Raw genomic sequence first — 115343 nt, 5'->3', positions numbered from 1 at the left:
ATGGCGAACCACCCCCTGAGACTCCCGTTCGGTGAGTGCCCGCTCGCGGGCGGCCGCCCCCGCACGAGCGTCGGCGAGATCGTGCCACCTCGGTCCGGGCGCGGTGGTCGGCGCGGTGGTTGGCGCGGTGGTTGGTGCGGTGGGGTGCGAGGTCGGCAGAGTCGTCGGTGGACTGGTCGACGCCGCGACTGGCCCGGAACTCAACGGGGACAGTGGCGGCGACGGCCCAGACGCCAGCACTCCGACACCTTGCTCGAGACGACTCGACTCCTGAGCCGATTCCCGGCGCCGACGGGCGTCCGAGTGGTCTCCGACCGCGGCGCGCAACAGCGGCAAGTTGGCGAGGTCGTCCGAGTGGTAGCGGCCGGTAGCCAGGTCGAGGTAGCCCAGGTCGGTCCCGCCAGGAGTAGCGGCATACAGCCGGTCGTGTCCGAAACGGGCCCACCTACGGACGATCCACTCGGTCACCGGGGCCTCCTTGCGGCAGTCACGATGGCAGTCATCATCGCGGTTGCCGAATACTCACATCCTGAGGCCGCTGCGCGCGGGAGAACGCGGGATCCGAGAGGTCCACGGGTGACGTGGAATACTCACCGGGCCCCTTTTGTTTGACATGTCAGCAAGTTAGGATGGAACGCACCAACAGACTGAAAGGCTCGCCATCATGCAGTTCGGGATCTTCTCCATCGCCGACATCACACCTGACCCCCTCACCGGGCAGGTGTCCACCGAGCACGAGCGCCTCGAGGCCGTCGTCGAGTACGCGGTCCAGGCCGAGCAGGTGGGCCTGGACGTCTTCGCCCTGGGCGAGCACCACAACCCGCCCTTCGTCACGTCCTCCCCCACCACCACCCTCGGCTACATCGCCGGCAGGACCTCGGACATCATCCTGTCCACCGCCACGACGCTCATCACCACCAACGACCCGGTGAAGATCGCCGAGGATTACGCCATGCTGCAGCACCTGGCCGGGGGCCGGGTCGATCTGACCATGGGGCGCGGCAACACCGGCCCGGTGTACCCCTGGTTTGGCCAGGACATCCGACAGGGCCTGCCGTTGGCGATCGAGAACTACGAACTGCTCCATCGCCTGTGGCATGAGGACGTTGTGGAGTGGGAGGGCAAGTTCCGGACAGCTCTCCAGCAGTTCACCTCCACCCCGCGCCCGCTGGACGGCGTCGCGCCCTTCGTCTGGCACGGGTCGATCCGCTCGCCGCAGATCGCCGAGCAGGCCGCCTACTACGGTGACGGGTTCTTCCACAACAACATCTTCTGGCCGATCAGCCACACCAAGCAGATGGTCGAGTTGTACCGCCGGCGCTACGAGCACTACGGTCACGGCTCCGCGGATCAGGCGATCGTCGGGCTGGGCGGTCAGTTCTTCGCGCGTCCCAACAGCCAGGACGCGGTGGACGAGTTCCGCCCCTATTTCGACAACGCCCCGGTCTACGGCCACGGCCCGTCGCTCGAGGACTTCACCGCCCAGACGCCGCTGACGGTGGGTTCCCCGCAGCAGGTCATCGACCGCTACATGACCATGCGCGAGCACGTGGGCGACTACCAACGCCAGATGTTCCTCATCGATCACGCCGGCCTGCCCCGCAAGACGGTGCTCGAGCAGATCGAGGTCCTCGGCACCGAGATCGTCCCGGTGCTGCGCCGCGAACTCGACGCGCTGCGACCGGCGCACGTGCCTGACGGGCCCACCCACGCCGCTCGTGTCGCGGCACGTGACGCCGCGCTGGCCGCTGAGGGTGCGCCCGCGTACTCGGACGCCTACCGTTTCGGGACCGGCGACAACTGGACGGGGCTGACCGTTGAAGGCGGGCAGCGCGCGCAGGAGCAGTCGTTGGCCCGCGCCCGCCGCACCGAGTCCCGGCTCGCCCAGGCACCGGCGGGACGGGGCGACAAGTGACCGCCACCCACGCACCCGACGGCCGGCCACTGCGGCTGGTGGTCGTCTCGGCGGGCACCTCGGTGCCGTCGAGCACCAGGATGTTGGCGGACCGTCTCGCCTCGGCGACCCGTGAGGCCCTCGCGCGCCACGGTCGGGACGTCGACGTGACGGTCCTCGAGGTCCGGGGGCTCGCCCACGAGGTCGTGGACGCCAGCTTCACCCGGTTCCCCGGCGACAAGCTGCGCGCCGCGCTCGAGGAGATCGCCCGCGCGGACGGGGTGATCGCGGTGACACCCACGTACAACCAGTCGTTCTCGGGCCTGTTCAAGTCGTTCTTCGACGTGATCGACCCCGCCACCCTGACCGGCGTCCCGGTGGCACTGGGGGCGACGGGCGGGACCGTCCGTCACTCGCTGTCGATCGACTTCGCGCTACGCCCGATGTTCGCCTATCTCAAGGCGGACGTGGTGCCGACCTCGGTGTTCGCGGCCTCGGAGGATTTCGGGGCCGTCGCCACCGGCGGCGACGGCGACTCGCTGGCCTCACGGGCGGACCGCGTGGGCACGGAACTGGCCGACTACATGCTGCGGTTCGCCGGGGTGGCCCCCGGTGCGGTGGCCCCGACCCGGGCGGACGCCGGCCGGGGCCGGACGAGCGACGACGACGAGTTCGGCGACTTCGTCCCGATGGGCGACCTGCTCGGTGGTGCGAGCTAGCCCTGAATCAATACGCCTGGGTCAGTACGCCTGGGTCCGCGCCATCTGGGGCAGCGCCCTGATGGGGTCCTCCGGGCCGATGTCGAAGGTGCACTCGGTCGGCCTGGGGTCCGGGACGAACGCCCAGAGCATGGCTCCGGCGGCTCCCATCGCCTCGTAGTCGTCGATGCGCTCGCCGATCAGGACGGCACGATCCTCGAGGGAGAGGCACGAGCCGGCGGCTATCCCGAGCTCGGTCACCACGAGCGGCTTGTCGGTCTGCGCGAGGCGCAGCGGCAGGAATCCGGCGTTGTCGTAGTCGTGGTACTGGAGCACGTCCACGTACGGGGACTCGGCGATGAGCCTGTACCCGTCGGCGACCAGCCCGCACTGGTCACCTCCCAGGAGGCCGGCGGTGATGAGCCGGCCGGGGTCGCGTTGCCGGATCAGCTGTCCGACCTCGTCGGTCCACTCGCGGAGCACCTCCGCCGAGTCGGCCGGGCAGGTCCGGTACAGCCAGTGGCAGTCGGCGGTTCCGCACACCGCGGTCTCGGGTTCCCCGATCGGCTCCCACGCCGCGATGACCGGCGACCCCGACCACCGCTCGACTGCCGTGGTGACCCAGTCGCGGTAGCTCAGCGGCATCGCGGTGGGCTGCTCCCAACCGCTCAGGTACCAGTCGCGGTCCTTGTACTGGTCGTCCTCGCAGGCTCCGTCCTGGCCCACGAGAACGGGGATCACCATCTGCTCGTGGTGTTCCGCCGCGGCGAAGACGGCGTCGATCGGGGCGAAGTCGAGTGCTCCGGTGAACTTGTTCACGGCGAGTTGCTGGAAGACGTTGAACCTCGTGACGGCCCCGTCGGGAAGCGACCCGAAGTACTCGTCGAGGTCGACCATCGCCCCGCACCCCCGGTTGATGCTCCAGTCGGTCCCCAACTGGTAGGCGTTGAGCCCGGTCGGCCACCAGGGCTGGCCGTCGAGGTGGAGTTCACCGCCGGAGACCGTCGCCCGGTGCGGCTGCACCTGGGACCTCGAATCCGGCGGTGCGGCGCAGGCCAACGTCATGACGAGCACCAGTAGTCCGACGAGCGGAGCGATCTTCATGAGGTGACGATAGACGACTGTTCCCAGGCCAACGTCATGACGAGCACCAGTAGTCCGACGAGCGGAGCGATCTTCATGAGGTGACGATAGACGACTGTTCCCAGGCCACCACCTGAATCGCTCCCCGTCACCGCCGACGCATCGGACCGATCTCACATCAATTCTGCAAGTTGATCTGCTGACTCTTGACCAGAGGGTACGCAACGAGCCCGCTACCATCGAGATCTTCTTTATGCATGTCGATTCCGGTGATCTGGCTGTTCTCATAGGTCGTGTAGTAGTAGATGCCTTTGTCTGTGTTGCAGCAAGACGAGTAGATGGTTATCTCGTATTTGTCGCCGATGCGCACGCACCCGCGCTGTTGAGCGACTGAACCCAGGATCTGGAAAAACTGACTGAGGGATTCCGACTCCGACCCTCCCGCCACGGAGTTCATTTTGGTGAACACCGCCTTGGCGAAACGAGATGCCGAGGACAGGTCACCGGGAAGTCCTATCGCCCCCATTCCGCGACTATAGGTATCGAAGTGCAACTGCGGTGATAAATTGTTCTCCGGTGGCTCCGTCGACAAATGCATATAATTGTTCATGTTGAAGCTCTGGATATCGAACGTCGGGTTGTTCGTGAGCACCCCGAACGGGTTGTCGTAGACATTGAGGCCCGATTCCACGCTCTCCACCGTGATCGACTGAGAGCCATCGGAGATGATCCAGTGCAACGGCGAGAGGGGAAATGCGTCGCTGAAGGGAACGTCCACCAGATTCAAGTCCGCCAACGCCACCTTCACGTCAGCGATCGTGTCGAACTGCCCCAGGATCCATGGGATGAATTCGAACGGGGCGATATTGACCTTGCCGACCGCCTCGGGCTTGTAGTCCGCATTGCCAGGAAAATTGAGACCGGCCATGCTGAGGCCTTTCTCGTTGGTCCCGTCATAGTACAACGGGTATCCGTCCGCGATGGTTGCCATTCCGATGATGGCGTAATGAGTCGACAGGGTGGGGACCAGACGGAAGTCGAACTGAAAATCTCTGGGAGTGATAGTGACCGTTTCGTTGTATGAGAATTCCAGGTCGAGATTTCGGCCGAAATAGTGATCGTTCGTGGAGTAGCTCAATCCAGTACACATTAGGCAGCTTCCGGGTGCGTCGGGGGCGTTGTCGAGGTAGCTCGTGCTTACCACCCAGAACACGGGGGCACCATAGCCGCAGACATGCAATCGAAAACCGTGTTTATACTGTTATCCACGGTCCGCACGTCGCCACGGGCCGACTTCGTTCTGCGACGATCACGCCTCACCCGAACACCCGCCAGAGCCGCCAGGTCGGACGGTCACTTCCGGAGTTGACCACCTCGAATTCCAGGCTGCCGAGCTGGGCGCCGTTCTCGTGGATCGTCGGATAGCGGAGGTTGAGCGCGTCGGAGGTGCCACGCCCCTCGGCGGGCACGGTCAGGAGGAAACGCACGCCGCTGGCCGCCGGATCGTTGAGGATCTCGACGAAGTCGCGATCGGACGGGATGACGAACTGCTCGGGCCTGGCGGTGGAGGCGATGATGGGGAAACCGTGGACCGTGTCCATGATGACCGCCCCCTCGGGCAGGCCGAGAGAGTCCAGGTAGTCGGCCAGCCGGCGTTCGGTGTCGAACGACGCGACGATCGCCTCTTGCTGCAACCTCACCTCCGAGGGCCTGTCACCGACCTCGGGGAGGATCACGTCGTGAAGCGCGTGCTGCTCCTGGGACAGTGTCGGGGACACCATGGCCGCGGCGCTCAACGGGACTCCCGCAACGAGCAGCAGTAGTGCCGCCACGGGCACCACTCGTCCCCCGGTCAGCGAGTCCTGCGTCCGCACCGTCGCCCGGGGTCCGGGCCGTCGCGTGCGCATGGTGCCCCCGCGCGGCACGCAGAACACCGCCAGCACCACGATCAGGGGGACGGCGCTGATGTAGAACCGCAGGAACGGGAACGTCATACCGCGGAGATAGGTGAAGACGGCAAAGGCGAGCACGGCCACGAGGACCACTGCGGCCAGCGGTTCGGGATCCCGTCGGCGCACGGCCAGTGCCACGCACACCAGCAGGACCACTCCGAGCGCCGGCGCGAGCACCACGATCTCCGCCGCCGAGAAGGCCAGGGCCGACAGGCCCCCCGTGGAGCCACCGCCGGACTGCTCGAGGATCGCGGCGTTGCCGTAGCGGGAGGAGAACTGCGCGAGCGCACTGCCGGTCACCAGCCAGCTGGTCGCCGCCCACGCGAGGAACGCCAGTGCGGTGGGTGCGGCGAGGATGACGGCGTCGAGGATCGCCGTCTCGGTGCGGCGACTGCGCCGGTAGGACACCGCCGCGACGAACAGCGTCGCGGTGCCCGAGGCGGCCAGCGCATCGTAGCGGGCGAGGTAGGCCATCCCGAGCGCGAAACCGGCCACCATCAGGTCGTGGACGTCGTCGGTGGTCATCCACCGGACCAGGCGGCGCACCGCCCAGACCACGAAGAAGACGAACAGGGCCTCGCTCATGCCGTTCGCGCCGTAGTAGACGATCATCGGGTGCAGCCCGAAGACCAGGGTGACCCCCCAGGTGAACCAGGCCGGGCACCGGCGTTCCTTCGCGATCGCGTGGATCTGCGTGACCGCCCCCGCCATCGCCGGCGCGCTCACCGCCACCGCCGTCAGGCTCCATCTGGTGAGGGCCGGGAACCACTCCGACAGCCCGACCAGGGGCAGCTGCGCCAGAGCGGTGAGCGGGGTGAAGATGAAGCCGATGGCCGCCAGGTGCGGGTCTCGCGAGAGCAACGCGGCCCGGGTGTCCGCGACGCGACTGAGCGCGTCGCCCTGCAGGTAGTTGGCGCCGAGCGACAGGTACAGCCCGGCGGCCAGGTACAGGACGGTGAACGCCGCGAAGAGGATGAGGGGACGGGATCTCACGACACCGGCCCCCTCATGACGCCAACCCGTGCACGGTCTTCTCCCAGTAGGACGGGTTGGCGAAGAGCTGGTAGGTCCCCTTGATCGCCGCGATCGACATGAGCACCCAGTAGAGCGGAACGGTCAGGCACGCCCACCACAGCGATGCGTTGCCCGTCTCCCGGCACGCGATGAAGTTCGAATAGAGGATCGTCGAGTTGCCGAGCACCAGGCAGATCAACGCGGGGAAGTACACGTAGGCGGGGAAGACCTGCTCGATCACGGCCGGTTGTCCGAGGATCCAGGACAGGGTGATGAGCCAGAACACCATGTTGAGGCAGGCGATCACGGGGGTGCCGGCCAGGAGGGTCGTGAAGCGGAACATGCTCACCGTGCCGAGGGTGCGCCACAGCGTGATCGGCTGACGCATGTGCACCAACCAGGTCTGCAGATACCCCTTGTACCAGCGGGAGCGCTGCCTGATCCAGTTGATGGGATCGGGATTGGCTTCCTCGAGGGTGGTGGAGTCGAGCACCGCCGTGCGGTGGCCCCGGGCGGCGATCCGCACGCCCAGGTCGGCATCTTCGGTGACGTTGTACGGGTCCCACGCGCCGATCTCGGTCAGCACGTCCGCCTTGATGTGGTTCGACGTCCCCCCCAGCGGGATGGGCGAGCTGGACTTCATCAGCCCGGGCAGGAGGAAGTTGAACCACAGCGCGTAGTCGGCGGTGAACCACGCGGTGAGCATGTTCTGCGACCCGTTGTGGAACGCCAGCTTGGCCTGGACGCACACCACGTCGTCGTCGAGCTCCGCGAAGGCCACGGCCACGCGCCGGAGCTGGAGGGGATCGGGGCGGTCCTCGGCGTCGAAGATCGTGATGATCTCCCCGGTGGCGTAGTGCAGTGCGTAGTTGCAGGCCTTGGGCTTGGTGCGGGGATCGGCCGGCGGGATCCGCAGGATCTGGCACACCTCGCCCAGTCCGGCCGCCTCCGCGGCGTCGATGGTGACGTCGTCGTCGGCCTCGAGAAGCAACAACACCTCCAGCTTGTCCGCCGGGTAATCGATGGAGCTCACGGCGTCGATGAGGTCGCCGATCACCTCCGGCTCGTTGTACGCGGGCACCAGGACCGTGTAGGTGGGTAGCTCGGAGTCCGCCACGGCGAGGGCACGATCGTCCTCCACGTGGAGGATCGAGTCCCGGGCCAGACCACGCCCGAGCAGGAGGAGTCGGTCGGCGAGCGTGATCAGGTAGACGGCGGTGCTCACCGCCGTCAGGGCGATGAGGGTCGGCGTGGTGGCCAGGACCAGGGCGAGGATCACCACGGCGATCCCGGCGAGGCCGACCCACTTCTGCCAGGGCACGAACGGCACCGCCGCCGAGGCCAACGGGTCGCGTTCGAACAACCCGTGCACCGCGTCGTGGAGAGCGGCCTCGCTGCGGGCCGTCGCGGGGTCGGCCGGCTCGGGAGCCGTGAGTTCCGGACCTACTCGCCCGTCCACTGCGCCTCCACCAGATCGGTCGCGAGCTCGGTCAGCATGTCGAGGTCCTTGTCCTGTGGGTTGGTGTCGGTGACCGCGCCCGCCCCGCGCAGCAGCAGGTTGAGCAGACGGGAGAAGGTCGATCGAGTGCTGGGGACCGTCTGGGGGAACTCGGCGTCGAACTCGTGATTGTCCACGGTGATGATCGTGACGCGCTGCACCTCGTCCCCCGCCCGGTTCCAGATGAACGACATCAGACTCCACGTGAGGAGGTTCTCGTCGTCGATCACCGTCAGGTATCGCGCGGACACCCCGCGGTTCAGGGGAACCGTCCGGGGCGGGCTGACGCGGGCCGAACTCAGGTCGAAGGTCATCTCCAACGGGAACACCTCGAGCACCCCGGCATCGCCGACGGTCAGCGTCTGCACCGCCGCGACCCTGGGGCGCAGGAGCTCGTCCCAGTCCGCCCTGACGCGGGTGGCCCTGATCATCTGCCGCTGAAGCGTGGCGGACGGCCCGAACATCCGTTCCGCCCACGGGTAGTCGATCGTCTCGATCTCCTGCCATCCCGGGGGGACGATCTGGCCCGGTCCGCTCAGGGCACCGGGCCCCGGCGCCACTCGTTCCTCGATCTCCGGCGGCAACGGTGCCAGGGCGAGGAGCACGGCCACGACGGTCAGTAGTGGAGCGCTCCGCCAGGCCTCGCGCCGGGTGACCACCAGAGACTTACGGGGGGGACCGTCCGGGCGTCGACGACCACCCGCACCGGTCCGACGGAGTCGGCCGATCGCCTGCGGCCCCAGGATCGTCAGCGGTCCCACCGCCGCAACCACCACCATGACCGTCACCTCCGCCCCTCGGCCGCCGCCCAGGGCGAAGACCAGCAGGCGAAGCGCACCCGGAGTGGCGACGGTGAGCAGGAGCCAGGCGGGCCAGTACCGGAAGGTGCGGCGAGTGCCGAACAGGAACACGGATCCGCCCAGGAGGAACAGCCAGGCGGCGACGAAGTCCAGGTGCAACAGGACGTAGCTGCCCGAGTACCTGGGCAGCACGAGCCACTCGATCATCAACGCGATCGCCAGGATGATGGTCCCGGAGATCTTGTCGCTCTGCCGGTCGTGGATCGGCAACTCCGGCCGTCGCAGCAGGTGGAACGCCACCGCGGTGAGGACGGCGCCGACCGGGGCGGCGAGGAAGACCTCGCTACCGGAGCCTGCCGTCACCTCCCCCGCGATCCGCGCCCACGATCGCCAGAACCCGGCGCCGACGAGCACCACGAGCAGCGCCCACCTCGCGACGTGATCGACTCCCTCGCCGGTGACCCTGGGGAGAGCCCGGGCGACCATCACCGACCCGGGCTGACCCGACGACGCCGGGCGACCGCCCAGACGAGCCCGGCGATCGCCGCCCCCGCCAGGGTGACCGCCAGACCGATGACCAGCGCGATACGAACGCCATCGGTCTCCTGCTCCTGGGCGGCGTCCACATCGATGGCCTCTGCCGTGGACAGCTCGATCGGCTCCCTGTCGGGGGCCGTGAACAGGACGTTGCCGGCCAGCATCGACCACCGGCCCGGCTCGGAGTCCAACCACTCCAACGTGCGGTCGAGCTCACCCGAGCCCGAGCTGGACGAGGCCACCAGGAGCGCGCGGTCGCCGTCCTGGACGACCTGCATCGACGCGAAGTCGACGTCCTCGTAGAACCTCAGCGTGGCCGGCTGTCCGTCCCGCGCCCCGATCACCTCCAGCGTGCGTCCGCCGGTCAGGGTCAGCGGGAGGTCGAGATCGTCCGGGGCGTAACCGGACGTCACCAGTAGTCCGGGGACGTCCCCGTCCACTAGGGTCTCCACGTCCACCCACTCCGGGAGCAGCGGAGTCACGGACAGCGCCTGCAGTCTGGAGAGGATCGACACCGCCCGCGCGGTGTCCTCCAGCGAGCCACTGCCCGTGGCCACCTGGAGGCGGGGCAGGAGCGCCTGCGGGAGGGAGCCGAACCCGGCCGGTGCGGGAGAGGCGGGTTCGGAGAGGCGGACCCGGGACGATCCGTCGATGATCAGGCTCAACGGCTGGAGGACCCCGCACGCCGCGCCCGCGCCCGCGGTCTGCAGCGAGACGGTGATGTCGGTGTACCGGTTCAGTGCACCGGCGGGAACGGTGAGTGTGCGGTCGAAGGCCCCGGACTGATCGGCGGTCCACGAGTCCAATACCGTCTGCCCGGCCGTCACCACGATCAGTCCGCTGCGATCGGACGGAGGTGGCGAATAGGTCCCGACCAGGTCGAGGGCCACGTCACCGGTGACCGTACCGAGGCTGGTCTGGTCCAGCCCGAAGCTCGCCGAGACGGACCCGACCGATCGCGCGGACCGTGAACCCTGTCCGAGTTCGTTCAGGGTCGCCTCGGTCATCAGGGCGCGGGGCGCCGGGAGGGGCGAATCGAGGGTGGCCGATCCCGTGACGGCCAGCGACCACAGGTCGCTCGTCACCGATCGCATCTGACGCCCCAGGCTCGCGGAGTCGCCGGTGACCACCACGGTGGGGACGGCGTCGTCGGTCAGGTCGATCCGGGACTCGTCGGCTTCGCGGATCTCTGCTCTACGGGTGAAGGGCGAGGCGGTCGGGGCCCGTGGGCCCGACGCCGGGAGTACCTCGACCTCCAGTCCGGTGCGGCCGAACCTCGTCGACCCGAGGATGGCCAGCTGGGCCGCGGCCTCCGACTCGGCGTGAGTCGGCTCGTCCGGCAGGTAGATCTCGATGCGCTCCAGTACCGGGGGGACGAAGTCGGCGAGGACCCGGGGGGCCTCGGGCTGGCCGGCATAGTCCACCTCGGAGTCGCGCAGCTCGAGTGACCGGTCGGTCCAGTCCGGGCACGCCTCTCCCTGGGAGTGCAGGACGGTCCGCAGGGTGAGGTCCAGCACGTCGTTACGCACCCGCCCGCGATCGAGGGGGATGGTGACGCGTTCCGACTCGACGTCCGGCCGTAGGTCAATGCGGGCCAGCAGCAGGTCGCCCGACCACGCCTCGAGATGTCCCCTGTCCAGGTCCACGGGGAGCTGGACCGTCGTGCTCAGCGTCCGAGGGGTCAGCCCTGCGGGAACGGGGATCAGGATCGGCACCTCGGCGCTGCGGTCCGGGAACTCGAGCACCTCCGCGATCCCGAGTGTCGATCCGTCGACGACGGTCTGGGCACCGACCGGCGCGGGGAACGCGAGGGTGGCGGCTAACAGGAGGGAGGCGGGAATACGCAGCGCGCGGGGCGGGAACACGGGAGGTGACACTACCGGCCGCAGGACCTCATCACCGACGATCGGGCCGAGCTCCCCACCGCACCGCCCCTATCGGGTCCGGCGCGTCGTACCGGGTCGGATGCGTTGGGGCGCAGCGGGGGTCGGTGAGGGTCAGCGCGGATCTACGGGAGCACCCGGCGCCCCACCCTCGACACCGGCCCGGTCCGTGCCCTCGTCGGCCAGTTGGTCCGGCTCGGGGTGGTCGGTGTCGAAGGTCTCGGGCAGGTTCTTGATGTGCTTGTTCATGTTGCGGATCAGCAGGACCGTCGCGACCAGCAGGAGCAGGACAACGGGGATCCCGATCGGCGAGGCCTTACCGAACTCCGGGCCCATCGGGTGGTCGTTGTACCCGGGTGTGCCCGGTGACTGGTTCTGCGCGAAGACCATCGAGGTCTGGTACGCCAGGATCTGGACGTCCGGTCCCAGGGTGATCATCTCGGGTCCTCACTCGTGCTCGGTCCGACCGGGAGCGCGACGTACGGGTCGACGCCCTCGAACAGGTCTGACTCGTATTCTCCCTCAGCCCGGTCGGGTACGGCCACCCGGCTTGCCGCGAGTTCGAACTCCTCGGTGGGCCAGACCCGCTGCTGCATCTCCACCGGGGCGGCGAAGAACCAGCCGTTGGGGTCGATCTGCGTGGCGTGGGCCAGGAGCGCGGAGTTGCGTTGCTCGAAGTAGTCGGCGCACTCCACCCGTGTGGTCACCCGCTCCATGATGTCCGGGCGGTCTCCCCAGCGGGACAGGAACTCGGCGAAGTGGCGGACGCCGTCGCGGGCGAACAGCTCCTCGTCGAGCAGCTCGAGACGGCTCTTGGGGAAGCCGTGCGTGTAGTAGACCTTGGCCACGGCCCACGGCTCGCCGGTCCCGGGGTAGCGGGAGGGATCCGCGGCGGCCTCGTAGGCGGCCATCGACGCCGAGTGCACCTTCAGGTGATCCGGGTGCGGGTACCCACCGTTCTCGTCGTAGGTGATGATCACGTGCGGACGGAACTCCCGGATCCTGGCGACCAGGGAGCGCGTGACCTCGTCGTCGTCGGCGAGGGCGAAACATCCGGGAGGCAACGGCGGCAACGGGTCCCCCTCGGGCAGACCCGAGTCCTCGTAGCCCAGCCAGTGGTGGTCGACGCCGAGGATGTCCGCCGCGCGCGCCATCTCGCGGCGCCGTACGCCCACGAGGTCGGCCACGACGTCGGGGCGGTCCATCGCAGGGTTGAGGATGCTGCCGCGCTCGCCGCCGGTACACGTCTCCACCAGCACGTTCACGCCCCGGGCCACGTACTTGGCCATGGTCGCGGAGCCCTTGGACGCCTCGTCGTCGGGGTGGGCGTGCACCGCCATCAGCCGGAGACCGGCCATCGTCGCACCTGCCGTTCATCAGAGCTCGGGGATCGGGATGACCCATTCTATGGACTCACCGGGCACCGGTGCCCCCGGGGCGGTCCGCCCGGGGGCCCCGGATACCCTGGAAACCATGAGTGAGCCGAGGCCGGACGCCGCGTCGCAGGTCGCAGGGACCCCGCCGGCCGGGCGGTACGACGACTCCGGGTCGGGCGTGACCGGCAAGGTGGTCGCCGGCTTCCTGGTCCTGCTCGTCGGCGCCCTCGTGGTGGCGGGCGCCGTCGCCGGCTACCGGCTCAGCGCCACCCCCACCATCTCGGGCGAGGTGATCGGGGTGACCGTCGTCGACGACGAGCGGACCGACGTGGTGATGACCGTCACGCGGGACGATCCCGGGACCGCCGCCTACTGCATCGTCCGCGCACAGGACCAGACCAAGGGGGAGGTCGGCCGCCGCGAGGTGTACGTGCCCCCGTCCGAGAACACCGCGATCCAGGTCGACATGTCCATCGCCACCTCGGCCCGCGCGTTCGTGGCCGACGTCTACGGCTGCGGCGACGACGTCCCCGACTACCTGCGCAGGTAGGGGTTCTCGGGCCCCGAAGCAGGTCACCGCTGTGTTAGCATCGTCCCATCAGCACGGCTCCTTTCGCGGGGCCGTGTTTTTCGTACAGCAGCACACACACGAACAGATTGGAGTGCGCTCTCATGGCGAACGACACCCAGGGCTACTGGTTGACCCAGGATTCGTACGACCGCCTCATGGCCGAGAAGGAGGCGCTGATCGCCAACCGTCCGGTCATCGCCGCGGAGATCAACGAGCGGCGCGAGGAGGGCGACCTCAAGGAGAACGCCGGGTACCACGCCGCGCGTGAGCAGCAGGGCCAGGAGGAGGCGCGCATCCGCCAGCTCGACGACCTGCTGGCCACCGCCCAGGTCGGCGAGACGCCCACCGAGACCGGTGTCGCCCTGGTGGGATCCGTGGTCCGCGCCTACTACAACGGCGACGAGGACACCAAGGAGACCTTCCTGGTGGGCACCCGTGGCGAGGGCTCCGGCAAGGACGACCTCGAGATCTACTCCCCCGACTCCCCGCTGGGCCGCGCGATCCTGGGCGCCAAGGTCGGCGAGAGCCGCGAGTACACCACCCCGAACGGCAAGTCCGTCTCGGTGACGATCGTGACCGCGGAGCCGTACCAGAGCTGACCGGCCACGACGGGCCCGGTGGTAGGTTCTTCACGACTATCGGGCCCGGTTCGACCAGCCCGATCCCGCGCCGGCGTTTCCAGGAGTCCCACGTGACAGACGGTTCCCATGACAGGCCATTCGGCCCGGCACCGAAGATCGAATCGGCGGCCGAGCAGGTCCTGGGACCGGCGCTGCGTACCGGGCAGTCACCGTTCGACTCCGAGCTCTACACCTGGACCCCCGAGGTCGCGGAGGAGCTCATCCGGCGTCTGGACGGTGACGCCGAGGAGCACACCGGCGAGCACTCCGCGGACTCCACCCGCTCCCCCGTGATGCAGGCGCTCCACGACCAGTTGGAGGGCGCCCCGCGGCCGGTGGTGCTCCTGGCCGCCGAGTTGCTCTACATCCAGCAGCTGCCCCTGTCCACGGTCACCGCCCGCCTCAAGCGGGGACGGATCAGGGACGTCCTGTCCTGGATGGACGACGCCCCGGAGATCCCCGAGGTCCTCGACGACGCGCTCGGCGAGAAGGGTCCGCTCACCGGCGGCCTCGGCTTCAATGTCCAGATGCGCGAGCACCTGCGGTGGCTGTGCACGTTCGTCATCCACTGGGCCGAGCTGGAGTCCGCCGAACGGGACGCGGCGCTCACGGACCCCTGGGAGTTCCAGCGGGCCGCCCGCTCCACGCCCGGCGACTGGCGGGCCATCCGCTACAGCCTGCAGTACCTGGCCTGGCCCGGATACTTCCAGCCGATCGTCAAGCACGAGCACAAGACCCGGATCCGCGACGCCTTCGCCGACCTCATCGGCGGGCCGTCCGGGATCGACGAGCTGGACATCGACCAGGACCTGCACCGCATCGCCGAGACGCTCTCCGCCCAGCTCGGCCAGCCCGTCGACTGGTATCGGGGCGCGATCGCCAACCAGTGGCAGCGCCACCGCGACGACCACTCCCGCAGGGCGTGGCTGGTCCGACCCGGGCGCGGTGGCGTCGGTCAGGCCGGTCAGTGGGTCGCGCAGAACCGGATCGCGCTGCCCGCCTCGCACCTGCCGCGCATCCCGGCACACGCCAGCCGGCTCGAGGTGTCCCAGGCCGTCGAGCAGGGGTACCCGCACCTGGACTACCAGGCGCGGTTCCAGCTCACCGCGGAGTTGCACACCTTCCTGTCCCGGATGAGCCCCCAGGACGTCGTGGCCACGGTCGCCGACGCCAAGCTGCACCTGGGCACCCTCACCGACGACCTGGGCTACGTCGAGGACGGCGGCCAGCAACTCGAGCGCTCGGTGCGATGGCACTCGGTCACGCTCGACCTGGACACGCTCCCCAGCCCGCTCTCCGAGTTGATCGGGGAGCCCGGCACCGTCGTGGACCTCACCGACGGCCTCGACGCCCTGCTCGCCGCCATGCACCCCGGCCGCCACTCCGCCGAGTCGCAGGTGGCCGAGGCCCCGGGCGCCGGGACGGTGCCCACCCTGCCCGACATCAACGACGAGCTCGCCGACAGCCTTCACATGCCGCGCAAGGAACTGCAGGAGATCGTGGACACCCTGCAGGAGCGGCAGCAGATCGTGTTCTACGGCCCGCCCGGCACCGGCAAGACCTACCTCGCGCAGGAGCTCGCGCGCTTCCTCGCCGGCGCCGACGACCCCAGCCGGGTCCAGTTGGTGCAGTTCCACCCCAGCTACGCCTACGAGGACTTCTTCGAGGGCTACCGGCCCACGCTCACCGAGTCCGGTCAGCCCGGCTTCGCCCTGCAGGCCGGGCCGCTGCGCCGGCAGGCCGCACGCGCCACGTCGGACTCCGGGCGCGAGCACCCGAGCTTCCTCATCATCGACGAGATGAACCGCGCCGACCTGGCCCGCGTCTTCGGCGAGATGTACTTCCTGCTGGAGTACCGCGACCGCACGGTCCTGCCCCAGTACAGCCCCGACACCTCGTTCCGGTTGCCGCGCAACCTGTTCATCATCGGCACCATGAACACCGCCGACCGGTCGATCGCCATGGTCGACGCGGCCATCCGGCGTCGGTTCGCGTTCATGGAACTCCACCCGGACACCCCGCCGGTGGCGGGCGTGCTGCGGCGTCACCTCGAGGCCCGCGGCGTGACCACCGAGCCCGCGGACCTGCTGGAGGCGCTCAACTCGGAGATCGACGACTCGGACCGCGACCTGCGGATCGGGCCGTCGTACTTCATGAAGGACCGGGCCACCGAACCCGGCGGGCTCGAGGCGATCTGGCGGTACGACCTCCTCCCGCTGCTCGAGGAGCACTACTACGGACGCCTGTCCCGCGCCGAGGTCCACGAACGTTTCGGGCTCGCGACACTGCGTCGGAAGATCGGCCGGGCGTGATCTCCGCCTCGGCGGGCTCCGCGGCGTCGGAGACCATCGAGTTCGACGAGTTCGACCGCCGCGGCCGGCTCGTCACCCTGAGCTGGGAGGGCGCGCAGCACCTCTCCCAGACCGGGCTGGTCGAGGTGTTGCCCGCCGGCCGCGACACCTGGCGGCTGATCCCGTGCGGCAGCGTCGGCTCGGTCCGCGTCGAGGGACTGTCCGTGCGGGTCCTGCCCGCGGCCAACCTGGGTCTGACGCAGTTGTTCTTCCTCCTCGACCACGCGGCCGACAACGCGTTCCTCCCCTCGGCCGTCGCGGCGAGGGACGACGACGAGCTGTGGGTCTCCGTGGCCGAGTCCATGGCCGCGTTGGCGCACCAGGCCCTGTCCTCCGGGCTGCTGCGCGGGTACCGCAGGGTCGACGAGGCGCTGACCACCGTGCGTGGCCGGATCCGGCTGGGCGACCAGATCCGCCGTCACCCGGGCATGACCATCCCCCTCGAGGTCACCTACTCCGAGTTCACCCCGGACATCGCCGAGAACCGCATCCTGCGCACCGCCGCGCACCGCCTGCAGTTCCTCCCCGACCTGCCGGACGCCACCCGGCGCCGGCTGGCGATGGTGGACGCCCGGTTGGCGGACGCCACGTTGATCGGCCAGGGCGCCCCGGTCCCCGCCTGGACACGCACCCGGCTCAACGCCCGGTTCCAGAACGCGCTCGCCCTGGCCGACCGGATCGTGCGCCGCATCTCGGTGGAGGTGGAGGACGGCCACGCGGCGTCGGCGGCGTTCGTCACCGAGATGCCGGCGCTGTTCGAGCGCTTCGTGGAGGCCGAGCTCACCGCCGCCCTCGACGGTTGTGGCGGACGGGTGCTGCAGAACCCCGTCGTCCACCTGGACACGGGCATCGAGCAGGGAGAGGCCGGGGACGCCGGTTCGAGCAAGACCGCCGGTGGCAGGCCTGGTCGCCACAGCGCGCCCGCCACCGACGGCGACCACATCTCCGTACCCACCGGCCTCGTCTACGAGGTCGACGGCGAGCCGGTCACCACCTTCGTCCCGACCTATCCCACGGACCGCCGGGCCCGCGCCGCCGAGCACTACCGCCTGCTGGCGGCCTGCACGGCACTCGGCGTGGACCGCGCGTACCTGGTGTATCCGGCCCAGCGACGCGACGACACCCCGCAGCCGCGGCGGATCGTGCACACCGACATCTCGATCGTCGAGTACCCGGTGGATCTCTCGATGGGGCCCCTGGAGAGCCGCAGGACTATCGTCGAGTTGTCACAGCAGGCCCGCGAGCTCGCGGTGCCGAGCCCCGCACGCCACCGCACCGGAGGGAGACGCCACGCCAGATGAGTCAGTCAGATGATCCGGCCCGCAAGATCGTCGTCAACCTCGCACTCGTCGCGGTGGGCACCGTCGGCGCCTACCGGGGCGCTTACGAGTTGCTCGCGCAGCAGGCCAGGATCGCCCGCCGCGTGATCCCCAAGCCCACCTCGTGGCCCTTCGACGGCGACGGCCTCTACCGGCCCGGCGCCGAGACCGCCGAGCCGTGGCGGCCCGGGATGACGTGCGACGCCCACCTGATGATCTTCGGCGATTCTCTGGCAGCCGGTCTCGGCGCGGCCGACGCCGGCCAGGTGCCCGGGGTGCTGCTCGCCCGCGGACTGGCCGAGGAGTCCGGGTGGGACGTGCGGCTGAGCAGCAAGGCGATCGTCGGCGCGACCTCCAAGGGACTGGCCGGGCAGATCGACGCCGTCCGCGTGACCGGCGGGGAGCCGGACATCTCCGTCATCCTCATCGGCGGCAACGACATCACCGCACGCAACTCGATCGGCCCCTCCGCCCGACGCGTGGGCGAGGCGGTCAGTGCCCTGCGCGAGATCGGATCGAGCGTCGTGGTGGGGACCTGCCCCGATCTCGGCACGATCAAGCCCGTACCCCAGCCGCTCCGGACCGTCATGGCCACGCTCAGTCGCAGACTGGCGGCCGCGCAGACCGTGCAGGTGCACAAGGCCGGTGGAACACCGGTGTTCCTCGCCGAAGCACTGGCACCGGAGTTCCACGCCCGCGCCGACAGCCTGTTCTCCCCCGACCGCTTCCACCCCAACTCGGACGGCTACGAACTCATGGCCGGGCTGCTCCTGCCGGCCGTGTGCGTGGCGCTCGGTGTGTGGGACGAGATCCCGGAGACCCGGCCTCCCGCCGACGCCGAAGAGGCCGAGGCATCACTCGAAGCGGCCGAGGACGCGATCGAGGACGCCTCCGACGAGGCCCGCGACTCGGTCGTCGCCCGGCTGACCAAACGCCTCACCGACTTCGTCCGCACCCACGAGGACGCGGACGACGCCGACGAGAACACGTACCTGCATAATGAGGACGTGGACGGCGATCCCGAGAGCACGGGCGATGCCCGCGAGGCAGCGGACACCCTCCGCCGCCGGAGCCGGATCCTGCGCGTGACCCGCTCCACGCGGGACCCGTCGGACTCGGATCTCCCGATCGACCACACATAGCATTCACCTGCAACGAAGGAGCCTTCCATGCCGGAAGCCGTGATCGTCTCGTACGCCCGATCCCCCATCGGGCGCGCCAACAAGGGATCCCTCGTGGGCATCCGCTCGGATGACCTCGCCGCACAGATGGTCAAAGCCGCGCTGGACAAGGTCCCGTCGCTCGACCCCACCCACATCGACGACCTCATGCTGGGCTGCGGCCTGCCGGGCGGCGAGCAGGGCTTCAACATGGGCCGTGTCGTCTCCGTACTCGCCGGCCTGGACACCGTCCCCGGTACCACGGTCAACCGCTACTGCTCCTCCTCCCTGCAGACCACGCGTATGGCGCTGCACGCGATCAAGGCCGGCGAGGGAGACGTGTTCATCTCCGCCGGTGTCGAGACCGTGACCAACTTCGCCAAGGGCACCTCCGACCACTGGCCGGACACCCACAACCCGATCTTCGCCGACGCCGAGGCCCGCACCGGAACGCGCGCCGAGGGTGGCGCCGAGACGTGGACCGACCCCCGCGAGAACGGCCTGCTGCCGGACGTCTACATCCCGATGGGCCAGACCGCCGAGAACGTCGCGCAGATGACCGGCATCACGCGCGAGGAGCAGGACCACTGGGGCGTGCGCTCGCAGAACCGCGCGGTCGCCGCCGTCGAGAACGGCCACTTCGCCAACGAGATCACCCCGGTCACCATGCCCGACGGCACCGTCGTCTCCACCGACGACGGCCCGCGGCCCGGCACCACCTACGAGAAGATCTCGCAGCTCAAGCCGGTCTTCCGTCCCGACGGCACCATCGCCGCCGGCAACTGCTGCCCGCTCAACGACGGCGCCGCCGCGCTCGTCATCATGAGCGATGTCAAGGCCAAGGAGCTCGGCCTCACCCCGCTCGCGCGCGTGGTGTCCACCGGCGTCTCGGGCCTGTCCCCCGAGATCATGGGCCTCGGCCCGATCCAGGCCGTCAAGAACGCCCTGAAGATCGCCGGCAAGTCGGTCTCCGACATCGACCTGTTCGAGATCAACGAGGCGTTCGCCGTCCAGGTCCTCGGCTCCGCCCGCGAGCTCGGGATCGAGGAGGACAAGCTGAACATCAACGGTGGCGCCATCGCGCTGGGCCACCCGTTCGGCATGACCGGCGCCCGCATCACCGCGTCGCTCATCAACAACCTGCAGGCCGCGGACAAGCAGTTCGGCGTCGAGACCATGTGTGTCGGTGGCGGCCAGGGCATGGCGATGGTGCTCGAGCGCCTGAGCTGATCGCCTGAGGCGTCCCCGGTCGTCGCACCCTGCGTCCGACCCGGCGTCAACCCGGCGTCGACAAGAGCGTTCCGCACACATCTGCCGAGAGGCGGGTGTGCGGAACGCTCTCCGCGTTTGCGGGCAAGGGCGTCGACCCGCAGCGCAGGCCCGGCCCTTCCGTCCCCCCGCGCGCCCTTCGGTCTTGGGCATTCTCTGCGACGTGTGCGTTCTCTGCGACTCGGGCGTTCTCTCTGTTCGCCTCTGCCGCACGGGATTGTCTAGGGACCGCACCCCGAAATGCCGGCGGCCCCGGCTCCCTTCACAGGGGGCCGGGGCCGAAGGTTCGCCGGAGCCGGAGTTGCCGGCAGCGCTACCGCTCGCGCTGATCAGTCGCGGAAGTAGCTCATCAGGCGCAGGATCTCGATGTACAGCCAGACCAGGGTGACGGTCAGGCCGAGCGCGACGCCCCAGGCCATCTTGTTGGGGGCGCCGGCGCGCACGAGGCGGTCGGCGTTGTCGAAGTCGAGCAGGAAGCTGAACGCGGCCAGGCCGATGCACAGGAGGCAGAAGCCGATCGCGATGGGGCCGCCGTTGTACAGCGGGTTGGAGCCACCGGTGAAGAAGCTCAGCAGGATGCTGCCGAGCGCCGCGAACAGCACGCCCACGATGGCGGCGGTGAGGAATCGCGTGAACTTGGGGGTCACGCGCACGGCGCCGGTCTTGTAGACGAACAGCATGCCCACGAACACACCGATGGTGCCGAGGATCGCCGCGCCGACGGCACCCAGCACGCCACCGCCCTGGATGTCGGCGGTGAACAAGTAGGTGGCCGCACCGACGAAGAGCCCTTCGAGGGCGCCGTAGGTCAGGGTCACGGGGGCCGAATCCATCTTGCGGCCGAACGTGGCGACGAGCACCACGACGAGACCGCCGATACCGCCGATGAGCAACAGCGGGAACAGCAGTCCGGGGTTGATGCTGATCATGTAGAACGCGATCACGCCCACGATGCTGAGCAGACCCAGAGTCGTGGCGGTCTTGGTGACGACGTCGTCGATCGTCATGGGCCGCGTGTCCGCGTCGAACTGCGGATGGGCCTGGGGGGCGTCGTACCCGGGCTGGGCACCGAAACCCTGCTGGCCGTACTGACCCTGCTGGAAGCCCGCGCGTCCGGCACCACCGAGGTGGGTGGCGCCACGCGCGCTGTCCTGGGACAGGGAACTGAAGACCGGATTGCTGCTCGTGCGCATCGAGGTCCCTTCGGATTGTCGGGGAAGGTCGTTGATCGAGAGTCCCCGCCGGGTCACCGACGAATCACTCGTACTGGTCAACGCGCGGGCCCACCTGTGTGTTCCCCGCGTCGACCCACATCCTGCCCGACTGGTCGGACGTCCCTGACACCAGGCCATTAAAGATATGTCGTTGACATTCTTGAAGATGTCGCGGATACTCTTCGACAGACGGGCGCCGACCGGGCGTCCAGGACGGAAAGGAGTCGGCGATGCACATCGACGACACACACGAACCGGGCGACTTCGGTCCCCCGGGAGCACGGAGCCGGGGCGGGCACCCCCGGCGTGGCGGCCGCCCCGGCCCTCAGCGAGGACACCACAGGGGCCGACGCCACGAGCACGCCGGCGGCGCAGGACCCTTCGGTCCCGGCGGACCGTTCGGTCCGGGCGGGCCCTTCGGCCCCGGCGGGCCATTCGGCCCGTTCGACGAGGGACGTGGGATGCGGCGTGGACACCCGAGGCGACGACGACGAGGAGACGTCCGACACGGCGCGCTCCTGCTGCTGGCGGAGGGGCCGCTGAACGGTTACGGGATCATCCGCGAGCTCGCCGAGCGCAGTGGCGGCACCTGGCGCCCCAGCTCCGGCGCGGTCTATCCGGCACTGTCGCTGCTGGAGGACGAGGGCCTCATCGGGCCCGCCGAGGACGCCGGACCCAAGCACTATCAGCTCACCGACGCCGGTCGCGCCGAGGTCGAGCTGCTCGCGGATCGCCCCGCACCATGGGACGACGCCACCGAGGAGGCCGCCTCGCGACTCGGCGGCGACGCCGACCTGTGGAAGGCGTTCGGCGAGGCCGCCATGGCGGTGCGGGCCATCGTCCAGACGGGCGACCCCGCCACCGGCGCCGCGGCGACCGCCGAGCTCGTCGCCCTGCGCAAGCGCCTCTACGGTCTACTGGCGGACGCCGGCGACTGACCGGCAGCCGGTCACCCGACCCGGTTGTCGGCCAGGAACCGCCTCAGGTCGGAGGTCCCCGTGATGACGTTGTACGCCTGGTAGCCCCCGCGGATGGCGTAGGAGTTCACCCCGACCACCCGGCCCCGCTCGTCGACCGTGGGCCCGCCGGCCATGCCGGGGCTGAGGTCGGCGTCGATCTCGTACCCCTCCACCCCTCTCGGTGACGCCCGTCGGGTGGAGACGGTGCCGGACTTGAATGACGGTGGCTGGATGGCCTTCTCCTCCACGACGTCTCCCCCGGCGCCGGGGAACCCGATCGCGGTGATCCTGTCGCCGGGTCGCGGGTCGTCACCGGCGATCGGCAACACGGGCGGCCGCGGACCGGTGGCGGGCCCGTCGATCCGCAACAACGCCAGATCGCCCCGCTCGGCGGGCATCACGTCGGCGATCCGGACCGTCACCCACTCGGTGATGGTGGCGCCGTCGACGTCCGGTTGGCCGGCCATCACCCGGATGTCGACCTCGGCGTCCAGATCGGCCTCGTCGGCGACGTCGTGATCGTCGAGATAGGCCTCGATCACGGCCCCACGGCCCTCGTCCCGGCCGACGCAGTGCCCGGCGGTGATGATCTCGCCGTCCTCGCCCGCCATCCATCCGGTGCAGGTCCGGACCGCCGTCACCTCGGTGGACCGGACGTCGTCGCCCTCACCGCCTCCCGGGTCCAGGACATAGCCGGACGCCGTGGTCATGAGGAACACGACGGAGTCGTCCAGTCGCTGCGGGTTCATCGACGACGGCTCGGCGTCGGGAGAGGTGGATTCGATGACCCCTGGGACGTTCTGCTGAGCCGGGGGGTTCTCGCCACCGCCCTGGACACATGCCGCCGAGGTGGCGAGAACCACCGCGACGAGTGGCAATGCCGACGTCGATCGAGGGCCCATGGCGGCGTCCTTAGCCAGATGAACAGATCCTCATATGGAGATGCCCTGGACTTTACTCCGCCCGCGGATGACTCACCAGTACCAGTCGCTACTCACAGGCGACACCGTCGTTGTCCCGGTCCAGTTTCGGTGCGTACCCCGGCTCACCCCGCATCAGCGGGGCCGCGCCCGCCGCGCGCACGGCGTCGCAATTGGCGTAGTAGGCCGCCTGCGGGGCCGGTTCCGGAGGGGGTGCGTAGACCGGCGCGGGCGGCGGCGGGGCGACGGGCTCGGGCGGCGGCGGCGGAGGCGGCGGCGGCGGCGGAGGCGGCGGAGGCGCGACCGGCTCGGGCGACGAGGTCGGGACGGGTGACGAGGTCGGGACGGGCGCACTGCTCGGAGCTCGGGTGGAGGTCGCGGCGGCCCGGACCGGCGCCGTGGTGGTCACTGAGCTGGTGGCCGGGACCGGAGTCGCCGCAGGGGCGGGTGAGACCTCCGCGGCGGGCATCACGATCATGGATCCGGCGATCATCGCGAACGCCGCCGACCCCACCACCGGCCACCGGCGCGAGACGGGCGTCAGCGGAGTGTGCCAGGTAAGTGGAGCCAGCGCGTCTGCAGCGACGTACCCGGCCATCGCCTGCTGGGCCAGCGCCGCCTGCGAATCCAGCCGGTGGTCCTCATCCGCGTGCGCCCTGTCGCGGTGCTCGCAGTACAACCACCATCCACCGGGCAGGATGAGTGCCAGCCCGAACACGGCCATCGCCGCGACCGCTGCGACACCGTCCGCCAGGGAGGCCGCCCCACCCAGCACGACCAGCGCACCCACCCCCACACCCGCCCAGGCCAGCACCGGTTTCCATACCGGGGGCGTGAGGTAGGTCGGTTCGGTCAGGGTCGGATGCGACGTGGACGGCAGGACGATCGGCATGGGCGGCGGTCTTTCCGGGAGGCGAGGGGTCCCTAGCGGGACGGTGACGGCCGGGTCCGGTGCCACACCCGGCCGTCGAGTGATGTGAACAGTACTGCGGCCCAGCCCCTCGCCAAAGGTTTTCTCATAATCCGCCGGCGTATGCCTCAGACCAGGGCCACCCTGTGGTTCCACGAGCGCGCCGTGCGCCACAGACACAGCACCACCAACACCGCCGACGCGGCAAGGAAACCCACGGGCATGACGTCATCGCCGGCGGCCGCGCCGGCGCCCAACTCGCCGATGATGTCGAAGCGCACGAACTCCAGCGAGCCCCCGGTTCCCATCGAGATGCCGAACGGGAGAGCGATCATCGCCAGCAGCGAGAGCAGCTGAGTGGCCACGTAGACCAGGACGAACACCACGACCGGCCCCCCGGCGCCCAGCGCGGCCAGCCGTCGCTCGTGCCCGACCGAGACCGAGAAGTAGTAGTAGACGGGCCAGATCAGGAACGACGCGAGTGCGACGAGCACTCCGGCCGCGATCATCCAGGCCGGTGCGGCAGTGGTCACCGTGGTCCACGCGTCGGACAGGACGGAGGACGACGGCGAGGTGAGCCCCGACTGGCGGGCCGCCGCCCACCACGCGAGCAGTGCGAGCGCGGCGGTGAGGACGAGCGCGGCCAGGGACGCGACCATCGCCCACACCAGCTTGGCCCAGAAGATGACCGATCCGCGGACCGGGATGGCGTGGGTGAAGTACCCGGTCCGTCCGTAACCAGTGCGCCAGTAGTCGGCGGCCAGGGTCAACTGGACGGCCGGGACGGCCACGACCGCGGCCAGCATGCCCAGCGCCAGGCCGAGCTGGGACAGCAGTGGCCACCCGGTGGCCCCGAGCAGTCCGCCCAGGACGCCGACGAGAGCGGTCACTCCGAGAGTCGTTCCGAGCGCCCCGCGCGTGCGCAGCCACTCGTGCGTGAGCAGTGTCGTCGTCATCGGTAGGTCTCCTTGAAGATCTGGTCGAGGCTGGCGGCGTGCTGGCCGCGCAGGTCGTCGGCGTCGCCCTGCAGCAGGACCCGGCCGTGGCGCATCATCACCGCGGCGTCGAGGATGGGCTCGAGGTCGTGCACCAGGTGCGTGGAGATGAGCAGCAGGGACTCCGCGGACAGGTTGCGGACGATGCCGTCGAGGATGAGCTGACGCGCGGCCGGGTCGACCCCGGAGATGGGTTCGTCCAGCAGGAACACCCGCGCGTCGCGGGACATGGCCAGGGCGATCTGCACCTTCTCGCGCATGCCCTTAGACATCTCCTTGAGGCGCGCGGACTCGCTCAGGCCGAAGAACCCGATGAGGTCGCGGGCTTTCTCGGTCTGGAAGTCGGCGAAGAAGTCGGCGTACAGCCGCAGGCAGTAACTCACGCGGGCGGAGTCAGGCAGGAAGCTGGTGTCGGGCAGGAAGGAGACGATCGCCTTGGACTCGGGGCCCGGGGCGTGGCCGTCGATCCGCACGGTGCCGGAGTATCCCGAGAGCACGCCGGCGAGGATCTTGAGGAGCGTGGTCTTGCCGCAACCGTTCTCGCCGAGCAGGCCCACGATCTGCCCAGGGGCGAGCTGGAGGTCGAGGGCGTCCAGTGCAGTGGTGGATGCGTAACTCATGCTCAGACCCGTGGCCTCGACGAGTGTAGTGGCCGGGCTGGCGGTCGCACTCACGTCAGGTGCCTCCGTCGTGTGCATGGGCAGTGGTGTGGTCATGGTCGTCCCATCTCTTGTCGAGTAGTGCTCGCGCCTTGTCGTGGGTCATTCGCAGGCCGCGGACCCGCCGGATGAACTCGTCGGCCGCCCCCGCGGCGAGGTCGGCGCGGACCTCGTCGATCCGGGAGTCGTCGGAGGTGACGAACCTCCCGCTGGCCCGCTCGGACCGGCACAGCTCGAGCCGTTCCAGCTCGGCCAGGGCGCGCTGCGCGGTGTTGGGGTTGACGCCCAGATCGGCCGCCAACTCCCGGACCCCGGGCATCCTCGCGCCCGTCGGCCACTCCCCCGTCACGATGCGCCGCGAGAACTCCTCGACGAGCTGCACCCAGATCGGGGATGAGTTGTCGAACTGCATCGCCGCCCCCGTTTGTGTTGCTGTATTAGGTGCTTAATACAGTGACACCACGGCGCGGAGATGTCAATGCGGGGCGCGGCGGAGCGGTGATCGGTGACGGCGTTGTATATACCCCGTGGGGTATGTATTCTCGGATACGAGGCGTGGACGGCCCCACACACCGCCCGCGGACCCCTCGCCCATCGGAGAAACCAGAGGAGTACGACCATGTGCCGACCCGCCACCTGCAAGACCTGTGGAAAAACGACGTGGGCCGGGTGCGGCATGCACGTGGACCAGGTGATGTCCGGCGTGCCCAAGGCCCAGCGTTGCCCCGGACACCCCACCGCGCCCAAGGAGGGGTTCCTCGCGAAGATGTTCGGCAGGTAGCCGGACGAGGAGTCGAGGAGCGAGCCGGGAACCGTCGGTCGAGGCGCCCGGAGCCGTGGCCCTGAGCCGTGCGCCCGGACCCGCGCGCCCAGATCAGTGCGTCAGAACGACCTTGACCCCGACGATGGTCGCCGCGACAGCCGTGAGTGCCGCAGCACTGATGAGCCAACTCCGGCTGGGCCGCTCGCCGTTGAGCCGGCCGATCACAAAGACGATGCCGCCGATCCGCACCAGAACGGTGAGCTCCGCCAGCAGCAGTGCGGTGCGGAGCTCGAGCACACCGACCCAGCCGACCGCGAGGATGAGGGACGGCAGCACCGCCGAGCTCAGGATCGGCACCGAGTTCCGCAACTCGGCGATCTTCTCGGCCCGGGTCATGGCCTCGCCCTCGCGTACCGTGTGGCCGACCGCCTCGGCGAAGGCGTGCGCGATGAAGGTCGACACCGCGGTGCCCACCACGATCGCGATGCCGACGTACTTCTCGGTCTGCACGAGCGGGACGAGCGCCGCCAACACCAGGATGTTGCCGTAGATGTAGGCGCTGATCCGGCTCGCCGCGTCGTCCCTGTCCAGCGGCGCGCCCCGGGAGAGCCATGAGGTGCGCGGCAGGGAACGACCGTCGGTGTCCATGGCGACAAGCGTGACAGACCCCGGGAGCCCGGGGCACCGAGTTCACCGTCCTGCCCCGAGCCGCCGGGGGCGCGGAATACTGTGAACACGCCTGCGATACGGGCGGCTGTGGGGAGGCGACGGGTGGACTCATCGGTGGACGTGGTGATCGTCGGCGCCGGCATCGCCGGATTGGTCGCCGCACGCGAGTTGACCCGCACGGGCCACGAGGTGCAGGTGCTCGAGGCCCGCGACCGCGTCGGGGGCCGGCTCCTCAACGCGACTCTGCCCGGCGGGGCTCCGATCGAGGTCGGGGGGCAGTGGGTCGGCCCCACCCAACTCCGGATTCTCGCGCTGATCAACGAGCTGGGACTGCAGACCTTCCCCACCCACGTCGCGGGTCGCCACATCGCCGAGCTGGGCGGGGCCAGGTCGGACTACTCCGGCCGGATCCCCCGGTTCGATCCCGTCACCCTGGCCGACATCGCGCAGACACAGTGGCGTCTCGACCGTATGGCCGCCCGCATCCCGCTCGCGGACCCGTGGCGCGCGCCCGGCGCCGATCGCCTGGACTCGCAGACGTTCGACACCTGGCTCAGGCGCACCGCACGCACCTCGCGGGGCCGCGGGTTCTTCCGTCTCCTCACCGAGGCCGTGTTCTCGACCGGACCCGAGGACCTGTCCGCGCTGTGGGCGGGGTTCTACATCGGTGCCGCCGGCGGACTGGACGCGCTGATCGACACCGCCGGAGGCGCGCAGCAGGACCGCGTGGTGGGAGGGGCGCAGACGATCGCGATCGAGATGGCGCGGGAGCTCGGCGATCGCGTGCGGCTGGACAGCCCGGTCACCGCGGTCGAGTGGGACGCCGCGGGAGTCCGTGTCCGCGCCGGCGACCGGGCGGTGAGCGCGCGGCATGTGGTGATCGCGGTACCACCGCCGCTGGCGTCGAGGATCCGCTACTCACCCGGCCTGCCCGGCGACCGCGACCAGGTGGTCCAGCGGATGCCCATGGGCCGGGTGATCAAGATCAACGTCGTCTACCCCGAGCCGTTCTGGCGTGCCGACGGCTGGAGCGGTCAGGCGAACAGCGACACCCGACCGCTGGGCACCGTCTTCGACAACACTCCCCACGCCGGCACGTCGGACGGCGCCGGGCCCGGTGTACTCGTCGGATTCCTCGAGGGCCGCCACGCGGACCGGGGTTCGCGGATGACCGCCGCCGAGCGTCGCGCGCAGGTGCTGGAGGACCTCGCCGGCTACTTCGGCCACCGGGCCCGCGGTGCCGTCGACTACATCGAGCGCGACTGGGCCGAGGAGGAGTACAGCCGCGGCTGCTACGGTGCGTTCGCCGCGCCCGGGACCCTGACCCGCTTCGGCCCCCACCTCCGCCGCGCCGTCGGCCCGATCCACTGGGCCGGCACCGAGACCGCCACCCGCTGGGCCGGGTACATGGACGGGGCGGTCGAGTCGGGTCGGAGGGTGGCCGGGGAGATCGTGTGCAGCCGCTGATCCGCGCCGCCAGCCTCCGCGGGTTCGGCCCGCTGGTCAGCGAGCTCGGCGGAGACCCCGATCGGCTGCTCGAGCGGTACGACATCGCGCGCGAGGTGCTCGCGGACGATGACGGGTTGGTGTCGATCACCGCGCACGACCAGATGCTCGACGCGGCCGCCGCGGAAGTGGGATGCCCCGATTTCGGGCTGCGGCTGGCCGACCGACAGGACGTCTCCATCCTCGGTCCGGTGGCCCGGGCGGTCCGCTCCAGCTCCACCGCCACCGAGGCGCTCGAGTGCGCGGCGCGGTTCCTGTTCGTCCACAGCCCCGCGCTGACGATCGGCGTCGACGACGACCCGTGGGGCCGTCGCGGTGTGATCGCGCTGACCTACCGCAAGCAGCTCTCCGAATCGCCGTACTCCCCGCAGGCCATCGAGCTGGGTCTGGGCTTGTTCCACCGGATGGCCGTGCAGCTACTCGGGCGCAGTCCGGGCCTCCGGTCCGTCGAGCTGCCCCACGGTCCACTGTCGCCCGTGGCCCGCTACCTCGACTTCTTCGGCGCCGACATCAAGTTCGACCGGCCCGTGGCCGCGCTGTGCGTCGAACGCCGGATCCTGGACGCCTCGTTCGACACCGCGGACGAGGAGATCCGCCTGGCCGCCCTCGAGCACCTGGCGGGGTCGTACTCCGACCCCACCCGGTCGATGTCCGGACGGGTCCGCCGGGCGGTGGCCGAGAGCCTGCCCGGGCCGGTCCCGTCCCTCGCCGAGGTGGCGGCCTCGCTGTCGATCCACCCCCGGACCCTGCAACGCCACCTCGTCGTCGAGGACACCACCTACGGTCAGGTCGTCGACGACCTGCGACGAGACCGGTCGCACCGGTTCATCACGACCACCGACCTGTCCTTCACCCAGATCGCCGACCTGGTCGGCTTCTCCGAACAGTCCACGCTCAGCCACGCCGTGCGTCGGTGGTTCGGCCTCTCCCCCGGAGGCCTCCGGCGCCGGGCAAGACTGTCGCGCTGAGACAAGTTTTCCTCCCGCGGGCACCGGATCCTGAACGTAGCCACCAGAACCACGGCACCCGGAGAACCACGGCGCCCGTAGTAGTACAGGAGCGATGATGCTGCGCGAACACCAGCTGAATGACCAGAAGCTGCAGGAACAGTCGTCCGAGCAGATGCTCGAGCAGATCGGCGCGCGGTCGATCCCCGAATTCGACGGCGTCCACGACCTGTGGCCTCGCGGCGAGCGCCTCCGGGCCGTGCGCGCGGCGGCCGCCGAGTACAAGACGCGCTTCGTGCAGCAGGGGCAGGTGCGGGCCGTGCAGTCGGTGGACGTGGCCGCGGCGCCGTACCCGGTCAAGTACGCCTTCAACAACGCGGTCTCGGTCCCCAGCCTGCCCCTGATCACCATGATCAACCGGATGATCGTGGTGCAGTACGACGACTGGAACGGCCGCCCCCGCACCCTGGTGTTCGAGCCGACCGTCCCCGCCGGGTCCGCCGAGGCGCCCTTCTACGACAACCTGCAGAAGCTCATCGACAAGGTCCCCGGCGGCGGCGTGGCCGTCAAGCTGCTCCTCAAGTACTTCAACGAGCCGGACCAGGCGCTCGCCAAGGTCGGGCTCACGCCGCAGGACGTGGATTTCTGCACGTTCGACCACCTCCATGTGCAGGACCCCCGCATGATCCTCGGTTCGACCGAGGTGATCCCCGGCGACACCGCACCCCGCGCGCCGCTGTTCGCCGACGCCAGGCTGCTGGTCCACCGGCGCGAGCTGGCCACCCTCGAGGACCTGCACCCCATGCAGTGGGCCTGGTACGTGGAGGACGGGCTCGGCGGGGTCGACCGGTCCAAGTTCGCGGTATTCGACGGGGACATCGAGCTCGGCCCGGGTATCGCCCTGATGTGGACCCCCGGCCACACCGACGGCAACCACTCGCTGGTCATCAACACACCGGACGGCGTCTGGGTGTCCTCGGAGAACGGCATCTCCCTGGACAACTGGCAGCCGGAGCTCTCCCGGATCCCGGGCGTGCGGCGGTACCACGAGCAGTTCGGTCGGGAGATCTGTCCCAACGCCAACACCCTCGAGGACTCGCTGGACCAGTACGACTCCATGATCAAGGAGAAGACCATGGCGGACCCGTGTCCCGGCGATCCGCGCTGGTTGCAGATCCTCCCCTCCACCGAGCTGGTCCCGTGGAAGCGTTTCTGGCCCGTCGTGCCCACCTACTGCCACGGCGGCATCTCCTACGGTCAGATCCGGTCCGGACTGAGAAGCGAGAAGTGACGACGACGAGGTCGCGCTGTGCCCTCGTGACCGGGGCCGGACGCGGCCTGGGCAGGGACATCGCCCAGCTGCTCGCCGACCGCGGATACCACGTGATGGTCACGGACATCGACGCCGACACCGCCGCCGCGGCCGCCGCCGAGATCGGCGGGCACGCCACCTGGGCGGCCGTCGACGTCCGGGACCACTCGCAGGTCGAGGCGGCCCGGGATGCGCTGCTCGCCCAGGGCGGGCGCCTCGAGGTGTGGGTCAACAACGCCGGAGTCCTGCTCACCGGCCCGGCGTGGGAGCAGACCGAGGACCAGCGGCGACTGCTCATGGAGGTCAACGCCCTCGGCGCTATCAACGGGACCGTCGCCGCGATCGACGCGATGCGCGGCCGGGGTGCCGGGAGCGGTGGCGGCGGGAACAGTGGCGGCGGCGGGCACATCATCACCATCGCCTCGCTGGCCGGGATCTCCGCCGTGCCGGGTGAGGCCGTGTACGCCGCCTCCAAGCACGCGGTGATGGGGTTCAGCACCAGCACCGCCATCGACCTCAGGCTCGCGGGAGTGAACGACATCTCGATCTCCTGCATCTGTCCGGATGGGATCTGGACGCCGATGATCCACGACAAACTGACCGACCCCCAGGCCGCCCTGTCGTTCTCCGGCTCCCTCCTCCAGCCCGGTGACGTGGTGCGCGCGGTGGGCAGGGTGCTGGACTCCCCTCGCCTGGTCACGGCCGTTCCGTCCTGGCGCGGGGCGCTCGCCCGGCTGGGTGCGACCTTCCCGCGGCTGGCCGTGGCGGGCCTGCCCCTCATGGCCGCTCAGGGGCGCCGGACGCAACGCCGGCTCCTCGCGACCCGGGAGTCCGCACGAGGATGACCGCACGCGTGAACGGGGACGTCACCACCAGCACTGCCTGTACTACCAGCACTGCCGTCATCACCCACCGCGATCCCAGCCCGCAGTCGCGCGCCCTGTACTGGGCCGCCCGCGCCACGCTGCGGCAGGTCTACCGGGTCTGGCCGCTGACAGACGCCGGGATCCGAGGACTCGCCGCCGTGGAGCGCGGGTTCACCCGGCTCCCGCACCCGCCCGGAGTGCACGTGGACCACACGACACTGGGCGGCGTTCCGGCGGTGACCATCGCCCCGCAGACCATCAACCCCGAGGCCGCCGGACCGGGCGCGATGACGGACGTGGCGGTGCTCTACCTCCACGGAGGCGCCTTTGTCTTCTGCGGTCCCAGCACCCACAGCCGGTTGTGCGGCAGTCTGGCGACGGGCCTCGGCGCTCCCGTGCACTCGGTCAGGTACCGGAAACTGCCGGAGGTCGACATCGCCGCCGTGGTGGACGACGTCTACCGCGCTTATCGCGCGCTGTCCGCCAGGTTGCCGGCGGGGCACCGGATCGTGGTGGCCGGAGACTCCGCCGGGGGCTTCCTGGCGGCCAAGCTCTGCGAGTTGGCGGCCCGCGACGGAGTCCGGCCACCCGCCGCCCTGGTCGGGTACTCGCCGCTGTTCGACCTCGACGGCGAGCTGCGCGACGGCTCGTGGTTCACCCGGGACGCCTACCAGCCGGCCAGCACCCTCCGGCGCGCGCAGCAGTTCTGGTCGAGTCGTCCCTATGAGCTGCCGGGCAGTAGGTCGATGGTCGACTGCGACCCCGCCGTGTTCCCCCCGACACTGATCACCCTGGCCGCGGGCGAGCTGGTGGAGACCGCCGCACTCGCACTGACGGAGCGACTCCACGCCGCCGGCCGGACCGTCGAGACACACCGCTGGTACACGGCCGTGCACGCCTTCCCTGTGCTCGACGCCCTGACCCCGGAGAGCCGGCGGGCCGGGGAGATCACGGTGGCGTTCCTGCGGCGGGTGCTCGGCGGGTAGCCGCGGCTCGCCGTCTCACCCGACCGTCGCGACGCCCCACGCCGAGTGGATGGCGCCGTGGATGTATCCCACCTCGGCGGCGTCACCGATCACCTCGACCTCCACGCCCGCCTGACGCAGCTGGTCGGCCAGGGGCGCGGAGGCGGTGGTGCCGTCGGCGTAGATCACCATGTCGGCCGGGGCCGAGGCGGCGACGCCCTTGCGGTCGGTCCACTGCACGTCGGAGGAGGTGATGCGGGTGACCGTGACGCGGCGGTGGATCGCCACGCCGTGCTCGCGCGCGTGACGGACGGCGGTCCACCGGCGCGGCATGGCCAGAGGCAGCCCGAGCTGCTGCCCGTCGTGCAGCAGGGTCACGCGCCGGCCGCGCTCGGCCAGGAACTGCGCCAGCTCCAGGCCGACCAGCGAACCGCCGATCACCACGACGTCCTTGCCCATCGGGAGCGCGATCCTGGTCAGGCGCCGGATCCACGCGGGGCGTGTGGTGATGGTCGAGAGCCTGCCCAGCCGCCCGACCGCCCGGAGGAGGAACCCGGCCTCGTCTGCGGTGGCCGTGCCCAACATGGTCGCGCGTAGCGAGTCGCCGGTGTGCACGTGCGGCAGGTCGCCACCCGGGATCTGCGGCGCGGGCCGCACGGCGCCGGTGGCCACCACCACCCAGTCGGGCTCCAAGGCGCGGATGGAGTCCGGCGTGGCCTCGGTGTTCAGGCGGACCTCGATGCCCAGGCGGTCGATCTCGGCGGCGAACCAGCGGATGAGGGGCTCGTTGTCCGGGGTGGTCAGGCTGGAGAACCACATGGTGCCGCCGAGTCGGTCGGCCTTGTCCACCACGGTCACGCGGTGGCCCCGCTCGGTCAACGCCCGGGCGGCCTCCAGTCCGGCCGGGCCCGCGCCCACCACCACGACGTGGGTGCGGGCCGGCGCTGGAGTTAACGGCAGGAGCGTCTCGTTGCCCAACGCCGGGTTGACAGCACAGAAGGGGGTGTCATCGAAGAAATTCTCGGCCACGCAGAGGTAGCAGTTGATGCAGGGGCGCACCAGCTCGGGCGTGCCGGCGGCCAGTTTGTTGGGCAACTCCGGATCGGCGAGCAACTGCCGGCCCATGGCGGCGAAGTCCACTTTGCCGTCGTCGATCGCCTTCTCCGCGACCTCCGGCAGCATGCGACCCACGGCGATCACGGGCACCGACACGGCCTGCTTGATGGCCGCCGCGTTGTCCAGGTACGCGCCGACGGAGTCCGGCAGGGGGCCGTCGGTGAAGTTGTCGAAGGGGTTGCGGCCCCAGCCGGTCACGTGGATGGCGTCGGCGCCCGCGCGCTCGAACATGCGTGACGCCTCGATCGCCTCCTCGAGCGTCAGCCCGCCGTCCTGGCCGTACTCCTCGCCGGACACCCGCACCAGCACCGCGAGCGTGTCCCCCACCCGCTCCTTGACCGCAGCGATGACCTCGCACGCCAGCCGCGCCCGGTTGGTGAGCGACCCGCCGTAGGCGTCGGTGCGCTGGTTGTCGCGGCGGTTGAGGAACACCCCGAGGATGTAACCGTGCGCCACGTGGATCTCGATCGCGTCCGCACCGGCCCTCGCGACGCGGTCGGCGGCATCGGCCCAGGTGGAGACGAGCCAGTCGATGTCGTCCGCGTCCATCTCCCGGTAGACCGTCTTCCTGCCACCGGTGGCCGCGCCCATCCTGCCGAGCTCGTCGGGGGTGCTGTCGGCCAGCGCGGAGTAGTCGTAGTCGTAGTCGGGCTCGCTGGGCGCGATCACCGGCCGGTCGTTCGCGATGTCCACCCGCGCGACCTTGCCGTGATGCGTGGACTGCACACACAACTTCGACCCCGCGGCGTGGACGGCGTCCGCCAGGGCCGTGAGTCCGGGGAGGAACCTGTCGTCCGAGAGCCCCGGTTCCTTCATCGACGCGGCGCCGTGCGGGAAGGCGATCGCGCACGCACCGGTGATGATCAGCCCGGCCCCGCCGGCGGCGCGGGCGACGTAGTGGTCGATCTCCCGCTGCTCGATCTCACCGTCCTCCGAGACGTTCATGTCCATGGCCGGCAGCACGATGCGGTTGGCCGTGGACATGGGGCCGATACGCCCGGACGACATTAGACGAGGGAAGGAGGTGAGGGTTGCCACCCTGAGGAGAATACGCCGGGGTTGACGGGTGTCAAGAACAGGTTCTAGTCTTTGCCGGGCAAAGCGACGCGCTCGTGACGCAGCGTGTCAGGAGCCCATTCCGAACCGGGCCGCGAGATACGGCAGCAGGCCCATGCACTCGGGCGTCAGGGCCAGACAGGACGCCTCACCCGGCCCGGGGCCGAAGAGATAGCGCAGCGGGTTCTCGATCGAGCCAGAAGGAAACACAGTGTCGCTCCTTGTGAATTCTGGTGCGGTGCCCAACTTGTGAATTCAAATCTACCGGTGACGCGCAAGAGCACACCACCGACTGACGCGCGACACCCGGACAACGTGAGGCCCCGATCCCGACATCGGGGCACTACCGTCGACTTGCCGATCCACTGCGGCACAAGGAACCGGCAGGTTCTCACTCCCACCCGTACCCAGGGAGCAGGTGACACGGTCGGCCAGAGTCTCCCCACACACAGCGACCCGGCCTACGACCCGGCCGATCGGAGCGGGTTCGACCTCCACTCACCGGCACCAGTGGTCTCGACGATCTCCCTGACACCCATTCCCTCGACGCATCCTAGTCAGCCCCCGACGGCTGCGCCTCGAATCACGACGACTCGATTCGATTGCGGGGCACAGGATCTGCGGCCGGACTAGGTGTACTGACCGGGGTGGCCGCCGCCCGACGACGACGAGTCCGTCGTAGCCAGATCCCGGCGGATGAGCATCGCGGCCACCAGCGTTGCGGCCGCCCCGACGAGCACCGTCGTCACGCCCGCGTAGACCTGGAACCCGAGGCTGATCGCGTCGTGAACCGGCTCAAGGAGCGTCGGGTGGTCGCCCGCGGTGCGCAACCCGCCGTGAATGCTCCCGGCCGCCTCGTCGAGCGCCGCGGCGGGGCCCGGCGCGGGAGGCACGCCGGACAGGGCGGCGCGGTAGACGGCGAGTCCGATAGCGCCGCCTGCGGCGATGCCCAGCGCTGTGCCGAGCTCGCCGCCGACTTCCTGCGCTGCGGCCGCCGATCCCGTCTGCTCCTCGGGCGCGCTCGAGAGGATGAGGTCGCTGATCAGCGCCATGGCGACGCCTTGACCGAGGGAGGAGAGGGAGACAGCGGCCACCAGCCATCCCAGCGACCCTCCGACACCGATCACCACGACGAGTGCTGCCGCCCCGGTAGCCGCGACGACCAGTCCGCTGGTGATGACGCTCGCACGTTGCCATCGGGCAGCAAGTGCGGGGGCCGCCATCGCACCGGCGATGTTCAATGCGATGTAGGGCAACGTCCACACGCCTGCGTGGAGCGGGGAGAGTCCTTCCACCAACTGGAGATGTTGGGTGAACAGGAAGAAGGTGCCGACCACACCGATTGCGACGAGCAGCAGGGCTGTGAGAGACACGGCGATCCGCCGGTCCGCCAGGAGCGCGAGGTCGAACAGTGGGTTGGGATGTCGGCGTTGGCGGAGGATGAACGCCCACAGGACGGCCGCCCCCGCGGCCACGACTCCGAGATGAGACCACGTCGACCCTCCGGTCTCCGACCCGGCGGCGAGCTCTTGGAGCCCGAAAACCACTGCGAGCATGCCGGCAACCGACAGTGCCACGCTCAGTATGTCGAGCCGTGTGGAGATCAGCTCACGGCGTTCGGGCAGCAGCCAGCACCCGAGAGCAACCAGCATCAGCATCGGTGGGACGTTGATGAGGAACACAGACCCCCACCAGAAGTGCTCGAGCAGGGCCCCGCCGAGCAGAGGACCGACCGCGCCGCCGACCGAGAAGGCGCTGAACATGATGGCGATGGCCAGACGGCGCTGATGATCATCGGCGAACATCACGCGCAACAGCGAGAAGAGGGACGGCATCAGCGTGGCTCCGGCGACGCCGAGCGCGATCCGCACCACGATGAGGCTCTCGGCGCTGCCGGAGAAGGCTGCGGCGGCCGACAGAACGGCGAACGCGATGGCACCACTGAGAAGCAGCCGTCGTGGGCCCACCCTGTCGCCGAGCCTGCCCATGAAGATGAGAAAGCCCGCGATGAGGAATCCGTAGGCGTGCACGATCCACAGTGCCTGCGTCGACGTCGGCTGGAGATCGGCGCTGAGGGTCGGAAGGGCGAAGAACAGGACCGTCAGATCGGTGGCCAGCGCGAGCATCGGCAGGAGGAGCAGAACGAGCCCGAACCAGGCCCGCACGGAGGCTCGCGTGGCCCCGTCGGAGTGGGCGGATCTGGTGACGGTCGGCGGGGTCGTGTCGTGGCCGCTCATGCGGGAACCTCGGCCCGCGCGACGCGCATCGCCAGCGACCACCACACCAACTCATCGAAGAATCGGTCAGCCGCGAGAGCGGTGCTGTCCGGAGGCGCGAGGTCGCCGTCGGGGTCGATGCTGTCCCAGTAGTCGGGGAAGCTCAGGACAGGCTGGATCGTCATGGTCCGCAACTCGGTGAACACGGGCCGCAACTGTTCGACCGCCTCGATCCCGCCGGTGCGACCGCCGTAGGAGACGAAGCCGACCGGCGTTCGGGCCCACTCGTCGTAGAACGAGTCGATCGCGTTCTTCAGCGAGGCAGGATAGCCACGGTTGTAGACCGGGGTCACGATCACCACGGCCTCCGCCCTGTCCAGGCGCCGACCGAACTCCGTGACGGCCGATGGTGGCCTCCCGCGAGCATCCACCTCACCGAGAACAGCCGGAAGTGACGCCTGCGCGAGGTCGACGGTCTCGACGTCGAGATCCGCCCTTCGGTGCGCCTGCTCTGCCGCCCAGGCCGCGGGGACCGGACCGAAACGACCGGTGCGGGTGCTCGCCGTGATGATCAGGGTCCGCACGGGCGATGGCCGCTCCGGACCGCTCTCCAGGGTGGTCGAGTTCCCCGTTGCAGAGGAGGGGGTCGGAAGTGTGTGGTTCGTCATTGCCGCTCCTTACGTTACGAACAGGCGTGTAACGTAATGGTGGCGCTAGGATCGTCTCATGTCAAGGACTCATGACGCCGGATCTCGCAGCCCGGGTGGTCGCCCCCGGAATCCTGAGATCGATCGGGCAGTTCTCGACGCCACCCTCCAGATCCTGGACGAGCGGGGCTACGCGGATCTGTCGATCGAAGAGATCACCCGCCGAGCGGGCACCACCCGGCCGGCCCTCTATCGCCGGTGGGCCGGGCGGCCCGAGTTGGTTCTGGCCGCCATCGGCTCACGCCTGGCAGTTCCCCCGCCGCCTGACACCGGGTGCACGCTGTGCGACATCGGTGAGAGCTTCGACGTGTTCCTCGCCGCCTATCGGACTCTGCGGCCGGAGGTCCTGAGCGCACTGTACGTCGACTGCCTCACGGACCCCTCGCTGCGTGAGCTCTACCTCGACACGATCATCGAACCCGCCCGCCGCTCCGTCGGCCGGACACTGGCCCGCGCTTCGGAGAGGGGCGACCTGCGGCCCGACGCCGATCTCGAACAGCTGTTGGACCTGGTCGGCTCATTCGTGCACTACCGAGCACTTTTCGCGCGTGAGCATCTCACCGACGAGGAGGCGTGGAACGCCATCGAGCTGCTCATGCGCGGTGCGGCGGCCGACTACGCCGAGTTGCTCGCTCACAGCGAGGCGCTCGAAGCCCAGCACGACGACGGGCACCACGTACGACTCGATCAGCCCAGATGACGACGGCGTCGCCCGGCGCTCCGCGACGAGCTCGTCGGTACGCGCGCACGTGTGTCGCCCCAGCGGCCTCTACGCCCGTCTCGCCCCGGCCCACCCCGGCCCGCGCACCAGGTATCCGACCCGGTCCTCCCAGGACTCGGACCGGAACACGTCGCGGGCGATCGCGACCCACTCGTGCGAGGCAATCCGCGCGGGGTTGAACGTCTCGATGTTCTTCGTGAGCCCGTAGACGACCTCTTCGCCCTCGGGCTCGAAGGTGCCGAAGAGGCGGTCCCACAGGATGAGGATGCTGCCGTGGTTGCGGTCCAGGTATCGGCGGTTGCTGCCGTGGTGTACGCGGTGATGGGCGGGCGAGTTGAACACCTTCTCGAACGGCCCGATCGAGCGGATGACCGCGGTGTGGATCCAGAACTGGTAGATCAGGTTGATCGCGCGGGCGTCCTGCACCAGCGCCGGCCGCACGCCGAGCAGCGAGAGCAGCCCGTACGGCACGTAGATCGTCAACGCCTCGGCCACCGGCTGACGCAGCGCGGTGGAGAGGTTGTACCGCTCGCTGGAATGGTGCACCACGTGCATGGCCCACAGCCAGCGGCTCTCGTGGTCGAAGCGGTGGTTCCAGTAGTAGATGAAGTCCCACCCGAGGATCGCCACCGCATAGGCGAGCGGCCCCGAACCCAGGTCCAGCGGGGAGAGCCGGAAGAGTTTCGTGCCGGCCGTCTCCGCACTCCACAACGTCGAGACGGTCACCACCGCCCCGGCGAGCGACGTCACAGCCGACCCACCGGTGATGCGCCGTAGCGCGGGCGGCACCTGGGCGGCCCCGGAGACGGGATCCGGGCCGGAGGTGAGGACCTCGCCGTCGTCGTCGTTCCCCATCGGCTGGCCCGGAAGGGGCGCCTGGGGTGGCAGGGGCGCCCGGTGCGACAGGGACGACGGAACCCTCGACGGCAACGCGCCCGCCGTGAGCAGTCCGGTGGTCCGGGTGCGCCGCACCACGTCTCCCACCGTCGCCGCGGCCGCCGCCGCCAAGGACAGGCCCATCAGCGCCTTGGCGTACCGGCCGGTGCGCGGGGTGACGGGGGCGAGCAGCGTGTCCGCCACGTACGGAGCGACCAGGCTGCCGACGCCCATCGACAGGCTGGCCATGGTGTCGGCGAACTCGTAGTCGCCGGCCCGCTCCCCTTCCGCCGGGTTGCGGGACTGCCACGCGTATTCGGCCGCCATCGCCGCGATGAAACCGGGGATGGCGAGGACCGTCAGATCAACCTTCACGCCCCGAGGATATGACGTGGGTCACTCCTACGCGAGAGCGGGAGCCCGACTGCGGCCCGGATCTCGTGTGCCCCTTTCAAGATATAGCTGGTAGGGGGTCTTGCCGCAAGACCCCGGTGGGGGCGCACACTGGCGCGATGCCACCCGTGACGACCAGCATTTTCGCTCTTCCTGACCACCTTCGGAGCAAGGCCGATCCGGCCCTCATCACCGCCGACGAACAGCGGTTCGCGGCGATCACCGACTGCCTCGCGCAACGGGTCGCCGACCTGTCGGCCCGCCTGGCCGCCCGCCGCCGCGACCCGGCCGGCACCGGCGCCCAGACCATCGACCGAGATGCGGACATCCGTCGCCTCGTCGCCGAACTCACCACCCTGCGGCGCTTCGGGCTGGACCTGTGCATCGGGCACGCCGCCCTCACCGGGGACACCGATCCGGTCTACGTGGGCCGCATCGGACTGACCGACTCGACCGGCACCCCCCTGCTGGTCGACTGGCGCTCGCCGGCCGCCGAGCCGTTCTTCGCCGCGACCCTCGCCCAGCCGATGGGCGTGGCGTACCGGCGGAGGTACAGGTGGTCGGGCGGGCGCATCGTCGACTACTGGGATGAAGTTCTCGACGACGACGAGGTGGGCACCCGCACCGCCCTGGACGACCAATCGGCGTTCATCACGAGCCTCGGCCGGGCCCGGACCGGCCGGATGGACGATGTGCTGACCACCATCCAGGCCGACCAGGACGCGATCATCCGCGCCGACTCCTCGGGCACACTCGTGGTGGACGGCGGGCCGGGGACGGGCAAGACGGTCGTGGCGCTGCACCGGGCGGCGTACCTGCTGCACTCGGAATCACGCCTCGGCCGGCGCCGCGGAAACCTCCTGCTGGTGGGTCCGCACCGGCCGTACTTGGACTACGTCGCGGACGTCCTGCCGGCCCTGGGTGAGCACGGTGTCCAGACGGCCACGCTCGCCGACCTGGTCCCCGGCGTCGAGGCGCGCATCGCCGGCCCCTCCGATGGCACGACCGGTCCGGACGGCGTGCCCGACGAGCCCGACCCCGAGGTCGCCCGTCTCAAGTCCGGGATGCCGATGGTCCGGGCGATCGAGGCGGCCGTGCGCTTCTACGGACAGCCCCCCGAGCAGCCGATGCTGGTGCAGACCGAGTGGGTCGACCTCAGGTTGACGCCGGGCGACTGGGCCGAGGCGTTCACCTCCCCCGAGGACGGCACGCCCCACAACGAGGCCCGGCACCAGATCCTGGAGACCCTGGTGGAGATCCTGCTGGAGAAGGCCGGCGCCGCCGTTCCCGATGCCACCGTCCCCGACTCCGCTCTCCGGGCCGAGCTGCTGGCGAACGCGGACCTGCGCCGCGAGCTCCACCGCGCGTGGCCGATGATCGTCGCGACCGAACTCGTGGGCGACCTGTGGACAGTTCCGGCGTACCTGCGGCTGTGCGCAGCCTGGCTCACCCCCGAACAGGTCAGGTTGCTCCGACGGGCCGAACCCGCTGCCTGGACGCGGGCGGACCTGCCCCTGCTCGATGCGGCGCGACACCGGCTGGGAGATGCCCACCGGGACAGGGAACTCCGGCGCCGGCACGCCGAGCGCGCAGCCGAGCTGCAGCGGCGTCGCTCGGTGATCGACGAGGTGATCGCGGCCGACGACGATCCCGAGGGAGTGGCGCCCATGCTGCGACACCGTGACCTCCAGGAGGCCCTGCTCGATCCGGCCTCCGGCGAGGATGCGACCACCACCGACGCCGCCCGTCTGGGTGGGCCGTTCGCGCACATCATCGTGGACGAGGCGCAGGAGCTCTCGGATGCCGAGTGGCAGATGATCCTGCGCCGGTGCCCGTCGGGAAGCCTCACCGTGGTGGGCGACCGGGCCCAGGCGCGCCGGGACTTCGACGAGCCCTGGCCCGAGCGGCTGGAGCGGGTCGGCCTGTCCCCCGGCCGGGTCAGCACTGTCCACCTGACCATCAACTACCGGACGCCGTCGGAGGTGATGGAGGCCGCCGCCCCGGTGATCAGGGCGGTACGCCCCGACGCGAACGTGCCGGTGTCGGTCCGCAGCAGCGGTGAGCCGGTCGCGTACGGCCGAGTGGGCGATCTGCGGAGCGTGGTCGAGGCGTGGCTCGAGGCGAACCCGCAGGGCGTGGCCTGCGTGATCGGTGCGCCCGACCTCGTGATGAGCGAGATCCCGGTGAGCGACCGCGTCCGGTCACTGACCGCGGCCACCGCGAAGGGGCTGGAGTTCGACCTGGTGGTGCTGGTCGATCAGGACGCCCCCGGCGGGGACGAGACGGAGGCGGGAATTACCGGCTCGGGCGTGATCAGCGCGGTCGACCGCTACGTCGCGATGACCCGGGCGACACGGTCGCTCACGGTGCTCACGCGGTAGCGGACCGTCCGTCGCCGACCACGCCACCGGGTCGGAGCGGCCGGCTGGTGCTGCCGAGCCGCCCGGCCGGTTACGACGCGACGGACTCCTCGGCCATCGGCGCCACCGCGGGCCCCTCGGTCTGCGCGGTGTTGCGGACGAACCACGCGCCCACGACGGTGATGAGCGAGATGATCGCGCCCACCAGCAGCGCGTTGTGGACGCCGGTCATCTGCGCGGCCACGTCGCCCTTGCCGGACTCGGCGCCGGCCACGATGCCCAGCGTCATCACGGTGATGAACAGCGCGGTGCCGGCGGCCGCGGCGACCTGCTGCAGCGTGTTGAGCAGCGCGGAGCCGTGCGAGTACAGGTGCGGCGGGAGCGAGCCGAGCGCCGAGGTGAGCAGCGGCGAGAACAGCAGCGCCAGGCCCACGCTGAGGATCATGTGCCACACCACGACGATCGCCAGCGACGACTCGGCGGAGAAGAAGAGGTACATACCCCACAGGCCGGCGGCGGCCAGGATCGAGCCCGGGATGATCAGCGGGCGCGGGCCGATGCGGTCGAAGAGCCGACCCACGAACCAGCCCAGCACACCCATGAGCAGACCGCCGGGCAGCAACGCCAGGCCGGACTCGAGGGTGGTGGTGCCCAGGACCTGCTGCATGTAGAGCGGCAGCAGGATCAGGGTGCCGAACAGCGCCATCATGGACAGCAGCATCAGCGTGAGGCTGACGGTGAAGGTGCGGAAGGTGAAGGCCCGCACGTCGAGAAGCGCGTAGTCCTTGAGCGCGAGCTGACGCCACACGAACACCGACAGGGCTGCCACACCCACGAGCACGGGCACCCACGGGGAGACCAGCGCGTTGTCGTTGGCGGCCTCACCGAAGGAGCTCAGGCCGAAGATCAGGCCCGCGAAGCCGACGGCCGAGAGGACGCCGGAGAAGATGTCGAGCGGGATCGCGCGGGTGGCGGTGACGTTGCGGATCAGCGTCGCGCCGGCCACCAGCGCGAGCACGCCGATGGGCAGGACGAACCAGAACATCCAGCGCCAGCTCAGCACGTCGAGCACCAGGCCGCCGACGGTGGGGCCGATGGCCGGGGCCACCGCGATCACGATAGAGATCACGCCCATGGTGCGGCCGCGACGGTCCGCAGGCACCACGTTGAGCACGGTGGTCATGAGCAGCGGGATCATGATCGCGGTGCCCACGGCCTGCACCACCCGGCCGGCGACCAGGACCACGAACACCGGGGCCAGCGAGGCCAGCAGGGTGCCGAGGGTGAAGGTGGTCATGGCGATGATGAACACCGTCCGCAGCGGCAACCGCATGAGCATCCACCCGGTGAACGGGATGACCACGGCCATGGTGAGCATGAACGCCGTGGTGAGCCACTGCGCGGTGGCGGCGGCGACGGCGAACTCCCCCATCAGCTCGGGGATCGCGACCGACATGATGGTCTCGTTGAGGATCACCACGAACGCCGCGGCCACGAGCAGCGCGATCAGACGCTTGGTGGCGGCGGGCAGCGGCGGGGAGCCGAGGGCGGGGTCGGGCTGGGCAGGGTCGGGCTGGGCAGGGTCGGGCTCGGCTGGAGAGAAAGCAGCGGCGGATGACTCAGTCGTCACGGGAATCCTTAGACATTACGGGGCGAAACAAAGTGGGAAGCCCGGCGAGGCCAGACGGCGCGCACGGGAACCCTCGCACTGTACTGCAGGATCTCCGGAAAACTTGCTGATGTGACCACCGTTACGGGGCCGACGGGCCGGTGGGGCAGAATCGACACATGACCGGGATCAGCACGGCGCGCCGCGCGGACGCGGAGACCAGGACCCTGCCGGTGTACCAGGCGGGCGCCGCCGTCATGCCCTTCACCATCACCGGCATGGACGAGCTCGTGGCCCGCGACACCGTGTGGGCGCCGCACTCCCACCCCACCCACGAACTGCTCTGGAACCGGGCGGGCGCGTCCACCGCGACGATCGGCCCGCGGACCTGGACCATCACCCCGTCCGTGGGGCTGTGGATCCCGGCGGGTGTACTCCACTCCGCGGCGGCCCCGGCCGGCACCTGGTACCGGACCGCCCAGGTCGATTCGCGCAGCGCCTCCCCACTGCCGGCCGAGCCCGTGGCGGTGGAGATGACGCCGCTGCTGACCCTGCTGCTGGAGCGGCTGGTGGACCACACCCTGCGGGCCCGCTCACGCGAGCTCACCGAGCAGATGGTGTTCGACACGCTCGAACCGTCGGCCCACGCCCTGCTGGTGCAGCGACCGACCGCCGAGCTGCTGCGCCCGATCGTCACGGCCCTCGAGTCGCACCCCGGTGACGATCGGTCACTGACCGAGTGGGCGGCGCGGCTCGGCGTGAGTGAACGAACCGTGACCAGGGCGTTCCGTGCCGAGACTGGACTGAGCTTCGGGGCGTGGCAGGCGGCGTTTCGTGCGCAGCACGCCTCGGTCCTGCTGGGCAGTGGCGTGCCGGTCGACGAGGTGGCCGTGCGGGTGGGCTACCGCTCGGCGAGCGCGTTCGGCGCGGCCTTCCGGCGGACCACCGGGCTCACCCCGGGACAGTTCCGCCCTGCCACCAGCCCTCTCGGCAGCCCCGCCGGAGATGCCGCGGCCGCCGCGAGTCTGTCCGATCCGCGATATCGGGCGTCCTGATCAAGCGATTGCGCCGCAGCGCCGTACGGTCGTAATGTCTTAGGCCAGCCTCACCTAATGGTCGATCTGCGTCGGAGGACTCGACGCGGCGCCCGGGTGGGTCCTGCCCTGTTCATCTTCTCGAGAATGAGAGAGCCGCCCTGATGCGTTCTCGCGGTGTTGTCCCCTTCCTGATCGCCACCACGGCCGCCCTCGTGCTGTCCGCGTGTGGTTCGACCGCCGACTCCGAGGAGTCGACGGGCGCGGCCGCGTCCGGCGGGTCCGGGTCGTTCCCCGTGGTGATCGAGCACGCGCTCGGCACCACCACCATCGAGGAGGCTCCCGAGCGGGTGGCCACCGTCGCGTGGGCCAACCACGAGGTGCCGCTCGCCCTGGGCGTGGTCCCCGTGGGGATGGCCGCGGCGACCTTCGGGGACGACGACGGCAACGGCATGCTCCCGTGGGTCGAGGAGCGTCTCGAGGAGCTCGACGCGGAGCCCCCCGTGTTGTTCGACGAGACCGACGGGATCGACTTCGAGGCCGTGGCCGACACCGAGCCGGACGTCATCCTGGCCGCCTACTCCGGGCTGACGCAGGAGGACTACGACACCCTGAGCGAGATCGCCCCCGTCGTGGCGTACCCCGAGGAGGCGTGGGCCACCTCGTGGCGCGACACGATCCGCTTCAACTCCATGGGGATGGGCATGGAGGCCGAGGGTGACGCCCTGGTCGACGAGCTCGACGCCGAGATCGCCGAGGCCACGGCCGCGTACCCCGAGCTCGAGGGCACGAAGACCATGTTCCTCACCCACGTCGACCCGACCGACCTGAGCACGGTGAACTTCTACACCGCCGCCGACACCCGCGCCGCGTTCTTCGAGGACTTGGGCCTGGCCACGCCGGCCGCCGTGGCCGAGGCCTCGGCCAGCGGCAAGTACTCCGGCAGCATCAGCGCCGAGCAGCTGGACCAGTTCGACGACGTCGAGCTGATCGTGACCTACGGCGACCAGGAGCTCGTCGACACCCTGAAGAGCGATCCGCTGCTCTCCCAGATGCCGGCGGTCAAGAACGACGCGATCGTGTTCCTCGACGGCAGCGGACCGATGGGCACCGCCGCCAACCCCACGCCGCTGGCCATCTCGTGGGTGCTCGACGACTACGTGGCGCAGCTGGCGGAGGCCGTCGGCAACGGCGAGTGAGCGAGACGCACGAACGCGGCCGAGTGACCTCGAACACCGCCACCCCTGACGCGCCGGGTGTCGCCACGTCTGCAGTCCGGACGGTGCGGCGCCCGGCGCGGGTCCGGGTGGCCTGGCTCCTGGTGACGATCGCGGTCCTCGTCGTCGTCGTCATCGCCTCGATCTCCATCGGCTCCCGCACGGTCACCCTCGACGAGATCCTCGCCGCGCTGGGCGGCTCCACCGACGGCCTCGGCGAGGCCTCCGTGGTCAAGCGGATCTCCCGCACCATCCTGGCGATGCTCGTCGGGGCGGCGCTGGGCCTGGCCGGTGCGGTGATGCAGGGCGTGACCCGCAACCCGCTCGCGGACCCGAGCATCCTGGGCGTGACCATGGGCGCCTCGCTGGCCGTGGTGGTCGGGATCGCGTATTTCGGGCTGTGGACCTACACCGGGTACATCTGGACCGCGATCCTCGGCGCCGGGATCGCGGCGGTGTTCGTCTACACGGTCGGCTCCCTCGGGCGCGGCGGGGCCACCCCGCTCAAGCTGGTCCTCGCCGGCGCGGCGACCTCGGCGGCGGCCACGTCGTTCATCAGCGCGGTGGTCCTGCCGCGCGGGGACATCGCCGGCGGCGTGCGCTCCTGGCAGGTCGGGGGCGTCGGCGGGGCCAGCCCGGAGGCGATCGAGCAGGTGCTCCCCTTCCTCGCGGTGGGCGCGCTGATCTGCTTCCTCGCCGCCCGTCCGCTGAACTCGCTGGCCCTCGGCGACGACCTCGCCGCGGGGCTCGGCGAACGCGTGGTCCTGACCAGGGCCGTGGGCGCGCTCGGCTCGGTGCTGCTGTGCGGCGCCGCGACCGCCGTGGCCGGCCCCATCGCCTTTGTGGGACTCATCGTCCCGCACACCTGCCGCCTGCTCGTCGGCGTGGACCACCGCTGGTTGCTGCCGTTCTCGGCGCTCATCGGGGCCATCCTCGTCACCGCCTCGGACGTCCTGGGCCGCGTGGTGGCCCGGCCGGAGGAGATCGACGTGGGCATCATCACCGCGCTCGTGGGCGCCCCGATCTTCATCGCGATCGTGCGGCGGCAGAAGGTCAGGGAGCTGTAGTGACGACGACGAGCAACGCCGCGACCTCGAACTCTCCGGCCACCACTGCTCCGGCCCCGAACTCCCCGGCCACCGGCACCCTGATCACCGCCCGCCCGGCGTCCGTCGAGCTGATCACCCGCGGTCGCCGGAGCCGGAGGCGACGCCGGGTGATCGTCATGGCCGCGCTCGCGCTGGTGGCCGCGGCGCTGTTCGCCGCCAGCCTCATGGTGGGCAGGACGTTCTACCCCCCGGCCGACGTACTGGGCGTGATCCTGGGCCGGGACGTGGCCGGCGCCTCGTTCACCGTCGGGCGGCTGCGCCTGCCCCGCGCGGTGCTCGCCGTGCTCACCGGCGTCTGCTTCGGCATCGGCGGCGTGACGTTCCAGACCATGCTGCGCAACCCGCTGGCCTCCCCCGACATCATCGGCATCAGCACCGGCGCCAGCGCGGCCGCGGCGTTCGCGATCGTTGTCCTGGGCCTGGGCGGCGCGCAGGTGTCGGCGTTCGCGATCGTCATGGGGATCGCCGTGGCCGTGGCCATCTACCTCCTGGCCTACCGCGGCGGGGTGGTGGGTACGCGGCTGGTGCTGATCGGCATCGGCACCGCGGCCATGCTCAACGCGGCCACCAACTACATCCTCAAGACAGCGCCGCAGTGGGAACTGCAGGAGGCCATGCGCTGGATCACCGGCAGCCTCAACGGCGCCTCGTGGTCCCAGGTGCAGCCGGTGCTGGTGGCGTGCCTGGTGTTCGCCCCAGTGCTGCTGCTCAAGTCCCGCGACCTGTCGATGCTGCGGCTCGGTGACGACACCGCCTCCGCGCTCGGGGTGCGCACCGAGCTCACCCGGATCATGCTGATCGTGGCCGCCGTCGGTCTGATCGCTTTTGCCACCGCGGCCGCCGGGCCCATCGCCTTTGTGGCCTTCCTGTCCGGGCCCATCGCCGCACGCCTGGTGGGGCCACACGGCTCGCCGCTCGTGCCGGCCGCGCTGGTGGGCGTGATCCTGGTGCTCGGCGCGGACCTGGTGGGCCAGTACGCCTTCGGTTCCCGCTACCCGGTCGGCGTGATCACCGGGGTACTCGGTGCGCCGTACCTCATCTACCTCATCGCCCGCAGCAATCGCACCGGAGGCTCACTGTGACCACCGACCACTCCCTCCACGCGACCGGCCTCGACCTGGGCTACCGCGACCGGACCGTCATCCACGACCTGGACCTGCAGGTGCCCCCGGGCCGGATCACCGCGATCGTCGGCGCCAACGCCTGCGGCAAGTCCACGCTGCTGCGGTCCATGTCCCGGCTGCTCAAGCCCCGCGGCGGGCAGGTGCTCCTGGACGGCGAGCAGGTGCACCGCATCCCCGCCAAGAAGCTGGCCCGCACGCTGGGTCTGCTCCCCCAGTCCCCCATCGCACCGGAGGGGATCACCGTCTCCGACCTGGTGGGCCGCGGGCGGAATCCCCATCAGGGGATGCTCTCGAGGTGGAGTAGTGAGGACGACGAGGCCGTGGCCGCAGCCCTCGAGGCCACCGGCACCCTCGAGCTGGCCGACCGGGCCGTGGACGAGTTGTCCGGCGGTCAGCGCCAGCGCGTGTGGATCGCCATGGCCCTGGCCCAGCACACCGACCTGCTGCTGCTCGACGAGCCCACCACGTTCCTCGACGTGGCGCACCAGGTGGAGGTGCTGGACCTGTTGGTGGACCTCAACCGCGACCGCGGCACCACCATCGTCATGGTCCTGCACGACCTCAACCTGGCCGCCCGCTACGCCGACCACCTGGTGGCGCTGGCCGGCGGTCGCGTGCACTGCGCCGGGGCGCCCCAGGAGGTGTTCACCACCGAGATGGTGAGCGCTGTGTTCGGGCTCGACTCCGTGGTGATCCCCGACCCCACGTCCGGCCGGCCGCTCATGCTGCCCCTGGGGCGGCACAGGGTGGTGAACGCGGGAGCGTGAGCTCAGCCGAGGTGGGTGCGGAACCAGTCGAGCTGCTGGGGCGCCGAGAGCTCGAACTGCTGGTCCACGTAGGCCTCGAAGTGACCGCCGGGGATCACGAGCACCTTCTTGGGCTCGCGGGCCCGCTCGAACGCCTCGAGCGACAGGTCGGCGGGGGTCAGCACGTCACCGGAGGCCACCACCATCATCAGCGGGGTCGGCGAGATGCGGTCGATCGAGGCGCCCGGGATGTACTCGATGAACTTCTCGACCGACCTCAGGGTGACCTCGTTGGTCCACGTGGTCGCGCGCTCCTGGATGGGGCCGAAGAAGAAGTCATGGGTGTCCTGCGTCGGGAGCACGCACGGCTCGTCGGGCGAGTCCTTCCAGGTCACGGGCATGGTCAGGGGTTCAGCGCCACCGAGTCGTCCGGCGCGGTCGGCGTCGAAGCCCGCGCGCAGGCCGTCCCACATATCCGAGCGGATGAGCCGGCGGGCGTTGGCCAACCCGTCGACCAGCGGGACCTGGGCGACCACGCACCCCACCCGTCGATCGTTGGCGGCCACCACCAACACGTGCGCGCCGCTGTAGCTCGATCCCCAGATCCCGATACGCCGGGGGTCGATCCCCTCCTGGGTCGAGATCCAGGTGATCGCGTCGCGGTAGTCCGAGATCTGCTCGAGCGGATCGATCTCGGCCGGGCGTTGGCCGTCGCTGGCGCCCAATGCCCGGTTGTCGTAGACCAGGACGTCGAAGCCGCCGCCGTGGAAGTGCTCGGCGAAGTCGTCGAGATACATCTCCTTGGTGGCGGAGAACCCGTGCGCCATCACGATGGCCGGCCGCGAATCACCGGAGCCCTTGTACCACCAACCGCGCAGGGTGGTGCCGTCCTCGGTGTCGAACTGAATGTCCTCGCGCACGATGTGCTCCTTCGGGTCTGGGTCTCACGAGGGATGCTGGATAAACCCTCTACACCGAGTATGAGACGGCCGTCACACCGTGGATACGGCCGTGGCTGCAGAGACCGTTGTCCCCCACTGCAGCCGCCCCGGGCTGATCAGACCGTCGGCCGCTTGCGCGAGGCGCCGGGCGTCGTTCCGAACTCCGCGCGGTAGGCCTTGGTGAACGAGGCCTGGTCGGCAAAGCCCCACCCCGCCGCGATCTGGCTGATCGACCTCTCGGGGTGGCCCGACAGATCCCGCGTGGCGCGGTGCAGCCGCCGGCGGCGGACGTGACTTCGGAGCGTCGTGCCCCGGTCGGCGAAGAGCTGATAGACCGCCCGCACGGAAACGTGGAGGTGCTCTGCCACGTCCTCGGCGGTGGTCGAGGCGGGCAGACGGCTTTCCACCAGGTCGATCGCGCGGCGCCACCGCTCGGACGAGTGGCCGGACGGCGTGACAATGTGGCCGTCCACGGCCAGGTAGAGCAGTTCCCGCATCGCCGAGGCGAGTGGGGCGGCTGGCTGGGAGGCGAGATCGGTATCCGAGGTGGACTCCACCGCGCCGATCAACGACCTGATCGCGAGAGTCCGTGCGGGCGCGAGCGGCCCTGCCTCAAGCAGGTCGGCCAGGTACGGGGTCCAGCCCTCGAGCACGGCCCGAGGGAAGAACACCGTGTACTTGGTCAGGCCGGCCTCGCACACGAAGGTCCCCTGCGCGCGGGTGTCCCATAGGAACGCCTGACCGGGTCCGATCTCGGCGGACGCTCCCCCGACCTCGACCCGTTCGCGGCCGGCCGTCACGATCAATAATCCGATCCTGCTGTCATCGACACCGTCGATGTCTCCGCGGGTCCGGGTGCCGGAGCAAGGCGGGGCGTCGCAGTAGACCACCTCGGTGTCCGCGATCTCGTACCTCCGGACGCGGTAGGCATCGGAGTCCGTGCCCTGCCGCACCCGCCAACCGTAGTGCCAGCCGGTGACCACTTCGGCGCTCTGGGGCGTGTCCGCGCCGAAGGCCGATCGACTCGGAGCGTGCGACAGGGCGATGGCCATGTGGTAATGGTCACATATCGGGCGGCGTCCGACCCGGGTACGGCGTCTCCCGAGGCGGGCTCAGAGCTCCGGCAACCGCTCCGCGCCCCAGCTCGAGTGGATCAGGTCCGTCACCCGGGCGATCTCCTCCGCCGTCACCGAGCCCGTCTCGCCGGGCTCGAGGGTGTCGAAGTGGAAGATGTACAGCCGCGAGACGAACTCCTCGAACGGCAGCGACGACTCGCCAAAGCGCTCGCCGTTGCCAGCGGTGCTCACCACCACTCCGTTGCCCCAGTCCTGACCGCTGTCGTTGTTGGGGTTGAAGAAGTAGACGCGCATGGTCTCGTCCGGGTCGAGCGCCACGCGCAGGATCGTGATGGCGTGCCAGCCCACGAACCGCGCGGAACTGTCGGTCACCGCCACGCCGGCGGGTTGCGGGTGGATCAGTGGCTGGTTGCCGTTGTGGAACGGGTGGTAGCTGCCGTAGAAGTGCCGGAGGAAGTCCTCGAGCCCGGTCAGCCTGCCGGACTCCACGTCCACGTTGATGCGGAAGCCCCGGGCGGCCCACCAGCCGTGGAACTCGGGGTTGACCCAGCGGTGGGGGTCGCCCTCGCGGTCGGCGCAGAGCCGGCCCATCTCGGCATAGATCCGGTCCAGGTGGGGCACGACGAGCAGGGACACCGGGTCCAGGTCGACGGGAAGCGTCTCCGCCAGGCCCGCCTCGAGCTCGCGGGAGGACAGGGGGCGGCCCTCGAAGTGCATGACCACCTCGTTGTCCCGCGCCGCCCACGCAATGGTCTGCAGCAGGTAGTCGGGGTCGTTGTACGCCCACATCGACAGCGCGCGGGCGGACTGGCAGGTGGGGTTGTCGCCCTGCCCCACGCCCAGTGGTTGACCGAGCATGGACAGCGTCCCGGACAGCAGCCAGATCCTCCCCGGATGCTCCGGGCCGTAGGCGAGCGCCAGGCGCTCGTTGGCGTAGTCCGACAGGGGCAGGGCCAACAGCCGCCACAGTGCGGGCGCGACGGCCGGCTGGAACAGGATCCCGCGCTCGAGCAGCAACGCCAGTCCGTAGACCGACTGCGCGGTCTCGGGGTGAACGGCCGCGTCGATCAGCGCATCGACGAGGCCGTGGAAGCACAGCAGGCTCTCGCGGCCGGTGCTCGACAGTCCGAGCGCCTCGCTGAGCAGGAAGCTGCCCTTCTCGCGCAGGAACCGCAGCAGGACGGGGTGGTAGGCGGAGACCAGTCCAGTGTCGTGCATCGAACGCGCGAATCCGGCGGCCTCGTACTGCAGGGCCCCCTCGTCCATCGACTCCAGGCGGGAGCGGTAGATGTCCACCCCGGGGTCTTCCCGGCTCGCTTCGGTGGTGCCGAAGATGCTGCTGATCAGTCGGTCGACGCCGAACCCACCGGTGCTGGTGTCCACCTCGGGGTCGTGGCGCGCGATGGCGATCTGGGTGATGGTCTGCTTGATGTGATCGACCTGGATCGGGCGTTGGCGCAGGATCCGCCAGATCTCCTCGACCAGCTGGTCCAGGACGCTGTCGAACCCGATCTCCCCGGCGATGTGCGCCAGTGACGTGCGGGTCACCTTGGCCATCCGGCCCTGTTGCACCCGCTCGGCCTCGGTGGCCGCGGTGAACAACAGCGAGGCGTTGGTGGCCAGCACCTCCTTGAGGTGTTGGAACGCCTCCTCCGCCGACACATCGGGGTGCGCGTACTCGCCCTTGGCCACCGCGACCAGGCGGAGGTCGCTGACGATCTCCATCACGGCCGTGTCCGCGTTGGGGCTGCGGAGCGACCCGGCGCTCAGGGCCGGGACCAGTGAGCTCGGTGACGCCCAGTCCGTCCCCTCGTACAGTCCGGCGGACTCGAGCTCCTGGGCCATCGACTGCACGGCCCGGGCGCCCCCGTCCTGGAGCAGGACCAGGCGAAGGCCGTCGAGCACGCGCCGCTTCGGCGTGGACTTGCCGACGTCCCCGGCGTCGGCGAGGGCCCTGGTCGCGTCGACGAGCGAGGCCACCCGCTTGTCGAGTACTCGCGTCGCGCCGGGCTCGTCGTTAGCCAATTGGGTTCACTCTCCAGATCCACGGGCGAGGGTGCCCGCCTTCGGTACCGTACCCACCTCGTCGGACCGGATGGCCGTCACACGTAGAAGTCGAGCTCCTCCTGGCGCGCCAGGAGGGTCCGCATCTCGTAGGCGTCATCGCCGAAGAAGTAGACCAGCCCCCAGTGGGTGCCGAAGGCGGTCCGCTTGGTGACGGTCTCCTCTACGGGTGCGGTGAGCTCGTGGGACTCGAAGTACTCGTGGTCCTCGGTCTCCTCGGGGATCTCGAGCGTGGAGACCACACGACGCCGCGGGTAGACCCCGAAGCAGCCCGCGTGCCCGGTGGCGTCGACCACCTCGCGCGGGAAGAACGCCGTGATCTCCTCCTCGGTGGTCTTGGGGTCGAACGCGAGCACCAGGCCCTGGTAGGCGTTGAAGCCGTAGGCGCGCTCGAGAAGCTCGAAGACCTTGAACCCCGGAGGGCGGTAGGCCACCTCGCCGAAGTACATCTCGCCGTCGCTGGTGACGAAGTACTCAGGGTGCACGAACCCGAACTTGATGTCGAAGGTCTTGATCAGCTTCTCGATCTGCCGCGTGATCTCCGGGCGGTAGCGCTCCAGCTCCGGCGAGGCCGGCACGAACACCGAGTAGCCGAGGGTCACGTACTCCGAGATGTTGAGAAAGACGATCTTGCCGTTGTGGATCCAGGCCTCGACCGCGAACTCCCAGCCGTCGAGGTGAGACTCCATGAGGACCGGGAACTCCTCGTCGGGGATCGTGTCGACCTCGTCCGGGGTGCGGATGACGCGGTGCCCCAGGCAGCCGGCCTTGTCGAAGGCCTTGAGGTGGATCGGGTCGTTGGGGTCGCCGTCCAACTTGAGCAGGGTCTGGTTGACGCGCTTGAGAAAGCGGATCACGTCGTCGCGCTCGTGGGCCTCCTCGAAGATCCCCACTCGGATCCCGCCGAGCTGCGCGCGGCGCTTCATCAGTGCCTTGTCCCGCAGTAGCAGCGACTGACCGTACAGCGTGGGGTTGTCCATGAGCATGGAGTTGATGGCGCCCGCCCACTCCACGGTCTCCTCGAACAGTGGGATCGCCACGTCGACGCCCATGTCCTTGAGGGTTTCGGCGATCTCCATGGACCGGTCGTTGAGCCGCTCGAAGTTCCACGGGACGAACGGGATGTTGTGCTGCCGGCAGTAGTCTTCGGCCCAGTCCGGGGCCACCACGACGTAGCGGCGGTCGAACCGGTCCACCGCGTCGACCGCGTTGGGGGCCCACCCGAGCAGCGCCACGTACCCCTTAGAGGGGTCGCGCCGCGACTGGTTCCCGTCCTGGGTCGCGAGCGAACTCCTGTCCGCCGCAGTGGTGGTCGTGTCTGCTGTGGAGATCTGCACGCTGGAATTGCCTCCTGGGTTGGGGCGCGGGCTGGTGGGCCACCAACCTACCCAAGAGGGCGCGGGACGTGCCCGGAGTCACCAGCCGCCCAGGTGAGACGGCGTGGGGCCGGGTACCGCACCATCGGCGACTCATCCGGCAGACCGCCGGTCCTACCGTCCGAGCACCGTGTCGAGCCAGTCGAATGCGCGCTGACTGAACAGCGCTGCCGCCCCCGCTTCGTCGTGTTCACCGGCACCTTCCGCGTTGGTGAACTCGATCATCGTCTTGGGCGCGGTGAGGGCGTCGAAGAGACTGTGCGCGTCGACGATGCGCGGGTCGTTCTGGCCGATGGTGAGCAGCACGGGGCAGTCGATGCGGTCGGCGAGGCCGTCCAGTGTGAACGACTTCAATTCGCGCAGGTAGTCGACCGGAGTCGGGCATCCGTGCGTGAGCATCCCTCGCCCCACGGAGAATGCCAGTCCGGGCGACTGCTCCATCCCGGCGCGGACCACCTCGTTGAGCTGATCGTCGGCCTCCCCGGTCTCCAGGTCGCCGCGGTACTCCTCCGGGAGGAGCAGCGAGGCATGGGCTCCCGGTGCGTACTGCGGGGCGTCGGCGATCACGGCGGCGAGGCGGTGCTCTGCTGTGGCAGCGCGGGGCGCGAGGTGGCCGCCCCAGCTGCGGCCCATCGCCGCTATCCGGGAGGCGTCGACCTCGGGACGGGCGACCAGCCAGTCGACCTGAGCGGTGACGACCGCTTCCCAGTCGTGTCGGAAGTGCAGGTCGCGGTCGACCAGTGCGGCGCCCTGGCCCGGGCCGTCCATCATGAGGACGGCGTATCCGCGCCGCAATGCCGCGACGCCGCCGGCGACGTACGTCTCCTCCATCGTGCCGTCGTACCCGCCCACCAGGATCACGGTGGGGAACGGCCCCGGTCCGGGTGGGGTCGCGACGTAGCCGTCGAGTTCGGTTCCCTCGTACGGGATCGTGACCTGCTGGAAGGGATGATCCATCAGCTCGATCGCTCGGCGGAAGGCATCGCGTTGACGAGCGTTAGCCGCGACGAACCGGGGATCCATCGGGGGCGCGTACATGAAGACCCCGGAGATACGGAAGTACGTCGCCGCGCGGAGGAACCCCTCACGTGCGCTCACCCGGTGGTCGGCGGCAAGACTCTTCTCGGCCTCCGCGAGAATCCGTTCGCCGAGCGCGTTCCACTCGACGTGCCAGGCGTCTCTGTCCCCCTCGGGGATCCTGCGGGCGGTGATGAACGCCTCTCCGACGTCGGCTCCGCCCATCGCTACGGTGTCCAGCACGCGGAGGAACTGGCCGTCGAATCCACTGTCCGAGAAGGCCAGCCCGGTCAGAGTGGGCTCGCCGGGGCTTCCACTTCCGTCCACGGCGCGGGTTGTCGCATCCGATGAAGTGTTCGTGGCCATGTCCACACCTCGTCGTCCCTGGTGGTCGCCCCTGGTCCAAGTCGCCACCACCACCATCGCTCAGTGTGTGGGGAACGGCAATAGACCTGGATCGCCTTTCGGGGCGACAACCTTGGTGACGACGACGAGGTCGCCCCTTACCCGTCCGATGACGACCACTCGGCGTTCGTCCCGGGTCTGGCCCCCACTCGAGTTCCTCACCCTCTCGACAGCACGTCTCCGCTGACCACAATCGTGAACTCCCGCTCTTCGGTGAGCACGTTCAAGAATCCGGGCTCGATGCTCAGGACATACCCGGACACGGTGCCGTTGGTCGTCTCGATCGCCTCGTGTGGGACCCAGGGTGTCTGGCCGAGGGCAGCGAGGAGCAGGAGACCGACCCCCGCCACCCAGCCGACCCGCGCCATGGCGGAAGCCAGCGCGTGCCTCAGCGGACGCTGCGGTGGCAGGCATCGGATCGCCGCGATCACCGCGAACACCGCCGCTGCCCCGGCGGGGAGCCACCAGATGCCGAAGCTCGATGTGAGAGCCACCGACACGACCACTCCCAGTACGGACAGGAGGAGGACCACCGTCCGGTGTTCACGCGGGCCCCACAGGGCCCCGGCGATCAGTAGCGGGAGAACACCGATCAACAGGACCGCGGTGAGCGTGTGCTCGGCGATGAGTGAGCCGAAGAGAAGGGCGAACGAGTCGTTGAGCCCGAGGGTGGTGCTGACGAGGAATGCCGTGGACCAGTCGTAACCGGATACCGCGAATATCCGCAGGGTCACAAAGGCCACACCCCATGTCGCACCGTGCGCGGCAGCACCGGCGAACCGGTTCGGGCGCTTTCCACCATCCTGCTCTGGGGCCCCACGCCGTTCGGCGGCGGTTCCGTTCGGGGCAGCGTCCATGCGGTGAAACTACTATCAGAAACCGCCTACGCCGACCCGATCACGCGCCCTAGTCTCACAACCACCATGACCCCTCGCCCCGACACCCTCGCCGCCGCACTCACCACCGCCACGTCATTCGTCGTCAACGCGATCGAAGTCCTGCGCTTCGGCGGCCTACAGACCGACGAGGAGCCCTCGCCGTTCGAGATCGTCACCCGTCGCCCGATGTACCGGCTGCGTCGCTACTACGGACCGGTGGCGGGGGGCGCCGGGCACAGACGCGACGGCGTTGATGTGGACGGGGTTGAGGTGGACGGGGTTGTTATGGACGCGGGGTCGCGCCCGCCGATCGTGCTCGTGCCGCCCATGATGATCTCGGCGGACATCTGGGACGTCTCCCCGTCGACGAGCGCAGTGGCGGCACTGCACGAGGCCGGTATGGATCCGTGGGTGATCGACTTCGGGTCCCCGGACATCGAGGACGGTGGACTCGAACGCACCCTCACCGACCACGTCGTCGCGGTGAGTGAGGTCGTCGATCTGGTCACCGCGGCCACGGGTCGTTCAGTGCATCTCGGCGGGTACAGCCAGGGCGGCATGTTCTGCTATCAGGCCGCGGCCTACCGCCGCTCGCGCGACCTGGAGAGCATCGTGACGTTCGGCTCCCCCGTCGACTGGCGCGGCAACGCCCCGCTCGGCATACCCGAGGAGGTGGTCGTCAGCGTTGCGCGCTTCGTCGCCGACTACGTCTTCAGCGATCGCCCGCTGCCCGGGTGGTTGGCCTCGACAGCGTTCCGCCTGCTCGATCCACTCAAGACCGCTCGGTCGCAGATGGACTTCTTCCGCCAACTCCACAACCGCGAGGCGCTCCTCGGCCACGAGCGACAGCGCCGCTTCATCGGCGGCGAGGGGTTCGTCGCCTGGTCCGGACCGGCGATCGTCGACATGATGCAGCAGGTGATCATCCAGAACCGGATGATGGTCGGCGGCTTCGTCGTCGGAGATCACGTCGTCGCACTGGCCGATATCACCTGTCCCGTATTGGCAGTGCTCGGGGAGGTCGACGAGATCGGCGTACCGGCGGGCGTCCGCAAGATCGCGGCCGTCGCCCCCGCGGCCGAGGTCTACGAGTTCCCGGTCCGTGCCGGGCACTTCGGACTCGTCGTCGGTTCGACCGCCTCCTCGCTGACGTGGCCCGCCGTCGCCGACTGGATCGGGTGGATCGAAGGCACCGGAGAACGCCCGGAGGGCATCGCCGAGGTCGGCCCCGACTCCGCTGGTGACCCGTCCCCGACCACGGCGGTGATGCTCGCGGCGGAGGGGGTGAACCAGGTCGCCGGGGTCGGAGTCGGCATGGTGCGCGGTACCGGTCACCTCGCGCTGAGCGCACTGCAGATGACGCGGGCCCTGGGATATGAGGCGCTGCACGCCGCGCCGCGCCTGATGCGGCTGGGGCAGATCCAGACCGGAACACGCATCTCGTTCGCCAAGATCATGGCCGAGCGTGCGCGGACACAGCCTGATGACGCGTGCTTCCTGTTCGCCGACCGCGTCCACACGTACTCGGCCGTCGACACCCGGATCACGAACGTGGTGAGGGGACTCATCGAGGTCGGGGTGCGCCAGGGCGACCACATCGGCGTGGTCATGGAGACCCGGCCCTCCGCGCTGGTCGCGATCGCCGCACTGTCGCGTCTCGGCGCCGTGGCCGTGCTGCTGCCTCCGTCCCAGGATCTGTCCGAGCTGCTGCAGCTCAGCTCTGTGTCCGAGGTCGTCGTCGACCCGGAGCACGCCGCCAAGGTCACCGATGCCGGGGCGCGGGCGCTCGTCCTCGGCGGCGGCGGCGCGGACCGCGACCTCCCCGGGGACCTCGGCGAGGGGGTCGTCGACCTCGAGCGAATCGATCCCGATGCGGTCGAGCTACCCCGCTGGTACCGACCTGACCCCGGCCGCGCCGGCGACCTCGCTTTTGTCGTCTTCACCCGCACCTCAGGCTCATGGCAGACCAAACTCGTCACCAACCACCGGTGGGCCCTCTCCGCGTTCGGCACTGCCAGCGCCGCGCGCCTGACCGCCGCGTCGACCGTCTACTGCCTCAGTCCACTCCATCACCCGTCCGGTCTGCTCACCGCCGTCGGCGGGGCCGTGGCCGGCGGGGCCCGGATCGCACTGTCACGCGGTTTCGACCCGGCGACCTTTGACGAGGAGATCCGCCGCTACGGGGTGACGGTCGTGTCCTACACGTGGGCGATGATGCGCGAGCTGGTCCGGCAGCCGGTCAATCCACGGGAGACCCTCCCGAAGATCGCCCTCTTCATGGGATCGGGGATGCCCCGCGGGGTGTGGCGACGGGTCCTGGACCGCTACCCGGGGACTCGGGTCCTCGAGCTCTACGCCGGCACCGAGGTCGATGTGGTTCTGGCCAATCTCTCGACATCCAAGCAGGGTGCTCGCGGCCGTCCGCTGCCCGGCACCGCCGAGGTACGGCTCGTCGCGGTCGACCCGGACTCCGGCTCAATCAGGACCGGCCCCGGCGGGTACGCCGTACCGAGCGAGGTCGGTGCGCCCGGGGTGCTTCTCGCCCGGCCCCGCCTCCGGGTGGACGCCTCAGTTCGCCGGCTGCGCGGGGTGTTCCGGCGGGGCGACACATGGGTGTCCACCGACGACGTGTTCGAGCGTGACCGGGACGGTGACTTCTGGATGCTCGGTCCGGCGAGCACGGTGGTCCGCACGGCGCACGGCCCGGTGTTTCCGATCAAGGTCGCCGACGCGCTCGGGGACCTGCCCGAGGTCGATCTCGCCGTGGTCTACGGCGTGCCCGTTGCCACGGGTCTGGTTGCCGTCGCCGCCGTGAGCAAGTGGGGCTCCACGGCGATCACCGCGGCCGACGTCGGTGGCGCACTGGTCTCGGTCCCCTCCGCCGGACGACCGGACATCGTCCACGTGGTCGACGACATCCCGGTGACCAACTGGTACAGGCCGGACGCCACCAGGCTCGCCACCCGGGGCCTGCCCAAGGCCGGCCCGCGGACCTGGATCCGTGATCCCGGATCAGGCGAGTACGTACGGCTGACCAAGGCGGTGCGAGACGGGCTGGTCCCGTCGACCGTCACCGACGGCGGACGGTGATCCGCCCTCCTCGGTGAGGTGCGAACGCGACGCCGCGGGAGTGCCACTTCTCGTCCCGCTCGGTGGTCGGGACGATCTCGTACATGCTCAGCAGGGTGCGCAGCACGACGTCCATCTCCATGGTCGCGAAGGCTGCGCCGATGCATCGCCGGGTCCCGCCGCCGAACGGCAGCCATGCCGGCGGTGGCGTGGTGTCGAGGAAGCGGGTCGGGTCGAAGCGCTCGGGCTCGGCAAAATGGACGCTGTCGTCGTGCAGCAGCGAGATCGCGACCATCACGTTGTACCCGCGCGGGATGCGCCACGGACCCAGGTCGAGGTGCGGAGCCTGCACGTTGCGTCCGGCGAGGTCGATGACCGGCCGGCTGCGCTGCACCTCCAGGATCGTCGCGTGCCTGTAGTCGGTCCCCCCGGCGTCGACCTCGGCGACCAGCTGGTCCAGCACCGCGGGGTTCCGGCTGAGCCGCTCCAGGGCCCAGGCGAGCGTCGTCGCGGTGGTCTCGTGTCCTGCCACGAGCAGTGCGGTGAGCTCGTCGCGGATCTCCCGGTCCGTCATGGACGAGGCGTCGTCGTAGGTGCTCTGCAGCATCATCGCCAGGATGTCGTCGCGCTCGTCGAGCCGGTCGTCGCGGCGGCCCCGGGCGATGAGCGCGTTGATCGCGTCGTCGTACACCTTCTTGTAGCGGGCGAACCGAGCGCGCGGGCCCACCGCGCCCACGCGCACCGGCCCCACGCGCTCCGGCAGTTCCGGGGTGATGACCACCGCCGAGCCGGCCTCCACCATGGGCGGGATGACGCGGCGCAACGTGACCAGCTCGTCGTCCCGGGCGCCGAACACCGTCCGGATGATGATGTCCAGCGTGATGCGCGTCATCGACGGCATGGAGGCGAACGGTCGGCCGACGATCCACGAGTCGAGTTCGCGCCGGGTCTCCTCCTCGACGACAGCCTCGTAGCCCGTGATGCACCTGCCGTGCAGAGGTGGGGTGAGCAGCTTGCGGCGCCGTCGGTGGTCGGTGCCCTCGAGCGCGAACATCGACTGCTCCCCCAGGACCCGACCAAGATTGGGGTCGATGTTGGTCAGCGCCTGCTGCGGGGCGGTGAACAGCTCCCTGGCCAGCGCGGGGTCGGAGATCAGCACCGCGCGCCCGTAGATGGGCAGGTGCACGGTGACGGCGTTGCCGTACCTCGCCTGCAGGCGCTGGAGCACTCTGCGCCGGGCGATGCCGAAGCCCGCGCCCTGGATCGCCCTGGGCAGCGAGGGCCCGGGCGGGAGCAGGGGTGCGCGGTAGTCGCCGGTCGAGCTTCCTCCGGGAGAGGCGGGAACCGGCCTGTCCGTCATGCTGTCCATGGCATCCTCGGCCTCGGGTGACGTGCGGGGCGCCGCCCAGCCTACGTGCCGGAAATGCGGTGGTGGCGCGGAAAATGCGACGACGACGAGGTCTTCCCCTGCCTCCCGGCACCACACCCAATCCGCCGCGGCCCCGGCGTCGAATCCCGGGCATGCACTCCGCACCGCAGTCCCCTCGCCCCGCCGACTTCCATGTCACGGCGAACGGTGCGGACGTGGCAGGGCTCTTCGGCGACTACCCGGATGTCGACGCCGGGCACGATTCGCCTGACCCTGCCGAGTCCGAGCGCGGGGACTTTCTCGGCGCCATGCGCGCATCCTGGGACGACTGGATGCCCGTCGCCACCACGGGCTGGGGCGCGCTGGTGCTCATCGCCCCGTTGCTCGCAGTGCATGCCCTCGTCTGGGCATTCGGCGGGCGCCGGCCCCGCTAGGGGCTCCGCCTCCGCTAAGTACTCAGCCTCTAGGTGCTCGGCCTCGCGCCCACCCGCCACAGGATGGTGCGCTCCTTCGACCGCGCCGCGTGCAGCGGATCAGCACCGTCTGCGGCGCGGGAATGGCGTGGTGAGGTCTCGCTGGTCCCGACCACGGTCAGCCCGGCCGCGTCGATACGGTCGAGTAGGTCATTTCGGGTGCGCAGTCCCAGGTGTTCGGCGAGATCGGACAGGATCAGCCATCCTTCGCCCTGCGGTGTGAGGTGTTCCGCGAGCCCGCTGAGGAAGCGGTGCAGCACGTCGGAGTCAGGGTCGTAGATCCCCTGCTCCAGAGCCGAGGTCGGGCGGCCGGGGATCCAGGGCGGGTTGCACACGACCACGTCGGCCCGCCCGGAGTCGCCATCCTCGTCGTCGTCATAGGGCCACAGGTCGGCCTCTACTACCGTGACGCGGTCCGCGAGCCCCAGCCGAGTCACGTTGTCCCGGGCGCACTGAACCGCCCGCGGATTGATGTCGGTCGCCACCACCTCCCGGGCTCCGCGCCGGGCCAGGACGGACGCGAGCACGCCGGTCCCGGTGCCGATGTCCCACACGACGGGACGGTCGATTCCCTGCGGCCGGGGAGCGTCGGCGACCAGGTCGATGTACTCGTCGCGGGTGGGGGCGAAGACGCCGTAGGCAGGATGAATCCGAGCCCCCAGGGCGCCGACCTCGATGCCTGTGCGGTGCCACTCGTAGGCGCTGATCACGCCGAGGAGCTCGGGCAGCGAGACGAGAGTCTCCTCGCCGACGGCATCGCTCGTCTCGTCGGCGGGCTGGTCGACCGGTTGCCCGTAGGCGTGCGCGCAAGCGTCGCGGGCGTCGGGCGCTCGGCGCAATCGAACTGTGTAGTCAGGCTCCAGTGGGATGAGGATCTTGCCCAGAATCGCCGCACGCTGGGCGCGCGCTTTCCGGTTGTCGAAGAAGACCTCGCCGGGGTCGGTGGCTTGCGGCGCCCGCGACGCCCGCTTCTCAAGGCGACGGTCGAGGGCGCGCATCAGCTGACGGGCGTTCTGGAAGTCTCCCCGCCACAGCAGGCTTGAACCCCTTTGGGTGATTCGGAGAGCCTTGTCCGCGGAGATGTCGTCGGTGATAACGACGATTCCAGTGGGCGCCGGTGCGGCGTTCTCGGAGCGCCAGAACCCGATGCGCCGGGTGCCGCTCTCGTTCCACCTGACTTTGGTCATGGCGCGTCCAGGGGATGGGCGTAAGAGAGCAAGTTAATCCTTCGAACTGGCGCGCTCTCGCCGGCTTGGCGAAAGCACGGATACGCGACACGGCGACGAGACGAGAGTAGCGCCGTTCAGGGATTACCCGGTGCACACCGCTGACCCCGCCGCCACCGAGTCGAGACCACGCCTGTGTGCGTGGGCCGCATCGGCCTCACCGACTCGGCGGCGCTTCCCTCCTCATGGACTGGCGCAGGCCGGTCGCCGAGCCGTTCTTCGCCGCGACGCTCGCCGATGCGAGTGGCGTGACGTATCGCCGGCGGTACCGGGGGTCGGGCGGGCGCATCGTGGACTACTGGGATGAGGTCCTTGGTGACGACGACGAGGTCACCGCCCGCGTTAGTCCAGACGATCACTTAGCGTTCGTCTCGAGCTTGTCCGAGGCACGGACTGGCCGAAGGCGGATGTCCTGACCACTATCCAGGCCGATCCGGACGCCATCATCCGCGCCGATTCCCGGGGCTCGTTTATCGTGGACGGCTGCCCCGACACCGGCAAGACGGTGGTGGCCCTCCACCGGGTCGAGGATGGCACACCCTGGGCGCGGAAAGCACTCAAACCCGGCTCCCTAACAGGAAACCGGGCTTGAGTGACTTTGTAGCGGGGACAGGATTTGAACCTGCGACCTCTGGGTTATGAGCCCAGCGAGCTACCGAGCTGCTCCACCCCGCGTCGATTGCCTCACCGACAGTACGTGTGGCCGCCCCAAGGTCCAAATTGTTGGTCGAGTAGCTGCGTGTCTTGGGGACCGAGCCATCTTCACCGATACCCCGCGCATACCCAACAGCGCGGTGCCGATATCCGCCTCCCGCCTCGTCGCCGAGTTCGCTACGCGGCGCCGTTTCGGGCTAGACGTGCGCACCTGCGAATACACCGCGACCGGTCCCCACTTCTTCTCCGATACACGCGAGTCCGCGCCGGTTTACATGGGCCGCATTGGCCTCACCGACGCTGCCGGCAGTACCCTCCTCGTGGACTGGCGCTCCCCGGCTGTCGAGCCGTTCTTCGCAGCGTCGCTCGCCGACCCGAGGGGCGTGTCGTACCGACGTCGGCACCGTTGATCGGGCGGGCGCATTGTGGACTACTGGGACGAGGCCAGTGATGACGACGAGGTCTCCTCCCTCGACAGCCCGGACAGTTTCTCGGAGTTCGTCTCGAGCGTGTCCGAGGCGCGGACCAGCCGAATGCGGGAAGTGCTCAACACGATCGAACCCGATTAGAGCGCCATCGCTTACGCGGATTCCGATGGTGCCCTCATTGTGGCGAGTGCATCAAGCACCAAGGTAACCAATCGAATGTAAGTCGTTATCCAGACTTATTCGGCACTAAATGGTGAGGGCCAACAAGCCCGATATGTACCTTTCCCGTAACGCCGCCCGTGTCGTCGTGGAAGTACACGCGCGGAGCCAGGTTGCCGCCTCCTTCGGCAATTTTGAGATGCGCCAGCATTTGGACCCGCCCCGATGAATTGACGGCGGTATCTACCGGGAACACTCTCGCCCTTCTAAGCTTCTCACTGGTTTGAACGGATTGACTCTCTGTCATCGACAGCTTTTTCGAGGTGGCCGGCCATCCGAGGAGCGGCCCGCCAGCACACCATTCCCAAAATCCTCCCCCGCCCCAGCCGTTGGCGCGGTCTTCGGCATAAGCAGCAAGTGCCCGCAGTCCGCGCCAACAGTTGTTCCCCCACGCGAATGAACTTGAGGCAGTATCGATGTCCTCAAGTTCTCGTGGCGCGGAGTCTGGGATCCCGAGCCAATTCGACAAGTAAGTCTGAGCAGCCAACACCGCCTCCGACGTGTCTTGCACTTCATCGGGGACTCCCGCATCGATTTCGTGTTGCGTTCCCCAGAGGAGCTCGCTTAATCCCCGTGCCACAAGCTCCTCTTTAAGTCGCGCGAGATGACCCGTAGCTTTGGCAATTTCCTTCTCAAGTTCGCTCACTTCAGCGAGAGCAAGTTCCAGTTCGAATTCCCACTGCTCCCGGGAGGTTTCGAGTTCGGCTAGAGGAATCATCCCATCAAGAGCGTCACGAGACAGCCCTGCCGACTCGTGAAATACTGCAAATGCTTCGGGAATTCGTCGTCGGGTGGATAGCTGAGCCACAGAGTAGACAATCCGATCAATCGTCGTGTGATTACTCTGCTCTAACCTAGAACGCAGATAATACCTATGGCGCCAACCGTCCGAATCAGCTGGCACAATGGTCGGAACATAGATTCGAATACCTCCGCCCCAGATTGCCAAGTCGCCTAAAGAAGCCCGGAAGGCAGTGACGGCTTGACTGTCAAGAGTGATCACGAGTGCAACCCCCTCAGAGCGCGAGGCAATTTTGTTGGCCCACTTCAACCAAGAACCATCGTGTTCCCCGCCCGGTTCAGAGCAAACGATTATGGGGAGCGTCCTGGCTGGATCAGCCAGAAGGTCGGTCAGTATATCGATGCCCTCCGCCGGTATTGCTTGCGGCTCGGATAGGAGCCGACTGGGCCCAGTCTTGGGCATGAACGCAGCCTGTAGCATCTCTCGCACCACTCTTGGGCGGCCTACCGATACACGAAGGGTTAGGTCGTCTGACTCCATACGATTCTCAACAAGGGAGTGAAGAGCCGAGTCGTCCAACACAACTTGGATCACGGTTGTCCAGACGGTTGCTTCGCCCGGCTTGTAGTCGCTCGATTGAAGTTCAAAAGCTCCGTTATCGATTTGTCGATAGCGGATATCCCGCTGACGACCTTGGGATATTTTCAGCTGCGACTTTCCTTCTACAAGAGGAATCGGCTCGGTAGTGTCTTGCGCCCACGAGGCGGCACACTCCTTTAGCCGTTCGAAGGCTTCACTGCCTGCCTTGTCGGTCCACACCGCGCGATAAATGACGGCCATACGGGCTCCTTCATCGATGAGGTGTCGCCACGGAATGTCGCGATGCCCTATCTTCCCTAAGGATTCATCGATGTTCACGGAGTTGCGTCAAATGGGTTCGGGTATGCCCCGCGGACTCTGGCGGCGGGTTCTGGACCGCTACCCGGGCACGCGGTTCCTGGAGTTCTGCGCAGGTACCGAGGCCGACGTGGTCCTGGCCAACCTTTCGACCTCCATGCCGGGCGGCCGCGGCCGTCAGCTACGTGGAACGTCCGAGATCAGGCTCGTCAACGTGGATCCCGACTTCGGCGCGATCGCCGCCGGCCCCGACGGCTTCGCCATTTTCTGCGAGGTCGACGCGCCCGGAATGCTCTTCACCCGGCCCCGCCTCCGGGTGGACGCCTCCGTCCGCCAACTCCGTGGGGTGTTCCGCCCGGGCGACACCTGGGTATCGACCAATGACGTGTTCGAGCGCGACCGTGATGGCGTCTTCTGGATACTCGGGGCGGTGAGCGCGGTTGCCCACACCGCGCACGGGCCCGTGTATCCGATCCAGGTCGCCGACGCACTCGGGGACCTACCGGAGGTGGATCTGGCAGTGCCGTACGAGGCGCGTGGTGCCAGGGGTTCAGTCGCCGTCGTCGCGGTGAGCCTACGGGGCTCAGACCCCATCACCGCCGCCGACATCGGTGGCGCTCTGGCCTCGGTCCCGCCCGCCGCGCGGCCGGATCTCGTCCACGTCGTCAGCGACATCCCGTTCACCAACTGGTACCGCCCCGACGCCACCGTCCTCGCCTCCCGGGGTCTTCCAAAGGCCGGCCCGCGGATCTGGATCCGCGATCCCGACACGGGCGAGTACGTGCGACTGACCAAGGCAGTTCGGGACGGGCTGGTTCCGCCGATTTCCTAGACCAGTATCACGGTCTCTTAGTGCTCGTTGGTGGTCACCTCGAGGTCGTGGTCCTTGAGCGCCAGGTAGCCGACGAGCTCGGCCGACCCGTGCTGCAGGGGTACACGGTGACGATGTCCTCCAGGCGGGCGGTGCCGCGCACCGGGATCAGCGCCCGGATGCGGGAGGCCAGGCGTGCGGGGTCGACGACGACCTGGTCGGTCAGCACGGAGGTGTCGACCACCTCCATCGGGTGATGTCGCGCTTGCTCTTACCTTCAGCGGTACGACGGGCAACGTAGGCGATGGTCGGCTCGTGGAACCTGATCCGGACGATCACGGTGCGGTAGATCACGGCGTTCAGCTGCCGATGGCCGCCGTGGTTGATGCGGTGTCGACCGCTGGTGCGCGATCCAAGTCCGGTCGGCCGACCACTACACCCGCGGCCGCAGCGGGGAGGGCGTGTGATGTTCACCGAGATCGATCACCAGAAGTTCCGCAATCTGCGCATCACCCACGTGGCCACCCGATTCGAGGAGCTCATCAGCGACGAGGCCAACGACGAGCTCACCCCGGAGCAGATCTTCCTCACCGCCGTCGAAGACGCCCTCGACCAACGCCAAGCCCACCGGATCGACAAACAGATCCGCGCCGCCAAGTTCCCCATCCCGCAGGCCTCGATCTCCGAAATCAACTACCAGGAAGGCGCGGGATCACCCCGGTGCGGATGAAACGCTACGCCGGGCACCACCGGCGCCAAGACCCGACCAACCTGCTGGTGATCTCACCGGCCGGCGGGGGAAAAACCTACCTGGCCTGCGCCATTAAGATCGCCGCCTGCCGGAACGGGCACACCGTCACCTACGCCCGCATGGACGAACTCGCCCGCCGGCTGGTCATCGCCCGAGGCGACGGCATCCGCCACCAGAAAATGCTCTACGACCTGTCGGGCGTGGAGCTGCTAATCACCGACGACTTCCTCACCATAGGCATCGACCCCGAAGCCGCCAACGACCTGTTCGCCGTCCTGGCCAACCGGGAGCACCGACTGCCGACAATGATCGCCTCCCAATCCCGACCGGCGTACTGGCTCGAGGCACCTACCTGACATGGTCGCCGCCGACTCGATCGTCAACCGCCTGGCCAACAACGCTCGCGACATCAACCTCGGCGAAGTCGACATGCGCACCCAACGCGACGCCCAAGCCCGCGCCACCAACGGCTACTGGAAATAACCCCCGACGGTGCCGGCCCGCCTCACACACGGGCCGGTTCCGAGTCGCCGGAACAGCAGCACCAACTCACCGGACCCGCGGTACCGACAAGCACTATCTGCCAACCGCCCGCGGGAGCAGCAGATGCCGCGATGGGGCTCGGGGCCGGTGGGCGCATGCGCCAAGGAATCTATGCGGACGAGCGACCCCTCTCCGTTTACGACGAAGAGCGACCGTGGCGGGTGTTCATCCATCTGTGTTCCGCTGCGCAATGGACGGCGATCACCGACGGGGGGGTCGCCGCCGACGCCGACCGACCGCGAGCAATACGTTCAGCACTAAACCTCCTGGTTCGACTACTACGACGCCGACCGTAACGACCTCGCGGCGAGCGAGGCACTCGCGCGGGTGAAGACCGTGGGACGCGTGCTCCACGAACCCGAGACGCCGTTCACCTCCGTTCTTCCGCGGGCCGTGATCAAGCTCGAGCATTCAGGAACTGATCCCGGCGGGCCCGGTCAGTGGTGATGGTGGCGGACGAGCGGCTTCTTGGCAGGACAGTTCAGTCCGGGTCGACACCCAGGATCAGGTCGTGGATCTGCTGCTCTCGGCGCGCCTTGTAACCCTGAGCGATCGACACAATGTCCGCATCGGGTGCGAACTTGATCGCCGAGCCCAATGCGGCCATCGCGTCCGCCACATTCAGGGACACGTCAGCGCCAACGAGGCGCAGCGCCTGAGCCGTTTTGTCGGTCGGCATCTCTGGGAGCTTCTCGACATCGAAGGAACCCTCCGACTTGAAGACGAGGAAGACCTCGTCGCCGATTCCGAGGTCCATGTCTTCGAGGAAGCGCTTGATGCTGCCGAACGATGGCTGGTGGTCCTTGTAGGAGAACTTCTGGGTGCCAAGCCTTGACGGCAGTTCGGCATACTCCCCCGGCGACATCCGGAGGATCGTGGCCAAGGCCGTTGATGCGGGCCATCCGCTGCCCCGGAGGTGATCGAAACTCACCGTCGTTCGATAGAGCCAGTCGTCTCCGCGACGGTAGTAACGCTGGACCTTCGCAGGATTCTTGCCAGCCCCAGCCAGTTGGCCCGTGTCGTGTCGGACGATGCCATTCATCACTTGGAACGGCGGGCTTCCCGCGTAGACAGCGACCGAGTTTGCGGAGACCCCGAACCGGGCGACCAGCGACTCAACCACGGTCGCCAGCGGCAGCTCGCCATCGGCCTGCTCCAGGAGCTTGCCGATCTCTCCCCGAATATTGGTGTAACCCTCGAGACCCCATTCGGTCAGCGCGAAGTGCTCGCGGTCGACCTTGGTGAAGATCGGATCGGTGCTCACCTGGTTGCGGAGGCTTCCGGGAGCTCCGCGGCCCACTTTCTGGTGCAACTCGTCGAAGGTCAACGGCGCGCCCTCGATCGAAAGGATCGCCGCTGCCATGTCATTGAGCGAGGTTGTCTTGAGCAGCACGAATTGGTCTCTCACCTCGTACCCCAGGTAGATCAGCCAATCCTTGAGCCATGGAAGGGAGCCTGCCCCGACCTCGGAGATGGCGACGTTAGCGAGTCGGACAACGCCGTACCCGTCCGCTAACTCATCGAGGAAGACGGCTGTGTCGCGGCGCGCTGCTTCGAAGCTCGGCTCCGCGCACCAACCATTAGCGATCTCGTACGTATCATCGAGAACGTCAATAACCCTCCACGCCGGCTGGCCAACGGCCACGACCTCATCCGCCAGTGCTGGAGCCTCGGCGAGAAGGTCTTTTAAAGGCCGAACTCCCCGAACCTGCATCCGGACGAAGCGAGCGACCCGGCTGACCGGTGTGTCACCGGTAACGATGTCGTTGAGCCTCCCGCGTGCCTTCACTTCGAGCTGCCGCACGCGCTCGCGGGTGACGCCGAAATCCTTGCCCATTTGCTCGAGCGTCAGGGGGCGCCAGGCGAAAGTCCGCTTGGCAAGGATGGCTTGGTAGCGCTCGTCGAGAGTGTGGATCGCCCCGTCGAGGCAATCGGCGACGTTGGCGGCGCTGCTCGGTAGGACATCGTCTGCGCTCAGCTCCAGCAGCCGCTTGCGCGCCTGCACGGCCCCGTCAGGCGCGCCGAGTGGCAGTTCCGAGAGCACGCCCGTGTCGCCCAGCCCGACCAGCTGACGCCATTCAGCAAGCGATTCCAATTCCTGCAAGAGGCCACCGAGCCAGGGACCCGGCGTCTCGACCGCGATGGACGTATCTGCAGACGACTCCTCGCTGTTCACCGACGCTTGGGCCTGCGACGAGGACAGCACAACGAGTTCGCGCAGGATTGCTGCCACGGTTCCGACACCCGCGTTTCGGAACTCGAAGAGCGCCTCGACAGGAAGCTCGGCGATGTCCGTGCCCGTGCGGATCTGCTCGCGGTAGAGGACGTTCTTGGCCCGGACAGGTAGGTCCATCTTCGCCAACTGGACCTCAGTTGGGAGCCCCGGAAGCACCTCTCCGAGTGGCCACTTCCCCAGTCGGTCGATGATCAACGAGACGATGTCGGCGACTACCGGACTTCGCGATGCAAGATCGGTGTCGTCAATCGACCAATCCCACCACGCGCCGTGCTCCCAGACCCGATCGGCTGCTTTGCCGGGGATCCATGGGAAGGCATCTGCCCAGCTGCGAGGCCGCACGTCGAGGAACTCGAAGCCTGAGACCACCATTCGAAGTTCAGCCTGCCTTCTGAGCATCAACCTCGACCGCCACCTCGTCGGCCTTCGCCGGGATCACGACGCCGTATTGGATGTGGTCCCGCTTGCTCTGGACCGACTTGTCAGGGACACGGAGCGAGATGAGCCCAACGACTTCGTCCCTGGTTACCGCACCGGCTTCGGACGTCTCGTCGCGATCGGCAACGAGCGAGACCACCAGCACACCGCGAGTGTCGCTCTTGCCCAGTCCAGGGAGTGGCTTTCCGGATGGCACCCTCTCCGCGGCAAGGATGTTGCGCTTGTTCTCGCCGGTGAAGTCGATACGCGGATCCTTCCGACGACCGCGCTTGAAGATGGGAGCCGGGACCGTCAACTCAGGGTGGATCAACTCCCGACCGGGGGCAGCCCGTTGCGGCCACACGATGGCCCAGTCCTTGATCCGGCCCTTTTCAGTCGCCGTTCTAATGAAGGCTTTGAGGGGGTCGATCACGCTCTGATAGTTCGGGTGCCAGCTGTGCTTGTCGAGGAGTTCGAGGAATTCGTTAGCGCCGATGAGTCCGACTCGAGCGTGTTGCTGTCTCGTCGTGCCGTCGGAGTCAACGTACGGAAGAACCTCCGCCTTGTCGGCGAGCTTGAGAAGCGGGATGACCACGTTGTCGAGGTTCGACTTGTGTTGGTCCTCGACCGCGACCCGGTCCTTCATGGGAACCTCAGATGGGCGCGGCGGAATTGACGACAGCTGGTGGAATGCGCCGACGGACGCTCGCGCCTTCACGACGGCGTTGAACATCTTGTTTCGTGCGGTCGGCTTCAGCCAGGGCAGGTGCTGGCTGACAAGGGGTGGAATCTGACGAGGCTCGACGATCGGCTTCCCGTCCTCATCGAGGCCGGCGTACTTCCCCAGTTCGTCCCGGAACGCCTCCTCATCGAGGAGCAGGGCTTCGAACGCCTCGTAGAGATCGACCTTGTCGTCGCGCCGGATGTAGAGGCGGACGAGGTCGCGGTATCCCTCGCGGAATCCGAACCATCGACCAGCCTGCATGAGGGTGTCAGCCTGACCGGCCCTGCGGCGGAAGTACGAGATGGTGAGGCCCTCGACGGTGAAGCCTCGGCTGAGCTTCGCCCCGCCGATGAGAATGCGCCATACGCGGCCCTTGTCGAAGTCGAGTGACTCCTGCTGCGCCTGGGCATCCTTGTCAGAGTTCACGATGAGCACAGGGGCAGCACCTCCGCTCGTCATCTCCGCGATGGCTTCCGGGATGTAGGGCTTGAGCTCGTTAAAGGTCGCCGGGACCGGAGCGCCGTCCGCACGCGCGGCCATCACAGGTGCGAAGTCATCGTCGAACAGTCTCCGCAACCTGCTGAGCCCCTCCCCAGAGGTAAACTTCCCGGTGTTCCACAGCCCGCGGACAACGGATGCTGAGTCGATGTGCGCGGCGTTGCGAACGTCCTCGTGGACCAACATGGTGTGGTGCCGGAACGGAATGCCAGTCTTCGCCTCGCGGTACATCTTGATCGCACCGCTGACCACCCACGCGTCGAGCGCAGCGCGCAACTCCTCCTTGTGGAGACCCGGGTCTACGTCGGGGTCACCCGAAACCTCGCGCACGTAGGCGAGCTCGTTCGACGTTTCGACGGTCTTGGGGGTCGTCTCCCAATCCGGGTCGATGTCGTGGAACTCCTGAACGCCCATGTACTCGGGCGGCCTCGGCAGCGACAGGACGAAGTCTGACGGGAAGAGGTCGATCTTGTCGGTCTCATCCGGGTCGATGAACACGTTTGCGAACGGCGTTGCCGTGTAACCGACGTACTGGGCTCGCGGCACGATCTCGAGGATCTCGGTGATCTTCTCGTTGATCTTCGTGCGTTCCTTGGACTTCTTGGGGTCCTTGGTGTTGACCGATGCGACGTCGGACTCGTCGTCAATGATGAGGGCAGGAAGCTCTTTGAGCATGTCCTGCATGGGCTTGAGGTCCTTGATCAGCTTGGTCAGCGGCGCTGAGTTCTTCTTGACGATCACGACGTAGGCGTCGGTGTGGAAGAGGTTCTCCTCCGCGTTCAGCGGTTTGGTCTTGTCGTGCCGCTCGTAGCGCAGCTGCGACATCCCCTGCGGCAGGCTCTTGTAGTCGCCCTTGTGTGTCGTGACGCGTCGGATCCGGGCAACGCCCGGCTGGTCCAGCGCCTCTTGGGTGTGCCGGACGAACTTGTCGGCCAGCCAGTCCTCGTCTTGCTGGTAGTCCAGACCCTTGGCGACGTCAGGATCGTTTGGATCCTGACCTGAGAGGACGTTCTCAACGCCCATGAGCTCCATGTCGATGCGGCGCTGGGTCTGCGCCCGCAGGATCTCGATGGTTCCGGTCATCACGATGACGAGCCGATAGCCAGCGTCGATGGCCTTCGCAATGACACCGGTGAAGTTGGCCGTCTTCCCGCTCTGCACATAGCCGACCACCAGCCCCTTGGTCCGCTTGATGTCGGGGCGCGTCGGATCGGTCAAGCGCTCAATGACGGCATCCGTGCTCTGGTCAATCGTGGTGATCGAAGCTGCCGGCCACTTCTTCTCCTGCGCCAGGTACTTCTCATAGTGGTCCCAGTACATCGTGCTCCGCTGGTGTCGCACGGCTTCATACCAGGGTTCAAACTCCCTGGAGATAACGTAGACACCCTCGACGTGGACCGGGATCTTCTCTCGGAGAAACGCCTCTGCCTCGTGACTGAGACCGAGCGCCTTGACGACCGCTTCGCGTCTGGCGATGGTGCCTGACCCGGTCTCCTGCCCATCGGCTCCGATCAGCTTCAGGTCGTTGCTCGCGTCCCATTTCGCCAAGGCTAGGCGGAGCTGGATCATGCCGGGGTCGTTCGGCGGCGCCTGCGCGACGAAATGGAGCAGCTCCTCCTCGGTCACCTCTTGTTGGGCAAAGAGAGCGAGCATCGGTAGGACCGGGGCTGGAGCTTGCTCGGCGAGGCCCTGAAGCAGGTTCTTCAGTGGCTGGGACAGGCTGGAAGCAGCGTTGCTCATTTGGCAATCTCCGGGGCTTCGACAAGTCCGGCGAGCGCGCCGGGCAACGTGTGATTCTGGAAGTGGGTGACGTCTACTCTGTATGAGAGGTCCGACACAACCTTGATGTTCGGGACGACCGGATTGAGTCGGGCGAGGGTCAACGCGGGGAATCGGACATCGACGTCGTAGGCCCTGAACTCGCTGCGTTTGGCCCAGAACGTCGAGTAGAGTTCGGCATCGTCGTCCTTCCAGCCAATGGCCTCGAGGGCCTCATCAACCTTCGGGCGGTGGCCGCCGGACTTCGCACGGATCTGCGACACAAGCTGCGCCAGGGTACGACCTCCTTCGATGTTGCTGCGGGTCAGCTGGATCGACACCAGGTTCAGAGGTACGCCACGTAGCGGGACGAGCTGCGTGAACCCGTGCATCATGTGGCGACGCTGCTCCCCGGACGTCGTCTTGATCTCGAGGTGCACTTCACCGAAGACGAAGTCATGCTCCTCCGAGAGTGGCCCTTGCCACGAGGCCACCGCCGGCCCAGCGCCGATCTTGTTGACCAAGTACTCAAGGACAAGCAGTTCGCCGAAGAGACCAACTTCCTTGTCGGGGCTGAGACCAGCCTTGCCTGCGAACATTCCTCGGTGTCTCTGGATGGCAGATGCCACCGCCACGGCGAGGGGCTCGCCCTCGATCTGAAGCTCGTCAGCGATGCTCGTGAGGAGCCCGTACGCGCCATGGAGGTTGTCATCCACGAAGACGGTCAGCTTAGCCAAGTCTCCGTCATCCGAGACCACCGGCTTGAACGTGATGTTGCGCCACTTGGCTACATCCGGCTCCGGCGGCGCGAAGGGCGTTGTAAGTGTGATCGCGCCGCTCGCTGGGTGGATGTCGAGTGTGCAGGACGGGGTCCCGCTGATCGGAAGCACGACCGGGTTGCCGGCAGCCCAGAAGGTATCGACGTTCGCCAGGGAGTAGTGACGGGCGTCGTTGAGTGTCTCACTCATAGCGCATCTCCTCTTCGGCCTCGACGGCTGCGCCGAGGATGGCGCGCCAAAGGGCGATGTTGTCCTTGTCCTTGGGCCCCAGGTTGGTGCCCTCGAAGATCTGGTGAGTCAGCAGGAACATCAACGCTTTGACCAGCGGCGCGTCGTTCAAGCTGCTTCCCTGGGGAGCGAATATCCAGCGGTATCGCTGGTTGAGGAGCAAGGTGCTGTTACCGAAGTCGATGTCGAAGAACTCACCTTCCGGCATGCGAGTCCACCGGATCTCGAGTGAGTCGGACTTGATCAGCCCGAGCTCGGCCTCGATCTGCTTGCGGACTGCGGGCGCAAAGCCACGGTCGGGCGCGATGACGGGGTGCCGCTTCATGGTCCGCTTGTTGGCGGTCTTGTACGTGGCTTCTGCGTCCTGGAGGTATTGGTCGAACGTCGTGCCATCTGCGGCGGACGCGTGGGCGAGGGCGTCCTTGAAACCCGCTTCGAAACGGAGCCCCGACTTCTCCGGGTTCATCGTCAGCAGATTTCCGATCGCCGACGCATCATCGATCACAACTCGAGCCAGCTGGCGCTGAACCGTGTGATTGGCGGCGGCTGACCAGCCGCCCACTTGCAGAAGGCGATCATTCCTGTAGATGTAGAAACCTTGGAACTTCTCACCGGACTTGCCCTGGATGCGATAGCCCGGGATGTCCGTCTTGGGAGGCCAGATGTGGCACTCCAGCTTCACCTCGTGGCCGCCCGCCGAGGCGACGACCGTCTTCGGATACCCGGGCCGGCCCGACGTGGCGTAGCCGAAGGGGTCGATCGCCTTGACAGGCGTGCCGATCGCCTCGTTCGCGTACTCGACCTCGTCAACGAGGACGTCGATGATGATGGACTTCTTCGCGATCAGCCGGTGGAACGTCACGCCCAGGTGCTGGCGCACTTCGAGCTCCGTCTTCGACAACCACTCGCGCGCCTCCGTGGCGTTGCGACCGCGATAGGTGCTGCGAAGTCCTGACCAGACCACCGTGGTCCCCCAGGCGACGTCGATCTGCTTCTGTCGCTGTTCCTGGACCTCGGTAGCCGCATCTGCCGACAGCACTTCGCAGGAGAAGTCCTTGGCGAAATTGGCTCGCTTGATCCGCCTTCCGACGGGAACGGCGCCGTATCGGCTCGACCAGACCGTCAGCACATCGCTGTGCCCGAAGGAGGCGGCTTTCAGACCCACACCGAAGTGACCCAGGTCGGTGTCGCCGTACTCGCGCTGGTGTCCCAGCGTCATCGCCTGATCGGAAGCGGCTGAGTCCATGCCTTTACCGTTGTCGACCACTTCGACCTGCACCAAACGATCGTCCTTGGTCAGCAGCCGGACCGAGATCCGGGTCGCCTCGGCGTCAATGCAGTTGTCGACGAGGTCGGCGATTGCCGACTCGAATGTGTGGTGCGATCCGAGGCTCTTGACAAGGCCGGCGTCGGGCTTGAGCTTGATCGTTTCGACGACCTCAACGTCGTTCACATCTACCATTCGACGTCCTCGAACTCGCTGACGTCAAAGCCGAGAACGCGGCTGTTCTCCTTCACCGTGCGTACGACATTCTCCCCGAAGCCGCTCGAGTTCTCGGCACGGATGTCGAGGACGATCTCGACGTTCTCCGCTCCCTCTGCTGCCGCGATGTGCCGGAGGGCCTCTTCGATCGCCTGCTCGACACTTTCGCCCATGGCGTCCGGCTTCGCGGTGTCGACTCCAAAACGCGCACGGTAGCGGCCGTTCTTCACCGATTGCAGTTCCGCCGCCGCGGTCGTCTTCTTAGGCGGCCTGGCCCGCTCGCGCTGCTGATCATCCTCGGTCGGGAACTCTTCGGGACGACTCGAGGGGTCATCGACCAACTGCGCGAACAGAACAGCTCGAGCGCCAACGAGCGGCCTCCGTGCCCACCACAGATGCAGTGTCGAGGGGTGGCCGTGCCGGATGCTCTTCTCGCGCGCTGACTCGCGATTGATCACCTCCAACGGAAGTGAGACCTCGATCAACTTGCGCTTGTACGACACGCCATCTCCCTCGGCGCAGCAGGATCACCTCGTGTGCTCTCTGTTGCGAATGTAAACGTACCGAGATAGCCCGGCAGATCGGAAACAACCGCGGAATTAGGTCACTAGCCCCGGTGATTCATGGGGTGTGACGGATTCGGTTCTTTACTGATGTTGTGTCCTGCTGGTCGTGAAGGCATGTTTGGGTGCCGGCTGGCGCTGCCGCAGGCCCACACGCCAAATCGAGCTCACCGTCACTCCACAGCAGCAGGCCTCACGGCCCATGAATCACCGGGGCCAATGGGAGAGGCATGTGTGCACCGAAGAGCCCCGAATCCCCGTGGAAATTGCTACATGTCGCTCGACTGCAAGCGCTTGACCACCGTTGAGGCGAGCTGCCCTTCCGGCACCCGGAACTCGGACCACTTGTCGCCGCTGGAGGATGAGGTAGCGGCCGAGAACACGCGTCGCCCCCTCGCGTTCACTGTGGTGTTTGCCGCAAAGACAGGACTAGGCACCAACCACGACTGCCTGATCGAGCCTTGAGCAACATCCACGAAGACGAACAACATGTCCAAGTCACCGCGAGGGTAGAACGAGGAATCTCGAACTATGGCTTGGAAGCGGCCTCGTTGCACCACGAGGCCATCTGACATCCTGGCCTTCACCTGAACTGCGAGGGTCACCGTGTGTCCGCGAAGGTGAAACACGAGGTCAACGCCTTCATCGTCAATGACGGACGTCGACACGTTCAGCTTCGCGCGGGACTGCAGGATGCAGGTGGCGGCGACAAGTAGCTCCGCCGCCTTACCCATCCGCCCGGAGTCCGGTGACTTCTGGAGATAGTCGTCCGACGCCATTACTGGACTATAGAGAGTGATTCTCGCTGCAAGCGTCAGAGTCGAGCGCTTCGGTGAAATGCAGGCCGCGACGCAACGAACTCGCGTCTCCTGAGGCCGACCCGGGAGCGCCTTCGGCTCCCCTTTCCAAGTGCAGGGCTCTCGGCCCCGCACCTAGATCGAGCCCCTACCCCACCAGCGGGCCGCCGAGCTTCCAGTAGCCCAGGAATGCGACCCGGTCCTTGGGCATTGCTAGGTAGGCGGTGAGGTAGCGGCGCAACCGTGTGGTGGCACCGGCCTCGCCGGCGATCCATGCGTAGGCACTGGGATCGGCAGAGATATCGGCTCCGTCCCCTGCGCCCCAGTCGCGGACCGCACGCTCCAGCGCGCTGTCGTGGGCGCTGTCTGAGCTGTCAGCCGAGGAACCGCCGCCCGTCACAACATCCGCCTCAACCAGGTGGATGCTCGTGCCCGGCGCGGGCGCGTCGAGGGTGTTGTCGGCCGGGTTCGCCAGCTCAAGGAACACATCCACAACAGTGCCCTCGGCCAGTCCCGCGAGGATGTTGCGAATCGCGGGCAGGGCGGAGGCATCGCCGACCAGCAGCAGCCGGCTGGGCGGCTCGGGCGGCGTGTAGTGGATGCCGTACCCGGTGTAGCCCGCGCGGGCGTCGGGTCCGGTGAGCACCAGCTCGTCACCGGGGGCGCACGTCGCAGCCCAGGTGGACGCCGGCCCGGCGGGCTCGTGCAGGAACACGTCCACGTCGATCTCCCCCACCTCGGGCCGGGTCGCCGCAGGCGTGTAGGTCCGCAGAGCGTTCCGCCGGTCCTCGGGCAGCTCCTTCCACCGCGCGTACCAGTGCGAGGGATGCGGGGTGGGATCGGCGAGGAGCCCGAAGTCCGGCCGGGAGCCGTCGGCCATCGGGAGCACCAGTTTGATGCGCTGATCCAGGCCCCAGTCGGCGAAGTGTCGTAAAGCGTCGCCAGCGAGGGTGATGCGGCGAAAGCCCGGGCTCAGCTGTAGCGACTGCGTGACGGTCACCGGGAAGGCGCTGTACTCCCACGGGCGGGTGGGCGCGGAGCTCGTCGTCGTCATCGGGTTGTCTCCTCCTGCACGTGGACGGGAACCTGCACGTGGACGGGCTGCTCTACGTGCACGGGTCGGCCACGCGGCACCACGAGCGGGCCGCCGGTGACGGGATCGGGGATCACCACGTTGGGCAGGTCGTAGACCTCCTCGACGCGCTCGCTGGTCACCACCTGCTCCGGGGTCCCGGTGGCCACGATGCGCCCGTCACGCATGGCGATGATGTGGTCGGCGTAGCGGGCGGCGTGGTTGAGGTCGTGCAGCACGGCCACCACTGTCCGGCCGCCGCGGTTGAGGTGGGCGAACAGCTCCATCAGTTCCACCTGGTGGGCGATGTCGAGGAACGTGGTGGGCTCGTCCAGCAGCAACAGGTCGGTCTGCTGCGCCAGGACCATTGCCACCCACACGCGCTGCCGCTGGCCACCGGAGAGTTCGTCGACCGGGCGCGCGGACAGCTCCCGCGTGCCGGTGGCCTCGAGCGCCTCGCGCACGGCCTCCTCGTCAACGGTGGACCACTGGCGTAGCAGGCTCTGGTGCGGGTAGCGGCCGCGCGCCACCAGGTCGGCCACGGTGATGCCGTCGGGGGCGATCGCCGACTGCGGCAGCAGACCCAACCGGCGGGCGACCTCCTTGGCGGGAATAGAGCTGATGGCCTTGCCGTCGAGGATCACGGTCCCGGACCGGGGCGCCAGCAGGCGCGACAGGCCCCGCAGCAGCGTGGATTTGCCGCACGCGTTGGGGCCTATCACCACAGTGAACGAGCCGGCCGGGATCTCGGCGGACAGTCCGGTGATCACGGGGTCGGCGTCGTACCCCAGCGTCACGTCCTGCGCGAGGAGCCGGGAGGTGGAAGCGGTCTGGTCAGGCACGGCGGCGGATCTCCTTGATGATCATGACGACGAGGTACAGCCCTCCCACGGAGACGGTCACCACGCCGACCGGCAACCCCACCGGCAGCACGTGCTGCGCGATGAGGTCCGAGGCCAGCAGGAGCAGCGCCCCGACGAGTGCGGAGAGGGTGAGCGAGAGGTACGGGGTGCGTGCCAGGCGCGTGGCCACCTGCGGGGCGGCGAGTGCGACAAACGCGACGGGCCCGATCACCGCGGTGGCCACGGAGACCAGCAGGACCGCGATGAGCAGCGCGAGGGTGCGCACGAGGGCGGGTCGGGCGCCGGTGGCGGTGGCGACGTCGTCGCCCAGGTCCAGCTGGCGCAGGCGGGGCGTGAGGGCGACCAGCACGAGCAGCAGTGGGATTCCGCAGGCCACGGCCCCGGCGACCGGCACCGCGGTGACGCCGTTGAGGGTGCCGACCCCCCAGGCGGAGGCGAACATGGCGGTCTCGAGCTCGATCTGCAGCAGCAACCAGGTGTTGGTGGAGGCGAGGAGCGCGGCCACGCCGATGCCGATCACGATGAGGCGGAACCCCTGCACCCCGCCGCGGTGGGCCAGCCCCCAGATCACCGCTGCGGTGGCGAGCCCGCCGACGACCGCGCCGGCGGTCACGAGCGGCCACCCCGCCGAGGTGAGCACCAGGGTCAGCAGCATCCCGGTGAAGGCGCCGTTGGACAGGCCGAGGATGTCCGGGCTGGCGAGCGGGTTGCGGGTAACGGTCTGGAAGAGCGCACCGGAAATCCCCAGGAATCCGCCCAGCGCAATAGCAGCGAGCGTGCGCGGCAGCCGCCACTCCAGCACCACCGTGCGGTCCAGCGCTCCCCCGCCGCCGAGGAACACCTCCACCACCCGGCCGGGGCTGAGCGTGTAGGTGCCGAGCCCGAGGGACAGGACCCCCAGGACGACGACGACGAGGACCACACTCACCGCAACCCCGATGCTCCGGGCCCGGACCGGCAGTTCGAGCCGTCCCACGCGCAGGACCCGGCGCCGGTAGCCGAGGTTGATCGGGGCGGCGTCAATCGGAGCGGTGCCGGTCCGAGTGGTGCTGCTCCGGGCAATGTCGCTCCGGGCGTCGATTCGTGTGCTCATGACAGGCTGCTCGCCTTCCGCCGGCGGGCCAGGATGATCAGGACGGGCGCGCCGACGAAGGCGGTGACGATCCCGACGGGAATCTCGGCGGGCGCGATCAGCACGCGGCCGAGCACGTCGGAGAGAAGGACGATCACCGGTGCCAGGAGCATGGAGATCGTGAGGATCACGCGTTGGTCGACGCCGAAGATCCAGCGGGCGACGTGCGGGACCATGAGGCCGATAAAGGAGATGGGTCCGGCGAGCGCGGTGGCGGTGCCGGCGAGCATGGTGACGGCGACGATCACCCCGATGCGGATGCCCAGGATGTTGGCGCCCTGCGCGCGGGCCACGTCCTCCCCCAGCGCCAGCGCGTTGAGTCCGGGCGTGAGCACCAGTGCCAGGATCACGGCCACACCGATGAACGGCAGGAGCGGGACCAGCACCTCGAATCCCCGTCCGAGGAGGGAGCCGGCGTTCCAGGAGCGCATGTGCTCAAAGGCGTCGGGGTTGCTCAGCGTGAGGCCGGTGGTCATGCCGGAGAACACCGCGCCCAGCGCCACCCCGGCCAGGGTCAGGCGGATGGGGTCGGCGTTGCCGCGCCCGGAGGAGCCGATGAGGTAGACCGCCACGGTCACCACGAACGCGCCCAGGAACGCGGGCCAGACGAACTGCGAGGAGTCGCTGAGCCCGAAGAAGCCCACGCCCACGGCGATGGCAAAGGCCGCGCCGGCATTGACGCCGAGGATGCCGGGGTCGGCGAGCGGGTTGCGGGTGAACGCCTGGATGAGTGCGCCCGCCGCGCCCAGGGCGACACCGGCGAGCACGCCGGTGACGGTGCGCGGGATGCGCAGGTCCTGAACCACGAACCGGGCCTCGGGCGAGCCGCCGCCCCGCAGGACCTCCCACACGGCCCCCGGCGGGAGCGTGTTGGAGCCCACCATCACCGACAGCGCCACAGAGAGGACCAGGAGCACAACGAGGCCAGCCAGGCCCAGGGTGATGCGGACTCGCCGGCCTGTCGTCGCGGCCTCGTGGTGCGCCGCCTTGTCCGACGCTGCTGTCCCCGTCCCGTCGCACTGGGGCGAGGGACGGGGACCGGAACGGGTGGCGGCGGTGGTCACTGCTGCGATCGGAGGAACTCTTCGATGTCGTCGAGCACCAGCTCGCCGCCGCGGGGGCCGACGCCGGAGACCCAGTAGCTGGTGTCCACCAGGGTGACCGAGGGGAACTCGGCACTGTTCAGCGTGATGGCGTCGGGGATCGTGGACTGGTCGGTCACGTCGGAGGTGGTGACGAACACGTGGTCGGCCTTGGCCTGGAGGATGTTCTCCGGCGAGATGTCCGCCTGGAGGCCGTCCTCCCAGTTCTGCTCGGGGATGGTGAAGCCCACGCACTCCAGGGCTCCACCCGCGAACGAGACTGGGCCATACAGGCTGAGCGTGGTCTCATCGCGCGGTCGGACCATGTTGGCGGTGGTCCCCTCGACGGAGAACTCGTCCTTGATCTCCTCGCAGCGGTCGTTGAAGCCGTCCAGCAGCTCCTGCGCCTCGTAGGTCTTGCCCAGGGCCTCGGCGATCAGGAGCACGTTCTCCTGCCACGGGTCGGCCTGGGTTTCCATGAAGACGGTCGGGGCGATGGAGTTCAGCTGCTCGTACAGCTTGGAGTGCCGCGAGTCGGTGCCCAGGATTAGGTCGGGCTGCAGCTCGGCGATGGCCTCGAGGTCCGGCTCCGGCACCGTGCCCACCGGCTGCACGCCGTCCACGCCCAGGTACTCGGGCACGCCCGCGACGTTGCTGGCCACCGCCGCACCGACCGGCGTCACGCCCAGCGCGACAGCCGTATCCAGCTCGACAGGCTCCAGGACCACCACACGCTGCGGCGACTCCGGCACCTGCGCCGTCCCCCGCGCGTGCTCGACACTGCGCGTGATCTCCGAGCCACCGGCGGTGTCCGACTCCTGGGCGTTCGAGGAACAACCGGTCAGCACCAGGACTGCGGCGAGCGAGGCGGACGCGAGAGCCACCGCACTGGACGAGAACGTTCGGCGTAACCCCGCTCGGCGGGATAGTGACGTGCGCATGGAGATGGGACCTCCCGGAGTGGTGATGTGCTTGGTGCCGGCCGTGGGCCGGCCACCAAGTTAGGCAAGGGTAACCTACATCACGACCGGTCGCAGGGTGGTCGAGCCCTCGGGAGGTCCCGTAAACAGACTGATCAAGGCGGGTAGTCGCAGGGTTCCCAACCCAGTACATTCCTGGCGGTCAACAACGCCTAGACCGACAAGCCCCTGGGGGTTCGCAGGCCCATCCGCCACAGCATCGTTCCCTCCCGCACCCCGGCAACGTACAGCTGCGGCTGGTAAGAGGTGATGGCCGCACCTGTTGTCCAGGGCCACGTCCACAACCGCCCTCTTCAGGCTCCGGACGGCGCTGAGCCCCCCATCCGCTATCGACCACTCGCGGCGGCCGGTAGCTGCAGCGACCGCCCCACACCACGGCACCGCCGACTATAAGACCTATGCCATTAAGCGGTCGAAATGGCCACAGTTAATCCGCGCCAAGCACTATCTTCGAGCATTCTTCCCCTACATTCTACTGCCTGCATTCTGCGATCGAAGACTAGTCATCCTTCGGACGTTACGATGGTCCATAAATTGACGCGTCGAGGCTCACAGCCCCAGCGATGATTAGATCGCATCCAGTGAGTCTACCGACGATCAATTACGCTGGCCAAGGTCACTCCGGGAGTGGCAGGCGGGAGAGTTTATCTTGCACCAAATCAGCTACCTCGGAAACACTTTCACTATTAAGAGCGAGGTGGCCAACCGTAGCGGGGAGACCGACAATACTAGGCGACTCGTCGCCGATTACGACCGGCAGCAAGTACTCGCCGGTCCGCTTTTTTGAAGCAGTCTTCCCGACTTCGAACTCAAAAACAGTCCAGTCCTTTTCCGGGTAATAGTCGGACAGGCAGATCACCATAAACTGGGCATCCTGGCTGTAGATCTTCTGCAACTCTGCCCTAAGATCTTTTCCCCAAAGAATCCCCTTCTGGTCGAAATCGTAAAATACTTCGAGGCCCCTCGAGGTCAACTCATTCACGAGCTCGACTACGATTTCGCGATTTTCCCCGGCAAAAGACACTGCTACGTCATATTCGTAGCCGACGCGTCTAATATTGACCTGGGCCCTTACCTTAGCAAAATCTAGATGGTCGAGATAAAACCTAAAGACCGGATCGTCGATTGTGAGGGTGTCGTTTTCATAAATTAGCACGTCGCTTAGACCGTGCTCTTCAATAACCTTTGGAAGGTTATTCATAGCCCGATAGAAGCTGTTTCGAATCTGAGTTTTCTTACTTGCATCCTTGCTGCCAACCACCTTGTGGTAGAGTTCATCCTTCGATGTTTGCTCCTTTCCATTTGCGGCGATCTGCTCGACAATCCTGAAATATGTATCATGCACAGACCTCGCCTGCCGACGGCCCCTCGCTAGATTAACCGTCTTCGCCAGGTACCGGCCATCATATTGATGTACAACGGACTCGCGGATGAGTGGCAATTCGATCTTGACTTCTTTGGCCTCGGCCTGCGTCGCGAGCACTTCTGCATCAACACATGCAATCCGGCATATTGCCTGGAAAATTGACGGCGAGCCCTGCGCAGCCCTAATCGCCGTTGCTTTCCCCTCGTCATCAATTGTTATATTCAAGGCGCTCTCCCCCAACCCGACGAGTTGCAACATGAAGTCATCTGACTGAGTTCCAAGCCTCCAAACATCATTCCGGATCGCAAGCTCGGGATCTTGGCCGAGAATTTCATCGCTTGTCTTGGCGATGCCAACCATGAAGAAGCGAATCCCTTTTTCGTGCCAGAGTTTTAACTGGGACGCCAATTCCATCCGCGCTTTAAGGTGAAGATGATGCACGTCATCAATGAAAACTAGGTCGAAAACCCGAAGCCATTCTTCCACTTGTCCAATTTCGGGTTCGACCCCAAACTCGAGGGACAAGACCTCCAGTATGCTCTCAATTTGATTGTAGGTTCTTCCGCTAAAAGAATGAACCTTACTCGCGCCTAGGCCGAGCTTGACAAGCGACCGATAAGCAACAGTCGATTTCCCGCTACCAGAAGGCCCCACCAACGTCACGTGTTTACCGGCGGTAGCAAGCGACCCAACAATTTGCTTCGCTTCTCGGGGTGCAACATATGTCACCTCAGGAAGACCTGCCTCATTGAAAACTTCAGCGAGCCTGTGTTCTGGAATTACCATTGACTTTCCTTCCTGCCGCAGAAGTGGAAATTAAGAACAGCAAACTGCCACCTCTGTCGGATTCTAATCCAAATACTTGCGCATTCCCTCGTTTGGGCCAACTGAGGCTATCTCCGCTTCAAACTACACGTCTCAATCCTATTGGATACACTCCCTTACGGCTGCTCGGTGGCGCACGAATAAGACTAGAGGCTTCAAGTTTCGTCAGCAGTTGACTGATGTTCATCTTAGACCAGCCTCGGCATGCGTGGACGCATGATCGACTTGAAAGCGATGTGCATTCGAAGTCGGCTTCGTGCCCCCTGTCCCGATCTTCCTCACGGCGCGGCGGAGCCGGTAATCCGGACCACGCGTTCGGAATCAGTTATTCTCAGTCCATCAGCCGCTCGGGCCTGACAGTACGAGTCCTAACCGACGAGTCTCCAAATCCGAACGGGCAGTTCGTCATGCCCTTGGAGATTCTTTCGTGCCGCTCGTCCGACTTTCGGTGTCCGCTGCTGCAGCTCGTATTGCAGCAGGGTCGCTCACTGCCGCCCTCGTCGATCAGTTCGCCCACCGTATGGGACACAGACCTAGTCCCCCCGAAGTGAAGTCGTGGGAGCACAGCATCCCAGCGCTTATCGGCGACCTCCAGGATGCAGGCCTCGGAGAAGTCGAGATCCTTCTCGAATACCAGCTCCCGCTCACGAGCAAGCGAGCCGACGCCGTTCTATGCGGCGTGCACCCAAAGAGCGGCGAGGACTCGTATGTCGTCATTGAACTGAAGCAGTGGGGCCACGCGATCCCTGTCGACGGCACCGATGATGTCGTCTTCGCAGAGGGATTCGATCAGTTCCGGCTACACCCGATTGAGCAGGTTCGTCGATACTGCGAGCATCTGAGTGACTTCCTCGCCACGTTCGAGGGCGAGGACCGACAGCTCTCTGGTGCCGCCTACCTGCACAACGCTAAGGACGAAGCCGTCTCTGGTCTGTTCATGATGCCGCCCAGCCAACAGGGCCAACTTTTCACCGCATCCCGACGGTCCGAATTCCTAGAGTTCCTCAAGTCGCGCCTTGCGGCAACCCCCGGCGCAGATGCGGCTGATCGACTCATGAATTCTGCTGTTCGACCGAGTAAGCAGCTGCTCGCCCTAGCTGCGGACGAAGTGCAGCGCCGCGAGCAGTTCGTCCTCCTCGACGAACAGAAGGTCGCCTATTCTATGGTGATGCGTGCGGTCGACGAAGCGCGAAAGTCGAACAACAAGCAAGCCGTCATCATCACGGGCGGACCGGGGTCGGGAAAGTCAGTCATTGCCTTGAGCTTGATGGGCGAGCTGTCCCGACAGGGACGTTCAGTACTCCACGCAACGGGGTCGTCGGCTTTCACGCAGACGCTCCGCAAAGTTGCCGGGGATCGTGCGCCCCGGGTCAAGAAGATGTTCACCTACTACAACCAGTTCATTGATGCCGAGAAGAACGGGATCGATGTCCTGATCAACGATGAGGCGCATCGCGTCAAGGAAACATCGACGAACCGATGGACTCCAGCCGTGAAACGGACAGGTAGACCACAGGTCGAGGAACTGATCGATGCTGCAAGGGTTCCCGTGTTCCTCCTTGACGAGCACCAGGTAGTCCGTCCGGGAGAGCGCGGGACCGTCGCTGAGATCGAGAGCGCTGCTCTGAACATGGGATGCGAAATAGTTCGCGTAGACCTCGATGCCCAATTCCGTTGCGGTGGGAGTCGGTTGTACGAGAGCTGGGTCCTTCACCTACTCGGCCTCGAAGGCGACGGACCGATTCAGTGGACCGGTGACGAGGCTTTCGAGCTCACAACTGCCGAGGGTCCGTCCGCCCTGGAGGACCGCCTCGCCGGTCTCATGCACCGTGGTTACTCCTCAAGGATCTCTGCCGGATACTGCTGGGACTGGAGCAAGCCAGGAGCGGATTATCTCTTTCCGGATGTCCAGATCGGAGACTGGAGTAGGCCGTGGAACAATCCGAATGACACCAAGGTCGGGGACGCGCCCGGGCGGCCTTACTGGGCCAGTGATCCAGCGGGGTTCGATCAAGTGGGATGCATCTACACCGCGCAAGGCTTCGAGTATGACTATTCGGGAGTCATCATCGGCCCGGACCTCGTGTGGAGGACAGACCGCTGGGTGGCTAGGCGCGAGTACAGCCACGACAATCAGGTGAAGAAGGCTGATCTGCCAGACTTTGAGCGCGCGATCAAGAACACCTACAAGGTGCTACTGACGCGCGGGATGCGTGGCACTTTCGTCCACTCAACTGACCCGGAGACCCAGGCACACCTTGAATCGCTCATCGTCTAGTAGGCGTGCCCCCAGTCGGACTCGAACCGACACTTGGACGGTTTTAAGCCGTCTGCCTCTGCCAATTGGGCTATGGGGGCTTACCGGCCCCGCCTGGGCGGGGCCTGGTGGCGCGCAGGTCGCCGGGGGGCCGGTCTAGCCGGCCAACCGGCTCAGCACTGACATCGCGATTCCGTCCAGGATGTCTTTCTCACTCACCGTGAGCTCGGTCAACCCGGCGCGCTCTGCCATCACATCACACAGCTCCTGGACCACCAGCGATCCCCCGCCGATCACGTCCGCGCGGCCCGGGTGCATCGGCCCCATGCTGCGGCGCTCGGTGACGGACGACGCCACCAGGTGGTCGCAGACCTCACGCATCTGCTTCAGCGAGATCACGCTGCCGTGGATCCGCTCGGCGTCATACTCCCCCATCCCCTGCGCCAACGCCGAAAGCGTCGTGAAAGTGCCAGCCACGCCCACCCAGCGTGCAGCCCGGCCGACGGGGACGTCGCCAGCCTCGGCCAGTGCGTCGGCGATCACGGTGCGGGCGTCGGTGATCTCGGCCTCGGTGGGCGGGTCAGAGTGCAGCACCCGCTCGGTGAGGCGAACGCAGCCCACGTCGAGGCTGCGAGCCCCGAGGATCTGGACCTCGCCGCGGACGATCTGGCCCACCACGATCTCCGTGGACCCGCCGCCGAGGTCGGTCACCACGAACGGCCCCTCGGACGGGTCGAGGTCGATCACCCCGCCGGCGAAGGTCAACTCGGCCTCGGTCTGGCCGCTGATCACCTCCGCGACTGCACCCGGGAAGTGCTTACATAGCACCTCGGCGGTCATGTCGAAGAACTCGTCCTTGTTAGAGGCGTCGCGGGTGGCGGAGGTGGCGACCATTCGCACCGACTGCACACCGAGCTCATTCATGGTTTCGGTGTAGTCGGTGAGCGCGGTGCGGCACCGACTTATGGCTTCTGTCGAGAGCCTGCCGGTGGCGTCGACGCCCTCACCCAGCCGGATGATCCGCATCTCCCGGGTGACGTCGGTGAGCCCCGGCTTCCCGGGCACTCCCTCAGCCACGAGCAGGCGGATTGAGTTGGTGCCGCAGTCCACTGCTCCCACACGAACAGCGCCACCCCGGACAGCGCCGTCGGGAGCAGCCGCGGTCACTCCTGCTCCTGCGCGTAGTAGTCGGGCACGCCCAGTTCCTCGGGCGTGGGCCAGTCCTCGGGCAGCGCGTTGCCGCGCAGCCCGGCCTCGCAGGCCAGTGCCACGGACTCGTCGCCCAGCCACACCACGCCCGGCCCCTCGGCCAGCGCGTACGCCATGAGCACGTGCAGGCACTTGACCCGCTCGGGCATGCCGCCACCGGAGAAGTCGGTACCGAGGTCCTCTATCTCATTGCGCTGGGACAGGTACCGCTCATGTGCCTGGGTGTAGTTAAGCGCCATCTCGGGGTCGGCGGTCAACCTCGTCGTCATCCCCCTCATGATCCCCGCGGATTCCTGGCGGCTCGCCTCGGCGGTGAGCCGCGGATCGGTGAGGTAGTACAGCGTCGGGAACGGGGTGCCGTCCTCCAGGCGCGGCGCGGTCTTGACCACCCCGGGCCTGCCGTCAGGGCTGCGGTAGGACACCTCCAGCACCCCGCGCGGCGGCCGGCCCAGCTGGGCCTCGATCGCCTCGAGATCGTCACTGGACACGCTGTGTTCGGCGCTCACGCTGGGGGGTCCTCCTGTGGTTGGGGTTGCGGGGTGTCGCCGCCCGGGGTCTCGACGCCGAGATTCCCGCGTCGGGGATCGACCGGAACGGCCGGGGTGTCAGGGCCGCCGGGGATGCTGGTGCCCTGGAGTACCGACGACCCCTCCGGCATGATCGGCTCGGCGGGCACGGAGATCGAGTCCCACACCCGCGTCTGCCACGGCAGCGCCGCCAGCTCGGCCGCCCGCTGCTCGGCCGCCGCCTGCTCCACCGGATCCACCGGGCTCACCCGGTACGGGGTCTCCCCCGGCTTGACGGCGCCGAAGCGGATGCGGGCCTGCTGCTCGATGTACGCCGGGTCGGCGAGCAGCTGCTCCTCGGCCTCGAGCTCGGCGATCGTGGCCTGCAGCGCGGCCCGCTCCTGCGCCACCGCCTTTTCGTCCGAGAGGAACTGGTAGTGATTGCGCAAGGGGAACGACACCGTGACCAGCAGAATGATGGCGACGACGGCGAGGAGACCGATCCGCCGAGGCGTGTAGTTCCGCGGGCCCAGCACGGTGTCCGAGAGATCGGTCCGCGTGGTGAGCCGGTGGGCCTCCGGATGCGCGGTCGAGCCCACCTTGCCCGAGCGAGCCGAGGCGGGCACCGGCCGGTCCCGCTCCCGGTTGGGCGTGCGCCGCTGAGGAGTCTGCCGACGGGTGGGGTCGACAGGAGACTCACCGCGGGTGCGACCCCGCTGCGGGGCTCGGCGGATGGGCCCCGACGCCTCCCCGGGACGCCGGGACGACGACCGATCGCGGCCGTCGCCCCGGCGATCAGAAGGGCGCGGTGGGCGAGCCATGAGCCCTCCTCTCGACTACGTACCCGGGTTGCGCGTTGCCCGTGTCAGGCGGTGAAGCGCGGGAAGGCACCGGCACCGGCGTAGCGGGCGGCGTCCCCGAGCATCTCCTCGATGCGCAGCAGCTGGTTGTACTTGGCCACGCGCTCCGAGCGGGCCGGGGCGCCGGTCTTGATCTGGCCGCAGTTGCAGGCCACCGCGAGGTCGGCGATGGTTGTGTCCTCGGTCTCGCCCGACCGGTGCGACATCATCGAGGCGTAGCGGTTGCGGTGCGCCAGCTCGACGGCGTCCAGCGTCTCGGTGAGCGTGCCGATCTGATTGACCTTGACCAGAAGCGCGTTGGCCGCGCCCTTGGCGATGCCGTCGGCAAGGCGCTGGGGGTTGGTGACAAAGAGGTCGTCGCCCACGATCTGGACCTTGTCGCCGATCATCTCGGTGAGGGTGGTCCAGCCCTCCCAGTCGTCCTCGTCGAGCGGGTCCTCGATGGAGACCAGGGAGTAGTTGGCTACCAGATCGGCGTAGACGTCGGCCATCTCGGCGGCGGAGAGCTGCTTACCCTCGAAGTGGTACTTGCCGTCCTTGTAGAACTCGGTGGCCGCGACGTCCAGCGCGAGCGCTACATCGGTGCCGAGGGTGTACCCGGCCTTCTCGATGGCCTCCACGATCACGTCGAGCGCGGCCTTGGTGGAGTCCACCGACGGGGCGAAGCCGCCCTCGTCGCCCAGGCCCGTCGACAGGCCCTTTTCCTTGAGCACAGCCTTGAGGTGGTGGTACACCTCGGCGCCCATGCGCAAAGCCTCACGGAACGTGGGCGCGCCGATGGGGGCGATCATGAACTCCTGCACGTCCACGCCAGAGTCGGCGTGGGCGCCGCCGTTGAGGATATTCATCATGGGCACGGGCAGGACGTGCGCGTTGGCGCCGCCGATGAAGCGGTACAGCTCCAAGCCGGCGGCCTCGGAGGCGGCGCGGGCCACGGCGAGCGAGACGCCCAGGATCGCGTTGGCTCCGACATGGGACTTGTTGTCCGTGCCGTCGGCGTCGAGGAGGGCCTCGTCGACCAGGCGCTGCTCCTCGGCGGGGATGCCGATGACGGCCGGCGCGAGCACGTCCAGCACGGCCTCGACGGCCTTGGTGACGCCCTTGCCCAGGTAGCGGTCGTCGGAGTCGCGCAGCTCCACGGCCTCGTGGGCACCGGTCGAGGCACCCGAGGGCACCGCGGCACGCCCGAACGAGCCGTCGTCCAGAAGCACCTCTACCTCAACGGTGGGGTTGCCTCGCGAATCGAGGATCTCCCGGGCTCCGACCTGCTCGATAAGCGCCATCTGTGCTCCTTGGGGAAGTTCGTGGATCGTGTCTGGGTGGGCACCGCGCTGGGTGGTTGCAGTACCGGGGGCCATTGTTCCACGTCGGTCTACAGGGCGGGCCGAGGCTGCGCCGGGGGCGCTCGCTCAACCCCCTCGCGGGTTGCGCGTCCCATACGAATGGTCCCGGCCCGGATGCGCGCCCGGACTGGTCCATTCCGAGCGCCATACGCAAGTGAAGCAACCGCTCGTTCTCTGCCAGCATCTTGAAGTTGAGCCTCAAGAGGCGTCTGCCAATCGCCTGCCCGTACAACCTCACGCCTGTGCGACTTACAGCTCAGCGCCAGCCCCTCGGACGATCACGGTAGTCAGAGCCGCAGCAACTGCGGCGTTGTACTCGATATGCCACAAATGCGGCGCTCGCCGGTCTCGGTGGGCAGTCGCACTGGCGGTGGTTAACATCGCGCTGGCGCGAGGATCAAATGCGCAAGTCGCTCGCATATCATCGAACCTGGAGTATCGCTTATTGGACAACTCGATTCTGGAGCCCGATTGATAACGCCGACATGAGTGCGGTTCGAATCTCACTCGGCTGCGACGAGAGATCAATTTGGCGGACACTAAAAGGGATGCCGTCGATCACAAAATCGAGATCGCGTCCGGACGAGCTATCGACGAGTGCACCAAGCAACAGCGCGCGAGTACGCCCGTCGAATTCGCGGCTGAACACCGAGGCGTAGGAGTACAATTGGCGCAGGTAGCCAGGCTCAAGCATTACTTTGCCATGACGCTTAACGAAGATCGGAGCGAACTTGCATTCGACCACTGTCTGATAGTCGGCTCCGCGAATCAGCACGTCGACGTTTAGGTGGGGCAAAAATGCGAGCGCTGTCGTATCGCCTTTGGCGGGCCATGCCTTGGACCTAGCGCGGACCGTATGGCCGCTCGCCCCGAGATGGTGTCGGAAAAACCCACGCACAGCCTTCTCGAAAAGGTCTCGAAGGGCACGCTCGTTACGCAGGATCGAGGGCAAATCGTTCGTGCCGGATGAGTGCTCAGGTGAACACATATTTCTCACCAGAATGCTCATCGCCATTAGCTTCCGGTCCGGCTGGTCGTAGTGACCGTACTGTTCTTTAGAAACCTCTGCCGGAGTCGGATCTACGGATAAAACGCCGTTGCGTTCGAGCATCTGGGCTGTCGTAAGACATCGACGACTCACACCCTCCGACTGCGCAGCGCGCGCCGCCCGGCGGAGGGTGACGAGCATGAATCGGTACCTGGGAAGGTCAACAGTTTGCTCCTCGTATCGGCACTGAATTCTTCCGGATTCCATGAGCCGACCCCTCGCTGTGCGAAGGTGGTCGATACGCCCCCGGACTCGAGTAAGCGGCTCACTTTTCCTTCGATATCCGCGGGCTAGCATTAGCCGCACGCGTATCTCTACTTGAGCTGCCAATACATCAGCTAGGGCGTCAAGCAAGTCGTTATCCCGCTCGCCGCTGGCCAGCTTCTCTTTCTCCGCGGCTGTTAGCACATCTAGGAGATCGGACGCGTAGAGGAGCAGGAACCACACGCTTCGTACATTGATCCGTGTGGAGCCATCACCCGCCGTGAACATGTCAGAACGCTGCAAGGAGCTGGCCGGTTATTTCCTTGACCGTATCCGGGTCATCGTGCCAATACTCCGCCAATTGTGGAGCGACCGACGTCTGCACCACCGAGCGGAACCACGGTTCGAACTCACTCGCTTCTTTCTCTGCGGTGAAGTAGGAGTGGCCGATCCGAAAAGATGGTCCGAGAGTTCGGTCGGCTGCGATTCGGCGATTCATATCGTTAACGCGTTGTGCCGCTACATTGATGTGGACTTTCGGCTCGGCGCGGAAGCGCGAACTTAAGTGCTTCTTCCATTGTTCGTTCAGCTGAGGTTCGAGTTCAAAGAAGGCGAACCGCCGACGAAGGGCGAAGTCCACCAGTGCCAGCGATCTATCGGCGGTGTTCATGGTCCCAATAACGTAGAGGTTCTCGGGCAGCCAGAAGTCCTCCTCATCCTCGAGCATGTAAGTCAACTCGAGAGCATCCGCCTCGGTACGCTTGGTCCGCTCAAGTAGCGTGAGCATCTCACCGAGAGCCTGTGCGGGATTTCCACGATTGAACTCCTCGATGATCATCACGTGCGGGATATCCGGATACTCCCGTGCACGCTCAGCGTGTTGGAGGAGGGGGCCGTCCACCAGCGTGAGTTGGCCGTCCCCCCCGGGTCGCCATCCGCGCACGAAGTCCTCGTACGATGTCCCGGGATGGAACTGCACTGTGCGTACGGCGTCGTTGAGCTTCCGGCCGATCAGAGCAAAGGCCAGGCGCTTTGCAAGCCACGACTTCCCCGTACCCGGAGGCCCTTGCAGAATTACATTGCGAGTCGCCGCCCACCGCTCGACTATTGCTCGGAGATCCTCGGTCGGATGAAAGGCGCCGTCCTCGACGATCGACTGGATTGTGTATTCCGCGACGTCGTCTTCGTCGATCAACCCTCCGCCGTCTTCATCCTCCTCATCTTCCTCGTCATCTCGCCAGAATAAGGCAAGTGGCCTGTTGTAAAAATCCGGGGTTTCTCCAGAGCCTGAAGTCATCCACTCGCGAAGTGCAGCGAGATCGACATCGAAATCTCCCGAGGGTTGCCGGTTCGTTACCTCCGGGTAGAACGCCTCGACAATCGCTTGCTTGTGCCACTCCGCGACGATCGGTAAGAAAAACTCTGGATGCCCCATGTATACGAGAGACCCACGCAGAGACGGCTCAGGCGTACCCGGCGCGTTCCTTACGACCTCGCGCCATGCCAGGGGCTCGGCATAGGCGGTATCAAGCTCGTCCTCTGAGAGCGTTCGGAGGTAGCGCACGAACTGGATAAGCAGCGACAACTGGAAGTAGCGCCGCACACCGTAGGCCGTCCCGCCGTTAAACACCGGAGAGTCGAAAGCCTCCAAAATCCCCGGCGGGATCGCGTAGCTTCCCGCCGCATCCCGCAAAACCCGGTTGATATTCCGAATCTTCGTTTCCTTGCGAAACTGTGTGATTGGCAACATTTGGAGCAAAAAGATCTCGGCAAACAATACTCGGACGTCGTCATCAGCGCCCTCGAGTTGCCCATCGAGTTTGGTGAAGAATGACTCGCCGGAGGCGTCGGGCTGTTTAACGAACCTCTCAACAAGCGCCTCTATGTTCGCGTCAGTCCAGACATCCCGGTCCGTGAGTACCGACCCACCGTTCCTAACGAGCGACAGGAGCTTGCGCGCTTCTCGTCTTACCGGGCCGTCGTAATCGATCACAGAGAACTGTGGAACCTCTGCCTCGATCGAGCCCCGGCTGCCGGAACTCCCGGCCTGTGGCTTCGCGTTGATGTGGTCCAGCATGGTCTCCCCCACGGCTAGCTCTGAATCTAACTGGGCTCGCAATTGCCCTGCCCGAATATCGTTCGACTAAAATGACCTCTCAACGTTTCGCAACCTGCGCTAATCGGAAGTCTCCACCGACGCTACAGGCCGCTACAACTGCGAGTGCGCAATTCCGGTGGACGCCCACGGGAGTGCAACGAATTTGTCAGCTTCCCCCGCTGTGTCCGGTAACGGGCGATTGTCGAGCTCACTTATTGGACCGCACTTCTCAGCGCGGGTGCCTACCGAAACGGTGGCGCCGTCGGGCGCAAGCGGCAACTCACCCCAATTGGTGCTGAGATCATGGATGATTGGGCAGCGCCACGATCGCACTGCCGGGGCCCGATGGGACGATCCTGAGCATCGATTTCGTGAAGCCCGTGTCCGCGTCCGTCTTGGGGTTCGCATGGAGTAAGCCAGATCCGAGCGACGTCTCCTTACCCCGGCTGCAGTGTGACTACACGGACGCCGCGGCACGGTCGATCACAGGGACGGTCGCCACACCGAGGGTTTGGCCGATGCCCGTGGGTAGCTGCACTTCCCCGAAACACGCCCGACTGAAGTCGGCGCACCGGCAATCCCACCGCAGCACCGCGTCGTGTGTCGCGGATTCCACGATCCAGGCAATCATTCGGGCCTGCATCGGGGCGAGCTGGTACCTGCCCTCGGCGTTCACGGTCTCGATTCCGTCGGGCAGGTCGTCGACCCAGTCGGCGTCGCGGTATTCAGGGCCACGCGCACGTCCGCAAGCCTGGCCTCGGGACGGGGCGTCCGGACGTTCTCGGCGATGATGGTGGCGAATGAGTGCGCCTGTTGCAAGACATGGTGATGGCCTGCCGCACGGCGAGCGAGTCGGCATCGGACAGCGCCACCCCACCCGTGCATGCGCCGCGGTCCAACGCGAGGTCGTCCGCCGCACGCTCTCTGCTGGCGGGCACCGCCGTCAACAGCAGACCGCCACCAGCGGCCGACCTCGCCGTCGTCAGTTCTCGGCCTCTCAGCCCAGCGCCACCACGCACTTGCCCGTCGTCCGCTCGGAGAGCATGTCCACGATCGCCTGCGGCGCGGACTCCAGACCCTCGTACCACGCGAGGTCCAGGTTCAGGTCACCCGACCGCCACAGCTCCGCGAGGTGCTTCCTGGCCTCGGGCAGCCGGTCCGCGAAGGTACCCGCGAGGAAGCCGCGCAGATTGATGTCCTTGTTCGTGGCGTTGAAGAGGTTGTCGGGAGCGGCCGGCGGCTGGCCGTCGTAGCCGGCGATCGCGCCACAGAGGGCGACCCGGCCGAACGGGCGCAGGTGAGCCTTCAGGTGGTCTCCGCCGACGCTGTCGAAGTAGACGTCGATGCCCTCTGGTGCGAACTCACTGGGCGGCTCGTCCAGTCCATCGCGCCAGTTGAACGCCGCGTCGAGCCCGAGCACGTCTTTCAGGCAAGTGACCTTCTCGGCGCTACCGGCGCTGCCGATCACCCGGCATCCGTGTGCCTTGGCGAGCTGCGCTGCGACACTGCCCACCGCGCCGGCGGCCGCGGAGATCCACACGACGTCGTCGGGCTTGAGGGACGCCACCACGAACGTCCCCGCCCACGCGGTGAGGCCCGTCATCCCGAGCAGCCCGCCTGGAGCTCCGGCGGGCCCAGCTCGCGGTCCAGCTTGGACAGCGCCCCGGCCACGCCCAGAGCCTGGTTCTCCGGATCGACCAAGGCGCAGTCGCGGTATCCGAGGTCGTGGTGCACCAGGTCCCCGGGTGCGTACCCCTCCGCGTCCGACTCGACCACCTCACCGACCACCATCCCGGCGAGCGCCTCCCCCGGCTTGAGGGCCAGAATACGAACCACACCGCAGCCAGATTTCTGGCTGCGGCAGGCCCGTGTCGTCGTCATCGTCCTTTCTTCGTCCCCAACTCGCGGCCTCACCACGGCTCCCCATGCTCGCCCCGGCGGCCCGGCGGGTGAGCGCCAGCCGAAGCCAGCGGTGACGTACCCGGCCCCTACAGTGAGCCCGACCCCGCCAGGACCACCCAGGAGAACGCTGTGGACTCACCCGCCCTCGTCACTGCCCGAAATCGGGCAGCACTCTGATGGCGACCCGGTCCTCACGCTCAACGACCAAGAAGCGCAAGACGAGGTCCAGCCGGGCCAAGTCGTCCAAGAAGCCCAGCGCGGCGCGGGCTGTTCCGTCGACCCTTCCCGGCCAGCGGGTGTGGCTGCTGGAGCTCCCGTGGGGAGGACTGGGCGGCGGGACGCCAGCCGGGGTGACCTACTACAAGGCGCTCACCGCGCACGCCTACGTCGGTACCGCCCTGCCGAGCTCACTGGAGCCCTACGCCAGCAAGCCCTACTCCTACCTGCGGTGGCTGGAGGACGAGCTCAACGGCAGCGAGGGCCCGGGCGCGGCCGCTGCACCGATGACGCTGCGCCCGGAGCAACGCGCGGACGCGGACGCGATCGTCTCGGCTGCCGAGCGCGGATTTCGGCAGGTCCACCTGGCCAACGATGTGGGCACCGGCAAAACCCTGGTGGCGGTGGCTGCGGCGAAGGCCATCACGGCGATGCGCGGCGCACGCACCATCCTGGTGACGGTGGACCGGCCGGCGCGCATCACCATCCCGTCGTGGCGGCGCACCATCGCGGCCCTGGGGGACGACGACCTGCGGTGGATAATCATGTCCTCAGACAGCCTGGGCAAGCTCATGGCCCGGAACGGGCGCCCGCGGCTCAAGGTCGACGTGGCGGTGATCGACGAGGCCCACCAGTTCCGGCACGCCAGCAAGCGCACGAGCTACATGCGGCGGCTGACCCGCATGGACGGCCCGCACGACACGGCCCCGTTCGTGCTGACGATCACCGCCACCCCGGGCCACCACCCGGGCGAATGGGGCTACCTGTCGTCGCTGTACGCGCAGGTGCACGGCGATCCGCCAGCCCGGTGGGCGAACTTCGGGCGGACACTGGCCGAGCGGGGCGTGCCCCTGGAGACCTCCTACGGCAAGTGGACGTGGAACGCCGAGGCCAAGGAATCGCTGCCGATGCAGCAGGCCGCCATCAGCGACGTGCGAGACATGCTGCTGCGACACGATCCACCGCTGATGCTCACCCGGTCGGCGCCGTGGGGACCGCCTCCCTTCGATGTGGACCTGGTGGAGCTGACCCCGGACCAGTGGCGGGCCTACGAGCTGGAGTGGGGAGACTTCCAACGGGAGATGCAGCTGGCCAGGACGGGCAAGAACGTCGCCCGCGGGTTGGCTGCGCTGGTGCGGCTGCGCCAGAAGGCGTCGATGATCCGGGTCGAACACACGGTCGCGGCGGCCAAGGCCGAACTCGAGCGCGGCTACCAGGTGCTGATCGCCACCGAGATGGTGTCCACGGCCGCGCACCCGGTGGCCGAGCTGCTCGAGGCCGACGGGATCCCGGTCGCACGGATCTACGGCTCCAACCCGCAGGCCGAGTCCGAGCGGATGCGGTTCCAACGGGGCGAGGCGCCGGTGGTCGTGTTCAACACGCCCACCGCGATCAACCTGCAGGCGCGCGAGCAGTTCGCGGACGGCACGTTCGCGACTGCTGCCCCGCGGAGAGGCTTTTTCCACCAGGCCCGCTACTCGGGGCTCCTGGCCGAGCAGACGATGGGCCGCGCGCACCGGAATCATCAGGTGTGCGCCTGGTCGCTCCTGGCGGCGGCGGGCACGATCGAGGAGCGAGCGGGGACTGTGATGCTGTCCCGTCTCATCGCTTCGGCGACCAGCACCGATGCGGACTCCTCCACCTTCTCGGAGGTGGCCCGGGTGTTCGGTATCGACTGGATCCCCGCCGTCCGGCTGGCGGACGAGCTCGGCTAGGGGCACGTCTCTCACGCGCTCATTCAGCAACGAGCAGGCCAGCACCAGCGGCCGTCAACGCCCCCTACGCAGAATGGGCGCGCTGACATCGGGGCGCCCCCCCGAAATGACGCAAGGCTCGGTTCCCCTGAGGGAACCGAGCCTGTGTGCAGTAGTAGCCCTCGGTCAGATTCCCGAAATTAACTCCAGACGGGAATGTCGCAGGTCTGATGGACAACCGCCACCCCGACGACGACGGATCGCTGCCTCGGTGCACGCCGAAATGGTTAATATGTAAGCGCGAGGCGCCTCGTCGCGCGAAGTAGCCGACCAGGCCAGACTTAGCCGCACAGCGGAGCTGGACATCCTCGAGAATGAGGGTGTGCGCGTGCGACCCCGGGGGCACCAAGGGTAGCCGTCCTAAGCGCGCTCAGTATGGGCGTCTCGTGCTCATCAAAAAATCCAGACTGAAGGTACTGAGCCGAGTTTGGCAGGCAAGGCGGATGCTGCGCGCACACCCGTTGCGAGTCGAGAGATCGCGCCAGTCATGAGGGCTGATACTTCTTCTCGGCGGGCTCATCGTCATCGCGGTGCTTGTCGTGCAGGTCACCGGCACTGCTGCCATCATCGCCCGGCGCGGCTCATCGGTCGACCTGGATCGGCTCGAGGAGGGTGTCAAGCTGAGTCCGTAGCCAGGGTTTGATTTCTTGCTTCTGATTTTCTTATTCGGCCCGAATTGCGTCCCAGGTCTCAGTCGCATCCGGTGAGTCTACGGACGAAGTTCGGGACTGGCTGGCAGGCGCCGGCGATCGCCGACCACCACCTCGATGGGCCCTCGCGAAACGTTCGACCGTACCTGTTCGAGGTCTGCCGGGCGTGAGAGAGAAAGATCCCCCGTCTGGCCCGCGAGACCATCACCATGAGCACTCGCTGCTCCTCGAAAAGCTCCTCCGCGGTCTTGCTGTAGGTGCTCGGTACGTGGCCTTCTTCGAGTCCGACGACAAAGACCCAGTCGAACTGTTGGCCCTTGCCGGTGTGCGCATTCAGCACGTGCACACCCGGTTCGCTGGCGGAGGTGCCGCGAACGTCACGGATTCGCGACAGGACCTCTCGGAGATCTTCGCCCATGGATTCCATTCCCAGCAGTTGGTCACACGCGCTCTGGACGTCGTTCAGCGTTTCGAAGTCGGAGCTTCGTAGCGCAGCGGAGAGCCGCCTGAGCAAATCTTCGACCTGATCTCGATAGGCGAGCTCCGTGCGTATGTGGCGCGCCTGCCGTTTTAACATGCTGGCGACTTGGGGAGTGTCCAGGGCTATGTCCCAGTACTGCGGCTTGTGTCGTGCGCCGGCGAAAGCTCGTTCCAGTGCGGCACGTCGATACTCGGCGCGGCAGATGACGCCGATGCGGTCGTCGGGGTACTTGTCGGCGACGTAGTCGCTGAGTGCCACCACGCCCGCAGCTTCGACGGTATCGGTATCGAACGCGAGGGCGTAGGCGACGCCTCCGTTCTTCCAGCTGTCCGGCTCTGCGGCACGGAGGGCGGTGGCGCCGAGGTCTACTGAGAGCGCGTTGACAACCGAGAGCACCGCCGGCGATGAGCGAAAGGAGATGTCGAGGTCGATGCAGTGGTAGCCGTCGTCCTTAAGAGCGCTCAAAACCTCCATTGGCGCTGCGCCGGCCCAACCGAAGATGCCTTGGTATGGGTCACCGACATACATGGAGTTTGTCGAGGTGACGGCGCGTGCAATCTCGAACTCCTGCATGGTGAGGTCTTGGAACTCGTCTACCAGAACCGAGTCGTAGTGTTCACGGAACACCGCGGCGACGCACTCGTTGCGAAGGATCAACTGTGCGTGCCTCAGCAGATCTCCGTAGTCGAGGTAGCCGACCGATTGCCGTTCACGCTCGACCGCGACGGCTAGCTCGTTGCCTGAAGCCTCCAGTCGCTCGAGCAACTGCTGATCGTTGAACGGATTCCGTTTGGCCTCCTCAAGGGTCTCTCCGGCGCTCCGCTGCTCGCGCCAGTCGCTCGTGTGGCTGGCCAGAGTCTTCTTCATCCAGGTCTTGTTGGGGTAAATGACTTCGCCGCTGAGCCCGACTACATTGCCGTGAGCTTGGATGAGTCGTACGGCGAACTCGTGGAAGTTGACGACGTCGGTGGTGCGACGCGCACGCGACTCCCCCAATTGGGTGTTTAGACGTGCCCTGATGTTGTCGCGAGCTCGGTTGGTGAAGGTCAGGGTGAGGATCTTGCGTTGCGGCCGTACCAGTCCAGTCGCGAGCAGGTGGGCGGCTCGCATGGCCAGGACTTCAGTCTTCCCGCACCCGGGTGGGGCAAGAACCAGCAGATGGTCTTCGTCACCATCGACCGCAGCTTCCTGCGCGCCGACTGGGGCGGTGCTCATAGCCCAGTCGCAGCTACGAATTCAAGCAACCCCGACAGCGATTCGCTGGCATCGACGTGGTCGGCAGTCAGGATGGTAGCCACCGCACGTGCCGATGCCGTCTTGCGGCTGTCACCGGTTGTAATGAAGTCGGCGAGCTGCTCGTCGTCGAGGTCGTCGAGAGAGCTCACGCTGGCGGCTTGGCACAGGCCCTGCTCTCGCGCCACCCCCTCCTTGATGAGCACCTCGGTCAGCGTGGGCGCTCCGAGAGCGGCTGCATACTCGTGTTCGAGGTCTTTACGTGCAACGAAGAAGCCGACCTTGGGAAGGTTCTTCGGCTTCGACTTCAAGATGGTCGCCCAGGAATCTTCACGGTCTTCGTCGCACAGCCCGCACAGGTCGATGTCGAACCCCGTCGTGCCGAGGATCTTCGTGACGTGCTTGAACTTGTCAGCGCCGTCGAGTGCGAAGATCGAAACGCCCTCCCGATCGAGGCTGATGTCCTTGGCTGCGGCGGCGGCTTCAACGATGATGCGGTCAGCCAGGCCCTCAACGAGAAGGACTCGGCGGGCGGTGAGCGCTTCGAGCAGCTGTGGCGTCCACCAGGCGACCTGCTCCTTCTCCACGGCGGTGAAGTTATGGGCCGCGATTTGCTTGGCGCGTCTCTCGTGGCTGACCACAAGGACGTGCTTCGGCTCAAACTTCTGGATGACATACGGCGAGTGGGTGACGACCAGACGCTGCTGTGCAGAGTCGGCGAGAAGACCGGCAACTGTGCGTTGGCTGCTGGCGTGCAGGTGCATCTCCGGTTCGTCGATTGCGACCACGTTGGCGTTCTGTTGTGCGAGGTCGAAGAATGTCAGTGCCATCAGTTGCCGAAGCCCATCACTCTGCTCTACCAAGGACTTCAGAGCGTCTTGTTGTTTGAGGAACAAGGTGACGTCCTGCAAGGGGTCTTCTGCGGTGTCGACGGCGGTACGCAGCGCGAGTGCGTCCTTATCCAGCTTGCGTGGCAGGGAGCGCGACAGGTGCTGGGCAATGTCTTCTCGCAGTTGAGTCAGGGCGGGGTTGGCCTCGAGATCGGCGTGGAAGGAGTCCATGAGCGTCACGAGCGAGGTAGAGCCGTCACCGAGGTCGACCGCAGTGAGCATGGCGCGCAGCGGACTGTTCTTGCCGTCCATGAAGTCGACGGCCGTCGATCGGTTGGCTGGGAGGTAGCGCCATGCGATGACCTCGAGCTGGTCTCGAGACGGTGCGCGTCGGGTGCCGGCGCCGGGAAAGAATCGGTCGATGTCGACCTCTTTGTCGTCCTCCTCGGACACACGGACCTCGAGCTCGATGGTGAGTCGGGTTGGCTCGTCGTCCTCAAAGTGAACCTCATAAGGGAAGGAACCTGCTTCATGCAGGGACAGGTCGCCCAGGTCGACCGTAACTCGAAGCGGCGCCTCTGGGTCGCGTAGTTCTGCCGGCGACAGGGCAGAGTAGAGCTGCTGAACAGTCGCGCCAAGGAGCAGGTTGAGCAGCCGCAGCAGGGAGGACTTGCCGACGTCGTTGGCCCCAACGATGCACAGATGGTCGCGGACCTCGACCGTCATGTCCTCTAAGACGGCGTGATTGGCGATCTCGAATCGTGACAGGCGCATAGCCTCCCCTGCCGGCCTCGCGGGCCGAGCGGACCGCTCTGGTGAGTTTAGTCGGGTAGAGGAGGCTGTGTCCGGGGCTGTGCGCTGCTTCTTGGCAAGGTGCCACATCGCCGATTGCGATATGGCGTTTCGAGCCAGCTGACATCAGATGACCGGCGCGCTTGGTCAAGTCGCTGGTAAACCAGTGCCCGTCGTAGGCGACCTCGGCGAGAGGCACCCGGTCGGCCCCGCGGCCACGTCGAGCGCCTTAGGTCGTAATTCATGCCGTAGGCCGGATCGTGAACACCCGAAAGAACGGAATAAACCCTGATTGGGCATAATGCCCGATCAGGGTCTCTTCATTCTGGTAGCGGGGACAGGATTCGAACCTGCGACCTCTGGATTATGAGCCCAGCGAGCTACCGAGCTGCTCCACCCCGCGTCGATTGCGTCTGCGAAACTACGTGCCGCTCACCGCAGAAGGCAAATCGAGCGCCTCCGCCCGTGGTGCATGTCGACCACCGCCTGCTGATCTGCGAACGCTCCGGCGGCCGGTAATCGGCGACTCCTTCCTCGCGCGCTTGACCTCGTCACAGTGTCAAGGTTGATGATCAGGTCATGAGAATCGGAGAGATCGCCCGGCTGACCGGAGTCAGCGCACGCAGCATCCGGCACTACCACCGCCTGGGCGTGCTCGCCGAGCCCCCGCGAACCGCCGGCGGATATCGCGAGTACGACGTGACCGCCCTCGTGCGGATCTCCAGAATCGCGTTCCTCTCCGACTCGGGGGTGCCCCTGCGCGAGATCAGCGCGCTGCTGGAGACCGCGCCCGGCGGCATGGCCGATGATCTGGCGGCCGTCCGCTCAGGAATCGACACCCTCATCGCCGCTCTCACCCGCCAGCGCGAACGCCTCGATCTGATAGCCCAGCGCGCCGCCGACGGACTACCCCTGGGACTGCTGCCCGAGCCGGTGTCGCGTGCGCTCGACCTCTGTCGGGACGCGGTCCCCGACGGCCCCGCCCTCACCGCGCTCCTGGACCGCGAGCAGGACCTGCTCGACCTGCTCGCGCTGAACGGCGACTTCCCCGTACAGCTCACTGCCTCATACACCGCCATCGCCGCCGACGCGGATCGCCGCAGCCGGTACCTCGACCTACTCGCTAGCTTCCATCGGATCGAGGGCCGGCGGCCGAGCGAGGTGGAGCCGCAGATCGCAGAACTCGTCGACGCGCTGCTGGCCGACGCCGACCTTCGAGCGCTGGTGGCGGGGGTACCGGCCGAGCCCGGTCAGGAGTCCACTACCGCCGATGCAGCCCCCGGGCCGACGCTCGAGCGGATCCTTCCCGACCCGGCCCAGCGCGAAGTAGTGCGCCGCCTGCTCGCTGCCTCAGGAGCGCGGCCGTGAACAGCAGACTGCTTCCATTGATCGCGTTTGTCGTCGTCGTGATCGACGCGATTCTCCTGGCCACAGGGGTGATCGGCCCAGCGACGGCGCTCGCACTCTTCCTGGCGGTCGAGGTGCCCCTCGGCGTGATCGCCGTCACCGGTTACGTCCGCCGCTACCGAGCCCACCGCGCTGACACCGGCACCCGCGCCGACGCACTGCGCGCCCTGGCCGCAGAGGACCCCTATCTACGACTGATCGGCACCGAAGCGCGAACCCTAGCCTCGCTGGCCCGGTGGGTGACGCGGCGGCCGGACATCACTGACGGCGCGGCGACACTCGGCTACTCCTGCGGCACGCTCGGTATCCCGGTGGCGATCGCGGTCGGGGCGTCACTCGAATTGATCGCCGTGCACCTGTTGGTGCCGTGGCCCGAGGTGCGGCTGGTGCTGGCCTGCTCGGGATCTACGGGCTGCTGTTCGTGCTCGGATGGCTGGCCGGCCGGATCGTGCGACCGCATCTGATCGAGGGCGGCGAACTGGTGCTGCGCAGCGGCACACACGTCTGCGCACGGGTACCGCTCGACGCGATCACGACAGTGCGGCGCGACCGGAGGCTCTCCCCCACGTCCGCGGAGATCACGCCCGATGCCGGCGGCGGGAACGCACTCACCCTCGCTGGCCCGGACGGCACCACTCTGAGCATCGAGCTCGACCGCCCAGTGCCCGCATCCGTCCCCGGTTTTGCCTGGAATGCGCCCCCCCACGTGAGGTCACCGTACTGCGGCTGCACGTCGATGACCCGGATGCCGCACTGCGTGTGATCACCGAGGCGGTTGCCGGGACCGAGGCCGCGCCGCGGGCCGGGTACGCGCCCTGACGTGCCTCCGTGTCCCTTCTGCCCCCGTCCTGCCGAGGTGTGCTGTGCTGCACGTGCGGATGTCGTGTCGTTCACTCCTGTGCCGCTCACGCGATTCATCCCGATCGTCGTGCGGGCAGGTCCTTGGGAGAGGACCTGAACTCTTCACTTGTGGCGGCTATCGGCGGCACTGATCGGCACCCCGGTGGGTGCCAGGCGGGACGCGAGGTCGTTCACCTCCCTGCAGGGCCCCCGAGGATACGGCGGGTGGATGGCGAGAACACCAAGAGCAGATTCGCCGTGCTCAGCAGGCCGAACACCCACCAGAACCCGTAGAAGAAGGCCTTCTGGTCGGGCGGCAGAGCCGCGACGGGGGACCACATGAGGACGATCTCGCCCGCGATCCACCCGAAGTGCCCCAGCGCCACGATCACCGCGAAGTACCACTGCCAGCTGGACGGCGCGCCTCGACGACCGCTCGCGCGCAGTCCGCGGACCAGAAGCCCGGTCACGATGGCACCACCCACGCCGAGGAGCCCGAGGATGACCCCGGGCAGGACGTAGTCACTGAAGGGAGTGTTCCGCAGCCATGCCGTGTCGAAGTTCATGGCCGGTCCCTCGGCGCCGAACATCAGACCGGCGCTTCCCACGAACGCCATGATGGACCAGAACCCCATACCGGCCACCAACGAACGCGCCGCCCACGATCGCCTCAGTGTCATCCCGCCACATCCCTCCCGGTCCTGTTCGAGACCACCCCCGGTCCGCATACCATTGTGCGCTCCTGCAACCAGGTGGATGATGAAGATCGAGTGATAAGTCCAGGTGGGGGCACGTCAAATGGGACGTGTCCGTGCCGGTACTCGAGCTGGGAGGCCCTGACCATGCGCGCACTGATCGTCTACGAATCGATGTACGGCTGCACCCACGACATCGCCGATGCCATCGCACGAGGCGTCGGTCTGGTGGGTGACGTCACGACCGTCCCCGTCTCTCACGCGATCGACGAGGACACCTCCGTCTACGACCTGGTGATCGTGGGCGGCCCCACCCACGTCCACGGGATGAGCCGCGAATCGACCCGGCGCGGCGCCGTCGAGGCCGCCGACCAACCGGACAGTGACCTGACGGTGGAACCCGACGCTGCCGGCGCGGGGATCCGGGACTGGCTCGGCGAGCTCTCCCGGCGCGAGGGGTCTGCTGCCGCGTTCGACACCCGCGTCGACAAGCCCGCGATTCTCACCGGCCGGGCGTCCAAGGGGATCGCGAAGAGGTTGACGAGCCTGGGGTTCACCCTCGTCGCCGAGCCGGAGAGCTTCCTGGTCGACACCCACACCCGATTGATCCAGGGCGAGGAAGCCCGCGCGGAGCAGTGGGGGCAGAGGGTGGCCGCGCGACTCCAGTGAGTCGACGTCGGCAACTCGACCGAGCGGATACTCCGATGGCGACCATCGACAGCGACAAGACCCGGTCAGACCTCCGGAACTGGCTCGGCCTCGTGCGGACCGGGGCGTGGGCTGCGCTGGCCAGCGTGGTGCTCATCGGGGTGCAGATCGCGGTCTATCTGATCTGGCCGCCGCCGGATACCGCCGAGGACTTCTTCCGCGTGCTGTCGGAGAACCCGATGGCCGGACTGTTGATGCTGGACCTGCTCTATCCGCTGAGCAATACCCTCACTCTGCTCCTCTACGCCGCACTGGCGGTCGCGTTGTGGCGGGTGAGCCGGTCGGCGGTCGTGATCGCATTGGCGCTGGGCGGGATCGGGATGGCCGCGTACATGGCGTCCCTCCGCCCTGTGGAGATGCTCCACCTGGCCCGCGCGTGCTCGGAGGCCGAGCCGGGCGACAGGGCGGCAGTGTTGGCGACCGGGGAAGGCATGCTCGCCACGTGGACGGGCACCGCGTTCGACGTGTACTACCTACTCAACTTCGCCACCCTGCTGATCTTCGGGATCCTGATCTACCGGAGCACCGTGTTCGGCCGCGCCACCGCCGTCTGGGGACTGGCGGCCGCAGCCTTCATGGCGGTCCCCTCCAATGTCGGCACCGTGGGGCTCGTCTTTGCTCTCGCCTCGCTGCTTCCGTGGTCGGTCTTCGCGGTCCTCACCGCCCGTCGGCTCTTGGCCCTGTGCCGGGAGGCCGCCCCGCCCGAGCTGCGGTCGGACTCGCGACGCCTCACTCTGCCCCGAACCACGCCCGACTGAGCTCGGCGTACCGTCCATCGGTCCGGAGCAGCTCCTCGTGCGTCCCGGATTCCACGATCCGGCCGTGGTCCATCACCAGGATCCGGTCGGCGGCCGCGGCCTGGCTCAGCCGGTGCGCCACCACCAGCCCGGCGCGGTCCTTCAGCACCGCGGCTGCCGCGGCGTCGAGGCGGCGGGCCCCGGCGGACCCGGCCTCGGCGGTGGCCTCGTCGAGGATCACCACGTCCGGGTCGGCCAGCTCCACGCGGGCCAGGGCGATCATCTGGGCCTGCATCGGATCGAGTGGGTGCCCGCCCTCGCCGATCACGGTGTCGACGCCGTCGGGCAGGTCATCGACCCAGTCCGCCCCCACGGTCTGCAGGGCGGCGCGCACCCCGGCGAGGCCGGCCTCGGGGCGGGGCGCCCGGACGTTCTCGACGATCGACGTCGCGAAGGAGTGCACCTCCTGGGAGACCATGGTGATGCGCTGGCGCAGGGCGAGCGGGTCGACGTCGGCCAGCGACACCCCGCCCATCCGCGCGGTCCCGCGGGTGGGGACCACCGACCCGGCGGCGACCAGCGCCAGGGTGCTCTTGCCGGCGCCGGTGGACCCGACCACGGCCACCACCTCGCCCGGCGCGACGGTCAGGTCGACGTCGATCAGGGCCGGTGCGCCCTCGCCGTAGGAGTGCCCAACGCCGGCCAGCTCGAGGGCGCCGGATTGGTCGGTGACGTGCTCGAGCGTGGCGGTGCGGTCGGGCACGGGCATGGTGATCACCCCGACCATCCGCACAAGCGAGGCCCCGGCGGACTGGACCTGGTCGACCATGCCCACCAGTGCGCCGATCGGGTTGAAGAGCCGGTGGAACAGCAGCGCGGCGGTGGTCACGGCGCCGGCGGTGAGGGTGCCGGCGTCCACCAGGACAAACCCGACGACCAGCAGCAGCCCGAGGACCGTGACCTCGGCGCGGTTGTTGCGACTGAAGGCGCGGGTGACGAAGTAGAACACCCGGATGGACAGGTCCCGCGCGTGCCCGGAGGCCGCGGTGATCCGGTCCAGCTCGGAGTCCTGGGCATCAAAGGCGTGCAAGGTCCGCGATCCGGTGATGCCGCCGAGGAGCCGACTGGCGCGGGTGCCGAACGCGGCCCGCTCCGCGGCGTAGATGGGACCGGACCGGGGCAGGTACCAGCGCAGCGTGGTCCAGTACATGGGCAGCGCGACCAGGCCCACCAGCCCGAGTCGCCAGTCGACCGCGGCCAGCCCGACACCGGACACGATCACCGTGAACAGGGACTGCACCACCAGCGGGACCACGGCGGTGGCGGCCTGGCTGATCTCACGGGCGTCCTCGGCTACGCGGGAGACCAGGTCGCCGGTTTCGGTGGTCTCCATCTGGGCGGCGCCCAGCTGCAGCGAGCGGTCCATCACCATCTCGCGCAACCGGGCCACCGTGGGCTCGGTCAACCGCGCGAGCCACGCCTGACCGGCCCACGCGCAGCCGGCGCCCACGATCCCGGCGGCGGCGATCGCCCCCGCGCCCACCCACACCGCGGTGTAATTCTGGCTCCCGGGCAGCACGTCGACCAGCCAACCTATCACCCACGGCGCCACCAATCCTGCGACGGACGCGACCAGGCCGGTCAGGCAGACCAGGATCAGATAGAGGCGGCGTTCCTTGAGCAGCGGCCACAGCACGGCGAGGGACTCTCGGCCGCTCGCCAGGGGCAGGGTGCCGGTGGTCACCAGGGCCCCCGCGCTGTCCGGGGCGGTCTTGGTGTCTGCACTGCTCATCGGTCGACCGCCGATCGGTAGGAGGCGGAGGTCTCTCGTAGCTCGAGGTGGGTGCCGGAATCCGTCTCACCGCTCCGCGGGAGGTGGACCACCCTGTCGGCGGTCGCGAGGAACGGCGGCGAGGAGGTGACGATCAGCGTCGCCTGCCCCGGCCGACTCGTGCGCACGCGGCGCACGGCCTGGGCGATCTCCCACTCGGTCACCGCGTCCACGGCGCTGGTCGGGTCGTGCAGCACCAGCACATCCGGGTCGGCGTGCAGGGCGCGGGCCAGCGCGATCCGCTGACGCTGCCCGCCGGAGAGGTTGCGTCCCCCCTCCTGGACCAAGTGGTCCAGCCCGTCGGGCAGGTGCTCGACGATCTCCGCGACGGCCGAGGCCGCCAGGACCTCATCGGAAATCGGGTTGTCGTCGTCGTCCATGATTTTCTCACCCGGGGCGCCGTCACCACTGCCGCCGTCACCACCAGCGCCATGCCCCGGGGCGTCGTGACGCATCGCGATGTTGGATCGGATGGTGCCGACGAACAGGTCCACGCGGTGAGGGGCGACGACGACGTGGTCGGCGATGGCCGGGGCCAGGCGGCTGCGTCGATGCCCGCCCACAGCCACGGCGTCGGCGCCGTCGCTGTGGCCCGCGATCGCCAGGGTCACCGCCTCGGCGGCGGCCGGCTGCTCGGCCACCAATGCGACCAGCTCGCCCGCCGTCACCTCGAGGTCCAGCTCGCGGCCGTCGGGCAGCTCCAGCCCGGTGACCTGCAGGTGCGACCCCGCGGGGACCTCCGATCCGGACTCGTCCACCGGCGCCGAGGCCTGCAGGTCGACCAGGCGCTGCGCGGCGCCGTGGGACCGGGCGAAGATGCCCACCATGGCGGTGATGAGCCGGACCGGTTCCTCGAAGAAGACGGCCACGCCGACCACCGAGACCAGCGTGCCGATCGCCATCTCCCCGGACAGCACGCGGTACCCGGCGGCCAGCAGCACCAGTGACAGGACCACCGCCATTCCCAACGACCCGATCCCCTGGACCCGGCCCGTCCGCTCGGCGGTGACGATGCCCGCGTCGGCGGCGGAGCGGGAGGCGTCGCGGTACTGCTCGGCCGCCCAGCGCTCCCCGCCCCCGGCCTTGAGAACGCGCAGGCCCGTCATGATGTCGGTGGCGCGGCTGCTCGCCATGCCGATGGCCGTCTGCTGCGCGGTGCTGTGGCGGGAGATGACCCGGCTGGGCAGGGCCACCAGGATAAGACTGAGCGGGACGCCGATCAGGACGATCAGCCCCACCAGCAGGTCGGTCCACAGCAGGTACGCCGAGATCCCCACGATGCCGATGAGCGCGGACCCGCCCAGTGCGATCTGTCGGAAGACCAGGGCCGCGACGTCGGCGTCGGCCGAGCACACCGAGAGCACATCGCCCGAGCTCGCGTCGTCCATGGCGCGGCGCCTGGTCAGCGGCACCCGGGTGGCCTCCACCCGCAGGTCGTGGGCCTCGTCCTGCAGCGCCCGGTTGCTCAGTCTGGCTCCGAAGCGGTAGCTCAGGCTGAGCACGGTGAACAGCGCGACCAGGCCCACGACGGACCACAGCATCGCCCAGCGGTCCAGCGGGATGATCGCCCGGTCGACGATCACGCCGATCGCGATGGGCACCAGCGCCTCGGAGACCTGCCACATCGTCATGAGCACCAGACCGGGAGCCACGAGGCGCTTGCGACGGCCGATCGCCCGGAGCAGGAGCCCGTTCGCGGTCGACGGGATGCCGGTGTCCTGCCGGCGCGTCGATGTGGGTGCTGACATGCGTGTGGGGCTCCCGCCGATGGTGAAGGGCGTCTGTGGGTCTCGCCGACTCACGACACTAGTTCCACCCGGGACCGCGGCGGCCTACGCGTCCCGTCCGGCGGCGGCCTACTCGTCCCGTTCCTACGGCGCCGTGGTCCCCACCGAGTACGCCGCCGCCGCGTCGCGCACGTCCATGACGTACTCCCGGGAGGCGTTGTAGGCCAGCACTGCCCGCTGCCAGTTCTCGGCCTGGGACAGGTCTCCCCCGTTCTCGCAGAGCAAGCGGGCGGCGGACACGGCGGCGTCGTCGATCTGGTTGGGATCGGCCCGGCCGTCACCGTTGGCGTCGACTCCGTACCTCCGCCACGACTCGGGGATGAACTGCATGGGCCCCACGGCCCGGTCGAACTCCGGGTCCCCGTCCAACTCCCCGCCGTCGGTGTCCGGGATCCGGGCGAATCCGGGCGAGCCGTCGAGCTGGACACCGATGATCGGAGGCAGCGCGTAGCCGTCGTCGTTCAGGGTGGCACCCCGGTACCGGCCGTGCCGCGTCTCCACGTGCCCGATCCCGGCCAGCGTGGTCCACGCCAGGTTGCACTCGGGCCGGGTCTGCCTCATGGTCTCTGCGGCGTTGCCGTAGGCGGCCAGCGCCGCGACGGGGATGTTCATCTGCTCGTTGATCCCCTGCGCCCACGGCCGCAGCTGATCGGAGGTCCGGCCGGGGGCGTTGATGTCCACCGCGGGCACGGGCGCCCCGGCGGCGGGCGGGATGCCGGGCGGGATGGGGACCGGGGCCTCACGAGTGGGCCCGTAGGAACAGGCCGAGGCCACCACGGCCGCAGCGAGGGACAGGGCCACAGCGCAGCCGCGGCGGGGGCGAATAGTCATCGAGTGCCATTCTGCCGAAAACCCGGCATGGCCCGCCTCGGGGGATTCCCTGATCTCAGCCGCGCTGCCCTGAGGACCCTAGCCGCGCTGCCCGTATCCCCCGGCCAGGGCGGTGAACTCGTCCAGCAGTGCCTCCCGGCTGATCCGGGGCCGATCCAGCACCCAGCGCACGGCCACGTTCTCCACGGCCATCACGATCACCCACGCGCGCGCGGCGGGGTCGCCGACCGACACCCCCGCAGCGGAGAGGTAGACCGACAGCAGTTCGCGCACCCGGAGCTCGAGCGCGTGCTGCGCGGCCCGGTGTCGCACGGCGGGCAGCTCCTCCCACACGATCCGCAGCAGCCCCGCGTCCATCTCCAGGGCGGTCAGCAGGGCGTCGGCGATCGACCGCACCGTGCCGGGGTCCTGGACGTCGACCGGACCGGCGCCGGCGAGCGAGGCCGCCACGCGGTCGGAGATCTCCGCCGACCACCGGTCCATGACCTCGGTGACCAGTGCCGACTTGTCCGGGAAGTACTGGTACAGCGAGCCCGGGCTGACGTGCGCCTCGTCGGCGACGCGGTTGGTGGTGAACGACTCGTAGCCGTCGCGCACGAGCACGACGCGAGCCGCCTCCACGATCCGCTCGACCATCGCCCGGGAACGTGCCTGCTGGGGGACCCTTCTCATGAACGCGAATTGTATGCGAGTAAATACTCGCGTCATAGTTGTCGCATGACCACAGCGCCCGAGCGTGACGCCGTCACCTCCCCGTACCCCACCCGATACCGCGAGGCCGAGGACCGCTCCCGCCGCATGGGTCGCGCCCTCAAGCACATCGCCCGCGTGGACCAGATCGACGAGAAGCTCATGGACCGCCTCGGCCGCGCCTACCTGGAGAAGGACGAGCCCGGCGCCCGCCTGGCCCGCGCCATGCGACTGCGGTCCGGCGAGCCCGGGGCCGTGAGCCGGCGGCAGCTCGACCAGGCCCTGACGAGCGGGTCGGCGGGACTGCCGGACGACGCCCCCGAGGCGCTGCGCGAGTACATCGCCCTCCTCGAGGACACCCCGGACTGGGTCGACTGGGACCAGATCGCCCACGGCCAGAAGGTGTACCTGCGCCTGGGCCAGAACGCGGCGGACATCCTGCTGCAGCTCTCGCTGATCGGCGGCTATCGCTTCGGCGGCCCCACCGACCTCCTGGTGGCCACCGGCGGCCTGACCGGCAACACCACGCTGCGCCGCCTGGCCGAGACCAGCCACTGGACCATGTCCCTGTCGATCCCCGACGGGCTGCGGCCGGGCGGCGAGTCGTGGCGACTGACCGGGCACGTGCGGGCCATGCACGCCGTGGTCAACGAGGCGATGGAGCCGCGCTGGGACACCGACCGGTGGGGACTGCCCATCAGCCAGAGCGACCTGGCCGCCACCCTGGGCCTCTTCGACGCCGTGGTCCTGCTGGGCGTGCGCACCCTGGGAGTGCCGCTGTCCCGCCGGGACTCCGACGCCGTGATGCACGTGTGGCGATACGTGGGATGGCTGATGGGGGTCGACGACGACTTCCTGGTCAGCCGCGAGCGTGACCGGCACCGGATCAACTATCACATCCTGCTGGCCCAGGCCGGGCTCAGCGAGGCGGGACCGCAGCTGACCCAGGCCCTGGTCGCGGCCCAGCGCCAGCGCGCGCGCAGCGGTCCCCTGCCCGGGGTGCAGGCGTGGGTGGCGCACGAGCGACTGTTGAGCATGCTCACGGTGCTTCTCGGCCGCGAGTCCATGCGCGAGTTCGGCCTGCCTATCCGCCCGCCGTGGGCGCACGCCTACCTCGTGGCGCTGAACGGGCTGCGGTACCGCACGCCGTGGGGCCGCGCCCGGCTCGACTCGTGGGGCGAGAAGGTCCGGGACCGCGAGCGCAAGCAGACCTTCGGTGATGCCGCCGCCGACATCGGTAGGCCGCTCGCCTCCTGAGGCCCGTTCGCCTGATCCGCGTCCATTAGGCCCTTTCGGCTAATTACTCGAAATTAGGCATTGTGACCTCATGTCGGCCGGATGTGGCAGGATCGCCTCATGTACGTGGTGACGATCGACCAGCGGGGCAGCCGGGCCGCCGACGACCTGGTTCCGGGGCTGCTCGAGGCCCTGGCTGACATCCCCTGCGCGGCCGTCTTCGAGCGCACGGCCGGTGACGAAGTCCAGGGCCTGTTGACCGACCCCGCCGCGGTGCGCCGCGCACTGCTCGTGGCGCTGCGCGGCGGCGAGTGGCACTGCGGCGTGGGAGCGGGAGAGGTCGACGACGACTCCTACGCCTCCGGCACGAGGGCAGGCCGCGGGCCCGCCTATCTGGCCGCGCGTGACGCCGTGGAAGCGGCCAAGGGGTTGAGCAGTTCGGTCGCGGTGCGCGTCCCGACCGGGGTCCGGGGCGGGGCCGGGGCGGGGTCCGGGGCTGCGGCCTGCACTGACGCTGCGGCCTGGGCCGCCGACTGCGAGGCCGTGTGGGGGCTCACCGCTCCGCTCATCCTCGACCGCACCGAGGCGCAGTGGCGGGTCGTGGACGCCGTGGATCGATCCCCCACCCAGGCCGCGGCCGCCCACGAGCTGAATATCACCCCGGCCTCGGTCAACGGCGCGCTGCGGCTCTCACGCATCCGCGAGGAGCGGGCCGCGTACCCCGCGCTCGACCGGCTCCTCGCCGGAGCTCACGCTGCGGCGACGGGGGGCGCGCGGTGAGCACCTGGCCCGAGTGGATCCCCGTCACGATCGTCGTGGCGCTCAGCCTTCTCGCCTCGGCAGGGCTCGGATCGCCGATCGCATCCCTGGTCCTGCGCTCCGCGCACGTGCCCGACCCACCGACGGTCGAGGTCAGCGGGGACTCCCGCAGCCCGGTGGTGCAGCGGCGCGAGAACTCCGAACCACAGGTCCGCGAGGTGCTGCGGGGCGGGATGTGGATCGGGATCCTCGAACGGGTGGGTCTCACGGCCGCGATCCTGGCCGGACGCTTCGAGCTGGCCGCGGTCGTGGTGGCCATCAAGGCCCTGGGCCGCTACCCGGAGATCCGCGAGAACCCCGCCGTGAGCGAGCGGTTCATCATCGGCACGCTCACCTCGCTCCTCGTGGCGGCGGCGTGCGGGGCGGCCGGTCTTGCGGTGCTGGGCGTCGTGGGCTGACCTCGTCCGCGGCCCTCGGCCCGAGCGAACCCTCAGTAGGCTCGCCTCCATGACGTCTGACTTCGCGACCTCCCACGCCGACTCCCCCGGCAGCGCCAACACAGCGGCAGGCGGCGCCGGCGCCGAGCCCGAGAACGTCGCCCCCGGGCGCGCGCGCCAGAACATCATCTACCGGGCCGGCGTCTCGGGCATCACGCCCACGGTTCCGACCAGCGCGGAGAAACTCGAGGCCGCCGCTCGCCGCGCCCTGCTGCGCCGGCCCGGCGGCAGAAAGGCCTGGGCCTATGTCTACGGCGGGGCCGGCTCGGGGGTCACGATGAGTGCCAACCGCGAGGCACTCGACCGGCGTCGACTGGTCCCGCGCGTCCTGCGCAGCACCGAGCACCGCGACCTGTCCACGGAGGTGCTGGGGCAGAGGCTGCCCGCGCCCGTCCTGGTCGCTCCGATCGGGGCTGCGGGACTCGTGCGCCGCGACGCCGACGTCCACATCGGGCGCGCCGCGGCCGAGCGAGGGTTGCCGTACATCCTGTCCTCGCAGGGCTCGTCGCCGATGGAAGCCACGGCCGCGGCGATGCAGGACGGACCGCGCTGGTTCCAGCTGTACTGGAGCAGGGATGAACAGTTGGTCGACAGCTTCATCTCCCGCGCGGAGGCCGCGGGCGCCGGGGCATTGGTCGTCACCCTCGACACCACGACGCTCGGCTGGCGGCCGTGGGATCTCGACCTGGGATCGTTGCCGTTCACGCGGGGGGTCGGGATCGCCCAGTACACCTCCGACCCCCGCTTCGCCGAGATGGTGGCCGAGCGGGTCGCGAGTGAGGCCGCCGCGGGTGCCAGCGCGGATCCCGACGCGGTCAAGGTCACACCGAAGGCCGTCGTGACGCTGCTCGAGATGGCCCGGAACCACCCCGGCGCGTTCCGCAGGAACCTCACCGCCCCCGAGACCCGCGCCGCCGTCCAGACCTTCCTCGACACGTTCTCCAACCCGGCGCTGAACTGGGACCACATCGCCACGCTGCGCGACCGGACCCGCCTGCCGGTCGTCCTCAAGGGCGTCCTGCACCCGGAGGACGCCCGGCGGGCCTTCGACATGGGCGTCGACGCGGTGATGGTCTCTAATCACGGAGGCCGGCAGGTGGACGGATCGATCGGCACGCTGGACGCCCTCGTCCGCATCCGCGAGGCCGTCGGCCCCGAGCCGACCCTGCTTCTGGACTCCGGCATCCGCAACGGCACGGACGTGGT

The 115343-nt window shown here is 68.0% G+C and carries 98 protein-coding genes, 3 tRNA genes and 1 pseudogene (2 of these 102 cut by a window edge); 40 read left to right on the top strand and 62 right to left on the bottom strand.

Annotation, left to right across the window (positions count from 1 at the left end):
• Window positions 1-12, bottom strand: partial view of a nuclease-related domain-containing protein gene (locus tag ABIE38_RS12020; protein WP_354056535.1) — the 5' portion only. It extends 537 nt beyond the left edge of the window; only the first 12 of its 549 coding nucleotides appear in the window; its start codon is at window positions 10-12; the stop codon falls past the left edge of the window.
• Between the two features lie 652 nt (window positions 13-664).
• Between ABIE38_RS12020 and ABIE38_RS12015 the strand changes: the two genes are divergently transcribed.
• Together ABIE38_RS12015 and ABIE38_RS12010 are read left to right on the top strand one after the other, a co-directional pair.
• Window positions 665-1915: an LLM class flavin-dependent oxidoreductase gene (locus ABIE38_RS12015; protein WP_354056533.1), complete on the top strand. Its 1251-nt coding sequence runs from the start codon at window positions 665-667 to the stop codon at window positions 1913-1915.
• Entirely contained in the window at window positions 1912-2613 is a 702-nt protein-coding gene (locus ABIE38_RS12010; protein WP_354056531.1) for a CE1759 family FMN reductase, read from the top strand. Before ABIE38_RS12015 ends, ABIE38_RS12010 begins: the two co-directional genes overlap by 4 nt.
• Window positions 2614-2634: 21 nt before the next feature.
• On the opposite strand, the gene ABIE38_RS12005 is transcribed toward ABIE38_RS12010, so the two are convergent.
• From ABIE38_RS12005 to mca, 8 genes are all read right to left on the bottom strand, one after another.
• Complete coding sequence (locus tag ABIE38_RS12005; RefSeq protein WP_354056529.1) at window positions 2635-3696, bottom strand: beta-mannosidase; 1062 nt, start codon at window positions 3694-3696, stop codon at window positions 2635-2637.
• A gap of 157 nt (window positions 3697-3853) precedes the next feature.
• Window positions 3854-4888: a choloylglycine hydrolase gene (gene bsh, locus ABIE38_RS12000; RefSeq protein WP_502914775.1), complete on the bottom strand. Its 1035-nt coding sequence runs from the start codon at window positions 4886-4888 to the stop codon at window positions 3854-3856.
• Between the two features lie 103 nt (window positions 4889-4991).
• A complete protein-coding gene (locus tag ABIE38_RS11995) occupies window positions 4992-6620 on the bottom strand; it encodes a glycosyltransferase family protein (RefSeq protein WP_354056528.1) in 1629 nt (542 codons plus the stop codon).
• Between the two features lie 13 nt (window positions 6621-6633).
• Window positions 6634-8013 (bottom strand): glycosyltransferase, encoded by a 1380-nt coding sequence (locus ABIE38_RS11990; protein ID WP_354056556.1) that lies wholly within the window; start codon window positions 8011-8013, stop codon window positions 6634-6636.
• A 71-nt stretch (window positions 8014-8084) separates the two neighbouring features.
• Window positions 8085-9425: a hypothetical protein gene (locus tag ABIE38_RS11985; protein WP_354056526.1), complete on the bottom strand. Its 1341-nt coding sequence runs from the start codon at window positions 9423-9425 to the stop codon at window positions 8085-8087.
• Window positions 9425-11341 (bottom strand): hypothetical protein, encoded by a 1917-nt coding sequence (locus ABIE38_RS11980; RefSeq protein ID WP_354056524.1) that lies wholly within the window; start codon window positions 11339-11341, stop codon window positions 9425-9427. The genes ABIE38_RS11985 and ABIE38_RS11980 overlap by 1 nt, the downstream gene beginning before the upstream one ends.
• A 132-nt stretch (window positions 11342-11473) precedes the next feature.
• Window positions 11474-11749, bottom strand: a complete 276-nt coding sequence (locus tag ABIE38_RS11975) for a hypothetical protein (protein ID WP_259845164.1) — start codon at window positions 11747-11749, stop codon at window positions 11474-11476.
• A 44-nt stretch (window positions 11750-11793) separates the two neighbouring features.
• Window positions 11794-12717 carry a mycothiol conjugate amidase Mca gene (gene mca, locus ABIE38_RS11970; RefSeq protein WP_354056522.1) on the bottom strand — a complete coding sequence of 308 codons (924 nt, stop codon included), beginning with the start codon at window positions 12715-12717 and terminating at the stop codon, window positions 11794-11796.
• A 115-nt stretch (window positions 12718-12832) separates the two neighbouring features.
• Here mca and ABIE38_RS11965 point away from each other — a divergent pair, with 115 nt between their 5' ends.
• The 6 genes from ABIE38_RS11965 to ABIE38_RS11940 all read left to right on the top strand — a co-directional run bounded on the left by ABIE38_RS11965 (window position 12833) and on the right by ABIE38_RS11940 (window position 19986).
• A complete protein-coding gene (locus ABIE38_RS11965) occupies window positions 12833-13285 on the top strand; it encodes a DUF4307 domain-containing protein (protein ID WP_354056520.1) in 453 nt (150 codons plus the stop codon).
• 122 nt (window positions 13286-13407) lie between these two features.
• The gene (gene greA / locus ABIE38_RS11960) at window positions 13408-13905 is read left to right on the top strand and encodes a transcription elongation factor GreA (protein WP_017835774.1); all 498 of its coding nucleotides are present in this window, start codon (window positions 13408-13410) and stop codon (window positions 13903-13905) included.
• 92 nt (window positions 13906-13997) lie between these two features.
• On the top strand, window positions 13998-16238 hold the full coding sequence (locus ABIE38_RS11955) for an AAA family ATPase (protein WP_354056518.1): 2241 nt from the start codon (window positions 13998-14000) through the stop codon (window positions 16236-16238).
• The gene (locus ABIE38_RS11950) at window positions 16235-17578 is read left to right on the top strand and encodes an McrC family protein (RefSeq protein WP_354056516.1); all 1344 of its coding nucleotides are present in this window, start codon (window positions 16235-16237) and stop codon (window positions 17576-17578) included. The genes ABIE38_RS11955 and ABIE38_RS11950 overlap by 4 nt, the downstream gene beginning before the upstream one ends.
• Complete coding sequence (locus ABIE38_RS11945) at window positions 17575-18738, top strand: SGNH/GDSL hydrolase family protein (RefSeq protein WP_354056514.1); 1164 nt, start codon at window positions 17575-17577, stop codon at window positions 18736-18738. The genes ABIE38_RS11950 and ABIE38_RS11945 overlap by 4 nt, the downstream gene beginning before the upstream one ends.
• A gap of 27 nt (window positions 18739-18765) precedes the next feature.
• Window positions 18766-19986: an acetyl-CoA C-acetyltransferase gene (locus ABIE38_RS11940; RefSeq protein WP_354056513.1), complete on the top strand. Its 1221-nt coding sequence runs from the start codon at window positions 18766-18768 to the stop codon at window positions 19984-19986.
• A 368-nt stretch (window positions 19987-20354) separates the two neighbouring features.
• Here the strand turns inward: ABIE38_RS11940 and ABIE38_RS11935 are convergent, their stop codons facing one another.
• Window positions 20355-21218 carry a Bax inhibitor-1/YccA family protein gene (locus ABIE38_RS11935; RefSeq protein ID WP_354056512.1) on the bottom strand — a complete coding sequence of 288 codons (864 nt, stop codon included), beginning with the start codon at window positions 21216-21218 and terminating at the stop codon, window positions 20355-20357.
• A gap of 482 nt (window positions 21219-21700) precedes the next feature.
• Here ABIE38_RS11935 and ABIE38_RS11930 point away from each other — a divergent pair, with 482 nt between their 5' ends.
• On the top strand, window positions 21701-22177 hold the full coding sequence (locus tag ABIE38_RS11930) for a PadR family transcriptional regulator (protein WP_354056510.1): 477 nt from the start codon (window positions 21701-21703) through the stop codon (window positions 22175-22177).
• A gap of 11 nt (window positions 22178-22188) precedes the next feature.
• Here the strand turns inward: ABIE38_RS11930 and ABIE38_RS11925 are convergent, their stop codons facing one another.
• The 5 genes from ABIE38_RS11925 to ABIE38_RS11905 all read right to left on the bottom strand — a co-directional run bounded on the left by ABIE38_RS11925 (window position 22189) and on the right by ABIE38_RS11905 (window position 26094).
• Window positions 22189-23100, bottom strand: coding sequence for a S1 family peptidase (locus tag ABIE38_RS11925; RefSeq protein ID WP_354056508.1), 912 nt, complete (start codon window positions 23098-23100; stop codon window positions 22189-22191).
• An 88-nt stretch (window positions 23101-23188) separates the two neighbouring features.
• Window positions 23189-24010 carry an excalibur calcium-binding domain-containing protein gene (locus ABIE38_RS11920; protein ID WP_354056506.1) on the bottom strand — a complete coding sequence of 274 codons (822 nt, stop codon included), beginning with the start codon at window positions 24008-24010 and terminating at the stop codon, window positions 23189-23191.
• Between the two features lie 146 nt (window positions 24011-24156).
• The gene (locus ABIE38_RS11915) at window positions 24157-24984 is read right to left on the bottom strand and encodes a hypothetical protein (protein ID WP_354056504.1); all 828 of its coding nucleotides are present in this window, start codon (window positions 24982-24984) and stop codon (window positions 24157-24159) included.
• Window positions 24981-25643, bottom strand: coding sequence for an ABC transporter ATP-binding protein (locus ABIE38_RS11910; RefSeq protein ID WP_354056502.1), 663 nt, complete (start codon window positions 25641-25643; stop codon window positions 24981-24983). The genes ABIE38_RS11915 and ABIE38_RS11910 overlap by 4 nt, the downstream gene beginning before the upstream one ends.
• A gap of 55 nt (window positions 25644-25698) precedes the next feature.
• On the bottom strand, window positions 25699-26094 hold the full coding sequence (locus ABIE38_RS11905; RefSeq protein ID WP_354056500.1) for a GntR family transcriptional regulator: 396 nt from the start codon (window positions 26092-26094) through the stop codon (window positions 25699-25701).
• A 207-nt stretch (window positions 26095-26301) separates the two neighbouring features.
• Between ABIE38_RS11905 and ABIE38_RS11900 the strand changes: the two genes are divergently transcribed.
• Window positions 26302-26463, top strand: coding sequence for a DUF8730 family Cys-rich protein (locus ABIE38_RS11900; RefSeq protein WP_354056498.1), 162 nt, complete (start codon window positions 26302-26304; stop codon window positions 26461-26463).
• Between the two features lie 93 nt (window positions 26464-26556).
• On the opposite strand, the gene ABIE38_RS11895 is transcribed toward ABIE38_RS11900, so the two are convergent.
• The gene (locus tag ABIE38_RS11895) at window positions 26557-27093 is read right to left on the bottom strand and encodes a hypothetical protein (RefSeq protein WP_354056496.1); all 537 of its coding nucleotides are present in this window, start codon (window positions 27091-27093) and stop codon (window positions 26557-26559) included.
• Window positions 27094-27174: 81 nt separating this feature from the next.
• Here ABIE38_RS11895 and ABIE38_RS11890 point away from each other — a divergent pair, with 81 nt between their 5' ends.
• The 5 genes from ABIE38_RS11890 (at window position 27175) to ABIE38_RS11870 (ending at window position 32731) form a co-directional block, all read left to right on the top strand.
• Window positions 27175-28581: a flavin monoamine oxidase family protein gene (locus ABIE38_RS11890; RefSeq protein ID WP_502914774.1), complete on the top strand. Its 1407-nt coding sequence runs from the start codon at window positions 27175-27177 to the stop codon at window positions 28579-28581.
• Entirely contained in the window at window positions 28569-29588 is a 1020-nt protein-coding gene (locus tag ABIE38_RS11885; protein ID WP_354056494.1) for an AraC family transcriptional regulator, read from the top strand. Before ABIE38_RS11890 ends, ABIE38_RS11885 begins: the two co-directional genes overlap by 13 nt.
• Before the next feature lie 97 nt (window positions 29589-29685).
• A complete protein-coding gene (locus ABIE38_RS11880; RefSeq protein ID WP_354056492.1) occupies window positions 29686-30858 on the top strand; it encodes an MBL fold metallo-hydrolase in 1173 nt (390 codons plus the stop codon).
• Window positions 30855-31724, top strand: coding sequence for an SDR family oxidoreductase (locus tag ABIE38_RS11875; RefSeq protein WP_354056490.1), 870 nt, complete (start codon window positions 30855-30857; stop codon window positions 31722-31724). The genes ABIE38_RS11880 and ABIE38_RS11875 overlap by 4 nt, the downstream gene beginning before the upstream one ends.
• Window positions 31721-32731 (top strand): alpha/beta hydrolase, encoded by a 1011-nt coding sequence (locus ABIE38_RS11870; protein WP_354056488.1) that lies wholly within the window; start codon window positions 31721-31723, stop codon window positions 32729-32731. Before ABIE38_RS11875 ends, ABIE38_RS11870 begins: the two co-directional genes overlap by 4 nt.
• A gap of 15 nt (window positions 32732-32746) precedes the next feature.
• Here the strand turns inward: ABIE38_RS11870 and ABIE38_RS11865 are convergent, their stop codons facing one another.
• The 4 genes from ABIE38_RS11865 to ABIE38_RS11850 all read right to left on the bottom strand — a co-directional run bounded on the left by ABIE38_RS11865 (window position 32747) and on the right by ABIE38_RS11850 (window position 37766).
• Window positions 32747-34810, bottom strand: coding sequence for an NAD(P)/FAD-dependent oxidoreductase (locus tag ABIE38_RS11865; protein ID WP_354056554.1), 2064 nt, complete (start codon window positions 34808-34810; stop codon window positions 32747-32749).
• Window positions 34811-34951: 141 nt separating this feature from the next.
• A complete protein-coding gene (locus ABIE38_RS11860; RefSeq protein WP_179525730.1) occupies window positions 34952-35092 on the bottom strand; it encodes a hypothetical protein in 141 nt (46 codons plus the stop codon).
• A gap of 419 nt (window positions 35093-35511) precedes the next feature.
• On the bottom strand, window positions 35512-37119 hold the full coding sequence (locus ABIE38_RS11855) for an MFS transporter (RefSeq protein WP_354056485.1): 1608 nt from the start codon (window positions 37117-37119) through the stop codon (window positions 35512-35514).
• On the bottom strand, window positions 37116-37766 hold the full coding sequence (locus ABIE38_RS11850) for an NADPH-dependent FMN reductase (RefSeq protein ID WP_354056483.1): 651 nt from the start codon (window positions 37764-37766) through the stop codon (window positions 37116-37118). The genes ABIE38_RS11855 and ABIE38_RS11850 overlap by 4 nt, the downstream gene beginning before the upstream one ends.
• 58 nt (window positions 37767-37824) lie before the next feature.
• Here ABIE38_RS11850 and ABIE38_RS11845 point away from each other — a divergent pair, with 58 nt between their 5' ends.
• Window positions 37825-38505, top strand: coding sequence for a TetR/AcrR family transcriptional regulator (locus ABIE38_RS11845; protein WP_354056481.1), 681 nt, complete (start codon window positions 37825-37827; stop codon window positions 38503-38505).
• Window positions 38506-38574: 69 nt separating this feature from the next.
• Here ABIE38_RS11845 and ABIE38_RS11840 read toward each other — a convergent pair whose 3' ends face one another.
• Entirely contained in the window at window positions 38575-39777 is a 1203-nt protein-coding gene (locus ABIE38_RS11840; protein WP_354056479.1) for a sterol desaturase family protein, read from the bottom strand.
• A gap of 137 nt (window positions 39778-39914) precedes the next feature.
• On the opposite strand from ABIE38_RS11840, the gene helR reads away from it, so the two are divergent.
• Complete coding sequence (gene helR, locus ABIE38_RS11835; RefSeq protein ID WP_354056477.1) at window positions 39915-42176, top strand: RNA polymerase recycling motor ATPase HelR; 2262 nt, start codon at window positions 39915-39917, stop codon at window positions 42174-42176.
• Window positions 42177-42246: 70 nt separating this feature from the next.
• On the opposite strand, the gene ABIE38_RS11830 is transcribed toward helR, so the two are convergent.
• Window positions 42247-43785: an MDR family MFS transporter gene (locus tag ABIE38_RS11830; RefSeq protein WP_354056475.1), complete on the bottom strand. Its 1539-nt coding sequence runs from the start codon at window positions 43783-43785 to the stop codon at window positions 42247-42249.
• Between the two features lie 158 nt (window positions 43786-43943).
• Here ABIE38_RS11830 and ABIE38_RS11825 point away from each other — a divergent pair, with 158 nt between their 5' ends.
• From ABIE38_RS11825 to ABIE38_RS11805, 5 genes are all read left to right on the top strand, one after another.
• The gene (locus ABIE38_RS11825; RefSeq protein WP_354056473.1) at window positions 43944-44819 is read left to right on the top strand and encodes a helix-turn-helix transcriptional regulator; all 876 of its coding nucleotides are present in this window, start codon (window positions 43944-43946) and stop codon (window positions 44817-44819) included.
• 143 nt (window positions 44820-44962) lie between these two features.
• Window positions 44963-45997, top strand: coding sequence for an iron-siderophore ABC transporter substrate-binding protein (locus ABIE38_RS11820; protein ID WP_354056471.1), 1035 nt, complete (start codon window positions 44963-44965; stop codon window positions 45995-45997).
• 83 nt (window positions 45998-46080) lie between these two features.
• Window positions 46081-47082 carry a FecCD family ABC transporter permease gene (locus ABIE38_RS11815; protein WP_502914778.1) on the top strand — a complete coding sequence of 334 codons (1002 nt, stop codon included), beginning with the start codon at window positions 46081-46083 and terminating at the stop codon, window positions 47080-47082.
• 158 nt (window positions 47083-47240) lie between these two features.
• Window positions 47241-48206: a FecCD family ABC transporter permease gene (locus tag ABIE38_RS11810; protein WP_354056551.1), complete on the top strand. Its 966-nt coding sequence runs from the start codon at window positions 47241-47243 to the stop codon at window positions 48204-48206.
• Window positions 48203-49015, top strand: coding sequence for an ABC transporter ATP-binding protein (locus ABIE38_RS11805; RefSeq protein WP_354056469.1), 813 nt, complete (start codon window positions 48203-48205; stop codon window positions 49013-49015). Before ABIE38_RS11810 ends, ABIE38_RS11805 begins: the two co-directional genes overlap by 4 nt.
• A 2-nt stretch (window positions 49016-49017) precedes the next feature.
• Here ABIE38_RS11805 and ABIE38_RS11800 read toward each other — a convergent pair whose 3' ends face one another.
• The 6 genes from ABIE38_RS11800 to ABIE38_RS11775 all read right to left on the bottom strand — a co-directional run bounded on the left by ABIE38_RS11800 (window position 49018) and on the right by ABIE38_RS11775 (window position 56730).
• A complete protein-coding gene (locus tag ABIE38_RS11800; protein ID WP_354056467.1) occupies window positions 49018-49914 on the bottom strand; it encodes an alpha/beta hydrolase in 897 nt (298 codons plus the stop codon).
• A gap of 137 nt (window positions 49915-50051) precedes the next feature.
• Window positions 50052-50987, bottom strand: a complete 936-nt coding sequence (locus ABIE38_RS11795) for a helix-turn-helix domain-containing protein (RefSeq protein WP_354056466.1) — start codon at window positions 50985-50987, stop codon at window positions 50052-50054.
• Between the two features lie 60 nt (window positions 50988-51047).
• Window positions 51048-53036: a hypothetical protein gene (locus ABIE38_RS11790; RefSeq protein WP_354056464.1), complete on the bottom strand. Its 1989-nt coding sequence runs from the start codon at window positions 53034-53036 to the stop codon at window positions 51048-51050.
• A gap of 77 nt (window positions 53037-53113) precedes the next feature.
• Entirely contained in the window at window positions 53114-54412 is a 1299-nt protein-coding gene (locus tag ABIE38_RS11785; RefSeq protein WP_354056462.1) for an ATP-grasp domain-containing protein, read from the bottom strand.
• Window positions 54413-54565: 153 nt separating this feature from the next.
• Complete coding sequence (locus tag ABIE38_RS11780) at window positions 54566-55834, bottom strand: alpha/beta hydrolase family protein (protein WP_354056460.1); 1269 nt, start codon at window positions 55832-55834, stop codon at window positions 54566-54568.
• A gap of 197 nt (window positions 55835-56031) precedes the next feature.
• Window positions 56032-56730, bottom strand: a complete 699-nt coding sequence (locus ABIE38_RS11775; protein ID WP_354056458.1) for a hypothetical protein — start codon at window positions 56728-56730, stop codon at window positions 56032-56034.
• A 66-nt stretch (window positions 56731-56796) separates the two neighbouring features.
• On the opposite strand from ABIE38_RS11775, the gene ABIE38_RS11770 reads away from it, so the two are divergent.
• Window positions 56797-59841 carry an AMP-binding protein gene (locus ABIE38_RS11770; RefSeq protein ID WP_354056456.1) on the top strand — a complete coding sequence of 1015 codons (3045 nt, stop codon included), beginning with the start codon at window positions 56797-56799 and terminating at the stop codon, window positions 59839-59841.
• On the opposite strand, the gene ABIE38_RS11765 is transcribed toward ABIE38_RS11770, so the two are convergent.
• A complete protein-coding gene (locus tag ABIE38_RS11765; protein WP_354056454.1) occupies window positions 59822-61189 on the bottom strand; it encodes a cytochrome P450 in 1368 nt (455 codons plus the stop codon). The two genes, ABIE38_RS11770 and ABIE38_RS11765, sit on opposite strands and share 20 nt — an antisense overlap.
• 152 nt (window positions 61190-61341) lie before the next feature.
• Between ABIE38_RS11765 and ABIE38_RS11760 the strand changes: the two genes are divergently transcribed.
• Complete coding sequence (locus ABIE38_RS11760; RefSeq protein ID WP_354056452.1) at window positions 61342-61623, top strand: hypothetical protein; 282 nt, start codon at window positions 61342-61344, stop codon at window positions 61621-61623.
• Between the two features lie 29 nt (window positions 61624-61652).
• On the opposite strand, the gene ABIE38_RS11755 is transcribed toward ABIE38_RS11760, so the two are convergent.
• Window positions 61653-62849: a methyltransferase gene (locus tag ABIE38_RS11755; protein WP_354056450.1), complete on the bottom strand. Its 1197-nt coding sequence runs from the start codon at window positions 62847-62849 to the stop codon at window positions 61653-61655.
• Window positions 62850-63073: 224 nt separating this feature from the next.
• Here ABIE38_RS11755 and ABIE38_RS18125 point away from each other — a divergent pair, with 224 nt between their 5' ends.
• Window positions 63074-63304 carry a hypothetical protein gene (locus ABIE38_RS18125; RefSeq protein WP_502914773.1) on the top strand — a complete coding sequence of 77 codons (231 nt, stop codon included), beginning with the start codon at window positions 63074-63076 and terminating at the stop codon, window positions 63302-63304.
• A 185-nt stretch (window positions 63305-63489) separates the two neighbouring features.
• Here the strand turns inward: ABIE38_RS18125 and ABIE38_RS11750 are convergent.
• Window positions 63490-63563 (bottom strand) — tRNA-Met (locus tag ABIE38_RS11750).
• Here ABIE38_RS11750 and ABIE38_RS18120 point away from each other — a divergent pair.
• Complete coding sequence (locus tag ABIE38_RS18120; protein ID WP_502914777.1) at window positions 63527-63952, top strand: hypothetical protein; 426 nt, start codon at window positions 63527-63529, stop codon at window positions 63950-63952. The genes ABIE38_RS11750 and ABIE38_RS18120 overlap by 37 nt on opposite strands.
• A gap of 244 nt (window positions 63953-64196) precedes the next feature.
• Here the strand turns inward: ABIE38_RS18120 and ABIE38_RS11745 are convergent, their stop codons facing one another.
• On the bottom strand, window positions 64197-65849 hold the full coding sequence (locus ABIE38_RS11745; RefSeq protein ID WP_354056448.1) for a hypothetical protein: 1653 nt from the start codon (window positions 65847-65849) through the stop codon (window positions 64197-64199).
• Here ABIE38_RS11745 and ABIE38_RS11740 point away from each other — a divergent pair.
• Complete coding sequence (locus ABIE38_RS11740; protein WP_354056447.1) at window positions 65842-66660, top strand: hypothetical protein; 819 nt, start codon at window positions 65842-65844, stop codon at window positions 66658-66660. The genes ABIE38_RS11745 and ABIE38_RS11740 overlap by 8 nt on opposite strands.
• Before the next feature lie 34 nt (window positions 66661-66694).
• Here the strand turns inward: ABIE38_RS11740 and ABIE38_RS11735 are convergent, their stop codons facing one another.
• Window positions 66695-66883 carry a hypothetical protein gene (locus tag ABIE38_RS11735; protein ID WP_354056445.1) on the bottom strand — a complete coding sequence of 63 codons (189 nt, stop codon included), beginning with the start codon at window positions 66881-66883 and terminating at the stop codon, window positions 66695-66697.
• Between the two features lie 222 nt (window positions 66884-67105).
• Here ABIE38_RS11735 and ABIE38_RS11730 point away from each other — a divergent pair, with 222 nt between their 5' ends.
• The 3 genes from ABIE38_RS11730 to ABIE38_RS11720 are packed head-to-tail and all read left to right on the top strand — an operon-like array spanning window position 67106 to window position 67873.
• Window positions 67106-67369 (top strand): ATP-binding protein, encoded by a 264-nt coding sequence (locus ABIE38_RS11730; protein ID WP_354056443.1) that lies wholly within the window; start codon window positions 67106-67108, stop codon window positions 67367-67369.
• Window positions 67366-67746 carry an ATP-binding protein gene (locus tag ABIE38_RS11725; RefSeq protein WP_354056441.1) on the top strand — a complete coding sequence of 127 codons (381 nt, stop codon included), beginning with the start codon at window positions 67366-67368 and terminating at the stop codon, window positions 67744-67746. Before ABIE38_RS11730 ends, ABIE38_RS11725 begins: the two co-directional genes overlap by 4 nt.
• 1 nt (window position 67747) lies before the next feature.
• Window positions 67748-67873 (top strand): hypothetical protein, encoded by a 126-nt coding sequence (locus tag ABIE38_RS11720; RefSeq protein WP_354056440.1) that lies wholly within the window; start codon window positions 67748-67750, stop codon window positions 67871-67873.
• A 541-nt stretch (window positions 67874-68414) separates the two neighbouring features.
• Here the strand turns inward: ABIE38_RS11720 and ABIE38_RS11715 are convergent.
• The 12 genes and pseudogenes from ABIE38_RS11715 to ABIE38_RS11660 form a co-directional block, all read right to left on the bottom strand.
• Window positions 68415-70568 (bottom strand): sigma factor-like helix-turn-helix DNA-binding protein, encoded by a 2154-nt coding sequence (locus ABIE38_RS11715; protein WP_354056438.1) that lies wholly within the window; start codon window positions 70566-70568, stop codon window positions 68415-68417.
• On the bottom strand, window positions 70549-73548 hold the full coding sequence (locus ABIE38_RS11710) for a Z1 domain-containing protein (RefSeq protein WP_354056437.1): 3000 nt from the start codon (window positions 73546-73548) through the stop codon (window positions 70549-70551). The genes ABIE38_RS11715 and ABIE38_RS11710 overlap by 20 nt, the downstream gene beginning before the upstream one ends.
• Window positions 73545-74534 (bottom strand): PD-(D/E)XK motif protein, encoded by a 990-nt coding sequence (locus tag ABIE38_RS11705; protein WP_354056435.1) that lies wholly within the window; start codon window positions 74532-74534, stop codon window positions 73545-73547. Before ABIE38_RS11705 ends, ABIE38_RS11710 begins: the two co-directional genes overlap by 4 nt.
• Entirely contained in the window at window positions 74527-76035 is a 1509-nt protein-coding gene (locus ABIE38_RS11700; protein ID WP_354056433.1) for an ATP-binding protein, read from the bottom strand. Before ABIE38_RS11700 ends, ABIE38_RS11705 begins: the two co-directional genes overlap by 8 nt.
• Window positions 76036-76325: 290 nt before the next feature.
• Window positions 76326-76559 (bottom strand): annotated as a pseudogene (locus ABIE38_RS11695) (DUF1156 domain-containing protein); the annotation flags it as partial.
• Between the two features lie 329 nt (window positions 76560-76888).
• Complete coding sequence (locus ABIE38_RS11690) at window positions 76889-77398, bottom strand: hypothetical protein (protein WP_354056432.1); 510 nt, start codon at window positions 77396-77398, stop codon at window positions 76889-76891.
• 166 nt (window positions 77399-77564) lie between these two features.
• The gene (locus ABIE38_RS11685) at window positions 77565-78470 is read right to left on the bottom strand and encodes a siderophore-interacting protein (protein WP_354056430.1); all 906 of its coding nucleotides are present in this window, start codon (window positions 78468-78470) and stop codon (window positions 77565-77567) included.
• On the bottom strand, window positions 78467-79330 hold the full coding sequence (locus ABIE38_RS11680; RefSeq protein ID WP_354056428.1) for an ABC transporter ATP-binding protein: 864 nt from the start codon (window positions 79328-79330) through the stop codon (window positions 78467-78469). The genes ABIE38_RS11685 and ABIE38_RS11680 overlap by 4 nt, the downstream gene beginning before the upstream one ends.
• Window positions 79323-80444 carry a FecCD family ABC transporter permease gene (locus ABIE38_RS11675; protein WP_354056426.1) on the bottom strand — a complete coding sequence of 374 codons (1122 nt, stop codon included), beginning with the start codon at window positions 80442-80444 and terminating at the stop codon, window positions 79323-79325. The genes ABIE38_RS11680 and ABIE38_RS11675 overlap by 8 nt, the downstream gene beginning before the upstream one ends.
• The gene (locus ABIE38_RS11670) at window positions 80441-81547 is read right to left on the bottom strand and encodes a FecCD family ABC transporter permease (protein ID WP_354056424.1); all 1107 of its coding nucleotides are present in this window, start codon (window positions 81545-81547) and stop codon (window positions 80441-80443) included. Before ABIE38_RS11670 ends, ABIE38_RS11675 begins: the two co-directional genes overlap by 4 nt.
• Window positions 81544-82506 (bottom strand): ABC transporter substrate-binding protein, encoded by a 963-nt coding sequence (locus ABIE38_RS11665; protein WP_502914772.1) that lies wholly within the window; start codon window positions 82504-82506, stop codon window positions 81544-81546. The genes ABIE38_RS11670 and ABIE38_RS11665 overlap by 4 nt, the downstream gene beginning before the upstream one ends.
• Before the next feature lie 655 nt (window positions 82507-83161).
• Window positions 83162-84697 carry a TIR domain-containing protein gene (locus ABIE38_RS11660; RefSeq protein ID WP_354056420.1) on the bottom strand — a complete coding sequence of 512 codons (1536 nt, stop codon included), beginning with the start codon at window positions 84695-84697 and terminating at the stop codon, window positions 83162-83164.
• Between the two features lie 586 nt (window positions 84698-85283).
• On the opposite strand from ABIE38_RS11660, the gene ABIE38_RS11655 reads away from it, so the two are divergent.
• On the top strand, window positions 85284-87014 hold the full coding sequence (locus ABIE38_RS11655) for a DNA/RNA helicase domain-containing protein (protein WP_354056418.1): 1731 nt from the start codon (window positions 85284-85286) through the stop codon (window positions 87012-87014).
• A gap of 6 nt (window positions 87015-87020) precedes the next feature.
• Here the strand turns inward: ABIE38_RS11655 and ABIE38_RS11650 are convergent.
• The 9 genes from ABIE38_RS11650 to ABIE38_RS11610 form a co-directional block, all read right to left on the bottom strand.
• Window positions 87021-87094 (bottom strand) — tRNA-Leu (locus ABIE38_RS11650).
• A gap of 55 nt (window positions 87095-87149) precedes the next feature.
• Window positions 87150-88076 carry a Ppx/GppA phosphatase family protein gene (locus tag ABIE38_RS11645; RefSeq protein ID WP_354056549.1) on the bottom strand — a complete coding sequence of 309 codons (927 nt, stop codon included), beginning with the start codon at window positions 88074-88076 and terminating at the stop codon, window positions 87150-87152.
• 80 nt (window positions 88077-88156) lie between these two features.
• Window positions 88157-88708, bottom strand: a complete 552-nt coding sequence (locus ABIE38_RS11640) for a DUF501 domain-containing protein (protein ID WP_182645219.1) — start codon at window positions 88706-88708, stop codon at window positions 88157-88159.
• Window positions 88705-89334, bottom strand: a complete 630-nt coding sequence (locus ABIE38_RS11635; RefSeq protein WP_354056416.1) for an FtsB family cell division protein — start codon at window positions 89332-89334, stop codon at window positions 88705-88707. Before ABIE38_RS11635 ends, ABIE38_RS11640 begins: the two co-directional genes overlap by 4 nt.
• Window positions 89335-89573: 239 nt before the next feature.
• Complete coding sequence (gene eno, locus ABIE38_RS11630; protein WP_354056414.1) at window positions 89574-90851, bottom strand: phosphopyruvate hydratase; 1278 nt, start codon at window positions 90849-90851, stop codon at window positions 89574-89576.
• 502 nt (window positions 90852-91353) lie between these two features.
• Complete coding sequence (locus ABIE38_RS11625; RefSeq protein ID WP_354056412.1) at window positions 91354-92451, bottom strand: 5-methylcytosine restriction system specificity protein McrC; 1098 nt, start codon at window positions 92449-92451, stop codon at window positions 91354-91356.
• Window position 92452: 1 nt separating this feature from the next.
• Entirely contained in the window at window positions 92453-94240 is a 1788-nt protein-coding gene (locus ABIE38_RS11620) for an AAA family ATPase (protein WP_354056410.1), read from the bottom strand.
• Window positions 94241-95258: 1018 nt separating this feature from the next.
• Window positions 95259-95864: an MDR family NADP-dependent oxidoreductase gene (locus tag ABIE38_RS11615; RefSeq protein ID WP_354056409.1), complete on the bottom strand. Its 606-nt coding sequence runs from the start codon at window positions 95862-95864 to the stop codon at window positions 95259-95261.
• Complete coding sequence (locus ABIE38_RS11610) at window positions 95861-96142, bottom strand: hypothetical protein (RefSeq protein ID WP_354056407.1); 282 nt, start codon at window positions 96140-96142, stop codon at window positions 95861-95863. The genes ABIE38_RS11615 and ABIE38_RS11610 overlap by 4 nt, the downstream gene beginning before the upstream one ends.
• 197 nt (window positions 96143-96339) lie before the next feature.
• Here ABIE38_RS11610 and ABIE38_RS11605 point away from each other — a divergent pair, with 197 nt between their 5' ends.
• Window positions 96340-98094: a DEAD/DEAH box helicase family protein gene (locus ABIE38_RS11605; protein WP_354056405.1), complete on the top strand. Its 1755-nt coding sequence runs from the start codon at window positions 96340-96342 to the stop codon at window positions 98092-98094.
• A gap of 729 nt (window positions 98095-98823) precedes the next feature.
• Here ABIE38_RS11605 and ABIE38_RS11600 read toward each other — a convergent pair.
• The 3 genes from ABIE38_RS11600 to ABIE38_RS11590 form a co-directional block, all read right to left on the bottom strand.
• On the bottom strand, window positions 98824-100479 hold the full coding sequence (locus tag ABIE38_RS11600; RefSeq protein ID WP_354056403.1) for a UvrD-helicase domain-containing protein: 1656 nt from the start codon (window positions 100477-100479) through the stop codon (window positions 98824-98826).
• Window positions 100476-102101, bottom strand: a complete 1626-nt coding sequence (locus ABIE38_RS11595; RefSeq protein ID WP_354056402.1) for an ATP-dependent nuclease — start codon at window positions 102099-102101, stop codon at window positions 100476-100478. Before ABIE38_RS11595 ends, ABIE38_RS11600 begins: the two co-directional genes overlap by 4 nt.
• Window positions 102102-102445: 344 nt before the next feature.
• Window positions 102446-102522 (bottom strand) — tRNA-Met (locus ABIE38_RS11590).
• A 176-nt stretch (window positions 102523-102698) separates the two neighbouring features.
• Between ABIE38_RS11590 and ABIE38_RS11585 the strand changes: the two genes are divergently transcribed.
• Together ABIE38_RS11585 and ABIE38_RS11580 are read left to right on the top strand one after the other, a co-directional pair.
• Entirely contained in the window at window positions 102699-103487 is a 789-nt protein-coding gene (locus ABIE38_RS11585; protein WP_354056400.1) for a MerR family transcriptional regulator, read from the top strand.
• Window positions 103484-103990 (top strand): hypothetical protein, encoded by a 507-nt coding sequence (locus ABIE38_RS11580; protein ID WP_354056398.1) that lies wholly within the window; start codon window positions 103484-103486, stop codon window positions 103988-103990. Before ABIE38_RS11585 ends, ABIE38_RS11580 begins: the two co-directional genes overlap by 4 nt.
• 567 nt (window positions 103991-104557) lie before the next feature.
• Here the strand turns inward: ABIE38_RS11580 and ABIE38_RS11575 are convergent.
• Window positions 104558-105046, bottom strand: a complete 489-nt coding sequence (locus ABIE38_RS11575; RefSeq protein ID WP_354056396.1) for a hypothetical protein — start codon at window positions 105044-105046, stop codon at window positions 104558-104560.
• Window positions 105047-105208: 162 nt separating this feature from the next.
• On the opposite strand from ABIE38_RS11575, the gene ABIE38_RS11570 reads away from it, so the two are divergent.
• A complete protein-coding gene (locus ABIE38_RS11570) occupies window positions 105209-105730 on the top strand; it encodes a flavodoxin domain-containing protein (protein ID WP_354056394.1) in 522 nt (173 codons plus the stop codon).
• A 35-nt stretch (window positions 105731-105765) separates the two neighbouring features.
• On the top strand, window positions 105766-106527 hold the full coding sequence (locus ABIE38_RS11565) for a hypothetical protein (RefSeq protein WP_354056393.1): 762 nt from the start codon (window positions 105766-105768) through the stop codon (window positions 106525-106527).
• Here the strand turns inward: ABIE38_RS11565 and ABIE38_RS11560 are convergent.
• The 4 genes from ABIE38_RS11560 to ABIE38_RS11545 all read right to left on the bottom strand — a co-directional run bounded on the left by ABIE38_RS11560 (window position 106499) and on the right by ABIE38_RS11545 (window position 111627).
• On the bottom strand, window positions 106499-108298 hold the full coding sequence (locus tag ABIE38_RS11560; protein ID WP_354056391.1) for an ABC transporter ATP-binding protein: 1800 nt from the start codon (window positions 108296-108298) through the stop codon (window positions 106499-106501). The genes ABIE38_RS11565 and ABIE38_RS11560 overlap by 29 nt on opposite strands.
• On the bottom strand, window positions 108295-110085 hold the full coding sequence (locus ABIE38_RS11555; protein WP_354056390.1) for an ABC transporter ATP-binding protein: 1791 nt from the start codon (window positions 110083-110085) through the stop codon (window positions 108295-108297). The genes ABIE38_RS11560 and ABIE38_RS11555 overlap by 4 nt, the downstream gene beginning before the upstream one ends.
• 123 nt (window positions 110086-110208) lie before the next feature.
• A complete protein-coding gene (locus ABIE38_RS11550; RefSeq protein WP_354056388.1) occupies window positions 110209-110955 on the bottom strand; it encodes a lytic transglycosylase domain-containing protein in 747 nt (248 codons plus the stop codon).
• Between the two features lie 78 nt (window positions 110956-111033).
• Window positions 111034-111627 carry a TetR/AcrR family transcriptional regulator gene (locus ABIE38_RS11545; RefSeq protein WP_354056386.1) on the bottom strand — a complete coding sequence of 198 codons (594 nt, stop codon included), beginning with the start codon at window positions 111625-111627 and terminating at the stop codon, window positions 111034-111036.
• A 45-nt stretch (window positions 111628-111672) separates the two neighbouring features.
• On the opposite strand from ABIE38_RS11545, the gene ABIE38_RS11540 reads away from it, so the two are divergent.
• The 4 genes from ABIE38_RS11540 to ABIE38_RS11525 all read left to right on the top strand — a co-directional run.
• On the top strand, window positions 111673-112902 hold the full coding sequence (locus ABIE38_RS11540; protein WP_354056384.1) for an oxygenase MpaB family protein: 1230 nt from the start codon (window positions 111673-111675) through the stop codon (window positions 112900-112902).
• An 81-nt stretch (window positions 112903-112983) separates the two neighbouring features.
• The gene (locus ABIE38_RS11535; protein ID WP_354056382.1) at window positions 112984-113661 is read left to right on the top strand and encodes a hypothetical protein; all 678 of its coding nucleotides are present in this window, start codon (window positions 112984-112986) and stop codon (window positions 113659-113661) included.
• The gene (locus tag ABIE38_RS11530; RefSeq protein ID WP_354056380.1) at window positions 113658-114098 is read left to right on the top strand and encodes a hypothetical protein; all 441 of its coding nucleotides are present in this window, start codon (window positions 113658-113660) and stop codon (window positions 114096-114098) included. The genes ABIE38_RS11535 and ABIE38_RS11530 overlap by 4 nt, the downstream gene beginning before the upstream one ends.
• A gap of 49 nt (window positions 114099-114147) precedes the next feature.
• Window positions 114148-115343, top strand: partial view of an alpha-hydroxy-acid oxidizing protein gene (locus tag ABIE38_RS11525; RefSeq protein WP_354056378.1) — the 5' portion only. Its footprint extends 184 nt past the window's final position; only the first 1196 of its 1380 coding nucleotides appear in the window; its start codon is at window positions 114148-114150; its stop codon lies beyond the right edge, outside the window.

This window comes from Dietzia sp. 2505 (genome assembly GCF_040546785.1).
In the GTDB taxonomy this organism is placed as follows: domain Bacteria; phylum Actinomycetota; class Actinomycetes; order Mycobacteriales; family Mycobacteriaceae; genus Dietzia.
This window is presented reverse-complemented; position numbering and strand designations above follow the sequence as displayed.

Coding starts and splice junctions, on each gene's coding strand:
- ABIE38_RS12015 (WP_354056533.1), top strand. CDS start 665: ATGCAGTTCGGGATCTTCTCCATCGCCGACATCACACCTGACCCCCTC.
- ABIE38_RS12005 (WP_354056529.1), bottom strand. CDS start 3,696: ATGAAGATCGCTCCGCTCGTCGGACTACTGGTGCTCGTCATGACGTTG.
- ABIE38_RS11985 (WP_354056526.1), bottom strand. CDS start 9,425: ATGGTCGCCCGGGCTCTCCCCAGGGTCACCGGCGAGGGAGTCGATCAC.
- ABIE38_RS11975 (WP_259845164.1), bottom strand. CDS start 11,749: ATGGTCTTCGCGCAGAACCAGTCACCGGGCACACCCGGGTACAACGAC.
- mca (WP_354056522.1), bottom strand. CDS start 12,717: ATGGCCGGTCTCCGGCTGATGGCGGTGCACGCCCACCCCGACGACGAG.
- ABIE38_RS11965 (WP_354056520.1), top strand. CDS start 12,833: ATGAGTGAGCCGAGGCCGGACGCCGCGTCGCAGGTCGCAGGGACCCCG.
- greA (WP_017835774.1), top strand. CDS start 13,408: ATGGCGAACGACACCCAGGGCTACTGGTTGACCCAGGATTCGTACGAC.
- ABIE38_RS11945 (WP_354056514.1), top strand. CDS start 17,575: ATGAGTCAGTCAGATGATCCGGCCCGCAAGATCGTCGTCAACCTCGCA.
- ABIE38_RS11940 (WP_354056513.1), top strand. CDS start 18,766: ATGCCGGAAGCCGTGATCGTCTCGTACGCCCGATCCCCCATCGGGCGC.
- ABIE38_RS11935 (WP_354056512.1), bottom strand. CDS start 21,218: ATGCGCACGAGCAGCAATCCGGTCTTCAGTTCCCTGTCCCAGGACAGC.
- ABIE38_RS11930 (WP_354056510.1), top strand. CDS start 21,701: ATGCGGCGTGGACACCCGAGGCGACGACGACGAGGAGACGTCCGACAC.
- ABIE38_RS11925 (WP_354056508.1), bottom strand. CDS start 23,100: ATGGGCCCTCGATCGACGTCGGCATTGCCACTCGTCGCGGTGGTTCTC.
- ABIE38_RS11920 (WP_354056506.1), bottom strand. CDS start 24,010: ATGCCGATCGTCCTGCCGTCCACGTCGCATCCGACCCTGACCGAACCG.
- ABIE38_RS11915 (WP_354056504.1), bottom strand. CDS start 24,984: ATGACGACGACACTGCTCACGCACGAGTGGCTGCGCACGCGCGGGGCG.
- ABIE38_RS11910 (WP_354056502.1), bottom strand. CDS start 25,643: ATGAGTTACGCATCCACCACTGCACTGGACGCCCTCGACCTCCAGCTC.
- ABIE38_RS11905 (WP_354056500.1), bottom strand. CDS start 26,094: ATGCAGTTCGACAACTCATCCCCGATCTGGGTGCAGCTCGTCGAGGAG.
- ABIE38_RS11900 (WP_354056498.1), top strand. CDS start 26,302: ATGTGCCGACCCGCCACCTGCAAGACCTGTGGAAAAACGACGTGGGCC.
- ABIE38_RS11895 (WP_354056496.1), bottom strand. CDS start 27,093: ATGGACACCGACGGTCGTTCCCTGCCGCGCACCTCATGGCTCTCCCGG.
- ABIE38_RS11880 (WP_354056492.1), top strand. CDS start 29,686: ATGCTGCGCGAACACCAGCTGAATGACCAGAAGCTGCAGGAACAGTCG.
- ABIE38_RS11870 (WP_354056488.1), top strand. CDS start 31,721: ATGACCGCACGCGTGAACGGGGACGTCACCACCAGCACTGCCTGTACT.
- ABIE38_RS11865 (WP_354056554.1), bottom strand. CDS start 34,810: ATGTCCACGGCCAACCGCATCGTGCTGCCGGCCATGGACATGAACGTC.
- ABIE38_RS11855 (WP_354056485.1), bottom strand. CDS start 37,119: ATGAGCGGCCACGACACGACCCCGCCGACCGTCACCAGATCCGCCCAC.
- ABIE38_RS11850 (WP_354056483.1), bottom strand. CDS start 37,766: ATGACGAACCACACACTTCCGACCCCCTCCTCTGCAACGGGGAACTCG.
- ABIE38_RS11845 (WP_354056481.1), top strand. CDS start 37,825: ATGTCAAGGACTCATGACGCCGGATCTCGCAGCCCGGGTGGTCGCCCC.
- helR (WP_354056477.1), top strand. CDS start 39,915: ATGCCACCCGTGACGACCAGCATTTTCGCTCTTCCTGACCACCTTCGG.
- ABIE38_RS11825 (WP_354056473.1), top strand. CDS start 43,944: ATGACCGGGATCAGCACGGCGCGCCGCGCGGACGCGGAGACCAGGACC.
- ABIE38_RS11820 (WP_354056471.1), top strand. CDS start 44,963: ATGCGTTCTCGCGGTGTTGTCCCCTTCCTGATCGCCACCACGGCCGCC.
- ABIE38_RS11810 (WP_354056551.1), top strand. CDS start 47,241: ATGGCCGCGCTCGCGCTGGTGGCCGCGGCGCTGTTCGCCGCCAGCCTC.
- ABIE38_RS11795 (WP_354056466.1), bottom strand. CDS start 50,987: ATGGCCATCGCCCTGTCGCACGCTCCGAGTCGATCGGCCTTCGGCGCG.
- ABIE38_RS11780 (WP_354056460.1), bottom strand. CDS start 55,834: ATGGCCACGAACACTTCATCGGATGCGACAACCCGCGCCGTGGACGGA.
- ABIE38_RS11775 (WP_354056458.1), bottom strand. CDS start 56,730: ATGGACGCTGCCCCGAACGGAACCGCCGCCGAACGGCGTGGGGCCCCA.
- ABIE38_RS11770 (WP_354056456.1), top strand. CDS start 56,797: ATGACCCCTCGCCCCGACACCCTCGCCGCCGCACTCACCACCGCCACG.
- ABIE38_RS11765 (WP_354056454.1), bottom strand. CDS start 61,189: ATGGACAGCATGACGGACAGGCCGGTTCCCGCCTCTCCCGGAGGAAGC.
- ABIE38_RS11760 (WP_354056452.1), top strand. CDS start 61,342: ATGCACTCCGCACCGCAGTCCCCTCGCCCCGCCGACTTCCATGTCACG.
- ABIE38_RS11755 (WP_354056450.1), bottom strand. CDS start 62,849: ATGACCAAAGTCAGGTGGAACGAGAGCGGCACCCGGCGCATCGGGTTC.
- ABIE38_RS18125 (WP_502914773.1), top strand. CDS start 63,074: ATGGACTGGCGCAGGCCGGTCGCCGAGCCGTTCTTCGCCGCGACGCTC.
- ABIE38_RS18120 (WP_502914777.1), top strand. CDS start 63,527: ATGAGCCCAGCGAGCTACCGAGCTGCTCCACCCCGCGTCGATTGCCTC.
- ABIE38_RS11740 (WP_354056447.1), top strand. CDS start 65,842: ATGTTCACGGAGTTGCGTCAAATGGGTTCGGGTATGCCCCGCGGACTC.
- ABIE38_RS11730 (WP_354056443.1), top strand. CDS start 67,106: ATGTTCACCGAGATCGATCACCAGAAGTTCCGCAATCTGCGCATCACC.
- ABIE38_RS11725 (WP_354056441.1), top strand. CDS start 67,366: ATGAAACGCTACGCCGGGCACCACCGGCGCCAAGACCCGACCAACCTG.
- ABIE38_RS11720 (WP_354056440.1), top strand. CDS start 67,748: ATGGTCGCCGCCGACTCGATCGTCAACCGCCTGGCCAACAACGCTCGC.
- ABIE38_RS11715 (WP_354056438.1), bottom strand. CDS start 70,568: ATGCTCAGAAGGCAGGCTGAACTTCGAATGGTGGTCTCAGGCTTCGAG.
- ABIE38_RS11710 (WP_354056437.1), bottom strand. CDS start 73,548: ATGAGCAACGCTGCTTCCAGCCTGTCCCAGCCACTGAAGAACCTGCTT.
- ABIE38_RS11705 (WP_354056435.1), bottom strand. CDS start 74,534: ATGAGTGAGACACTCAACGACGCCCGTCACTACTCCCTGGCGAACGTC.
- ABIE38_RS11700 (WP_354056433.1), bottom strand. CDS start 76,035: ATGGTAGATGTGAACGACGTTGAGGTCGTCGAAACGATCAAGCTCAAG.
- ABIE38_RS11690 (WP_354056432.1), bottom strand. CDS start 77,398: ATGGCGTCGGACGACTATCTCCAGAAGTCACCGGACTCCGGGCGGATG.
- ABIE38_RS11685 (WP_354056430.1), bottom strand. CDS start 78,470: ATGACGACGACGAGCTCCGCGCCCACCCGCCCGTGGGAGTACAGCGCC.
- ABIE38_RS11675 (WP_354056426.1), bottom strand. CDS start 80,444: ATGAGCACACGAATCGACGCCCGGAGCGACATTGCCCGGAGCAGCACC.
- ABIE38_RS11665 (WP_502914772.1), bottom strand. CDS start 82,506: ATGCGCACGTCACTATCCCGCCGAGCGGGGTTACGCCGAACGTTCTCG.
- ABIE38_RS11660 (WP_354056420.1), bottom strand. CDS start 84,697: ATGGTAATTCCAGAACACAGGCTCGCTGAAGTTTTCAATGAGGCAGGT.
- eno (WP_354056414.1), bottom strand. CDS start 90,851: ATGGCGCTTATCGAGCAGGTCGGAGCCCGGGAGATCCTCGATTCGCGA.
- ABIE38_RS11625 (WP_354056412.1), bottom strand. CDS start 92,451: ATGTTCACGGCGGGTGATGGCTCCACACGGATCAATGTACGAAGCGTG.
- ABIE38_RS11620 (WP_354056410.1), bottom strand. CDS start 94,240: ATGCTGGACCACATCAACGCGAAGCCACAGGCCGGGAGTTCCGGCAGC.
- ABIE38_RS11615 (WP_354056409.1), bottom strand. CDS start 95,864: ATGACGGGCCTCACCGCGTGGGCGGGGACGTTCGTGGTGGCGTCCCTC.
- ABIE38_RS11610 (WP_354056407.1), bottom strand. CDS start 96,142: ATGACGACGACACGGGCCTGCCGCAGCCAGAAATCTGGCTGCGGTGTG.
- ABIE38_RS11605 (WP_354056405.1), top strand. CDS start 96,340: ATGGCGACCCGGTCCTCACGCTCAACGACCAAGAAGCGCAAGACGAGG.
- ABIE38_RS11600 (WP_354056403.1), bottom strand. CDS start 100,479: ATGAGCACCGCCCCAGTCGGCGCGCAGGAAGCTGCGGTCGATGGTGAC.
- ABIE38_RS11595 (WP_354056402.1), bottom strand. CDS start 102,101: ATGCGCCTGTCACGATTCGAGATCGCCAATCACGCCGTCTTAGAGGAC.
- ABIE38_RS11585 (WP_354056400.1), top strand. CDS start 102,699: ATGAGAATCGGAGAGATCGCCCGGCTGACCGGAGTCAGCGCACGCAGC.
- ABIE38_RS11575 (WP_354056396.1), bottom strand. CDS start 105,046: ATGACACTGAGGCGATCGTGGGCGGCGCGTTCGTTGGTGGCCGGTATG.
- ABIE38_RS11570 (WP_354056394.1), top strand. CDS start 105,209: ATGCGCGCACTGATCGTCTACGAATCGATGTACGGCTGCACCCACGAC.
- ABIE38_RS11565 (WP_354056393.1), top strand. CDS start 105,766: ATGGCGACCATCGACAGCGACAAGACCCGGTCAGACCTCCGGAACTGG.
- ABIE38_RS11560 (WP_354056391.1), bottom strand. CDS start 108,298: ATGAGCAGTGCAGACACCAAGACCGCCCCGGACAGCGCGGGGGCCCTG.
- ABIE38_RS11555 (WP_354056390.1), bottom strand. CDS start 110,085: ATGTCAGCACCCACATCGACGCGCCGGCAGGACACCGGCATCCCGTCG.
- ABIE38_RS11550 (WP_354056388.1), bottom strand. CDS start 110,955: ATGACTATTCGCCCCCGCCGCGGCTGCGCTGTGGCCCTGTCCCTCGCT.
- ABIE38_RS11545 (WP_354056386.1), bottom strand. CDS start 111,627: ATGAGAAGGGTCCCCCAGCAGGCACGTTCCCGGGCGATGGTCGAGCGG.
- ABIE38_RS11540 (WP_354056384.1), top strand. CDS start 111,673: ATGACCACAGCGCCCGAGCGTGACGCCGTCACCTCCCCGTACCCCACC.
- ABIE38_RS11535 (WP_354056382.1), top strand. CDS start 112,984: ATGTGGCAGGATCGCCTCATGTACGTGGTGACGATCGACCAGCGGGGC.